This window comes from Escherichia sp. GZ89 (assembly GCF_019366485.1).
In the GTDB taxonomy this organism is placed as follows: Bacteria; Pseudomonadota; Gammaproteobacteria; order Enterobacterales; family Enterobacteriaceae; genus Escherichia; species Escherichia fergusonii.
Map to the genome: position 1 here is coordinate 1 of NZ_JAEOHX010000014.1, position 98045 is coordinate 98045.

Below are 98045 nucleotides of genomic sequence, written 5' to 3' on the forward strand. Positions count from 1 at the left end.
AGAAGTGAAACGCCGTAGCGCCGATGGTAGTGTGGGGTCTCCCCATGCGAGAGTAGGGAACTGCCAGGCATCAAATTTAGCAGTAAGCCGGTCATAAAACCGGTGGTTGTAAAAGAATTCGGTGGAGCGGTAGTTCAGTCGGTTAGAATACCTGCCTGTCACGCAGGGGGTCGCGGGTTCGAGTCCCGTCCGTTCCGCCACCCTAATTAGGGGCGTAGTTCAATTGGTAGAGCACCGGTCTCCAAAACCGGGTGTTGGGAGTTCGAGTCTCTCCGCCCCTGCCAGAAATCATCCTTAGCGAAAGCTAAGGATTTTTTTTGTCTGTAATAACCCTCTCCGAAGTAAATCTTTCCACCAGCATCCTTGCCAGTCATTCTGATTAATACACTTCATCCAGCACGTTAATTTTCAATAGATCGCGAATCAGCGCATGTTTATCGCTATTTTGCAGCCATATGGCATAGAGCGGGCGTGAAAGTGTTGTGCTATCGACAACGGTATGCAGGCCGCCTTTTTTACGCGCCCAGCTGACTGGTAGCCAGGTGCAACCATTAAGCATCGCAATCTGTTGCTGTGCCAGTTCAGCTGAACTCGTTGTCAGAATGGGAACTTCGTCAGCACCGATCAAACCTGCCTCATGCTGTTGAAAATCTGGCCCCCACTCTAATCGCAGATAATTTAGATCTCCCTTTAGTTTAGAAGGTGCACTGGTATAAAGCGCTAAAGTGAAATACCCCAGCAACTGACTGCTAAATTCGTCCATTTTGGGTGCTTCAGTAGTAATAAGAAGATCAAGCTGGCGTTCATGCAGCTGTTTTACCAGAGACTGCCGTTGGGCAATTCGCGCTTCGAACTGTAAACCTGTATGGGTATCCTGGTTTTGATACAAGCGTCCCAACCACTGATTAAGCATACATTCCCACAACGAGGCGCTGGCACCGATAGAAAACTCATTATGTCGTGAGGTATGCGCCACCTCCTTACGAGCGGCCTGCCAGGTACTCATGAGCGTTTCTGCATAGGGCAGTAGCTTTTCACCGGCAGCGGTTAAACGGATATTGTTTCTGTGGCGGGTGAAAAGGTTCACACCCAGTTGATTTTCCAGTTGTCTGATTCGAAAGCTCACTGCTGACTGGGTCAGATAGAGCGATTCAGCCGCTCGACCAAAGTGACGCGTTCGGCTAACTTCCAGGAAAGTTTTTAACAATTCCGTATCCACAGTGCTCTCCGCAAAATTATTTGTCGTTATGATTTAAATGTTTTGTTTTACACTCTGTCAAGCGTAACTAATACTCCGCGCCATAACTAGCTCGGTCAAAGAATTAGGAGCGTGCAGGATGGCGGAAAGCTTTACGACGACTAATCGATATTTCGACAATAAACATTATCCACGTGGATTCTCTCGTCATGGTGATTTCACCATCAAAGAGGCACAACTGCTTGAACGTCATGGTTATGCCTTCAATGAGCTGGATCTCGGCAAACGCGAGCCGGTTACCGAGGAAGAGAAACTCTTCGTAGCAGTATGCCGTGGCGAACGTGAGCCAGTGACAGAAGCAGAACGCGTGTGGTCCAAGTATATGACGCGTATCAAGTGTCCAAAACGTTTTCACACTCTTTCCGGTGGTAAACCGCAGGTTGAAGGTGCTGAAGACTACACCGATTCCGACGATTAATAAAAAGGGCGAAATGCCCTTTTTTTATGTCAGTAGTTTTTGTAAATGAATAAGCAAGCGATCGATAGCTCGATAGCTAACTGCCTCCTGTAAATGCTGGCGTGTGATGACGTCAGACTGATCAATATCAGCAATAGTTCTCGATACCTTCAGTAATCGTTGCCAGGCACGAATCGATAACCCCAGATGAAGCAGCGTTTCTTCCAGCCACTGGGCGTCTTCGCTCTCAAGCTTGCAGAATTGGCGTATTTCCGGGCTATCCAGCCAGGCATTCAGTTTATTCTGCCGCTTAAATTGGCGCTCTCTGGCGGCCATTACGCGTTGTTTAACGGTGGCGCTGTTTTCCCCCTGAACAACCGCTTTACTCAAAATACCGGGTGGCGGTAGTGGGATCTCCAGCGAGAGATCGAAACGGTCGAGAAAGGGGCCAGAGAGTCGATTGAGATAACGTAATGTTTGTTCTGGTGTGCAGCGGTTATGGTTTCCCTGATAATGTCCAGTAGGGCTGGGGTTCATCGCCGCAACAAGCTGGAAACGGGCCGGGTAGGTTATTTTGGCCCGCGTGCGTGAAAGATGGATCTGCCCGGATTCAATCGGCTCCCGCAAGGCATCCAGTGTACGTCGTTCAAATTCAGGTAGTTCATCAAGAAAAAGCACGCCGTTATGCGCCAGCGAAATTTCACCTGGCCCAGGAATTGCGCCTCCGCCCACCATCGCGGTTAACGACGCACTGTGATGTGGTGAGCGGAACGGGCGTTGCCGCCATTGTTTTTGTACTGATTCAGCATTTACCAGACTTAATATCGCAGCACTTTCCAGAGCCTCTTCATTGCTTAAATCTGGCAACAGGCCATTAATACGGCTGGCGAGCATTGTTTTACCTGTTCCCGGCGGTCCAATCAGTAAAAGGTTGTGCCCCCCTGCGGCGGTAATTTCCAGTCCTCGCTTTCCTTGCTCCTGACCGACAACATCACTGAGATCATGTTGTAATATCCGGGATACACCATCAGTTGGTTTCGGGCATTCGAGAGCATGTTTACCTTCCAGAAATGCACAGACAGCCTGCAGATGATCGGCTATCAGGCATCCTTCACCATTAATTAGCCCCACTTCATCTTCGTTGTCTTTCGCGACGATAATTTTTCTGCCCGACTTAATGGCTTCAGTTGCACTGGAGATTGCACCGGGAACGCCACGCAGAGCGCCTGTAAGCGCCAGTTCTCCAACTAATTCATATTCATCTAACTTATTGGCTGTAAGCTGTTCTGAGGCCGCCAGCAACGCAATGGCGATAGGTAAATCATATCGTCCCCCTTCTTTCGGCAGATCGGCTGGAGCAAGGTTGATGGTGATTTTTTTCGCCGGATATTCATATCCGCTATTGATAATGGCGCTGCGCACGCGATCGCGAGCTTCTTTTACCGTTGTTTCTGGTAAGCCCACCATCGTTAAGCCGGGTAGACCTTTACTGATATGTACCTCAACAGTGATTGGGGGCGCATTTACTCCCAGGGCTGCGCGGGTATGAACAATTGACAGTGACATAAGCCCTCCTTGAGTCACCATTATGTGCATAAGATATCACTGCTGTAGCCCGCTAATTCGTGAATTTTAGTGGCTGATTCCTGTTTATTTGTGCAAGTGAGGTTGAGTTATTCTGGCGGTGGAATGAGGCTCGCAAAAATACAGCGAACAAAGTCTGAACTACGAGTAAGGGAACAACATTCATACTGAAATTGAATTTTTTTCACTCACTTTTTTCTTATTAAAAAACAACAATTTCTATTGAAATTATTAAAGGCATCATAAAAATCGGCCAAAAAATATCTTGTGCAATTCCCAAATTCTATGGTAACTCTTTAGGTATTCCTTCGAACAAGATGCAAGAAAAGACAAAATGACAGCCCTTCTACGAGTGATTAGCCTGGTCGTGATTAGCGTGGTGGTGATTATTATCCCACCGTGCGGGGCTGCACTTGGACGAGGAAAGGCTTAGAGATCAAGCCTTAACGAACTAAGACCCCCGCACCGAAAGGTCCGGGGGTTTTTTTTGACCTTAAAAACATAACCGAGGAGCAGACAATGAATAACAGCACAAAATTCTGTTTCTCAAGATTCAGGACGGGGAACTAACTATGAATGGCGCACAGTGGGTGGTACATGCGTTGCGGGCACAAGGTGTGAATATCGTTTTCGGTTATCCGGGTGGCGCAATTATGCCGGTTTACGATGCATTGTATGACGGCGGCGTGGAGCACTTGCTGTGCCGGCATGAGCAGGGCGCGGCAATGGCGGCTATCGGTTATGCCCGTGCTACCGGCAAAACTGGCGTATGTATCGCCACGTCTGGTCCGGGCGCAACCAACCTGATAACCGGGCTTGCGGACGCGCTGTTAGATTCCATCCCTGTTGTTGCCATCACCGGTCAGGTGTCCGCTCCCTTCATCGGCACCGACGCATTTCAGGAAGTTGATGTCCTGGGATTGTCATTAGCCTGTACCAAACACAGCTTCCTCGTACAGTCTCTGGAAGAGTTGCCGCGCATCATGGCTGAAGCATTCGAAGTTGCCAGCTCAGGTCGTCCCGGTCCGGTTTTGGTCGATATCCCAAAAGATATCCAGTTAGCCAGCGGCGATCTGGAACCCTGGTTCACCACCGTTGAAAACGAAGTGACTTTCCCACATGCCGAAGTCGAGCAAGCGCGCCAGATGTTGGCAAAAGCGCAAAAACCGATGCTGTACGTTGGCGGTGGCGTGGGCATGGCGCAGGCAGTTTCGGCTTTGCGTGAATTTCTCGCTGCCACAAAAATGCCTGCCACCTGCACGCTGAAAGGACTTGGCGCAGTTGATGCGGATTATCCGTACTATCTGGGCATGCTGGGGATGCACGGCACCAAAGCGGCGAACTTTGCGGTGCAGGAATGTGACTTGTTGATCGCCGTGGGTGCACGTTTTGATGACCGGGTAACTGGCAAACTGAACACCTTCGCACCACACGCCAGTGTTATCCATATGGATATCGACCCGGCAGAAATGAACAAGCTGCGTCAGGCGCATGTGGCATTACAGGGCGATTTAAACACGCTGTTGCCTGCGTTACAGCAGCCGTTAAATATCAATGACTGGCAGCAACACTGCGCGCAGCTGCGTGATGAACATGCCTGGCGTTACAACCATCCTGGTGATGCTATCTACGCGCCGTTGTTGCTAAAACAACTGTCGGATCGTAAACCTGCAGATTGTGTAGTAACCACAGATGTAGGGCAGCACCAGATGTGGGCCGCGCAGCACATCGTCCACACTCGCCCGGAAAATTTCATCACTTCAAGCGGATTAGGCACCATGGGGTTTGGTTTACCGGCAGCGGTTGGTGCGCAAGTTGCGCGACCGAACGATACCGTCGTCTGTATCTCCGGTGACGGCTCTTTCATGATGAATGTGCAAGAGCTGGGCACCGTAAAACGCAAGCAGTTACCGTTGAAAATCGTCTTACTCGATAACCAACGGTTAGGGATGGTTCGACAATGGCAGCAACTGTTTTTCCAGGAACGATATAGCGAAACCACCCTTACCGATAATCCCGATTTCCTCATGTTAGCCAGCGCCTTCGGCATCCCTGGCCAACACATCACCCGTAAAGACCAGGTTGAAGCGGCACTCGACACCATGCTGAACAGTGATGGGCCATACCTGCTTCATGTCTCAATCGACGAACTTGAGAACGTCTGGCCGCTGGTGCCGCCTGGTGCCAGTAATTCAGAAATGTTGGAGAAATTATCATGATGCAACATCAGGTCAATGTATCGGCTCGCTTCAATCCGGAAACCTTAGAACGTGTTTTACGCGTGGTGCGTCATCGTGGTTTCCACGTCTGCTCAATGAATATGGCCGCCGCCAGCGATGCACAAAATATAAATATCGAATTGACCGTTGCCAGCCCACGGTCGGTCGACTTACTGTTTAGTCAGTTAAATAAACTGGTGGACGTCGCACACGTTGCCATCTGCCAGAGCACAACCACATCACAACAAATCCGCGCCTGAGCGCAAAAGGAATATAAAAATGACCACGAAGAAAGCTGATTACATTTGGTTCAATGGGGAAATGGTTCGCTGGGAAGACGCGAAGGTGCATGTGATGTCGCACGCGCTGCACTATGGTACCTCAGTTTTTGAAGGTATCCGTTGCTATGATTCGCACAAAGGACCAGTTGTATTCCGCCATCGTGAGCATATGCAGCGTCTGCATGACTCCGCCAAAATCTATCGCTTCCCGGTTTCGCAGAGCATTGATGAGCTGATGGAAGCGTGTCGTGACGTGATCCGCAAAAACAATCTCACCAGCGCCTATATCCGTCCGCTGATCTTCGTCGGTGATGTTGGCATGGGCGTAAACCCGCCAGCGGGATACTCAACCGACGTGATTATCGCCGCTTTCCCGTGGGGAGCGTATCTGGGTGCAGAAGCGCTGGAGCAGGGGATCGATGCAATGGTTTCCTCCTGGAACCGCGCAGCGCCAAACACCATCCCAACCGCGGCAAAAGCCGGTGGTAACTACCTCTCTTCTCTGCTGGTGGGTAGCGAAGCGCGCCGCCACGGTTATCAGGAAGGTATCGCGCTGGACGTGAATGGTTATATCTCTGAAGGTGCGGGCGAAAACCTGTTTGAAGTGAAAGACGGTGTGCTGTTTACCCCACCGTTCACCTCATCCGCGCTGCCGGGGATTACCCGTGACGCCATCATCAAACTGGCGAAAGAACTGGGAATTGAAGTGCGTGAGCAGGTGCTGTCGCGCGAATCACTGTACCTGGCGGATGAAGTGTTTATGTCTGGTACAGCGGCTGAAATCACGCCAGTGCGCAGTGTAGATGGTATCCAGGTAGGCGAAGGCCGTTGTGGCCCGGTTACCAAACGCATCCAGCAAGCCTTCTTCGGCCTCTTCACTGGTGAAACCGAAGATAAATGGGGCTGGTTAGATCAAGTTAATCAATAAATACAAAAAATGGGACGGCACGCACCGTCCCATTTACGAGACAGACACTGGGAGTAAATAAAGTATGCCTAAGTACCGTTCCGCCACCACCACTCATGGTCGTAATATGGCGGGTGCTCGTGCGCTGTGGCGCGCCACCGGAATGACCGACGCCGATTTCGGTAAGCCGATTATCGCGGTTGTGAACTCGTTCACCCAATTTGTACCGGGTCACGTTCATCTGCGCGATCTCGGTAAACTGGTCGCCGAACAAATTGAAGCGGCTGGCGGCGTTGCCAAAGAGTTCAATACCATTGCGGTGGATGATGGGATCGCTATGGGCCACGGGGGGATGCTTTATTCACTGCCATCTCGCGAACTGATCGCTGATTCCGTTGAGTATATGGTCAATGCCCACTGCGCCGACGCCATGGTCTGCATCTCTAACTGCGACAAAATCACCCCGGGGATGCTGATGGCTTCCCTGCGCCTGAATATTCCGGTGATCTTTGTTTCCGGCGGCCCGATGGAGGCCGGGAAAACCAAACTGTCCGATCAGATCATCAAGCTCGATCTGGTTGATGCGATGATCCAGGGCGCAGACCCGAAAGTCTCTGACTCCCAGAGCGATCAGGTTGAACGTTCCGCCTGTCCAACCTGCGGATCGTGTTCCGGGATGTTCACCGCTAACTCGATGAACTGCCTGACCGAAGCTCTGGGCCTGTCGCAGCCGGGCAACGGCTCGCTGCTGGCAACCCACGCTGACCGTAAGCAGTTGTTCCTCAATGCCGGTAAACGCATTGTTGAATTGACCAAACGTTACTACGAACAGGATGATGAAAGCGCACTGCCGCGTAACATCGCCAGTAAGGCGGCGTTTGAAAACGCCATGACGCTGGATATCGCGATGGGCGGATCGACTAACACCGTACTTCACCTGCTGGCGGCGGCACAGGAAGCGGAAATCGACTTCACCATGAGTGATATCGATAAGCTCTCCCGCAAAGTACCGCAGCTGTGTAAAGTCGCGCCGAGCACCCAGAAATACCATATGGAAGATGTTCACCGTGCTGGTGGTGTTATCGGTATTCTCGGCGAACTGGATCGCGCGGGGTTACTGAACCGTGATGTGAAAAACGTACTTGGCCTGACGTTGCCGCAAACACTGGAACAATACGACATCGTCGTGACCCAGGATGATGCGGTAAAAAATATGTTCCGCGCTGGCCCTGCGGGCATTCGTACTACACAGGCATTCTCGCAGGATTGCCGCTGGGATACGCTGGACGACGATCGCTCCAATGGCTGTATCCGCTCGCTGGAACACGCCTACAGCAAAGACGGCGGTCTGGCGGTGCTCTACGGTAATTTCGCAGAAAACGGCTGCATCGTTAAAACCGCAGGCGTCGATGACAGCATCCTCAAATTCACCGGCCCGGCGAAAGTATACGAAAGCCAGGACGACGCGGTAGAAGCGATTCTCGGCGGTAAAGTTGTCGCCGGAGATGTGGTGGTAATTCGCTATGAAGGCCCGAAAGGCGGTCCGGGGATGCAGGAAATGCTCTACCCAACCAGTTTCCTGAAATCAATGGGTCTCGGCAAAGCCTGTGCGCTGATCACCGACGGTCGTTTCTCTGGCGGCACCTCTGGTCTTTCCATCGGCCACGTCTCACCGGAAGCGGCAAGCGGCGGCAGCATTGGCCTGATTGAAGATGGTGACCTGATCGCTATCGACATTCCGAACCGAGGCATTCAGTTACAGGTAAGCGATGCCGAACTGGCGGCGCGTCGTGAAGCGCAGGAAGCTCGGGGTGACAAAGCCTGGACGCCGAAAAAACGTGAACGTCAGGTTTCCTTTGCCCTGCGTGCCTACGCCAGCCTGGCAACCAGCGCCGACAAAGGCGCGGTGCGCGATAAATCGAAACTGGGGGGGTAATGATGGCTGACTCACAACCCCTGTCCGGCGCCCCGGAAGGTGCCGAATATTTAAGAGCGGTGCTGCGCGCGCCGGTCTACGAAGCGGCGCAGGTCACGCCGCTACAGAAAATGGAAAAGCTGTCGTCGCGTCTTGATAACGTGATACTGGTGAAGCGCGAAGATCGCCAGCCGGTACACAGCTTTAAGCTGCGCGGTGCATACGCCATGATGGCGGGCCTGACGGAAGAACAAAAAGCGCACGGCGTGATCACCGCCTCTGCAGGTAACCACGCGCAGGGCGTCGCGTTTTCTTCTGCACGGTTAGGCGTGAAGGCGCTGATCGTCATGCCAACCGCCACCGCCGATATCAAAGTTGATGCGGTACGCGGCTTTGGCGGCGAAGTGTTGCTTCATGGCGCGAACTTTGACGAAGCAAAAGCGAAAGCGATCGAACTGTCACAGCAGCAGGGCTTCACGTGGGTGCCGCCATTCGATCATCCGATGGTGATCGCCGGGCAAGGGACGCTGGCACTGGAACTGCTCCAGCAGGACGCCCATCTCGACCGCGTATTTGTACCGGTCGGCGGTGGCGGCCTGGCGGCGGGCGTGGCGGTGTTGATCAAACAACTGATGCCGCAAATCAAAGTGATCGCCGTAGAAGCGGAAGACTCTGCCTGCCTGAAAGCGGCGCTGGATGCGGGTCATCCGGTTGATTTGCCGCGCGTGGGGCTGTTTGCTGAAGGCGTTGCGGTAAAACGCATTGGCGACGAAACCTTCCGTTTGTGCCAGGAGTATCTCGACGACATCATCACCGTCGATAGTGATGCTATCTGTGCGGCGATGAAGGATTTATTCGAAGATGTGCGCGCGGTGGCGGAACCCTCCGGCGCGCTGGCACTGGCAGGGATGAAAAAATATATCGCTCAGCACAACATTCGCGGTGAACGGCTGGCGCATATTCTTTCCGGTGCTAACGTGAACTTCCACGGCCTGCGCTACGTCTCGGAACGCTGCGAACTGGGTGAACAGCGTGAAGCGTTGCTGGCGGTGACTATCCCGGAAGAGAAGGGCAGCTTCCTGAAGTTCTGCCAACTGCTTGGCGGGCGCTCGGTCACCGAGTTCAACTACCGCTTTGCCGATGCCAAAAACGCCTGCATCTTTGTCGGCGTGCGCTTAAGCCGCGGCCTCGAAGAGCGCAAAGAAATTTTGCAGATGCTCAACGATGGCGGCTACAGCGTGGTTGATCTCTCCGACGACGAAATGGCGAAGCTACACGTGCGCTATATGGTTGGCGGGCGTCCATCGCATCCGTTGCAGGAACGCCTCTACAGCTTCGAATTCCCGGAATCACCGGGCGCGCTGCTGCGCTTCCTCAATACGCTGGGCACGCACTGGAACATCTCTCTGTTCCATTATCGCAGCCACGGCACCGACTACGGGCGCGTACTGGCGGCGTTCGAGCTTGGCGATCATGAACCGGATTTCGAAACCCGGCTGAATGAGCTGGGCTACGATTGCCACGACGAAACCAATAACCCGGCGTTCAGGTTCTTTTTGGCGGGTTAATGGTTCGGTAAAATCTTCCAGAAAGCCTCAATCAGCGGCTCATGCAGCCGCTTTTTTTGTGCACACACGCCCAGTTCAAACGGCGTTTTCTCATCGCTACGCTCCAGAATCATCACGCGGTTACGCACCGGTTCCGGGCTGTTTTCCAGCACCACTTCTGGCAACAATGCCACGCCGCAGCCGAGCGCCACCATCGAAACCATCGCTTCATGCCCGCCAACCGTGGCGTAAATCATCGGATTACTGATTTTATTGCGTCGGAACCACAGTTCAATGCGGCGGCGTACTGGTCCTTGATCGGCCATGATGAAGGGAATCGTCGACCAGTCCGGCTTCTCTACCGAAACCTGATTACGTACCGGGCAAGGCAGCGCAGGCGCGATCAGCACCACTGCCAGATTCTCCAGCATCGAAAATGCCACCGCACCGGGCAGCGTCTCCGGTTTCCCGGCAATCGCCAGATCCGCTTCGCCCGTTACAACTTTTTCCATTGCGTCCGCCGCATCACCAGTAGTGAGTTTAATCTCCACCGACGGGTGTTCCGCGCGGAAGCGATCCAGAATCGGCGGCAGATGGCTGTAGGCAGCGGTCACCGAGCAGAAGATATGTAATTCGCCAGAGAGGGACGGCCCTTGCTGGTCGATGGTGTGGCGCAGCTGCTGATACTGCAACAGTGTTTGCTGGGCGAAAACGCGCAGTTCTTCGCCCGCTTCCGTCAGCGTTACCGTGCGGTTATCGCGCACAAACAGCGGCTGACCGAGATCTTCTTCCAGGCGCTGAATCTGCCGTGAGAGCGTGGATGGACTAACGTGCATCGCCCGCGCGCTACGGCCAAAATGGCGGCTTTCCGCCAGATGCAGGAAGGTTTTCAGATCGCGTAAATCCAATGGCGCAGCCCTCAATGTTGACGTTGCAAAAATTGCAATGTGACGTTGTGAATATATCAATTTCCGCAATAAATTTCCTGTCATATAGTGAATTCAATCTCGCAAACGCGAACCGAACAATAAGAAGCACAACATCACGAGGAATCACCATGGCTAACTACTTCAATACACTGAACCTGCGCAAGCAATTGGCACAGCTGGGCAAATGTCGCTTTATGGGCCGCGACGAATTCGCCGATGGCGCGAGCTACCTTCAGGGTAAAAAAGTGGTCATCGTCGGCTGTGGTGCACAGGGTCTGAACCAGGGCCTGAACATGCGTGATTCTGGTCTGGATATCTCCTACGCTCTGCGTAAAGAAGCGATTACCGAGAAGCGCGCATCATGGCGTAAAGCGACCGAAAACGGTTTTAAAGTGGGTACTTACGAAGAACTGATCCCGCAGGCAGATCTGGTGGTTAACCTGACGCCGGACAAGCAGCACTCCGACGTGGTGCGCACCGTACAGCCACTGATGAAAGACGGTGCGGCGCTGGGTTACTCGCATGGTTTCAACATCGTCGAAGTGGGCGAGCAGATCCGTAAAGACATCACCGTAGTAATGGTTGCGCCGAAATGCCCTGGCACCGAAGTGCGTGAAGAGTACAAACGTGGATTCGGTGTACCGACACTGATTGCCGTTCACCCGGAAAACGATCCGAAAGGCGAAGGCATGGCGATCGCTAAAGCATGGGCGGCAGCAACTGGTGGTCACCGTGCTGGCGTGCTGGAATCGTCCTTTGTTGCGGAAGTGAAATCTGACCTGATGGGCGAGCAAACCATTCTGTGCGGTATGTTGCAGGCTGGCTCTCTGCTGTGCTTCGACAAGCTGGTGGAAGAAGGCACCGACCCGGCATATGCAGAAAAACTGATTCAGTTCGGTTGGGAAACCATCACCGAAGCCCTGAAGCAGGGCGGCATCACCCTGATGATGGACCGTCTCTCTAACCCGGCGAAACTGCGTGCTTATGCGCTGTCTGAACAACTGAAAGAGATCATGGCACCGCTGTTCCAGAAACATATGGACGACATCATTTCCGGCGAATTCTCCTCCGGCATGATGGCTGACTGGGCCAACGACGATAAGAAACTGCTGACCTGGCGTGAAGAAACCGGCAAAACCGCGTTCGAAACCGCGCCGCAGTATGAAGGCAAAATCGGCGAGCAGGAGTACTTTGATAAAGGCGTACTGATGATCGCGATGGTAAAAGCAGGCGTTGAGCTGGCGTTTGAAACCATGGTTGATTCCGGCATCATCGAAGAATCTGCTTACTATGAATCACTGCACGAACTGCCGCTGATTGCCAACACCATCGCCCGTAAGCGTCTGTACGAAATGAACGTGGTTATCTCTGATACCGCCGAGTATGGTAACTATCTGTTCTCTTACGCTTGTGTGCCGTTGCTGAAACCATTTATGGCAGAGCTGCAACCGGGCGACCTGGGTAAAGCTATTCCGGAAGGTGCAGTGGATAACGCGCAGTTGCGTGATGTGAACGAAGCGATTCGCAGCCATGCGATTGAGCAAGTAGGTAAGAAACTGCGCGGCTATATGACAGATATGAAACGCATTGCTGTTGCGGGTTAATAGAGATTCAGAGTTCAAGGCCTTCTCCTGGAGAAGGCCTTGCTGTTAGTTACGGTACAGCACCTTAATGATGTGGTAACCGAACTGGGTATGCAGCGGGCCAGTCGGCTCCAGTACCGGACAAGAGAAAACCACTTTATCGAACGCCGGAACCATCTGACCCTGGCGGAATTCACCTAAATCACCGCCGCGCTTCCCTGACGGGCAAATGGAGTGTTTCTTCGCCAGCTTGCCGAAATCGGCACCATTCTTAATCTGCTCGAGAAGATCCAGAGCCAGTTTCTCTTCTTTTACAAGGATATGCAGTGCTGCTGCTGTTTTTGCCATGATCGTGCCTTGAGTGGTAAGGATGAGGCTGGCTATACTACCACGCTGTTATTTTCCCCTCCCGACTTTCATTGAGCGATTTTCCTATGCGTCTAAACCCCGGCCAACAACAAGCTGTCGAATTCGTTACCGGCCCCTGCCTGGTGCTGGCGGGCGCGGGTTCCGGTAAAACTCGTGTTATCACCAATAAAATCGCCCATCTGATCCGCGGTTGCGGTTATCAGGCGCGACATATCGCGGCGGTGACCTTTACCAATAAGGCGGCGCGCGAGATGAAAGAGCGTGTCGGGCAGACGCTGGGTCGCAAAGAGGCGCGTGGGCTGATGATTTCCACCTTCCACACGCTGGGGCTGGATATCATCAAGCGTGAGTATGCGGCGCTTGGGATGAAAGCGAACTTCTCGTTGTTTGACGATACCGATCAGCTTGCTTTGCTTAAAGAGTTGACCGAGGGGCTGATAGAAGATGACAAAGTTCTCCTGCAACAACTGATTTCGACCATCTCTAACTGGAAGAACGATCTCAAAACTCCAGCGCAGGCGGCGGCAGAGGCAAAGGGCGAGCGTGATCGTATTTTTGCCCATTGTTATGGGCTGTATGATGCGCACCTGAAAGCGTGCAACGTTCTCGACTTCGACGATCTGATTTTATTGCCGACGCTGCTGTTGCAGCGCAATGAAGAAGTTCGCGAACGCTGGCAGAACAAAATTCGCTATCTGCTGGTGGATGAGTATCAGGACACCAACACCAGTCAGTATGAGCTGGTGAAACTGCTGGTGGGCAGCCGCGCGCGCTTTACCGTAGTTGGCGATGACGACCAGTCGATCTACTCCTGGCGTGGCGCACGTCCGCAAAACCTGGTGCTGTTGAGCCAGGATTTCCCGGCGTTGAAGGTGATTAAACTCGAGCAGAACTACCGCTCTTCCGGACGTATTCTGAAAGCGGCGAATATCCTGATCGCCAATAACCCGCACGTCTTTGAAAAGCGTCTTTTTTCTGAACTGGGTTACGGCACAGAGCTAAAAGTTTTAAGCGCGAATAACGAGGAACATGAGGCCGAGCGCGTTACCGGTGAACTGATCGCCCATCACTTCGTCAATAAAACGCAGTACAAAGATTACGCCATTCTTTATCGCGGTAACCATCAGTCGCGGGTGTTTGAAAAATTCCTGATGCAAAACCGCATCCCGTACAAAATATCTGGTGGTACGTCGTTTTTCTCCCGTCCTGAAATCAAGGATTTGCTGGCTTATCTGCGTGTGCTGACTAACCCGGACGATGATAGTGCGTTCCTGCGTATCGTTAACACGCCGAAGCGAGAGATTGGTCCGGCTACGCTGAAAAAGCTGGGCGAGTGGGCGATGACGCGCAATAAAAGTATGTTTACCGCCAGTTTTGATATGGGCCTGAGTCAGACGCTTAGTGGACGTGGTTATGAAGCATTGACCCGCTTCACTCACTGGCTAGCGGAAATCCAGCGCCTGGCGGAGCGGGAACCGATTGCCGCAGTACGCGATCTGATCCACGGCATGGATTATGAATCCTGGCTGTATGAAACATCGCCCAGCCCGAAAGCTGCCGAAATGCGCATGAAGAACGTCAACCAACTGTTTAGCTGGATGACGGAGATGCTGGAAGGCAGTGAACTGGATGAGCCGATGACGCTCACTCAGGTGGTGACGCGCTTTACTCTGCGAGACATGATGGAGCGCGGCGAGAGCGAGGAAGAGCTGGATCAGGTACAACTGATGACTCTGCACGCGTCAAAAGGATTGGAGTTTCCTTATGTCTACATGGTCGGTATGGAAGAAGGATTTTTACCCCACCAGAGCAGCATCGATGAAGACAATATCGATGAGGAGCGGCGGCTGGCCTATGTCGGCATTACCCGCGCCCAGAAGGAATTGACCTTTACGCTGTGTAAAGAACGCCGTCAGTACGGCGAACTGGTGCGCCCGGAGCCAAGCCGCTTCCTGCTGGAGCTGCCGCAGGATGATTTGATTTGGGAACAGGAGCGCAAAGTGGTCAGCGCCGAAGAACGAATGCAGAAAGGCCAAAACCATCTGGCAAATCTGAAGGCGATGATGGCAGCAAAACGAGGGAAATAATCAAGGCCGGGTAAGATACGCGAGCATCGCATCTGGCATATTACTCTTTAATGTACTTCCAACGGCCAGTGAACATAGCTTTGCCACTGGCTTTCCTGATCAATAATCTCTTTACCCAGCGGATGTTGGGTTAGCCAACCTTGCGGAAGCGTCAAGGTCAACAGTTCATGGTTGGCCTTTAATGTCATCTCTGGCACGAGATCGTCACGGCGACGGCTGGCAAAAATGATGGCCAGGCGTAGTAAACGGCAGAGTTGTTCCGCGACGCGCGGCGGTACGGCATTTTGCTGATGCAACGAGGAGAGATCTATTGGGTTCGTCTGGTTGAGTAGTAGCGTCGCCAGTAATTTTTTCTGTGCAGGCGTAAAACCGGGAAGATCCAGATTACGCACCAGATAAGCAGCATGTTGCGGCGCTTGTTTGAAATCAACGCTCAGACCTATTTCATGAAGCTGACAGGCGCTGATGAGCAAATCACGGCTAATCGCTTCAAGATGCCATTCGTTTTCCACCTGATCGAAGAAATTAGCCGCAACTTTGGCTACTCGCTGAGCCTGATCAATATCGATCATAAAGCGGCGTTGAATATTACGCAGCGTACGGCTGCGAATATCCTGCTCGACGGCCAGATGCAACATGCCGTAGACCAGGCCTTCACGCAGTGCACCGCCAGCCAGGGTCATACACTGAATATTCAGTTCGGTAAAAATGGCTATCAGGATCGCCAGACCACTCGGGAATACTAACGCGCGTTCCAGCGTCAGTCCGTCGATCTCCAGTTCCTCCAGTCGACCACAATGAATGGCGCGCTGTTTCAGTTGCTGCAACTTTTCCAGGGTAATGCGTTCATCCATCCCCTGTGCCATCATGATTTCTTGTAAGGCCTGCACAGTGCCGGAAGCACCAACGCATACTTTCCAGCCGTGATACCGCAATTCATCGGCAACCGGACGTAACACTTCGCGCGCGGCTTGTTCGGCAGCGACAAAGTTTTCCTGCCCCAGATTACGATCGGCAAAATAGCGTTCCAGCCAGGTGACGCAGCCCATCGACAGGCTGAACAACGAGGTGGTTTGTGCGCCCGTGCCGGTTACCAGTTCAGTACTGGCGCCGCCGATATCCACCACCAGGCGCTGATCGGCACCGCCAGTGGTGTGAGCAACGCCCTGATAAATCAGGCGAGCTTCTTCTTCACCGCTGATCACTTGTACCGGACAACCGAGGATTTCCTGTGCTTTGGCGATAAAATCACCGGCATTGACGGCAAGGCGCAATGTCGCCGTGGCGACAACGCGAATTTGCGAGGGAGGGATATCTTGCAGACGTTCAGCAAACAGGCGCAAACATTGCCAACCGCGCTCCATTGCTTCATTAGACAGGGCATTTTCGCTGTTCAGGCCCGCAGCCAGACGCACTTTGCGTTTAATTCGCGTCAGCGTCTGGATGCTACCAGCCACCTCGCGCACAACCAGCATATGAAAACTATTCGAACCGAGATCAATAGCGGCATAAAGCGACGAGGTGGAACTCATACTCTTCATCCTTCAATCTGTCTCTGCGTTGGCTGCATTCTTTCACCTGAATCACTTACTACAGTAAGCTCATCGGGATTCATTCTCTTGCCATCTTGATACAGTTTGAATGATTTTGAGTATGACATTTTTTATTTAACCTGAACGACGACGATTACGCGGAGCGCCAGTACGACGCGGACCATTGCCTGTGCGCGGGCGCGTGAGGCGCAGCGGTTTTGGCAGATCGGTCATCAATGCGTCCGGATTGTATTTGCTTACCGGAATTGAGTGACCAATATAGGTCTCAATAGCAGGCAAATTCAATGCATACTCTTCACAGGCTAGGCTGATAGAGTGACCGCTTGCGCCTGCGCGACCTGTACGACCAATACGGTGAACGTAATCTTCACAGTCATCGGGTAAATCGTAGTTAAAGACGTGCGTCACCGCAGGGATGTGCAAACCACGCGCAGCAACGTCGGTGGCAACCAGAATATCCAGATCGCCACGGGTAAATTCATCAAGGATACGCAGACGTTTTTTCTGCGCGACATCGCCTGTCAACAAACCGACACGATGACCATCTGCTGCCAGGTGGCCCCAGATCTCTTCACAACGATGTTTGGTGTTGGCGAAAATAATCGCTCGGTCTGGCCATTCTTCTTCAATCAGCGTTTGCAGCAAACGCATTTTTTCTTCGTTAGAAGGGTAGAAAAGCTCTTCTTTTATACGGTGGCCCGTTTTCTGTTCCGGTTCCACTTCAATATATTCGGCATTGTTCATCTGCTCGAATGCCAGTTCGCGTACCCGGTACGAAAGCGTGGCGGAGAACAGCATGTTGAGGCGCTGGTTTGCAGGCGGCATACGGCGGAACAGCCAGCGGATATCTTTAATAAAGCCCAGATCGTACATGCGATCGGCTTCGTCCAGTACCACCACTTGAATGGCACCGAGGTTAATGTGGTTCTGCTTGGCGTAGTCAATTAAACGACCCGTGGTGCCAATCAGAATGTCAACGCCGCTTTCCAGCACTTTCAGCTGTTTGTCGTAGCCATCACCACCGTAAGCCAGACCCAGCTTCAGGCCGGTAGCTTGCGCCAGTGGCTCCGCATCGGCGTGGATCTGCACGGCAAGTTCACGCGTCGGTGCCATAATTAAGGCACGCGGCTGATTCACCTTGCGATCGGCAATCGCGGGATGAGAGAGAAGATAATGAAACGTTGACGTAAGAAACGCCATCGTTTTCCCGGTACCGGTTTGCGCCTGCCCGGCTACGTCACGACCCGCCAGCGTCAGCGGAAGGGCCAGTGCCTGAATGGGCGTACAGTTATGAAACCCTTTTTTTTCAAGGGCTTCTACAACCTTCGGATGCAGGGCGAAGTCGGAAAACTTCTGTTCTGTTAAATGTGTTTTGCTCATAGTGTGGTAGAATATCAGCTTACTATTGCTTTACGAAAGCGTATCCGGTGAAATAAAGTCAACCTTTAGTTGGTTAATGTTACACCAACAACGAAACCAACACGCCAGGCTTATTCCTGTGGAGTTATATATGAGCGATAAAATTATTCACCTGACTGACGACAGTTTTGACACGGATGTACTCAAAGCGGACGGGGCGATCCTCGTTGATTTCTGGGCAGAGTGGTGCGGTCCGTGCAAAATGATCGCCCCGATTCTGGATGAAATCGCTGACGAATATCAGGGTAAACTGACCGTTGCAAAACTGAACATCGATCAAAATCCTGGCACTGCGCCGAAATATGGCATCCGTGGTATCCCGACTCTGCTGCTGTTCAAAAACGGTGAAGTGGCGGCAACCAAAGTGGGCGCACTGTCTAAAGGTCAGTTGAAAGAGTTCCTCGACGCTAACCTGGCGTAAGGGAATTTCATGTTCGGGTGCCCCGTCGCTAAAAACTGGACGCCCGGCGTGAGCCATGCTAAGTTAATGTTGACTTCGTATTAAACTTACCTTATTAAGTTTGAATCTTGTAATATCCAACGCTTCCCGTTTTATCTAATGCGAAGTGAACAGATTTCTGGTTTGTCACTCAATCCGTCTTGTCGTTTCAGTTCTGCGTACTCTCCTGTGACCAGGCAGCGAAAAGACATGAGATGATGACCGTAAACAGGCATGGATGATCCTGCCATACCATTCACAACATTAAGTTCGAGATTTACCCCAAGTTTAAGAACTCACACCATTATGAATCTTACCGAATTAAAGAATACGCCGGTTTCTGAGCTGATCACTCTCGGCGAAAATATGGGGCTGGAAAACCTGGCTCGTATGCGTAAGCAGGACATTATTTTTGCCATCCTGAAGCAGCACGCAAAGAGTGGCGAAGATATCTTTGGTGATGGCGTACTGGAGATATTGCAGGATGGATTTGGTTTCCTCCGTTCCGCAGACAGCTCCTACCTCGCCGGTCCTGATGACATCTACGTTTCCCCTAGCCAAATCCGCCGTTTCAACCTCCGCACTGGTGATACCATCTCTGGTAAGATTCGCCCGCCGAAAGAAGGTGAACGCTATTTTGCGCTGCTGAAAGTTAACGAAGTTAACTTCGACAAACCTGAAAACGCCCGCAACAAAATCCTCTTTGAGAACTTAACCCCGCTGCACGCAAACTCTCGTCTGCGCATGGAACGTGGCAACGGTTCTACTGAAGATTTAACCGCTCGCGTACTGGATCTGGCATCACCTATCGGTCGTGGTCAGCGTGGTCTGATTGTGGCACCGCCGAAAGCCGGTAAAACCATGCTGCTGCAGAACATTGCCCAGAGCATTGCTTACAACCACCCGGATTGTGTGCTGATGGTTCTGCTGATTGACGAACGTCCGGAAGAGGTAACCGAGATGCAGCGTCTGGTAAAAGGTGAAGTTGTTGCTTCTACCTTTGACGAACCCGCTTCTCGCCACGTTCAGGTTGCGGAAATGGTGATCGAGAAGGCGAAACGCCTGGTTGAGCACAAGAAAGACGTTATCATTCTGCTCGACTCCATCACTCGTCTTGCGCGCGCTTATAACACCGTTGTTCCGGCGTCAGGTAAAGTGCTGACCGGTGGTGTGGATGCCAACGCCCTGCATCGCCCGAAACGCTTCTTCGGGGCGGCGCGTAATGTGGAAGAGGGCGGCAGCCTGACCATCATCGCTACCGCGCTTATCGATACCGGTTCCAAGATGGACGAAGTTATCTACGAAGAGTTTAAAGGTACAGGCAACATGGAACTGCACCTCTCTCGTAAGATCGCTGAAAAACGCGTCTTCCCGGCTATCGACTACAACCGTTCCGGTACCCGTAAAGAAGAGCTGCTCACTACTCAGGAAGAACTGCAGAAAATGTGGATCCTGCGCAAAATCATTCACCCGATGGGCGAAATCGATGCAATGGAATTCCTCATTAATAAACTGGCAATGACCAAGACCAATGACGATTTCTTCGAGATGATGAAACGCTCATAAATTTGTTTTATGCCAAAAACGCCACGTATTTACGTGGCGTTTTACTTTTATATCTGTAATCTTAACGGCGTTATAACAAATACGAGTTATGTTTGTTTATTGCGCATAACACGAATCACGTGGTTGTTTTTTGGACAAGGTCGGTGGGTTCAGAGCAGAGTTTCCCTTCTGAATAAAGGCCTTCGTGGTTATACTTCTGCTAATATTTTTCTCTGAGAGCATGCATTGTGAATTTACTGACAGTGAGTACTGATCTCATCAGTATTTTTTTATTCACGACACTGTTTCTGTTTTTTGCCCGTAAGGTGGCAAAAAAAGTCGGTTTAGTGGATAAACCAAACTTCCGCAAACGTCACCAGGGATTGATACCTCTCGTTGGGGGGATTTCGGTTTACGCAGGGATTTGCTTCACGTTCGGAATCGTCGATTACTATATTCCGCATGCATCTCTCTATCTCGCTTGTGCCGGTGTGCTTGTGTTCATTGGCGCGCTGGATGACCGTTTTGATATCAGCGTAAAAATCCGTGCCACCATACAGGCCGCTGTTGGCATTGTTATGATGGTGTTCGGCAAACTTTATCTCAGTAGTCTGGGTTATATCTTTGGCTCCTGGGAGATGGTGCTCGGACCGTTTGGTTACTTCCTGACGCTATTTGCCGTCTGGGCGGCAATTAATGCGTTCAACATGGTCGATGGCATTGATGGCTTGCTGGGCGGGTTATCCTGCGTCTCGTTTGCAGCAATCGGGATGATTTTGTGGTTCGACGGGCAAACCAGCCTCGCAATCTGGTGCTTTGCGATGATCGCCGCCATTCTGCCATACATCATGCTTAACCTTGGTATCCTGGGTCGCCGCTACAAAGTCTTTATGGGTGATGCGGGCAGTACGCTGATTGGTTTTACCGTTATCTGGATCCTGCTGGAAACGACTCAGGGAAAAACGCACCCAATAAGCCCGGTTACTGCATTATGGATTATCGCCATTCCGCTAATGGATATGGTGGCGATTATGTACCGTCGCCTGCGTAAAGGCATGAGCCCATTCTCTCCTGACCGTCAGCATATTCACCATTTGATCATGCGTGCCGGGTTTACTTCCCGCCAGGCATTTGTGCTGATTACCCTTGCCGCAGCACTGCTCGCTTCTATTGGCGTGCTGGCAGAATACTCTCATTTTGTCCCGGAATGGGTCATGCTGGTGCTCTTTTTGCTAGCATTCTTCCTCTATGGATATTGCATTAAGCGTGCCTGGAAAGTTGCTCGCTTTATTAAGCGCGTAAAACGCAGACTGCGTAGAAATCGTGGTGGCAGCCCCAATTTAACCAAATAAATGAGGATGTAATGACGCAACCAATGCCTGGGAAACCAGCCGAAAATGCTGAAAATGAACTGGATATTCGTGGGTTGTTTCGTACCTTGTGGGCTGGGAAGCTGTGGATTATTGGCATGGGGCTGGCGTTTGCGTTAATCGCGCTGGCTTATACTTTTTTTGCTCGACAGGAGTGGAGCGCGACGGCGATTACTGATCGTCCAACAGTGAATATGCTGGGGGGATACTACTCGCAGCAGCAATTTTTGCGTAATCTCGACGTCCGTTCAAACATGGCTTCTGTCGACCAACCTTCGGTCATGGACGAAGCCTATAAAGAGTTTGTTATGCAACTGGCCTCGTGGGATACCCGCCGCGATTTCTGGTTGCAGACAGATTATTACAAACAGCGGATGGTCGGGAACAGCAAAGCCGATGCGGCGTTGCTGGATGAAATGATCAACAATATCGTGTTTATTCCCGGTGACTTCACTCGCGCGGTCAACGACAGCGTTAAGCTGATTGCCGAAACTGCGCCTGACGCTAATAACCTGTTACGTCAGTATGTTGCTTTTGCCAGCCAGCGTGCAGCCAGCCATCTGAATGATGAGCTGAAAGGCGCATGGGCGGCGCGCACCATCCAGATGAAAGCTCAGGTGAAGCGTCAGGAAGAGGTGGCGAAAGCCATCTACGACCGCCGGTTGAACAGTATTGAACAGGCGCTGAAAATTGCCGAGCAGCATAACATCTCTCGCAGTGCGACAGATGTGCCAGCGGAGGAACTGCCTGATTCTGAGTTATTTTTACTGGGTCGTCCGATGCTCCAGGCGCGACTGGAAAATTTACAGGCCGTCGGTCCGGCCTTTGATCTCGACTATGATCAGAATCGGGCCATGTTAAACACCCTGAATGTTGGTCCAACCCTGGATCCGCGTTTTCAGACCTATCGCTATTTGCGTACGCCGGAAGAACCGGTAAAACGCGATAGCCCACGTCGTGCCTTCCTGATGATTATGTGGGGCATTGTCGGGGGTCTGATCGGGGCTGGTGTCGCATTAACCCGCCGTTGCTCGAAATAGCAACACTGCTGCGGTGAGCGCAAAGGCGCTCGCCGCTTATTCGAAGAGAATCGATGTGAAAGTACTGACTGTATTTGGTACGCGCCCGGAAGCCATCAAGATGGCGCCGTTGGTGCATGCGTTGGCAAAAGATCCTTTTTTTGAGGCTAAAGTTTGCGTCACTGCGCAGCATCGGGAGATGCTCGATCAGGTGCTGAAACTCTTTTCCATTGTACCTGACTACGATCTCAACATAATGCAGCCAGGACAGGGCCTGACAGAGATAACCTGTCGGATTCTGGAAGGGCTAAAACCAATTCTTGCCGAATTCAAACCAGACGTCGTGCTGGTTCACGGTGATACGACGACGACGCTGGCAACCAGCCTGGCAGCGTTTTATCAGCGTATTCCTGTTGGTCACGTTGAGGCTGGTCTGCGCACGGGCGATCTCTATTCGCCGTGGCCGGAAGAGGCTAACCGTACATTGACCGGGCATCTGGCGATGTATCACTTCTCTCCAACCGAAACTTCCCGGCAAAACTTGCTGCGTGAAAACGTTGCTGACAGCCGAATCTTCATTACCGGTAATACCGTTATTGATGCACTGTTATGGGTGCGTGACCAGGTGATGAGCAGCGATACGCTGCGTTCAGAACTGGCGGCAAATTATCCGTTTATCGACCCCGATAAAAAGATGATTCTGGTGACCGGTCACAGGCGTGAGAGCTTTGGTCGTGGTTTTGAAGAAATCTGCCATGCACTGGCAGACATCGCCACCACGCACCAGGACATCCAGATTGTCTATCCGGTGCATCTCAACCCGAACGTCAGAGAGCCGGTCAATCGCATTCTGGGGCACGTGAAAAATGTCATTCTGATCGATCCTCAGGAGTATTTACCGTTTGTCTGGCTGATGAACCACGCCTGGCTGATTTTGACTGACTCAGGCGGCATTCAGGAGGAAGCGCCTTCGCTGGGGAAACCGGTGCTGGTGATGCGCGATACCACCGAGCGTCCGGAAGCGGTGACGGCAGGTACGGTGCGTCTGGTAGGCACGGATAAGCAGCGAATTGTCGAGGAAGTGACGCGTCTTTTAAAAGATGAAAACGAATATCAAACTATGAGCCGTGCCCATAACCCGTATGGTGATGGTCAGGCATGCTCTCGCATTCTGGAAGCGTTAAAAAATAATCGGATATCACTATGAGTTTTGCGACCATTTCTGTTATCGGACTGGGTTATATCGGGCTGCCAACGGCGGCAGCGTTTGCCTCACGGCAAAAACAGGTGATTGGTGTTGATATCAACCAACACGCGGTTGATACCATCAATCGTGGCGAAATCCATATCGTCGAGCCTGATTTGGCGAGCGTAGTAAAAACTGCCGTAGAAGGCGGTTTTTTACGAGCGAGCACGACGCCGGTTGAAGCGGATGCCTGGCTGATTGCTGTACCCACGCCGTTTAAAGGCGATCATGAGCCTGATATGGCTTACGTTGAATCGGCTGCTCGCTCCATTGCGCCAGTGCTGAAAAAAGGCGCGCTGGTGATCCTTGAGTCCACCTCGCCGGTGGGTTCAACCGAGAAGATGGCAGAATGGTTAGCAGAGATGCGTCCGGACCTGACTTTCCCACAGCAAGTGGGCGAGCAGGCGGACGTCAACATTGCTTACTGCCCGGAACGCGTGTTACCGGGCCAGGTTATGGTCGAGCTGATTAAAAACGATCGCGTGATTGGTGGTATGACGCCGGTTTGTTCGGCCCGTGCCAGCGAACTGTACAAAATTTTCCTCGAAGGTGAGTGTGTCGTCACTAACTCACGGACGGCGGAAATGTGTAAACTCACCGAGAACAGCTTCCGCGATGTGAATATCGCTTTTGCTAACGAACTGTCGCTGATTTGCGCCGATCAGGGGATTAACGTCTGGGAACTGATTCGCCTGGCGAATCGCCACCCACGCGTCAATATTCTTCAACCTGGCCCTGGCGTGGGTGGTCACTGCATCGCTGTTGATCCGTGGTTTATCGTGGCACAGAATCCGCAGCAGGCGCGGCTTATCCGTACCGCGCGTGAAGTGAACGATCACAAACCGTTCTGGGTGATTGATCAGATCAAAGCGGCGGTTGCCGACTGCCTGGCCGCTACCGATAAACGCGCCAGTGAGCTGAAAATTGCCTGTTTTGGTCTGGCGTTTAAACCGAATATTGATGACCTGCGCGAAAGTCCGGCAATGGAAATCGCTGAATTGATCGCTCAGTGGCACAGCGGCGAAACGCTGGTTGTTGAACCTAACATTCACCAGTTGCCGAACAAACTGAATGGGCTTTGTACTCTGGCGCAGCTTGACGAGGCGCTGGCAACGGCAGATGTACTGGTGATGTTGGTCGATCATAGTCAGTTCAAAGTTATCAATGGCGACAACGTCCATCAGCAGTATGTCGTCGATGCCAAAGGAGTCTGGCGCTAATGAGAAAGATTCTGATAACAGGCGGTGCCGGGTTTATTGGCTCGGCGCTGGTGCGTTATATCATCAACGAGACGAACGATGCGGTGGTGGTGGTCGATAAGCTGACCTACGCCGGAAACCTGATGTCGCTGGCACCGGTTGCGCAAAGCGATCGCTTTGCCTTTGAGAAAGTTGATATCTGCGATCGGGCAGAGTTGGCTCGTGTTTTCACAGAACATCAGCCAGACTGCGTCATGCATCTGGCAGCTGAAAGCCATGTTGACCGTTCTATTGACGGCCCGGCAGCGTTTATCGAAACCAACATTGTCGGGACTTATACACTGCTTGAAGCGGCGCGGGCTTACTGGAATGTGCAGGCAGAAGACAAAAAATCGGCGTTCCGTTTTCATCATATCTCCACCGACGAAGTATACGGTGACCTGCATTCCACAGATGATTTCTTCACCGAAACCACGCCGTATGCGCCGAGCAGCCCTTATTCTGCTTCAAAAGCCAGCAGCGACCATCTGGTGCGCGCCTGGCTGCGGACCTACGGTCTACCGACGTTGATTACCAACTGCTCTAATAACTACGGTCCTTACCACTTTCCGGAAAAACTGATCCCGCTGATGATCCTCAACGCGCTGGCGGGTAAACCGCTGCCGGTATATGGCAACGGGCAGCAAATCCGTGACTGGTTATATGTTGAAGATCATGCCCGTGCGCTGTATTGCGTGGTGACCACCGGGAAAGTCGGTGAAACCTATAATATTGGTGGTCACAACGAGCGTAAGAATCTCGAGGTTGTGGAAACCATCTGCGAGCTGCTGGAAGAACTGGCCCCGAATAAACCGCACGGTGTGGCGCACTATCGCGATCTGATTACCTTTGTCGCTGACCGTCCAGGGCATGACCTACGCTATGCCATTGATGCTTCGAAAATTGCCCGTGAACTTGGCTGGCTGCCGCAGGAAACCTTTGAAAGTGGAATGCGTAAAACAGTGCAGTGGTATCTGGCTAATGAAAGCTGGTGGAAGCAGGTGCAGGACGGCAGCTATCAGGGTGAGCGTTTAGGTCTGAACGGCTAATTCTCAGCGGAGGCAAACATGAAAGGTATTATCCTGGCGGGCGGTTCCGGCACCCGATTGCATCCGATTACGCGCGGCGTATCGAAGCAACTATTGCCGATTTACGATAAGCCAATGATTTACTATCCGCTGTCGGTGCTGATGCTGGCCGGTATCCGCGAAATTCTCATCATCACCACGCCGGAAGATAAAGGTTATTTCCAGCGCCTGCTGGGCGATGGTAGTGAGTTCGGTATCCAGCTGGAATATGCCGAACAGCCCAGCCCGGACGGTCTTGCGCAGGCATTTATCATCGGTGAAACCTTCCTTAATGGTGAGCCATCTTGTCTGGTGCTGGGCGATAACATCTTCTTCGGTCAGGGCTTCAGTCCGAAGCTGCGTCATGTTGCGGCGCGCACGCAAGGGGCGACGGTATTTGGCTATCAGGTAATGGATCCAGAACGCTTTGGCGTCGTGGAGTTTGACGACAATTTCCGCGCTATCTCTCTGGAAGAAAAACCAAAACAGCCAAAATCAAACTGGGCGGTGACCGGGCTTTATTTCTACGACAGTAAAGTTGTGGAGTACGCAAAGCAGGTGAAACCGTCGGAGCGTGGTGAACTGGAGATTACCTCCATCAACCAGATGTACCTTGAGGCAGGCAACCTGACCGTTGAACTGCTTGGGCGCGGATTTGCCTGGCTGGACACCGGCACACACGACAGCCTGATTGAAGCCAGTACCTTTGTACAGACGGTGGAAAAACGCCAGGGCTTTAAGATTGCCTGCCTGGAAGAGATTGCCTGGCGTAACGGCTGGCTCGATGACGAAGGTGTGAAGCGTGCTGCCAGTTCATTAGCGAAAACTGGCTACGGCCAATATCTGCTGGAGTTACTCCGTGCCCGTCCGCGCCAGTATTGAACCACTAGCCTGGGAAAATGCCTTCTTTGGCGTTAACAGCGCTATCGTGCGCATCACTCCTGATGCGCCACTCCTGGCGCCAGACGCTTTAGCGCCGTGGTCACGAGTACAGGCCAAAATTACTGCATCAAATACTGTTGAGCTGGATGCCTTGCAACAGCTGGGATTCTGCTTGGTTGAAGGTGAAGTTGATTTGGCGCTACCCGTGAACAATGTCAGTGATAGCGGCGCAGAAGTGGCACAAGAGACAGATATTCCCGCATTACGTCAGTTAGCCAGCGCCGCATTTGCGCAAAGCCGTTTTCGTGCGCCATGGTATGCGCCTGACGCCAGCGGTCGCTTTTATGCGCAGTGGATTGAAAATGCCGTGCGCGGCACCTTTGATCATCAATGTCTGATTTTACGTGCGGCGTCCGGCGATATTCGCGGCTATGTCTCTTTACGGGAACTCAATGCGACAGATGCACGAATTGGCCTGCTGGCTGGACGCGGTGCAGGTGCTGAGCTGATGCAAACGGCGCTAAACTGGGCGTATGCTCGCGGTAAAACAACTTTGCGGGTGGCGACCCAAATGGGCAACACCGCCGCGCTTAAACGATACATACAAAGTGGTGCGAATGTAGAAAGCACCGCGTACTGGTTATACAGGTGATCACATGATTCCATTTAACGCACCGCCGGTGGTGGGAACCGAACTCGACTATATGCAGTCGGCAATGGGTAGCGGCAAACTGTGTGGCGATGGCGGTTTTACCCGTCGCTGCCAGCAGTGGCTGGAACAACGTTTTGGTAGCGCCAAAGTGCTGTTGACGCCGTCCTGCACCGCTTCTCTGGAGATGGCGGCGCTGCTGCTCGATATCCAGCCTGGTGATGAAGTGATCATGCCGAGCTACACCTTTGTCTCCACCGCCAATGCCTTTGTGCTGCGTGGCGCAAAAATCGTTTTTGTGGATGTTCGCCCGGACACCATGAACATCGACGAAACGTTGATTGAAGCAGCGATCACCGACAAAACGCGCGTTATCGTGCCGGTTCATTACGCGGGTGTGGCCTGCGAAATGGACACCATTATGGCGTTGGCGAAAAAGCATAATCTGTTTGTGGTGGAAGATGCCGCTCAGGGCGTGATGTCCACTTATAAAGGGCGTGCGCTGGGAACCATTGGTCATATTGGCTGCTTTAGCTTCCATGAAACCAAAAATTACACGGCGGGCGGTGAAGGCGGCGCGACGCTGATCAACGATAAGGCATTGATCGAACGAGCCGAAATCATCCGGGAAAAAGGGACTAACCGAAGCCAGTTCTTCCGTGGTCAGGTTGATAAATATACCTGGCGCGATATTGGCTCCAGCTATTTGATGTCCGATCTGCAAGCCGCGTATCTGTGGGCGCAACTGGAAGCTGCGGATCGTATCAACCAGCAACGTCTGGCGCTGTGGCAAAACTACTACGATGCGTTAGCGCCTCTGGCGAAAGCCGGGCGTATCGAGCTACCATCGATTCCGGATGGCTGCGTGCAGAACGCGCATATGTTCTACATTAAACTGCGGGATATTGATGACCGGAGCGCATTGATTAACTTTCTGAAAGAAGCGGAAATCATGGCGGTGTTCCATTACATTCCGCTGCACGGTTGCCCTGCGGGGGAACGCTTTGGTGAGTTCCACGGTGAAGATCGCTACACCACCAAAGAGAGCGAGCGCCTGCTGCGCCTGCCGCTGTTCTACAACCTGTCGCCCGTCAATCAGCGTACGGTAATTGCGACCTTGTTGAATTACTTCTCCTGATATGTCGTTGGCAAAAGCGTCCTTATGGACGGCGGCCAGTACACTGGTCAAGATTGGTGCCGGGTTACTGGTCGGTAAGTTGCTGGCGGTGTCATTTGGTCCGGCGGGGCTTGGGCTGGCGGCAAATTTCCGCCAGTTGATTACCGTGCTCGGTGTGCTTGCTGGGGCAGGCATCTTTAACGGCGTAACCAAATACGTTGCCCAGTACCATGATAATCCGCAGCAGCTGCGCCGCGTGGTCGGCACTTCATCAGCGATGGTGCTTGGCTTCTCTACGCTGATGGCGCTGGTTTTTGTGCTGGCGGCAGCGCCAATTAGCCAGGGATTGTTTGGTAATACCGACTATGTGGGGTTGGTGCGTTTAGTGGCGCTGGTGCAAATGGGGATCGCCTGGGGCAACCTGTTGCTGGCGCTGATGAAAGGCTTTCGCGATGCTGCAGGTAATGCGTTATCGCTGATTGTCGGCAGCCTGATTGGCGTAATTGCTTATTATGTCAGTTACCGTTTGGGCGGTTATGAAGGGGCATTGCTGGGGCTGGCGCTGATTCCCGCGTTGGTGGTGATTCCTGCCGTCATCATGTTGATCAAACGTGGTGCCATCCCGTTAAGCTATCTGAAACCCAGCTGGGATAACGGCCTGGCTGGGCAGTTGAGCAAATTTACGCTCATGGCGTTGATTACGTCGGTGACCTTGCCCGTTGCGTACATCATGATGCGTAAACTGTTGGCGGCGCAGTATAGCTGGGATGAAGTGGGTATCTGGCAAGGGGTGAGCAGTATTTCCGATGCCTACCTGCAATTTATTACGGCATCGTTCAGCGTATATTTGCTGCCCACGTTGTCGCGGCTAACGGAAAAGCGCGATATCACCCGGGAAGTGGTTAAATCGCTGAAATTCGTCTTACCGGCGGTAGCTGTGGCGAGTTTTACCGTCTGGTTGCTGCGTGATTTTGCTATCTGGCTGCTGTTGTCGAATAAATTTACCGCTATGCGCGATCTCTTTGCCTGGCAGTTGGTGGGCGATGTATTAAAAGTGGGCGCTTATGTCTTTGGTTATCTGGTGATCGCCAAAGCGTCACTGCGGTTTTATATTCTGGCGGAAGTCAGCCAGTTTACTTTATTGATGGTATTTGCCCACTGGCTAATCCCCGCGCATGGCGCACTGGGCGCGGCGCAGGCCTACATGGCAACCTATATCGTCTATTTTTCTCTTTGTTGTGGCGTATTTTTACTCTGGCGTAGGCGGGCATGACTGTACTGATTCACGTACTGGGATCGGATATCCCTCACCATAACCGAACCGTTCTGCGGTTTTTCAACGACGCGCTGGCCGCGACGAGCGAGCACGCGCGCGAGTTTATGGTTGTTGGCAAGGACGACGGCTTAAGTGATAGCTGTCCGGCGCTTTCTGTGCAATTTTTCCCTGGGAAAAAATCGCTGGCGGAAGCGGTCATCGCGAAAGCAAAAGCTAACCGTCAGCAGCGATTTTTTTTCCACGGTCAGTTCAATCCCAAACTGTGGCTGGCCCTGCTGAGTGGGGGCATTAAGCCCAGCCAGTTTTATTGGCATATCTGGGGGGCAGACCTGTATGAGCTTTCCAGTGGCTTGAGATATAAGCTTTTTTATCCGCTGCGCCGTCTGGCGCAAAAGCGAGTCGGCTGTGTATTTGCCACTCGCGGTGATTTGAGTTTTTTTGCCAAAACGCATCCAAAGGTGCGGGGCGAACTGCTGTACTTCCCGACGCGGATGGACCCTTCTCTCAATACGATGGCGAACGATCGCCAACGTGAAGGGAAAATGACCATTCTGGTGGGGAACTCCGGCGACCGCAGCAATGAGCATGTCGCCGCCTTACGCGCCGTTCATCAGCAATTTGGCGATACGGTAAAAGTCGTGGTGCCGATGGGATATCCGCCTAATAACGAAGCGTACATCGAGGAAGTTCGTCAGGCGGGGCTGGCGTTATTCAGCGAAGAAAATCTGCAAGTTCTGAGCGAAAAACTGGAATTTGATGCCTATCTGGCGCTACTTCGTCAGTGCGATCTCGGTTACTTTATTTTTGCCCGCCAGCAGGGCATTGGTACGCTGTGCTTACTGATTCAGGCGGGTATTCCTTGTGTGCTTAACCGGGAAAATCCGTTCTGGCAGGATATGACGGAACAGCATTTGCCGGTGCTGTTTACTACCGACGATCTCAACGAGGATATTGTGCGTGAAGCACAGCGCCAGTTGGCGTCGGTGGATAAAAACACCATTGCCTTCTTTAGCCCGAACTATCTGCAAGGCTGGCAGCGGGCGTTGGCGATTGCCGCCGGGGAGGTCGCATGAGTCTGCTGCAATTCAGTGGCCTGTTTGTTGTCTGGCTGCTCTGCACGCTGTTTATTGCCACGCTGACCTGGTTTGAGTTTCGCCGTGTGCGCTTTAACTTCAATGTCTTCTTTTCATTGCTGTTTTTGCTCACCTTTTTCTTCGGCTTCCCGCTGACCAGCGTGCTGGTATTTCGCTTTGATGTTGGTGTTGCGCCGCCAGAAATCTTGTTGCAGGCGTTGCTTTCTGCGGGCTGCTTCTACGCGGTTTACTATGTCACCTACAAAACCCGCCTACGCAAACGCGTTGCTGATGTACCGCGCCGTCCGCTGTTTACCATGAACCGCGTGGAGACCAATCTCACGTGGGTGATTCTGATGGGCATTGCACTGGTGAGCGTCGGCATCTTCTTCATGCACAACGGATTTTTGCTGTTCCGGCTTAACTCCTACAGTCAGATCTTCTCCAGTGAAGTCTCCGGCGTGGCGTTAAAGCGCTTCTTTTACTTTTTCATTCCGGCAATGCTGGTGGTCTACTTTCTGCGCCAGGACAGCAAAGCGTGGCTGTTTTTCCTCGTCAGCACGGTCGCCTTTGGCTTGCTGACTTACATGATTGTCGGCGGCACTCGCGCCAATATTATCATCGCATTTGCTATCTTCCTGTTTATTGGCATTATTCGCGGCTGGATTTCGTTGTGGATGCTGGCGGCGGCGGGCGTGCTGGGGATTGTGGGCATGTTCTGGCTGGCGCTAAAACGCTATGGAATGAATGTGAGCGGCGATGAAGCGTTCTATACGTTTCTCTATCTCACCCGCGATACCTTTTCGCCGTGGGAGAATCTGGCATTACTGTTGCAGAACTACGACAACATCGACTTCCAGGGCCTGGCTCCCATTGTCCGCGATTTCTATGTCTTTATCCCTTCCTGGCTGTGGCCGGGTCGCCCGAGTATGGTACTGAACTCCGCCAACTACTTTACCTGGGAAGTGCTGAATAACCACTCCGGGCTGGCGATCTCGCCTACGCTTATAGGCTCACTGGTTGTTATGGGCGGCGCGTTGTTCATCCCGCTCGGGGCGATTGTGGTTGGACTGATCATCAAATGGTTCGACTGGCTGTATGAACTGGGCAATCGCGAAACTAATCGCTATAAGGCTGCGATATTGCACAGTTTCTGCTTCGGGGCGATCTTCAATATGATCGTGCTGGCGCGTGAAGGGCTGGATTCGTTTGTCTCACGCGTAGTCTTTTTTATCGTGGTCTTCGGCGCATGTCTGATGATCGCAAAACTGTTGTACTGGCTTTTTGAAAGCGCCGGACTCATTCATAAACGTACAAAATCATCGCTCCGGACGCAGGTTGAAGGATAACAATGAATAACAACACCACAGCACCGACCTATACGCTGCGTGGCTTACAGTTGATTGGTTGGCGTGATATGCAGCACGCCCTCGATTATCTGTTTGCTGACGGGCAGCTTAAGCAGGGAACGCTGGTTGCCATTAATGCCGAAAAAATGCTGACCATTGAAGATAACGCCGAGGTCAGGGCGTTAATTAATGCTGCTGAATTTAAATATGCTGATGGCATCAGCGTTGTACGTTCAGTACGTAAAAAGTACCCACAGGCGCAGGTTTCCCGCGTTGCCGGGGCCGATCTCTGGGAAGAGCTGATGGCGCGTGCAGGCAAAGAAGGGACGCCGGTATTTCTTGTGGGCGGTAAACCTGAAGTGCTGGCACAAACTGAAGCTAAACTGCGCAATCAGTGGAATGTGAATATCGTTGGCAGTCAGGATGGTTATTTTAAACCCGAGCAGCGTCAGGCGCTGTTTGAACGCATTCATGCCAGCGGAGCGCAAATCGTCACCGTTGCGATGGGATCGCCAAAGCAGGAGATCTTCATGCGCGACTGCCGTCTGGTGCATCCGGATGCGCTGTATATGGGCGTTGGCGGGACTTACGATGTTTTCACCGGTCACGTGAAACGCGCACCGAAAATCTGGCAAACGCTGGGGCTGGAGTGGCTCTACCGCCTGCTTTCGCAGCCGAGCCGCATTAAGCGTCAGCTTCGTTTGCTGCGTTATTTACGCTGGCATTACACCGGCAACCTCTGATTTTCCTCTCTCTGTAAAGCGACGGAGTGGTCACTTCGTCGCCTGCCTGTCTTTTTATTACACAAAGCATTCAAATTTTTAATGCTTTATTTGCCATTTCTCCTGAATTACGAAAACATTCGCAACACTCGATGTACCCATAACGATAACCGGTAACACCGGAAAGCATGCAAACACAACACGAGGATTTATGGCAGATAACAAACCAGAGCTACAGCGTGGGCTGGAAGCTCGACATATCGAACTCATCGCCCTGGGGGGCACCATTGGCGTCGGCCTGTTTATGGGGGCCGCCAGTACCCTGAAATGGGCCGGGCCATCCGTATTGTTGGCCTATATCATCGCCGGGCTGTTCGTCTTTTTCATCATGCGTTCAATGGGCGAAATGTTGTTCCTCGAACCGGTTACCGGTTCGTTCGCCGTTTACGCGCACCGTTATATGAGCCCGTTCTTTGGCTATCTCACCGCCTGGTCTTATTGGTTTATGTGGATGGCGGTGGGGATCTCAGAAATCACCGCCATTGGCGTTTATGTCCAGTTCTGGTTCCCGGAGATGGCGCAATGGATACCGGCATTGATCGCGGTGGCGCTGGTGGCGCTGGCGAATCTGGCGGCAGTGCGGTTGTACGGCGAAATCGAGTTCTGGTTCGCGATGATCAAAGTCACCACGATTATCGTGATGATTGTCATTGGCCTGGGCGTAATTTTCTTTGGTTTTGGCAATGGCGGGCAGTCGATTGGTTTTAGCAATCTCACAGAGCATGGCGGTTTCTTTGCGGGTGGCTGGAAAGGGTTCCTGACCGCATTGTGTATTGTGGTGGCGTCCTACCAGGGCGTGGAGCTGATTGGCATTACTGCCGGTGAAGCGAAGAATCCGCAGGTGACACTGCGCAGTGCCGTTGGCAAAGTGCTGTGGCGAATCCTGATTTTCTACGTAGGTGCGATTTTCGTTATTGTCACCATCTTCCCGTGGAATGAAATAGGCAGCAACGGCAGCCCGTTCGTACTGACTTTCGCCAAAATCGGTATTACCGCAGCGGCGGGTATTATCAACTTTGTGGTGCTGACGGCTGCGCTCTCTGGCTGTAACAGCGGCATGTACAGTTGCGGACGTATGCTCTACGCGCTGGCGAAAAACCGTCAGTTACCGGCGGCGATGGCGAAAGTTTCCCGTCAAGGTGTTCCGGTTGCAGGCGTGGCGGTATCAATTGCTATTCTGTTAATTGGCTCATGCCTGAACTATATCATTCCCAATCCACAGCGTGTGTTTGTCTATGTCTACAGTGCCAGCGTGCTTCCGGGGATGGTGCCATGGTTTGTGATTTTGATAAGCCAGTTGCGTTTTCGTCGAGCGCACAAAGCGGCGATTGCCAGCCATCCGTTCCGCTCAATCCTGTTCCCGTGGGCCAACTACGTAACAATGGCATTCCTGATTTGCGTTTTGATCGGCATGTACTTTAATGAAGATACGCGTATGTCACTGTTTGTCGGCATCATCTTTATGCTGGCGGTGACGGCAATTTATAAAGTTTTTGGACTTAATCGCCACGGTAAAGCGCATAAGCTGGATGAATAAGCAGCAAAACGCACAAACCGTAACCAAACGCGCAATTTATTTAAAAAGGGACTAGACAGAGGGGTGGGAAGTCCGTATTATCCACCCCCGCAACGGCGCTAAGCGCCCGTAGCTCAGCTGGATAGAGCGCTGCCCTCCGGAGGCAGAGGTCTCAGGTTCGAATCCTGTCGGGCGCGCCATTTAGTCCCGGCGCTTGAGCTGCGGTGGTAGTAATACCGCGTAACAAGATTTGTAGTGGTGGCTATAGCTCAGTTGGTAGAGCCCTGGATTGTGATTCCAGTTGTCGTGGGTTCGAATCCCATTAGCCACCCCATTATTAGAAGTTGTGACAATGCGAAGGTGGCGGAATTGGTAGACGCGCTAGCTTCAGGTGTTAGTGTCCTTACGGACGTGGGGGTTCAAGTCCCCCCCCTCGCACCACGACTTTAAAGAATTGAACTAAAAATTCAAAAAGCAGTATTTCGGCGAGTAGCGCAGCTTGGTAGCGCAACTGGTTTGGGACCAGTGGGTCGGAGGTTCGAATCCTCTCTCGCCGACCAATTTTGAACCCCGCTTCGGCGGGGTTTTTTGTTTTCTGTGCATTTCATCACTCTCCCTTCGCAATAAACGCCCGTAGTCACTCATTGCTACACGGTATGATTTCGCCCTTAACGTATTGAAGGATGACTTCAGGCAAGGAGCGACCATGCTGCAACAGGTTCCAACGCGTGCTTTTCATGTGATGGCGAAACCAAGCGGTTCCGATTGTAATCTGAACTGTGACTACTGTTTTTATCTCGAAAAACAATCCCTTTACCGCGAAAAGCCAGTCGTGCATATGGACGATGACACGCTGGAAGCGTATGTCCGTCACTATATCGCTGCCAGCGAACCCCAAAACGAAGTGGCTTTTACCTGGCAGGGCGGCGAACCAACGTTACTCGGGCTGGATTTTTACCGCCGTGCCGTGGCGCTACAGGCGAAATATGGTGCTGACAGGAAGATAAGTAACAGCTTTCAGACTAACGGTGTGCTGCTCGATGATGAGTGGTGTGTATTTCTGGCAGAAAATCATTTTCTTGTTGGGTTATCGCTGGACGGTCCGGCTGAGATCCACAATCAATATCGCGTGACCAAAGGTGGCAGACCCACGCATAAGCTGGTGATGCGTGCCCTGACGCTCCTGCAAAAACATCATGTCGACTATAACGTGCTGGTCTGTGTCAACCGCACCAGTGCGTTACAACCTTTGCAAGTCTATGATTTTCTGTGTGATGCAGGCGCTGAGTTCATCCAGTTTATTCCGGTGGTCGAGCGCCTGGCTGATGAAACGGCTGCTCATGCTGGACTTAAGCTACATGCTCCCGGCGATATTCAGGGCGAACTGACGGAATGGTCGGTACGCCCCGATGAGTTCGGTGAATTTTTGGTGGCGATATTCGACCACTGGATCAAACGTGACGTCGGCAAGATTTTCGTGATGAATATCGAATGGGCGTTTGCCAATTTTGTCGATGCGCCGGGTGCGGTTTGCCATCATCAGCCGACCTGTGGACGCTCGGTGATTGTCGAACACAACGGCGACGTTTACGCCTGCGATCACTATGTTTATCCGCAATATCGACTGGGGAATATGCTTCAGCAAACAATTGCAGAAATGGTCGATTCCCCGCAGCAGCAGGTGTTTGGTGAAGATAAATTTAAGCAGTTACCGGTGCAGTGCCGCAGTTGCAACGTGTTAAAAGCATGTTGGGGAGGCTGCCCGAAACACCGCTTTATGCTCGATGCCAGCGGCAAACCGGGACTGAATTATTTGTGTGCCGGGTATCAGCGTTATTTCCGCCATCTACCGCCATATCTTAAGGCAATGGCTGATATGCTGGCGCACGGTCGTCCGGCCAGCGACATTATGCAGGCGCATTTGATGGTGGTGAATAAGTAAAAAAGCGGCCGTTTGGAGGCCGCCTGTGGTTGATTGCCGGATGTGTCAGCATCGCATCCGGCAAAGGCCGAGCAGAGCGATAGTGCTGAATTAATCAGATTTAATCTGCGCGCGTGGTGGATATTTTTTCAGGATCTCCATATACGCGTGCATTTCCGTTTGCAGTGGTACACCCATCGGAATATGGCGCACGCCTATAGAATCGCTTTCCTGCGGATCGGTGTACAGGTTAAATACCGATGATCCCGCCGTTTGCATAACCGTGCCGGTGAATCCACCCTGATATCCGCTCTGGGTATAAGCGTATGGCTGTTGGATTAGTACGTGATATTTAAACTCATCCATACGCACAGCAGAAAGTTTGCCATTGAGGAAGTAGTGCTCGGCCTTACGGTTAGACTGACCATTTGTTCCCAGGAAGAAAGATGTCTGGTCCACACCATCAATAAAGGTGGTTTTCGGCACTAAATTCGCCACTTTCGCTCCAGGATGTCCTGCCAGATCCAGCGCCGTAGGGAAGAGATCCGCCAGATCGACAATACCGTCAGATTTACGCGGTTGGATCATCCCTTTCCAGTAAACGAAGGTTGGCACACGAACGCCGCCTTCCCATGTAGAACCTTTCGCACCGCGGAACGGTGTGCGACCGTGCGGCGGTACTTCCGCTTCCGGTCCGTTATCGGAGGTGAAGACAATAAGCGTGTTATCCAGCTGACCATTTTTCTCCAGTGCTTTATACAGATTGGCGAAGATATCGTTCATCTCCACCATGCAGTCGCCATACGAGGTGCGTGCCGGAGAACTTCCCGCATATTTGGCGTTCGGGTAGTTATCGAAGTGACAGCCGCGAGTGCCGTAGTAGAGGAAGAAAGGCTTATCGCTCTTTGCCATCTTGTCGAGGAACTTAACGCCATATTCCATCCAGCGTTGATCCAGGTCTTCCATATATTTCGGCGTAATGTCGGCAATGGCTTCCTGTTCGCCGCCTCGCACGGCATGAACGTCATCTTTGCTAAAAGGTAATTGTTTGATGTATTCAGAGCGGGCTGGACTCAGGGCCACTTCCGGGTTGACGTGAACATCGCGCCATTCGGTATACATATCGGACACCGAGTTAAAGCCACGGAAATCATCAAAGCCGACGTTCTGCGGCTGCGACTCTTTGTTTTCCCCCATATGCCATTTCCCGATAGCCTGGGTGACGTAACCTTGGTCGTGCAGCAATTGCGGCAGGGTGGTTAACCCTTGCAGACCGCCCGGTTGTCCGTACATCGGCGGCATCAGAATGCCGTGGTGGATGGAGTATTGTCCGGTGAGAATGGTGGCTCGGGTAGGGGAAGAACTTGGTTGAGAATACGCAGAGGTTAAAATCAATCCCTGGCTGGCAACGGCGTCAATATCTGGCGTTGGGTTACCTACCGCCACGCCACCGCCATTAAAGCCGACATCCATCCAGCCCACATCGTCCAGCAGGAAGATAACCACATTGGGCTTCTTACCGGTTTTTTTCTCAAGTTCTGCCAGCTTCTGCTGGGTTTCTTTGTCTTGTGCGGGATGCTGCATTACCGGCATCATGTTGTCGGCAATTTTGGTTGCCGGTTTAACCAGATACTGGTTTGGGTGATCGTAACCAGCAAAACCCTCACGCGCGGTGGCGGTTGACGGGGTATCTGCAGCGTTGGCCAGTAAAGGAATAGCCGCAGCGACTGCGACCACAGTAAGTTTGGGTGAAAAGGAAATTTCCATGCAAAATGCTCCGGTTTCATGTCATCCAGAATATGGCGTAAATAAACATTACTGAAATAATTCATCACGACATCAGCATTCCATTTCATACAAAAATATATAATCTATAAATATATATATAATGAATAATTACTAATGGCGTGAGAATATTTTTTATCCTACGCTGATGGCATGAATTTAGTAAGCATCGGATTAATTATCTTGTTGATTATTCATGCACTTTTGCTTTTCCGGAGTAGATGTATTTATTTAATTTATATTTATTGTTGATTAATCCATATTAATAATTATATTTATCTTGTCTGCTATAAAAATATTCATTTCGTTTATGAATAATCAGCAACTTTTTCCGAAAGATGTCAGGAATACGTACGGTTCAGAGTCATCTCATTTCTGGTTAAAGGGATGTTATTCTTCAGAATGATATGTCATAATATAAGAGTAGATGCTCATTCCATCTCTTATGTTCGCCTTAGTGCCTCATAAACTCAGGAATGACGCAGAGCCGTTTACGGTGCTTATCGTCCACTGACAGATGTCGCTTATGCCTCATCAAACACCATGGACATAACGTTGAGTGAAGCACCCAATTGTTGTCAAACAGACCTGTTTTAACGCCTGCTCCGTAATAAGAGCAGGCGTTTTTTTATGCATCAGAAAGGCCCCGGAGGTGCTTGCCTCCGGGTGAGAAAGAACTATTGCGGCGGGTTATTCTGTAAGGTCAGCATCAAGCCATCGCGGCGCATTTCTGCGGCTTCTTCCGGCTTGTGCAGTCTGTCCAGCGCGTCGGCAAGCCATGCGTAATCGTAGGCGTCCGGACGTTGTTTCAGCGCTGCGCGGAAGGCGAGCGATGCTTCCTGCCATTCTCCGTGCTTCATCAGCGACTGACCCAGTGTGCTCCACAGCAGCGGACGATCGCCCACGTTTTTGATCTGTTGGCGCAGCACTTTTTCAAGCTGTTCCGGGTTATTGGTTTTCAGGCGCGGGATCGGCAGCAGCAGGCGATCGTCATACTGGCGTTTCAGGCCGTCGATGATAATTTGCTGGGCAGTATCATGATCGTCACACTCAATAAGATGTTCCGCCATTGCCACCTGCAACGCCACCTGTTGACGCGTTTTCCTGCTTTGGTTTTTCCACCAGTTTCGCAAACCTTCGCTACCGTCATCGGCACGCGCCTGATCCATCAGGCCAATCCATGCCTGTTGTTCCAGCATTGCACGATGTTCTTCATCGCCAACGTGGGCTTTCGCCATCGATGGGATAATATCCAGCAGCGAACTCCATGCACCGGTGCGGATATACGCCTGTTCCGCCAGACGCAGTACTTCCGGATGGCGTGGCGTGACTTCCAGCAGCTTATCCACACCGTGGCGAGCGGCGTGATTTTCATTACGGGCCAGTTGCAGACGCACACGGGTGATTTCCACCGGGATGGTGTCGTTACCTGCCAGCTCTGCGGCGCGTTCCAGATGCTGATTGGCGCGCGCTTCATCACCACGTTGTTGCGCGGCTTCGGCAGCCAGCAGATAGTTCACCACCGGCTGTTCAGCGTGATCGGCATTTTTCGCCATCAGTTTTTCAACTTGCTGATAATCACCTTCAGCCAGTTTCAGTAGCGCCTGTTCGGTCTGCTTACGCGCACGGCGACGCTTACGTCCGACAAACCACCCGCGGGTGTGTGCGCCGGTGCGGAAGATCCGCCGCAGTAGCCACTCAATGGCAAACAGCACCACCATCGCCAGAATCAAAATAATCGCCAGGCCAGTGACGCTGGTTTCGATATTGTAGGTATCGGTCTGGATCAGTACATAACCCTGATGCCCGGCAATCATCGGGCCGACCACGATCCCCGCAATCAGCAACACAAAGAGCAATAACACTTTTAACATGGTTATTCTCCTTGCGGCGCAGCTGCCGGAGTATCGACTTGTGGAGCAGGAGTCGGTTCCGTTGCTGGAGCAGCAGGTTGTGCCAGCAGGTTACGTACGCGCGTTTGCATCAGTTTTTCCAGAATTGCCTGGCTTTGCAGGGTTTCCGGCACATCCATTGAGATATTCTGCTGACTTAACTGATCCACCTCATCAAGGAATGCTTTGGTGGTAGCGTCATCAGTATCGTAATACGCCCGCACCCAGGTGGAGACATTCTCCAGCGCCTGGCGGTAGGTTTCTTCCTGATGACGTGGTACGGCCTGTGCGGCAACCAGCAGGCGAGAACGAATATTTTCACGCAAATAGATATCTTGATTTGGCGCGAGCAGAGGTACAGCTGTGTCATCACGGCGACGAATGGTAATAAAGCTGTCCATAAAGTTTTGCCAGCTTTTTTGCAGGTTAATGCGCCATTCGCTAATGGAACTGGAAAGCTCACTATCGTCCGAGTCCATTGGCGAACCATCAGGGTCTTTATCTGCGAGACGTAAGTTATCTACCTGATTAGACAGCTGATTCAGTTTGAGGATGATGCCATCATAGTCCACCTGTTCAACGGCAGAGAGGCTGGCGATATCATCAGTAATCGCACGGCGAGCAGCGATCAAACTTGGATCATTCATATCGGCCAGGCTGGCGTCTGCGCTTTTAAGCAGTGCTGCGGCAGTTGTGGCATCCTGATCACTCCACAATTTCCGCCCGGCGAGTTTGACGAGGAAATCTGCTTGCGCCAGCAGCCAGGTTTTCGCATCGCTACCAGAAATAGTGGCCACTTTTTGCTGAACTTCAGCCAACTGTTTTTCCAGCGCTTGTTGCTGTTGAGTCGCCTGCGCCAGCTGAACTGCTTGTTGTTTGATGATACCTTCCAGTTCTGCCTTTTGGCTTTCCTGCGCTTTTTGTAACGCTGTAACCTGCAAAGCCAGTGCTTCGCTGGTGGCAGTTTGATTAACAGACTGCTGTTTACCCCAGCCATAAAGCCCAACGCCTGCCGCCAGTGCAATGGCAATAGCCACAGCACTCAGGACCAGCGCGGTACTGTTTTTACTTTTTTTCTCAGCAACTACTGGCTGTGGTGGGGTATCCACGTTCTCCCTGGTTTCTTCAACCACGGCGGAGGATTTTTCTTGTTCCGTCATTATGGCTTCCCATTATGAGAGTTATTGTAATGCGCGTAGTAGCGCATCGTTGTCGGCGTTATCAGCGATCTGAATGTCTTGCCAACCCAGTTCCTGGGCAAGGATCGCCAGACGCTCACTGACGACCAGTAGCCGACAGCGTAGTAACCAGTGCTCACGATACCACTGTGGAATCAGCGACCAGAGTTGTTGCAGCATTTCACCGCTGGTTACAACGACGGTTGTTACGCCGCGAGACTGCCAGCGCATTGCTTCTTCCGCACCATCGTAATGCTTCGCACTGCGTTGATAACATTCACAAAAAGTAACGTCGGCACCACGTGATGTCAGCGTCTGACCGATCAATTCACGGCCGCCGTTACCGCGCAAAATCAGTGCGCGTTTTCCCGCAATACTTTGTAATTCCGGTAATTGTAGCAAGACTTCGCTGATTTCCCGATCTTGTGGATAGCGAATCTTATGTCCGCTTACGGTGTGCAGGGCGAGAGCGGTAGTACGGCCAATAGCGAAATAATGCGGAAGTGATGGCCAGTTTAGCCCCTGCTGTTGCAACTGCGCATGGGCGAATGACACTGCATGTTGAGAAAGTGCAAAGAGCAGATCGTTATCGCCAAGTGTTTCCAGATGGCGGGAGAGCGTAGGCAGCTCCCGGCCAGGGGTAAATTCAATCAGTGGAAAGCTCCAGGCCACCTTGCCCAGTGTGCGCAGACGGCTCACTAATTCTTCCCCGGCGGGAGACGGGCGGGTGACCAGAATACTCATGCGGGGGCATCTCCGTTATATACATCAGCGAGAATCGCCCGTGCGCCGTTATTGAGCAGTTCTTCTGCCAGCGAAATACCCATTTTTTCGGCGTCCTGCGGCGAACCACGGCGTTCACCACGAATCATCTGCGAACCATCCGGTGCGCCAACCAATGCTCTTAACCAAATCTCACCGCCAATTAGCTCCGCATAGCTACCAATCGGCACCTGACAACCACCTTCAAGACGGGTGTTCATAGCGCGTTCGGCGGTGACACGCAGCGCGGTTTCAGGATGATTAAGCGCGGCGAGTAGCTCGCGGGTGCGCGTATCATCAAGGCGACACTCAATACCTACCGCACCTTGTCCTACCGCGGGTAGTGATACTTCAGGCGGCAGCGCATCACGAATGCGTGATTCCAGCCCTAAACGTTTTAATCCGGCTACGGCAAGAATAATGGCATCGTATTCGCCGTTATCCAGCTTACTAAGGCGTGTACCGACATTGCCACGCAGTGAACGGATAATCAGATCCGGGCGGCGTTCCGCCAACTGGCACTGACGGCGTAAACTCGACGTTCCAACGATACTGCCTGCTGGCAGCTCATCCAGACTGGCATATTTGTTCGAAACAAACGCATCGCGGGGATCTTCGCGTTCACAAATTGTGACCAGGCCCAGACCTTGTGGGAATTCGACCGGCACATCTTTCATCGAATGCACAGCAATATCCGCACGGTTTTCCAGCAATGCGACTTCAAGCTCTTTTACGAATAAACCTTTACCGCCAACTTTTGCCAGCGGTGTATCCAGAATGACATCGCCACGAGTGACCATTGGCACCAGTTCCACTGTCAATCCAGGGTGTTTGGCCATCAGCGCATCTTTAACGTAATGTGCCTGCCAGAGTGCAAGAGGGCTTTGCCGCGTGGCAATTCTTAAAACATTGTCTAACATGCTTGTTACCGTCGTTATCTTCCGTGAACCATCCTAACATTCTTACAACTGGGATGTCAGTGTTACGGTCGAAGGTGATGGAGAGGGCAAGATAATACCCAGCTCTGAGTGACTTAATGATAAGAAAATTCGACGCGACAATCAGTGCTACACTGGTATGTAGTGCATCTTTCTTTACGGTCAATCAGCAAGGTGTTAAATTGATCACGTTTTAGACCATTTTTTCGGCGGATATCTGTAAAAATATCTGATCGAAAATGGGGAATGGCTATTTTTTATATATAAAATATCCCGAATGCTACGTGTTTCCAGTGATATTGCCGGAAACATCATCATGACGGGTAGCAACATCAGGCGATATGTCTTGTACCTCTATATTGAGACTCTGAAACAGCGACTGGATGCCATTAACCAACTGCGCGTGGATCGCGCGCTTGCTGCAATGGGACCTGCTTTCCAGCAGGTATACAGTCTGCTGCCGACATTACTGCACTATCACCATCCGCTGATGCCGGGTTACCTTGAAGGTAACGTTCCACGAGGCATCTGCCTCTACACGCCTGATGAAACTCAACGCCACTACCTGAACGAACTCGAACTCTACCGGGGAATGTCGCCACAGGAGCCGCCGAAAGGTGAGCTTCCCATTACTGGCGTTTATTCCATGGGTAGTACCTCTTCGGTTGGGCAAAGCTGTTCTTCTGATCTCGATATCTGGGTCTGCCATCAATCCTGGCTTGATAGTGAAGAGCGCCAGTTACTACAACGTAAATGCAGCCTGCTGGAAAGCTGGGCCGCCTCGCTGGGCGTGGAAGTTAGCTTCTTCCTGATTGATGAAAACCGTTTCCGCCATAATGAAAGTGGCAGTCTGGGGGGCGAAGATTGTGGCTCCACCCAGCATATGCTGCTGCTTGACGAATTTTATCGTACCGCCGTGCGTCTCGCCGGTAAGCGTATTCTGTGGAATATGGTGCCGTGCGACGAAGAAGAGCATTACGACGACTACGTGATGACGCTCTATGCGCAGGGTGTGCTCACTCCTAATGAATGGCTGGATCTCGGTGGCTTAAGCTCGCTTTCTGCTGAAGAGTATTTTGGTGCCAGCCTTTGGCAGCTCTATAAGAGTATCGATTCTCCCTACAAAGCGGTGCTGAAAACACTGCTGCTGGAAGCCTATTCCTGGGAATACCCAAACCCACGCCTGCTGGCGAAAGATATCAAACAGCGTTTGCACGACGGCGAGATTGTGTCGTTTGGCCTCGATCCGTACTGCATGATGCTGGAGCGTGTTACTGAGTACCTGACGGCGATTGAAGATTTCACCCGTCTGGATTTAGTACGCCGCTGCTTCTATTTAAAAGTGTGCGAAAAACTCAGTCGCGAACGCGCTTGCGTAGGCTGGCGTCGTGAAGTGCTAACCCAGTTAGTGAAAGAGTGGGAATGGGACGATGCTCGTCTGGCAATGCTCGATAACCGCGCTAACTGGAAGATTGATCAGGTGCGCGAGGCGCACAACGAACTGCTCGATGCAATGATGCAGAGCTACCGCAATCTGATCCGCTTTGCGCGTCGCAATAACCTTAGCGTCTCTGCCAGTCCGCAGGATATCGGCGTGCTGACGCGTAAACTGTATGCCGCGTTTGAAGCATTGCCAGGTAAAGTGACGCTGGTAAATCCGCAGATTTCACCCGATCTCTCGGAACCGAATCTGACCTTTATTTATGTGCCGCCGGGTCGTGCTAACCGTTCCGGTTGGTATCTGTACAACCGTGCGCCAACGATTGAATCGATCATCAGCCATCAGCCGCTGGAATATAACCGCTACCTGAATAAACTGGTGGCATGGGCCTGGTTTAACGGCCTGCTGACCTCGCGCACTCGCTTGTATATTAAGGGTAATGGCATTGTTGACTTGCCGAAGTTGCAGGAGATGGTCGCCGATGTGTCACACCATTTCCCGCTGCGCCTGCCTGCACCGACACCAAAAGCGCTCTACAGCCCATGTGAGATTCGCCATCTGGCGATTATCGTTAACCTGGAATATGACCCTACAGCTGCGTTCCGCAATCAGGTGGTGCATTTTGATTTCCGTAAGCTGGATGTCTTCAGCTTTGGCGAGAATCAAAATTGCCTGGTAGGTAGCGTGGACCTGCTGTACCGCAACTCGTGGAACGAAGTGCGTACGCTGCACTTCAACGGCGAGCAATCGATGATCGAAGCCCTGAAAACTATTCTCGGCAAAATGCATCAGGACGCCGCACCGCCAGATAGCGTGGAAGTCTTCTGCTACAGCCAGCATCTGCGCGGATTAATCCGTACTCGCGTGCAGCAACTGGTTTCTGAGTGTATTGAACTGCGTCTGTCCAGCACCCGTCAGGAAACAGGGCGCTTCAAGGCGCTGCGCGTTTCTGGTCAAACCTGGGGCTTATTCTTCGAACGCCTGAATGTATCGGTACAGAAACTGGAAAATGCCATCGAGTTTTATGGCGCTATTTCGCATAACAAACTGCACGGCCTGTCAGTGCAGGTTGAAACCAATCACGTCAAATTACCGGCGGTGGTGGACGGCTTTGCCAGCGAAGGGATCATCCAGTTCTTCTTCGAAGAAACGCAAGACGAGAATGGCTTTAATATCTACATTCTCGACGAAAGCAACCGGGTTGAGGTGTATCACCACTGCGAAGGCAGCAAAGAGGAGCTGGTGCGTGACGTCAGTCGCTTCTACTCGTCATCGCACGACCGTTTTACCTACGGCTCAAGCTTCATCAACTTCAACCTGCCGCAGTTCTATCAGATTGTGAAGGTTGATGGTCGTGAACAGGTGATTCCGTTCCGCACCAAAGCTATCGGCAACATGCCGCCTGCCAATCAGGATCACGACACGCCGCTATTACAGCAGTATTTTTCGTGATGAGCGTGCCGGAAAGCGAGGCTTATCCGGCATGCAATCTTAGCGGAAACTGACTGTTTCACCCGCTTGCTGCGTTGCCGCCTGTTCCAGCAAATCCCAGAAGGTTTCGCCGCTACGGTCGCAAATCCATTCATCGCCTTTCAGATCAAAATGGTAGCCGCCCTGTTTGGTTGCCAGCCACACCTGGTGCAGCGGTTCCTGGCGGTTAATAATGATTTTGCTGCCATTTTCAAAGGTAATGGTCAGCACACCGCCGTTGATTTCGCAGTCGATATCGCTGTCGCCATCCCAGTCATCCAGACGCTCTTCAATGGTCAGCCACAGGGTATCGGCCAGGCGATGAAATTCACTGTCGTTCATTGTTGTTTCCTGTTTTTAGGTGATGGCGGCAGTATAGCGGCATGGTGTCAGGGCTTCAAAGTTTGCTCAATGTCTTGTGCTTTGCGGCACTCTTCATCCGTCTTCAGGATGATGATGTCATCATTGGATGAAAACATGTTCTGATCCAGATTACGTGTCTTTGCCGGACAGGGCGACGCGGTTCGATAAAGTTGGCTACCGATCCAGGTATAAACATAGCGATTGTCATAAGCGAAGCGTTCGGTGGTCTTCAATGGTCCATCAATGGCAAAAATTTGAATATCGTCGCGTAATCGGGAAGAGCGCATAAAGTAGCCATGGTCTTTCCCTGCGTTAATGCGTTGGTTCAGGAAAGGTGCAGAAGAGTCGAGCGTTAGGGTTTCCAGGATGTCTTCACCAAAAGGAGACAATTTCGCAATGTACAGAGTATTTTTGTACTGCGCGATACGATCGGTGATGGGGTGAAATGCTTTTGGATCAATATCGCGGAGTTTCTCCCATTGACTCCATTGCTGGTCTGTAGAGCGAAGCTTACGCCAGCTAACATCGGTTTCGCCGACGAGAAAAGCGCTCTCGCCAGCAGAATATTGAGCAATGTTAACGGATGAGTTATAGGGGATTCCCGTTGGAATAAACGCACCATCCTCAAGAAGTCTGCCGTCTAACTCTCCACTACGGTAGTCTGCCCAATAGCCATATCCTGAATGTCCGGTTTTCCAGTTCACCCGCACGGCCCTGGTATTGGGTGTTGGGTAGCGCCAAAGCTGTGAGCCATCGAATGCGTAAACATAACGATCGTCGTGTGCATACCATTTCTTGTAATGGGGGCTATCGCTAAGGTGAGCCTCACGCTCGCCAGGAACACGATAATCCATCAGGATAAGCGGCCCGGAAGACTCGAATACCTGGAGACCATCTTCTTCTTCACCACGAACTTGTAATTTAGTCAGTAAATAGCCGTGAGTTCTTCCCGCGTTAAAGCGTTTATTAATCACCAAAGCAGGATTATCCAGCGTGACGATATCCAGCCTGTTTTCGCCAAATTCCGTTTTTTTGATGGTGTACAGTTTGTCCTGATACTGCGCGACGGTATTACTAAGAGGGTGAAATTGTTCTGGATCGAGGCCGGGTAGGACTTCTTGCTGGCATTCAGGCCCTTTGCGCCATGAAACAGAGTGTTCCTGCAAATTGAACGCCGCGCAGCTATTTGCCCTATCTTTGTCCAGATTTCCCTGATTCAGCACCTTCCGGTGCAGGCCGCTTTTATCTCGCCAGGTTAATAACGAACCGGGCATCCAGCGTACGACAGTAAATGTCTCCGGGTCGGCATCAAGCTGTTCGCCGTTGATCATCATTTCCGTGTGTGTACGGGCTAATGTATCCCAGGGGCCAAATGGTACGGCAACGCAGGGGTTAAACGTGGTGGAAAACTTTCCTCGCTGATCCCAGGACTTCTGCGCCAGCACACGGAAACTCTCGGGGTCAGCGAGGCGATGCCCATTGATATATAAGAAATTAGCGTCACGTAATATCAGCCCCAGAACGTCAGGTTTCCAGGGGAAACGGAATTTCACCTGATGCAGTGTTTTGATATCTAAGCTATTTCCCCCGCCATTGTCATCGGTGCGCTTGCCTTCGAAATAGAGACTGTGTTTATCTGCGGCAAAATCACCCCATGCCTTGAACGAGGCGACATCGACGGGAGGTTTGTCTGGCGGGTTTTGCACAACTTCACCCGCGTAGAGGATATAGCGACCATCGCTATGCCAGGAGTAATGAGGATACCAGGCCTGTGCGCCTTCATAGAGGTAGTCGGTTGTCAGATCGGTCAGAGGAGGTTCTTTATCCCATTCGTCTAGTGTTGTCGGGTCTATTAATAAATTGGGTAACCGACGCAATCTCTTGTAATTCACGCCAGGAAGAGAAAGATTTGTTTCTTCATAAGGGCGCAGATACACCACGCCTTTTCCCTGTTTCTGGTAAATATTATGTTCAGGCGCGGAAAGCCGACATCCCCATGCCGGGGATAAGAATAACGAACAAGACAACAAACAAACCACATTGCGATAGTGCATAAAGCCATCCTGGCGCGAGGTGCCGATCACGAAACTACCAGCAAAACATAAATCCTCACGTGTAAGCGTTATACTCGCAGCAATTCCTCATTTTTCAGACTTCATAAAGAGTCGCTAAACGCTTGCTTTTACGCCTTCTCCTGCGATGATAGAAAGCAGAAAGCGATGAACTTTACAGGCAATCCATAATGAAAAACGTGTTTAAGGCACTCACTGTATTACTTACTCTCTTCAGCCTGACGGGCTGCGGTCTGAAAGGTCCGCTCTATTTCCCGCCTGCAGATAAAAACGCACCGCCACCGACCAAACCGGTAGAGACGCAAACGCAATCCACGGTGCCGGATAAAAACGACCGCGCCACTGGCGATGGTCCATCCCAGGTGAATTACTAAAAGTCAGTTTCTGTACCCGCGTGATTGGAGTAAATGATGCAGTTCTCGAAAATGCATGGCCTTGGCAACGACTTTATGGTCGTCGACGCGGTAACGCAGAATGTCTTTTTTTCACCGGAACTGATTCGTCGCCTGGCGGATCGGCACCTGGGGGTAGGGTTTGACCAACTGCTGGTGGTAGAGCCACCTTACGATCCCGAACTGGACTTCCACTATCGCATTTTCAATGCTGATGGCAGTGAAGTGGCGCAGTGTGGCAACGGCGCACGCTGCTTTGCCCGTTTTGTGCGTCTGAAAGGGCTGACCAATAAGCGCGATATCCGCGTCAGCACTGCCAACGGGCGGATGGTTCTGACCGTCACCGATGATGATCTGGTGCGCGTCAATATGGGCGAGCCCAACTTCGAACCTTCTGCCGTGCCATTTCGCGCTAACAAAGCGGAAAAGACCTATATTATGCGCGCCGCCGAGCAGACAATCTTATGCGGCGTGGTGTCGATGGGAAATCCGCACTGCGTGATTCAGGTTGATGATGTCGATACTGCAGCGGTAGAAACGCTTGGTCCTGTTCTGGAAAGCCACGAACGTTTTCCGGAGCGCGCTAATATCGGTTTTATGCAAGTGGTTAAGCGCGAGCATATTCGTTTACGCGTTTATGAGCGTGGGGCAGGAGAAACCCAGGCTTGCGGCAGCGGCGCGTGTGCGGCGGTGGCGGTAGGGATTCAGCAAGGTTTGCTGGCCGAAGAAGTACGCGTGGAACTCCCCGGCGGTCGTCTTGATATCGCCTGGAAAGGTCCGGGTCACCCGTTATATATGACGGGGCCGGCGGTACATGTCTACGACGGATTTATTCATCTATGAAGCAACCAGGGGAAGAACTACAGGAAACACTCACGGAGCTAGATGACCGGGCGGTTGTCGATTATCTGATTAAAAATCCTGAGTTTTTTATCCGCAATGCGCGCGCAGTAGAAGCGATACGTGTGCCGCATCCGGTACGCGGCACCGTTTCGTTGGTCGAGTGGCACATGGCCCGCGCACGTCATCATATTCATGTTCTGGAAGAGAACATGGCGCTGTTGATGGAACAGGCTATCGCCAACGAAGGTTTGTTCTATCGCTTACTTTACCTGCAGCGTAGTCTCACCGCCGCCAGCAGTCTCGACGATATGCTGATGCGTTTTCACCGCTGGGCGCGCGATCTCGGTCTGGCAGGTGCGAGTCTGCGTCTGTTTCCGGATCGCTGGCGCTTAGGTGCGCCGTCGAACCACACTCATCTGGCATTAAGCCGTCAGTCTTTCGAACCGCTGCGTATTCAGCGTCTGGGGCGGGAACAGCACTATCTGGGGCCGCTTAACGGGCCGGAGTTGCTGGTGGTGCTACCGGAAGCGAAAGCGGTGGGATCGGTGGCGATGTCGATGCTGGGAAGCGATGCTGATTTAGGCGTGGTGCTGTTCACCAGCCGTGATGCCAATCACTATCAACAAGGGCAGGGAACGCAGTTACTGCATGAAATTGCGCTGATGTTGCCGGAGCTTCTGGAGCGTTGGATTGAACGCGTATGACCGATTTACATACCGATGTAGAACGCTACCTACGTTATCTGAGCGTGGAGCGTCAGCTTAGCCCGATAACCCTGCTTAACTACCAGCGTCAGCTTGAGGCGATCATCCATTTTGCCAGCGAAAACGGCCTGCAAAGCTGGCAGCAATGTGATGTGACGATGGTGCGTAATTTTGCTGTACGCAGTCGCCGTAAAGGGCTGGGTGCGGCAAGCCTCGCATTACGCCTCTCTGCGCTACGTAGCTTTTTTGACTGGCTGGTCAGCCAGAACGAACTCAAAGCTAACCCGGCGAAAGGTGTTTCGGCACCGAAAGCGCCGCGTCATCTGCCGAAAAACATCGACGTCGATGATATGAATCGGCTGCTGGATATTGATATCAACGATCCCCTTGCTGTGCGCGACCGTGCAATGCTGGAAGTGATGTACGGCGCGGGTCTGCGTCTTTCCGAGCTGGTGGGGCTGGATATCAAATACCTCGACCTGGAGTCTGGCGAAGTGTGGGTGATGGGAAAAGGCAGCAAAGAGCGCCGCCTGCCGATTGGTCGCAACGCCGTGGCGTGGATTGAGCACTGGCTTGATTTGCGCGACCTGTTTGGTAGTGAAGACGACGCGCTTTTTCTGTCGAAACTGGGCAAACGCATCTCCGCGCGTAATGTGCAGAAACGCTTTGCCGAATGGGGCATAAAACAAGGGCTGAATAATCACGTTCACCCGCATAAATTACGTCACTCGTTCGCTACCCATATGCTGGAGTCGAGCGGCGATCTTCGTGGTGTGCAGGAGCTGCTGGGTCATGCCAACCTCTCCACCACGCAAATCTATACTCATCTTGATTTTCAACACCTTGCCTCGGTGTACGATGCGGCGCATCCACGCGCCAAACGGGGGAAATAATGCGTTTTTACCGGCCTTTGGGGCGCATCTCGGCGCTCACCTTTGACCTGGATGATACCCTTTACGATAACCGTCCGGTGATTTTGCGCACTGAGCAGGAGGCGCTTACCTTTGTGCAAAATTACCATCCGGCGCTGCGCAGCTTCCAGAATGAAGATCTGCAACGTCTGCGTCAGGCGGTACGGGAAGCGGAACCCGAGATTTATCATGATGTGACGCGTTGGCGTTTTCGCTCAATAGAACAAGCGATGCTCGACGCCGGGCTGAGCGCAGAAGAAGCCAGTGCAGGCGCACACGCGGCAATGATCAACTTTGCCAAATGGCGTAGCCGGATCGACGTTCCGCAGCAAACGCACGACACCTTAAAACAGCTGGCGAAGAAATGGCCGCTGGTGGCGATCACCAACGGCAACGCCCAGCCGGAACTGTTTGGTTTGGGGGATTATTTTGAGTTTGTGCTGCGCGCTGGTCCGCACGGGCGCTCGAAACCGTTCAGCGATATGTACTTTCTGGCGGCGGAAAAACTCAACGTGCCGATCGGCGAGATCTTACATGTTGGGGACGATCTCACCACTGACGTGGGTGGGGCAATTCGCAGCGGAATGCAGGCCTGTTGGATCAGACCGGAAAATGGCGATCTGATGCAAACCTGGGACAGCCGTTTACTGCCGCATCTGGAAATTTCCCGGTTGGCATCTCTGACCTCGCTGATATAATCAGCAAATCTGTATATATACCCAGCTTTTTGGCGGAGGGCGTCGCGCTTTTCCGCCCAACCTATTTTTACGCGGCGGTGCCAATGGACGTTTCTTACCTGCTCGACAGCCTTAATGACAAACAGCGCGAAGCGGTGGCCGCGCCACGCAGCAACCTTCTGGTGCTGGCGGGCGCGGGCAGTGGTAAGACGCGCGTACTGGTGCATCGTATCGCCTGGTTGATGAGCGTGGAAAACTGCTCGCCGTATTCGATTATGGCGGTGACGTTTACCAACAAAGCGGCGGCGGAGATGCGTCATCGTATCGGGCAACTGATGGGCACCAGCCAGGGCGGCATGTGGGTCGGCACCTTTCACGGGCTGGCACACCGTCTGCTGCGTGCGCACCATATGGACGCCAACCTGCCGCAGGATTTCCAGATCCTCGACAGCGAAGACCAGCTGCGCCTGCTTAAGCGTCTGATCAAAGCCATGAACCTCGACGAGAAGCAGTGGCCGCCGCGCCAGGCAATGTGGTACATCAACAGCCAGAAAGATGAAGGGCTGCGTCCGCATCATATTCAAAGCTACGGTAATCCGGTGGAGCAGACCTGGCAGAAGGTGTACCAGGCGTATCAGGAAGCGTGCGACCGCGCGGGCCTGGTAGACTTCGCTGAACTACTGCTACGCGCCCACGAACTGTGGCTTAACAAGCCGCATATCCTGCAACACTACCGCGAACGTTTTACCAATATCCTGGTGGACGAATTCCAGGATACCAACAACATTCAGTACGCGTGGATCCGCCTGCTGGCGGGTGACACCGGCAAAGTGATGATAGTCGGTGATGACGACCAGTCAATCTACGGCTGGCGCGGGGCGCAGGTCGAGAATATTCAGCGTTTCCTCAATGATTTCCCCGGTGCTGAAACTATCCGTCTGGAGCAGAACTACCGCTCTACCAGCAATATTCTGAGCGCCGCTAACGCCCTGATTGAAAACAATAACGGGCGTCTGGGTAAAAAGTTGTGGACCGATGGCGCGGACGGTGAGCCGATTTCCCTCTATTGCGCTTTTAACGAACTCGACGAAGCGCGTTTTGTTGTTAACCGCATCAAGACCTGGCAGGACAACGGCGGGGCGCTCGCCGAGTGCGCCATTCTCTATCGCAGCAACGCCCAGTCGCGCGTGCTGGAAGAAGCACTGTTGCAGGCGAGTATGCCGTACCGTATTTACGGCGGGATGCGCTTCTTCGAACGCCAGGAAATCAAAGATGCGCTCTCGTATCTGCGCCTGATTGCCAACCGCAACGACGACGCGGCCTTTGAGCGCGTGGTCAATACGCCAACGCGGGGTATTGGTGACCGGACGCTGGACGTGGTGCGTCAGACATCGCGCGATCGCCAGTTAACACTGTGGCAGGCATGTCGTGAACTGTTGCAGGAAAAAGCCCTCGCCGGACGTGCTGCCAGCGCTTTGCAACGGTTTATGGAACTGATCGACGCCTTAGCGCAAGAAACTGCCGATATGCCGCTGCATGTACAGACTGACCGGGTAATTAAAGACTCCGGCCTGCGCACCATGTACGAGCAGGAGAAGGGGGAAAAAGGCCAGACACGTATCGAAAACTTAGAGGAACTGGTGACGGCAACGCGCCAGTTCAGCTACAACGAAGAAGACGAAGACTTAATGCCTTTGCAGGCGTTTCTCTCCCATGCGGCACTGGAAGCGGGTGAAGGGCAGGCGGATACCTGGCAGGATGCGGTACAGCTGATGACGCTACACTCGGCGAAAGGTCTGGAATTCCCGCAGGTGTTTATTGTCGGTATGGAAGAGGGCATGTTCCCAAGCCAGATGTCGCTGGATGAAGGCGGGCGTCTGGAAGAAGAACGCCGTCTGGCCTACGTTGGCGTAACCCGCGCGATGCAGAAACTGACGCTGACCTACGCGGAAACCCGGCGTCTGTATGGCAAAGAGGTTTACCATCGCCCGTCGCGTTTTATTGGCGAGTTGCCGGAAGAGTGTGTGGAAGAGGTGCGTTTACGCGCTACGGTAAGCCGCCCGGTCAGCCATCAGCGTATGGGTACGCCGATGGTTGAGAACGACAGCGGTTACAAACTCGGCCAGCGCGTACGACACGCCAAGTTTGGTGAAGGGACTATCGTCAATATGGAAGGCAGCGGCGAACATAGTCGTTTGCAGGTGGCATTTCAGGGCCAGGGTATTAAATGGCTGGTGGCGGCTTACGCCCGGCTGGAGACGGTGTAATTTACGATTCCGTTGCGGGATACGGTGCGCCACACCGCATCCCGCATCAGCACCTTACTTAGCGCACTTCTTCACATCAATATTCCAGTCAGCACCAGACGCAACCTGATGTTTCTGCGCAAAATTATCCATATTCAGCGCCACGGAAACATTCAACAAGCTGTTCAGATACACCATCGGCTGGCCTTCCGGCACATCGCCGAAGCTTGCGACATACGGCATTTTCCCTTCGTATTTTTTCTGGGAACCTTCGGAAATGGTCACACACAACGTGTCGTTGAGTTTGATTCCTGCCTGATTCAGCAACTCGTCGCTGATATTGCTCCAGACGTTGCCATACTGAATATCGAGAATCGGGATATTGCCCTTCACTTCACCTTTTGTTGCTTTGGCTTTCTGATAAGAAAGTTCGACAACTTTTGCAGGAAGCTCTGGCCCCACCTGCTCGAACGTAATCGCCCCGGAAGCCAGACGCGCACCGGTGTAGGCATACACGTCACGACCGTGGAAGGTATATGACTTTTCAGAACCTTTCAGGCGGTTAGCTTTTTCGTCGATTTCCCGGACGCTATCAATACCCAGAGTTTGTGCCACCAAAGTGAGCGTACCGTTATCGGGTGAAACGAAGTACTGACCGTTTTTGGTTTTTAGCACCACCGATTTACGGTCAGTGCCTACGCCCGGATCGACCACGCTAACAAACACCGAACCTTGCGGCCAGTAACTGGCGGTCTGATACAGGCGGTAAGCGCCTTCCCAGATGTTATACGGTGGAATTTCGTGTGTTAAATCAAATATTTTAAGATTATGGTCCACGCCGAAAGCGACCCCTTTCATCGCCGAGACGGCGCCATCTTTCAGGCTAAAATCCGTTTGTAAAATCAAAGCGTTATCCGCATAGGCGGATGATGATCCCAGACACGTTAATAAAAATAACGTTGCGAGCGTTTTTTTCATTTTTGTTTCCCTTCATTTATCTGATGATTTTCCAGCTGTGTAGCCAGTCCCAGTTTGTCTGGCCTCCTCGAGTGTACAATACTTAACCTTTCCGCTCGACGGAAATCATGGTGACAAAAGGATAGCGTTGCCACGGGATTGCCCCGCCTTTCATATACATATGTGAAATTGTGCCATCAAGATAAAGCAACTGCTCAACGTTCAGTTTCGCTTTGGCATAACAGGCAAAATCATAAAAATTTGTCGCCTGCTGGCTCAACAAAAACACGGCGTTCCCTTGTTTATTAATCCCAACACCGTTACGAATTTTACGTGAGGCGACGTTGGGATGAATACGCGGATTAATTACGCCGTTTTCCATCAACATTGGCCCTGACTGCACCGCAAACTGAATCTCTTTACTGGTTTTAAAGGCATCCAGACGAACGATGCCGACTTTATCTCCCGCGACATAAAACACGCCGCCAGGACGAATAAAGAAATTCCCTTCACCTGAAGCGAGATTTAACGCCACCTTCTGCTGACCGTTTTCGATGTATAAACCGAGCGGCGCATAGCTTTCATCATAGATGCCGCCGTTCATCGCCATCTGCACCTGACTCTGACTATTAATATCCGCCAGCAGAGCATGTAACGTTCCCCACGCTTCGCCATTGGCTTTTTGCCAGTACATTTTCACCCGCTCTGTTTGAGGATTAACGGTATACGCCTGTACGGTCAGCGCCGGATCTGAGAGTGCGCAATCATCAGCGGCAACAGCAAACAAGGGAAGTAAGGTGAGGGTGAGAAAAATCCGTTTTAGATTCAAGGTGATCATTCCTTTACCAATGAGTAGCCGATGCGCCATTATAGGTCCTGGATGTGGGATTTTTTTATCCTGTTAGCGACCTTGACGAGTACCAAAAAGCGCGAAGTTCAACTATTGTTCTGTGGTGTTCTGTTGCGTGTTGACGGCAAAATTTTGCTGGCGTAACATGCGCGCACGATCACTCTAAGAGGACATTCGCCTTGGACACACCCAGTAGATACTGGCTCACTATCCTGTCATCCAGGATCAACTCCTAAGGCTATCCCTTTTTGCTGATAGCCTTAGCGGTTGTCAGCGACCTCAATTTTTCCCGTCGCGCTGAGTCAGGCTGTTTAATGGTCTGAAACCCAATTTGTTTCTGTGTGCCCACCGAACTGTCCGATATTTTAAGCATTGGGAGTCCCGGTCATGCTGAGCGCATTTCAACTGGAAAATAACCGACTGACCCGGCTGGAAGTCGAAGAGTCACAACCCCTTGTAAATGCAGTATGGATTGATCTTGTCGAACCGGATGACGACGAGCGACTGCGCGTACAATCTGAACTTGGCCAGAGCCTGGCAACCCGCCCGGAACTGGAAGACATCGAAGCATCGGCACGTTTCTTTGAAGACGATGACGGCCTGCATATTCACTCCTTCTTCTTCTTTGAAGATGCGGAAGATCACGCCGGTAACTCCACTGTGGCATTTACCATCCGTGATGGTCGTCTGTTTACTCTGCGTGAGCGTGAACTGCCTGCATTCCGTCTGTATCGTATGCGCGCCCGTAGCCAGTCAATGGTGGACGGTAACGCCTACGAGCTGCTGTTGGATCTGTTCGAAACCAAAATCGAACAGCTGGCAGATGAAATTGAAAATATCTATAGCGACCTGGAGCAGTTGAGCCGGGTAATTATGGAAGGGCATCAGGGCGATGAGTACGACGAGGCGCTCTCCACACTGGCGGAGCTGGAAGATATCGGCTGGAAAGTTCGCCTGTGTCTGATGGATACCCAGCGTGCACTCAACTTCCTGGTGCGTAAAGCACGCTTACCGGGTGGGCAACTGGAGCAGGCGCGTGAAATCCTGCGAGATATCGAATCCCTGCTGCCGCATAACGAATCCCTGTTCCAGAAGGTGAACTTCCTGATGCAGGCGGCTATGGGCTTTATCAACATCGAGCAGAACCGCATCATCAAAATCTTCTCGGTGGTATCCGTCGTGTTCCTGCCGCCGACGCTGGTTGCTTCCAGCTATGGCATGAACTTTGAGTTTATGCCAGAGTTGAAGTGGAGTTTCGGCTACCCGGCAGCGATTATCTTTATGATCCTCGCAGGCCTGGCACCGTATCTGTACTTTAAACGGAAGAACTGGTTGTAAAAAACGAGAGTGGTGGTTTAGCCCGGCTAAGCCACCAGTTATTCAAAGGCTCCAGGTATTTAACCCTTTTACCTCTTTCTCATAAAACCATTTGTTCGTGTTAACAGCAACATAGGCTGCTACGGCAATTCCCAAAATGTTAACGCCAATTAGTGCACCAACAAATAGAGATAGAATGCCAAGTAATAGAACTATAATTGCTTTTTTCCATAAACCCAGAACAAATAGATAGATCCAGGAACAGAAGAAAGCAATGAAATTAATTTGAATAGTTAATCGTTGTCTTACTTTTAATGCTTTAAATGCTGCTTTATATTCTGGTGTTGCCCCCCAGAATCCAGGAAAGCCATGTTGATCATAAAAACTAAAGCGATATTTCCATTTTTCACTTAATGAACCATCGTTCATATATTCCTTACTCATAAATACTCCATAACTATTGTTTTGATGAATCAGTAGGTGCAAGCATTAGCATACTGAAAGTAGAAAAATAACAAATCAAAAAAATCATCGAACCATTGCCTGAACAATCAAAATGTTCGGCTATCATTGTGATGATAGAGATGATATATACTGCTAATGTACCAAAAACATAAGTTTTTATATATATGAAACCACTATCACGGAGTCGTTGGCAATTCATGTTGATGACGAGATAATGGAGTACGATAGTAGAGACTATAACAAGAAAGTCTGCTTCACCATCGTTAAAAAAGATAATAAGAAAGGCAAAAATGAAATTTGTTAAAATAAATGAAAATATATAACGGCGTCTGGAAATCTTACCGCTAGATGTTGGGATAAACATACGCAACATAAATTTTACATCCTTGTGTGAGTCTCCTGTCAGCATGACAATATGCCCACTCTCATGCAAGAGCAGGCATATTTTTTCAGAATATATTTATTTTTTATTTGGACGTTCTACGCTGCGTATAAATCGCATCCATCACAAAAATTGCCAGCGCTACCCAAATAAAGGCGAAAGTCACCATCTTATCGGCTCCCGGTTTTTCACCATAAAACGTCACTGCCAACAGGAACATTAGCGTCGGCCCAATGTACTGGAAAAAGCCTAATGTTGAGAGTCGTAAGCGTGTAGCTGCTGCGGTAAAACATAACAGTGGCACGGTGGTGACAATACCGGCGGCGATCAGCAGTAAATTCAGCGACATCGGGTTTTGCCCCATATGGCTGGTTGAGCTGTCGGCAATAGCAAACAGGTAAATCGCCGCCACGGGCAGCAGCCACATGGTTTCGATTAACATGCCGGTTTGCGCTTCAACGGCAATTTTCTTGCGTACCAGGCCGTAGAAGGCAAAACTAAACGCCAGCCCCAGCGCGATGATTGGCAGCGAACCAAAAGTCCAGAGCTGGACCAATACACCACATATCGCCAGAATCACCGCCAGCCATTGCATCCGGCGGAATCGCTCGCCGAGGAAAATCATCCCCAGCACAATGTTCACCAGCGGGTTAATAAAGTAACCAAGGCTCGCTTCCAGCATATGGTGATTGTTCACCGCCCAGATAAACAGTAGCCAGTTGCCACCAATCAGCACGGCAGAGACTGCCAGCATGAAGATTTTCTTTGGTGTCTGAATCAGCGTTTTTAAATAGGACCACTGGCGGCAAATGCTCATCAGCACCACCATAAAGAAAAACGACCAGATCACGCGATGTGTCAGGATCTCATCAGCGGGTACGTAATAAATCAGCTTGAAGTACGCGGGTGCAATACCCCAAATAAAATAAGCGGCAAGAGCGAGTAATACGCCCTGCCGCGTTTGTTTGATATCCATTGGAAAAGCTCATTTTTTATGGGTAAAAGCAGTTTACCTGCTTTTACGTTATCAACCTACCATATAGGTGGCGGTGGCACTGGCAATATAAAGCTGATCTTCATTGTGTAATTCAACGCGGGCGACGGCGACTTTATTGCCTGCACGCAACAGACTACTGGTAGCAGTAAAACGCTCGCCCCTGCCTGGGCGCAGATAATCGACGCGAAGATCAATGGTCCCCATCCGCGATAGCCGCTGGCGTAGTTCATCTTCACTGATGGTTTCGTGGCGGGTTAAGGTACTTCCCACGCACACCAGACCTGCGGCGACATCCAGCGCCGACGCAATGACCCCGCCGTGCAAAATGCTTTGCGCCCAGTTACCCACCATCATTGGCTGATTTTTAAAGGCCAGCTGTGCGAACTCTTTTTCGTAACGCTCCAGTTCCATCCCTAACGCACGGTTAAATGGCATGTGATAAACAAACATCTCACCCACTAATTTCAGGGCTTGTTCAGCGGTCAGTACGGCAGACATATCATCCTTACACTTCATTGGTTAATGAAATGTTGATTTTATGCTTCTTAATTGTGGCTTTCTACTTTAAGACGGGATAACTAACGTCCTTCAAGGTAAGTATGTAGAATAGCCCGCATAAAATATTCATATCTTCAATCATTCGTTACGGAGAACACGACCGATGCGGACTCTACTGGGCTGCTTGTTGCCTGTGTGTATGCTGCCGATGGTGGCAAATGCGCAAGAGGCAACAGTGAAAGAAGTGCATGATGCACCAGCGGTACGAGGCAGTGTTATCGCCAATATGTTGCAGGAGCATGACAATCCTTTCACGCTCTATCCTTATGACACTAACTACATCATCTACACCGATACCAGCGACCTGAATAAAGAAGCGATTAGCAGTTATAACTGGTCGGAAAATGCGCGTAAGGATGAAGTTAAGTTCCAGTTGAGCCTGGCGTTCCCTCTATGGCGTGGAATTTTAGGGCCAAACTCTGTATTAGGTGCGTCTTACACGCAGAAATCGTGGTGGCAGCTTTCTAACAGTAAAGAGTCTTCACCGTTTCGTGAAACCAACTACGAACCGCAATTGTTCCTCGGTTTTGCCACCGATTACCGCTTTGCTGGTTGGACGTTGCGCGATGTGGAGATGGGGTATAACCACGACTCTAACGGGCGTTCTGATCCCACTTCCCGTAGCTGGAACCGTATCTACACCCGCCTGATGGCAGAAAACGGCAACTGGCTGGTGGAAGTGAAGCCGTGGTATGTGGTGGGTAATACGGACGATAATCCGGACATCACCAAATATATGGGTTACTACCAGCTTAAAATCGGCTATCACCTGGGTGATGCGGTGCTGAGTGCGAAAGGACAGTACAACTGGAACACCGGTTACGGTGGTGCGGAGTTAGGCTTAAGTTACCCGATCACCAGGCATGTGCGCCTTTATACCCAGGTTTACAGCGGTTACGGCGAATCGCTCATCGACTATAACTTTAACCAGACCCGTGTGGGTGTGGGGGTTATGCTGAACGACCTGTTTTAATGCATGGTAGAGTGCCAGCACCTAATTTTTGTTTAAAAATCAAATGCTATGATTACGTTAAGCAATAGTGAGCTGGCCGTTACTTTGACACTGGATGTCGTCGGATATGAGTCTCCTGAGGCAAGCGATAACTGGCTTTTATTGAAGGTGAATCTGACTCAGGCTGATAAACGCTTCGACAGAATCGATCCGGCACTTGAGTGCATTGATATTAAGAGGATCCACGAATGGTTCTCTGCATTGTCTGAGCGCCGTTTACCCTCCAGTGTGCGGTTGTGGTTCACCGAACCATGTCTGGGACTTGAATGTTATGGGCACTGGGACGGGCGAGTCAGAATTGCCGTGAATCTTGCTTGTGAACTTCGCCCTCCATTTTTACTCCGGGCAAGAGATGCAGGACGCGACGAGTGGCTGGATGAAGAACTGGATGGTGAAGAATGGAGTGTCTGGTTCGATCTGACAGAGGATGATTTCTTCAACATTCTGGCAAAACTGGAATCTTACATCCAACATTATCCAGCCAGACGCTAAAAGCATTGCAGTTTCTCGCGCAGGCGCTGAAAATAGCGCCTGTTTTTATTTCAGGTAATCGGGGTTAATGTGGCGCAGGCGGAAGTGTTGAATCTGGAGTCCGGAGCTAAACAGGTTTTACAAGAAACCTTTGGCTACCAACAGTTTCGCCCCGGCCAGGAAGAGATTATCAACACCGTGCTTTCCGGTCGCGATTGCCTGGTCGTCATGCCCACTGGTGGCGGAAAATCCCTTTGCTATCAAATTCCTGCCTTACTGCTAAACGGTCTTACCGTGGTTGTTTCACCACTGATTTCACTGATGAAAGATCAGGTGGACCAGCTACAGGCCAACGGCGTGGCGGCGGCGTGCCTTAACTCGACGCAAACCCGCGAGCAGCAGCTTGAAGTAATGACAGGCTGCCGCACCGGGCAAATCCGCCTGCTGTATATCGCGCCGGAACGCCTGATGCTGGATAACTTCCTTGAGCATCTGGCGCACTGGAATCCGGTGTTATTAGCTGTTGATGAAGCGCACTGTATCTCCCAATGGGGCCACGATTTCCGCCCGGAATACGCTGCCCTCGGTCAGCTGCGCCAGCGGTTCCCGACGCTGCCATTTATGGCGCTGACCGCCACAGCCGACGACACCACGCGGCAGGATATCGTGCGCCTGCTAGGGCTGAACGATCCGCTGATTCAAATCAGCAGTTTTGATCGCCCGAACATTCGCTACATGCTGATGGAGAAATTCAAACCGCTCGATCAGTTGATGCGCTACGTGCAGGAACAGCGCGGTAAGTCGGGGATTATTTACTGTAATAGTCGTGCGAAAGTAGAAGACACCGCCGCGCGTCTGCAAAGCAAGGGTATCAGCGCAGCGGCTTATCACGCCGGGCTTGAAAACGATGTCCGTGCGGACGTGCAGGAAAAATTCCAGCGCGATGACCTGCAAATTGTGGTGGCGACGGTAGCGTTCGGCATGGGCATCAACAAGCCTAACGTCCGCTTCGTGGTTCACTTTGATATTCCACGCAATATCGAATCCTATTATCAGGAAACCGGTCGCGCCGGGCGTGATGGCCTGCCCGCGGAAGCGATGCTGTTTTACGATCCGGCCGATATGGCGTGGCTGCGCCGTTGCCTGGAAGAAAAACCGCAGGGGCAGTTGCAGGATATCGAACGCCATAAACTCAATGCGATGGGCGCGTTTGCTGAGGCGCAAACCTGTCGTCGTCTGGTGCTGCTGAACTACTTTGGCGAAGGGCGGCAGGAGCCGTGCGGGAACTGCGATATCTGTCTCGATCCGCCGAAACAGTACGACGGTTCAACCGATGCGCAGATTGCGCTTTCCACCATTGGTCGTGTGAATCAGCGTTTTGGTATGGGCTATGTAGTGGAAGTGATTCGCGGCGCCAATAACCAGCGAATCCGCGACTATGGTCATGACAAACTGAAAGTCTATGGCATGGGCCGTGATAAAAGCCATGAACATTGGGTCAGCGTGATCCGCCAGCTGATTCATCTCGGCCTTGTGACGCAAAATATCGCCCAGCATTCGGCATTACAACTGACAGAAGCCGCACGGCCTGTGTTGCGCGGCGAATCCTCTTTACAACTTGCCGTGCCGCGTATTGTGGCGCTCAAACCGAAAGCGATGCAGAAATCGTTCGGTGGCAATTACGATCGCAAACTGTTCGCCAAATTACGCAAACTGCGTAAATCGATTGCCGATGAAAGCAATGTCCCGCCGTACGTGGTGTTTAACGACGCGACCTTGATTGAGATGGCGGAACAGATGCCAATCACCGCCAGCGAAATGCTCAGCGTTAACGGCGTTGGGATGCGCAAACTGGAACGCTTTGGCAAACCGTTTATGGCGCTGATTCGTGCGCATGTCGATGGCGATGACGAAGAGTAGTCAGCAGCATAAAAAAGTGCCAGGATGAAGACTCCGTAAACGATTTCCCCGCGAGTCAATTGTATGTTGATGTTATTCCTCACCGTCGCCATGGTTCATATCGTGGCGCTTATGAGCCCCGGTCCCGATTTCTTTTTTGTCTCCCAGACTGCCGTTAGCCGTTCGCGCAAAGAAGCGATGATGGGCGTGCTGGGCATTACCTGCGGCGTAATGGTCTGGGCAGGTATCGCGCTGCTTGGCCTGCATTTGATTATCGAAAAAATGGCCTGGCTGCATACGCTGATTATGGTTGGCGGTGGCCTGTATCTCTGCTGGATGGGTTACCAGATGCTACGCGGTGCGCTGAAAAAAGAGGCTGTATCTGCACCTGCGCCACAGGTTGAGCTGGCGAAAAGCGGACGCAGTTTCCTGAAAGGCTTACTGACCAATCTCGCCAATCCGAAAGCGATTATCTACTTTGGTTCGGTATTCTCATTGTTTGTTGGTGATAACGTCGGCACCACTGAGCGCTGGGGCATTTTCGCGTTGATTATTGTCGAAACGCTGGCGTGGTTTACGGTGGTTGCCAGCCTGTTTGCTCTACCGCAAATGCGCCGTGGTTATCAACGTCTGGCGAAGTGGATTGATGGTTTTGCCGGGGCGTTATTTGCCGGATTTGGCATTCATTTGATTATTTCTCGTTGATGCCAAACGCTTCATCAGAGTAAGTCGGATAAGGCGTTTACGCCGCATCCGACATTATTTTTCACGCATGCCTCGCCGATGCCAACAGCGCTCCTACCAGCATAAACAGCGAGCCAAAAATCTTATTCAATGCCTTCATCTGTTTCGGCCCTTTTATCCATAACGCAATCCGTTGAGCAAGTGTGGCGTAACCGATCATCACAATAATATCGACCACAATAGTGGTGACGCCGAGCACGATATACTGCATCAGTTGTGGCTGCTGCGGCATGATGAATTGCGGAAAAAGTGCTGCCAGAAACACAATACTTTTGGGATTGGTGAGATTCACAAAAACTGCGCGCTGGAACAAATGTCGGCGTGATTGGGTTGAGGCCAGCGATTTAAGATCAATTGCGCCAGCAGCGCGCCACTGCTGGATACCCAGCCAAATCAAATAAGCTGCGCCTGCCCACTTCAACACTTCAAACGCAATCACTGAGCGGGAAAATAGCGTTCCTAAACCCACGCCAACCAGCACAATATGAATTGCCAGCCCCGTCTGCAAACCGGCAATAGACGCCATCGCACCACGATAACCGTGATTGAGTGAAGTCGTCATGGTGTTAATCGCACCAGAGCCTGGCGAAAGGCTAAGAATTATTGACGTCAATAGATAGGCAAACCACCATTCAAAGGTCATGACAAACTCCCGGTGTGTCTGTTTTTATGCCACAATACGCTACTGTCACTGTGTTGTGTCAGACACGCCTGAAAAAACGATTTTACGTGGTTAATGAGGCAGGATACCCGATGTTTCAGCAGCAAAAAGAGTGGGAAACAAGAGAAAACGCGTTTGCTGCTTTTACCATGGGACCGCTGACAGACTTCTGGCGTCAGCGCGATGAAGCTGAATTTATCGGCGTTGATGACATTCCAGTACACTTTGTCCGTTTTTGTGCTGCTCAGCATGATAGCGTTATTGTTATCTGCCCAGGACGTATTGAGAGCTATGTAAAGTATGCGGAACTGGCCTACGATCTGTTTCATCTGGGGTTTGATGTATTAATCATCGACCATCGAGGACAAGGGCGTTCCGGGCGTCTGTTAGCCGATCCTCACCTTGGCCACGTAAATCGCTTTAATGATTATGTCGATGACCTGGCGGCATTCTGGCAACAGGAGGTCCAGCCCGGTCCGTGGCGTAAGCGCTATATACTGGCACATTCGATGGGCGGTGCGATCTCCACGTTATTTCTGCAACGCCATCCAGGTGTATGTGACGCCATTGCGCTAACTGCACCAATGTTTGGGATTGTGATTCGTATGCCGTCATTTATGGCGCGGCAGATCCTTAACTGGGCCGAAGCACATCCACGTTTCCGTGATGGCTATGCAATAGGCACCGGGCGCTGGCGCGCGTTGCCGTTTGCTATCAACGTACTGACCCACAGCAGACAGCGATATCGACGTAACTTACGCTTCTATGCTGATGACCCAACGATTCGCGTCGGTGGGCCGACCTACCATTGGGTACGCGAAAGTATTCTGGCTGGCGAACAGGTGTTAGCCGGAGCGGGTGATGACGCCACGCCAACGCTTCTCTTACAGGCTGAAGAGGAACGCGTGGTGGATAACCGCATGCACGACCGTTTTTGTGAACTCCGCACCGCTGCGGGCCATCCTGTCGAAGGGGGACGACCGCTGGTAATTAAAGGTGCGTACCATGAGATCCTTTTTGAAAAGGACGCAATGCGCTCAGTCGCGCTCCACGCCATTGTTGATTTTTTCAACAGGCATAACTCACCCAGCGGAAACCGCTCTACAGAGGTTTAAATTTCTTATGTACCAGGTTGTTGCGTCTGATTTAGATGGCACGTTACTTTCTCCCGACCATACGTTATCCCCTTACGCCAAAGAAACTCTGAAGCTGCTCACCGCGCGCGGCATTAACTTTGTGTTTGCGACCGGTCGCCATCACGTTGATGTGGGGCAAATTCGCGATAATCTGGAGATTAAGTCTTACATGATTACCTCCAATGGCGCGCGCGTTCACGATCTGGATGGCAATCTGATTTTTGCTCATAACCTGGATCGCGACATTGCCAGCGACCTGTTTGGCGTGGTCAACGACAACCCGGACATCATTACTAACGTTTATCGCGACGACGAATGGTTTATGAATCGCCACCGCCCGGAAGAGATGCGCTTTTTTAAAGAGGCGGTGTTCAAATATGCGCTGTATGAGCCAGGATTACTGGAGCCGGAAGGTGTCAGCAAAGTGTTCTTCACCTGTGATTCTCATGAACAACTGCTGCCGCTGGAGCAGGCAATCAACGCTCGTTGGGGCGATCGCGTCAACGTCAGCTTCTCTACCCTAACTTGTCTGGAAGTGATGGCGGGTGGCGTTTCAAAAGGCCATGCCCTGGAAGCGGTGGCGAAGAAACTGGGCTACAGTCTGAAAGATTGTATTGCCTTTGGTGACGGGATGAACGACGCCGAAATGCTGTCGATGGCAGGTAAAGGCTGCATTATGGGCAGTGCGCACCAGCGTCTGAAAGATCTGCATCCGGAGCTGGAAGTGATTGGTACTAACGCCGAAGATGCGGTGCCGCATTATCTGCGTAAGCTCTATTTATCGTAATCGTTCTTTATTTAGTCAGTTGTCAACCTGATACTTCGCTACAATGGATACCCGATAAACAAAGAGACATCCATTGTGGCGCTACTTATCATTACCACGATTCTGTGGGCCTTCTCCTTTAGCTTTTATGGCGAGTACCTTGCGGGGCACGTCGATAGCTATTTTGCAGTGCTGGTGCGCGTTGGCCTGGCGGCACTGGTTTTTCTGCCGTTTCTGCGTACCCGTGGCAATAGCCTGAAAACGGTCGGCCTGTATATGCTGGTGGGCGCGATGCAGCTTGGCGTGATGTATATGCTGAGTTTTCGCGCCTATCTCTACCTGACGGTCTCCGAACTGTTGCTGTTCACCGTACTGACTCCGCTCTACATCACGCTGATTTATGACATCATGAGTAAGCGCCGTCTGCGCTGGGGCTATGCTTTTAGCGCCTTGTTGGCGGTGATTGGTGCCGGGATTATTCGCTATGATCAGGTCACCGACCACTTCTGGACCGGCCTGTTGCTGGTGCAACTCTCCAATATCACTTTTGCCATCGGCATGGTGGGCTACAAACGCCTGATGGAAACTCGCCCGATGCCGCAGCATAACGCCTTTGCGTGGTTCTATCTTGGCGCGTTCCTGGTGGCGGTGATTGCATGGTTCTTGCTGGGAAATGCGCAGAAAATGCCGCAAACCACGCTGCAATGGGGCATTCTGGTGTTTCTTGGCGTGGTGGCTTCCGGTATTGGCTACTTTATGTGGAACTACGGCGCGACTCAGGTGGACGCCGGAACGCTGGGCATTATGAATAATATGCACGTTCCGGCAGGGCTGTTGGTTAACCTGGCTATCTGGCACCAACAGCCGCACTGGCCAACGTTTATTACAGGCGCGCTGGTGATCCTGGCCTCACTGTGGGTGCATCGTAAGTGGGTCGCTCCGCGCTCTTCACAAACGGCAGATGATCGCAGGCGTGATTGCGCGCTGAACGAATAAACGCTTCTGTAATCGGCTGACGCTGCTCGCCATCGCGCACGGCGGCGTACAGTCGGCTCCACAATCCTTCGCCCAGGGTTTTGGTTACGACCAGACCCTGGCGCTCAAAACTCTCCACCACCCAATGCGGTAGTGCGGCAATACCCATCCGTGCGGCAACCATCTGAATCAACAATAAGGTGTTATCGACGCTTTTCAGTGACGGGCTGACGCCTGCTGGCTGAAGAAAATGCCGCCAGACATCCAGTCGGCTACGCTGCACCGGATAAATCAACAGCGTTTCGCTGGCGAGGTCTTCCGGCGTGATTCGCGTTTTCGCCGCCAGTGGATGGTCAGGTGCTAACACCAGACGCACTTCATAATCGAACATCGGCGAATAATGCAGGCCACTGCGCGGCAGAATATCGGAGGTCATCACCAGATCCAGCTCGCCCTGCTGCAATGCAGGCTGCGGGTCAAACGTTACGCCTGATTTAAAATCCATCTCCACCTGCGGCCAGTTCTTATGGAAATTTTCTAACGCGGGCGTCAGCCACTGAATACAGCTATGGCACTCAATGGCAATGCGCAGGCGCGTCTGCTGCGGTTCATTGCAGGCTTGCAGTGCCTGGCTGATTTGCGGCAGCACCTGATTCGCCAGTTGCAACAGGATTTCTCCCTGCGGTGTAAACCGAAGCGGCTGGCTTTTACGCACAAATAGCCGGAAGCCAAGGCGTTGTTCCAGATCGCTAAACTGGTGAGACAGGGCGGATTGCGTTTGATGCAACGTCGCCGCAGCGGCTGCGAGTGAGCCGCAGTTCCGCAACGCTTGTAGCGTTTTCAGGTGTTTTACTTCGATCATGAAAGTCCTTCACTTCGGCATGAATAATTTGCGCTTGAGGAATATACAGTAACCGCCAATTATGGATGTGTAAACATCTGGACGGCTAAATACTAAAAATTCCATAAGGGGCATATAATGACAATTCTTAATCACACCCTCGGTTTCCCTCGCGTTGGCCTGCGTCGCGAGCTGAAAAAAGCGCAAGAGAGTTATTGGGCGGGGAACTCCACGCGTGAAGAACTGCTGGCGGTAGGGCGTGAACTGCGTGCTCGTCACTGGGATCAACAAAAGCAAGCAGGTACCGACCTGCTGCCGGTGGGTGATTTTGCCTGGTACGATCATGTCCTGACCACCAGCCTGCTGCTGGGTAACGTTCCGGCTCGTCACCAGAACAAAGATGGTTCGGTAGATATCGACACCCTGTTCCGTATTGGTCGTGGACGTGCACCGACTGGCGAACCTGCGGCGGCAGCGGAAATGACCAAATGGTTTAACACCAACTATCACTACATGGTGCCGGAGTTCGTTAAAGGCCAACAGTTCAAACTGACCTGGACGCAGCTGCTGGAGGAAGTGGACGAGGCGCTGGCGCTGGGCCACAAGGTCAAGCCCGTGCTGCTGGGGCCGGTTACCTACCTGTGGCTGGGTAAAGTGAAAGGTGAACAGTTTGATCGCCTGAGCCTGCTGAACGACATTCTGCCGGTTTATCAGCAAGTGTTGGCAGAACTGGCAAAACGCGGCATTGAGTGGGTACAGATCGACGAACCGGCTCTGGTACTGGAACTGCCGCAGGCGTGGCTGGACGCCTATAAACCCGCTTACGACGCGCTCCAGGGCCAGGTGAAACTGCTGCTGACTACCTATTTTGAAGGCGTAACGCCAAATCTCGACACCATTACTGCGCTGCCTGTTCAGGGTCTGCATGTCGATCTCGTACATGGTAAAGATGACGTTGCTGAACTGCACAAGCGTCTGCCTTCTGACTGGCTGCTATCTGCTGGTCTTATCAATGGTCGTAACGTCTGGCGCGCCGATCTTACCGAGAAATATGCGCAAATTAAGGACATTGTCGGCAAACGTGATTTGTGGGTGGCATCTTCCTGCTCATTGCTGCACAGCCCTATCGACCTGAGCTTGGAAACGCGTCTTGATGCAGAAGTGAAAAGCTGGTTTGCCTTCGCCCTGCAAAAATGTCATGAACTGGCATTGCTGCGCGATGCGCTGAACAGTGGTGATACGGCAGCTCTGGCAGAGTGGAGTGCTCCGATTCAGGCGCGTCGTCACTCTACTCGTGTACATAATCCGGCGGTAGAAAAGCGTCTGGCGGCGATCACTGCCCAGGACAGTCAGCGTGCAAACGTTTATGAAGTGCGTGCTGAAGCCCAGCGTGCGCGTTTTAAACTGCCAGCCTGGCCGACTACCACGATTGGCTCTTTCCCGCAAACCACAGAAATCCGTACCCTGCGTCTGGATTTCAAAAAGGGTAATCTCGACGCCAACAACTATCGTACGGGCATTGCAGAACATATCAAGCAGGCCATTGTTGAGCAGGAACGTCTGGGTCTGGATGTGCTGGTGCATGGTGAGGCCGAGCGTAATGACATGGTGGAATACTTTGGCGAGCACCTCGACGGGTTTGTCTTTACGCAAAACGGTTGGGTACAGAGTTACGGTTCCCGTTGCGTGAAGCCACCGATTGTTATTGGTGACGTTAGCCGCCCGGCACCGATTACCGTGGAGTGGGCAAAGTATGCGAAATCGCTGACCGACAAACCGGTGAAAGGGATGCTGACTGGTCCGGTGACCATTCTCTGCTGGTCGTTCCCGCGTGAAGATGTCAGCCGTGAAACCATCGCCAAACAAATTGCGCTGGCGCTTCGTGATGAAGTGGCCGATCTGGAAGCGGCTGGAATTGGCATCATCCAGATTGATGAACCGGCGCTACGCGAAGGTTTACCGCTGCGTCGCAGCGACTGGGATGCCTATCTTCAGTGGGGCGTGGAGGCTTTCCGTATCAACGCTGCCGTAGCGAAAGATGACACGCAAATCCACACTCACATGTGTTACTGCGAGTTCAACGACATCATGGATTCGATTGCGGCGCTGGATGCTGACGTCATCACAATCGAAACCTCGCGTTCCGACATGGAGTTGCTGGAGTCGTTTGAAGAGTTTGATTATCCGAATGAAATCGGTCCTGGCGTCTATGACATTCACTCGCCAAACGTACCGAGTGTGGAATGGATTGAGTCCCTGCTGAAGAAAGCGGCAAAACGCATTCCGGCAGAGCGTCTGTGGGTCAACCCGGACTGTGGTCTGAAAACGCGCGGCTGGCCAGAAACCCGCGCGGCACTGGCGAACATGGTGCAGGCGGCGCAGAATTTGCGTCGGGGGTAAAATCCAAACCGGGTGGTAATACCACCCGGTCTTTTCTCATTACAGCGACTTCTTCCCACCATACAGCCTGAACCACCCCAGCATTCGCTGCCAGCCATCTTTCGCAGATTCGGCATGATAGCTCGGGCGATAATCAGCATTAAATGCATGCCCGGCATCCGGGTAGACGATAATCTCTGCTTTCGCGTTTGCTGCCCGCAGCGCCTGACGCATGGTTTCCACGCTCTCTTGCGGAATGCTGTTATCCTGGCCGCCATATAAGCCGAGAACTGGCGCGTTAAGATCGGTTGCGATATCAACAGGCTGTTTCGGTGAATTTAGCGTCTTATCGCCCGTCAGCTTGCCGTACCATGCCACCGCCGCTTTCAGTTGCGGGTTATGCGCAGCATATAGCCAGGTGATACGTCCACCCCAGCAAAATCCGGTGATCATTAACCGATGAACATCGCCGCCATTGCGTGACGCCCAACTAGCGACATGATCGAGATCGGCCAGCACCTGCGAGTCAGGCACTTTTGCTACCAGACCGCTAAGCAGCGTAGGGATATCGGCAAAATCATTCGGATCGCCTTCGCGGAAGTAAAGTTCAGGTGCGATAGCCAGATACCCCTCCAGCGCCAGACGGCGACAAATATCGCGGATATGTTCATGCACGCCAAAAATTTCCTGCACTACAATGACCACTGGTAGTAGGCCATCGCTCTGCTTTGGTCTGGCATGGTAAGCAGGCATGTTATCCCCTTGGGAAGGGATAGAGGTGATGCCTGCTACAATCGCGTCATCCGGGGTCTGAACGATGGTCGAAGCGAGAGGTGATGCAGCAGGTGCAAATCCAGATTGTTGTGTTGTTGCCATGGTATTCTCCGTACCCTTATAAAAATGTTGCGCAATGTTAACTATAGTCAGCATGCAACAAATCACATTGCCTGAATCGGCTCATCTTTTATGCAGTCATGCAGAATGAAGAGTGATTTATGTGATTCACATCACTTTTGGTGGGTAAATTTATGCAACGCATTTACATCAAGGTGATGAGTGTCACGAAAAAATGTTAAACCCTTCGGTAAAGTGTCTTTTTGCTTCTTCTGACTAAACCGATTCACAGAGGAGTTGTTTATGTCCAAGTCTGATGTTTTTCATCTCGGCCTCACTAAAAACGATTTACAAGGGGCTACGCTTGCCATCGTTCCTGGCGACCCGGATCGCGTGGAAAAAATTGCAACGCTGATGGAAAAGCCAGTTAAGCTGGCATCTCACCGCGAATTCACCACCTGGCGTGCTGAGCTGGATGGTAAACCTGTCATTGTTTGTTCTACTGGTATCGGTGGTCCTTCCACCTCTATTGCTGTTGAAGAGCTGGCACAGCTGGGTATCCGTACTTTCCTGCGTATTGGTACTACGGGCGCAATTCAGCCGCATATCAATGTCGGCGATGTGCTGGTGACCACTGCGTCTGTTCGTCTGGATGGCGCGAGCCTGCACTTCGCTCCGCTGGAGTTCCCGGCTGTGGCTGATTTCGAATGTACGACCGCGCTGGTTGAAGCGGCGAAGTCAATTGGTGCAACCACTCACGTTGGCGTGACGGCTTCTTCCGACACCTTCTACCCAGGCCAGGAACGCTACGACACTTACTCTGGTCGTGTTGTGCGCCACTTTAAAGGTTCGATGGAAGAGTGGCAGGCGATGGGCGTAATGAACTATGAAATGGAATCTGCAACCCTGCTGACCATGTGTGCAAGCCAGGGCCTGCGTGCGGGTATGGTGGCGGGCGTTATCGTCAATCGTACCCAGCAAGAGATCCCGAATGCTGAGACGATGAAACAAACCGAAAGCCATGCGGTGAAAATCGTGGTGGAAGCGGCGCGTCGTCTGCTGAAATAAAAAAACGCTCCCCAACGTCGGGGAGCGATATCAGTTACTGACGCCGTAAGCGCATAATTTTGCGGATTATTGGCGTCAGTAGCGTAAAGGCTGCCAGAGTCAGCAATGCCAGGGTTATCGGTCGGGTATACAGGAAGTCGAGTGACCCCCCTGAAAGCGACAGCGCACGGCGGAAATTACTTTCCGCCATTGGCCCCATAATCAATGCCAGCACTACGGGTGACGCCGGATACCCCCCTTTTTGCATGAAATAGCCCACCACGCCTGCAATCAGCATAATGCCAACATCAAACAGGCTGTTGTTCAGCGCATAAGTCCCAACAACACAAAGCGCGAGGATCATCGGCGTGAGAATATTGCCGGGGATCTTCACCACGTTACCGATGACTTTCAAAGAGAGCAGTCCAAGAACTAGCAGCATGAAGTAACAAAAGATCATGCCGACAAACAGCGTATAAACCATATCGCCGTGGTCGGTAAACATCAGTGGGCCTGGCTGCATCCCTTGTAACGTTAACGCGCCCAGCATGATGGCAGTTACCGCATCGCCTGGGATCCCCAGCGTCAGCATAGGTAACAATGCGCCACCGGTGCAGCCATTCGCGCCTGCCTCACAGGAGGCCACCGCCTTAATCTCACCCTTACCAAAGTTTTCAGGCGTCTTACTGAAACGACGAGTTTCGTTATAGGCAACAAAAGCTGCAATATCCGCCCCCGCACCGGGGATCATGCCGATAAAAACCCCTAATCCTGATGAGCGCAAAATGGTTAATGCGATGCGGCGTAGTGTTTGCCAGGGCAGTAACAGACTGCCGATAGCCACCTTCGCCCCCTGACGAATTTGCTGGTTTTGCTCCATAGAGCGGAATGCTTCTGAAGCAGCAAATAAACCAATCATCACCGGGATAAATGGCACATTCATCAGCTCCACAAATCCACCTGTAAAGCGTGGAAAACCGCCCATTGGATCAAGGCCTATCGTTGCGATCAGTAATCCGCCAACCCCGGCAATCAGCCCTTTAATCAGCGACTCACCGGAAATACTGGCAATAATGCTCAGTCCGAAGGTTGCCAGGGCGAAGGACTCCGAGGCACTAAATTTCAACGCCCAACTGGCAAGGACCGGAGAGAGAAACATCAATACGATAATGCTGAGCGTTCCACCGCTAAAAGAAGAGAACGTGGCGGCACTTAACGCCAGCCCGGCTTTTCCCTGCTTCGTTAACTCATAACCGTCAATGGCGGTGGCAGCGGCGGCAGGTGTACCGGGAATTTTGAGCAAAATTGCGGTGATAGAACCACCATACACACCACCAAAAAAGACACCGCAAATCATCAACAAGCCAGAAACAGGCTCCATGCCGTAGGTGAAAGGCAGCAAAATCGCCACACCCATGGTCGCTGTCAGGCCAGGCAGAGCGCCAATCATAATACCCAGCATCACTCCAAACGTGGCAAACAGTAGCGCCTGAGGATTACTGAGTAATGTCGAAAACCCCTGAGTTAAAAGTTCACTTTCAAACATTGCAGGCCCCTGTTATTCGAAAAATGTGCCGACAGGCAATGGCACCTGTAACGCTTCGACAAACAGCAACCAGAGGATTGCCGTTAACAGCAGCGCAATACCCGGTGTGAGTACCCATCGCCTGTAGCCCATCAATGCCATAATGACGATGAGGAAAACAGGAGTAGTAATGAGATAACCGCAGTAGCTCATTGCCACGATATAAAACGCGGTTGCCGCAATTCCTGTTGCCGTTTTCCTGAATGTCGGTTTTTCCTGTGTGTTGGCGCAAGGGGCTGGTTTTGCCAGTAAAAGATCGCGTATCACCAGTAAGACAGCGAGCACAATCAGGGCACAGGCATAGAAGGTAGGGAAGGCACTTGCACCGGGATCCGTTTCAATGGCAGTTGCTGGAAAATCAGCGGCATTAATTATCACCGCGCCAGCAACCACACAAAGTAACAGCGCCACCACCACAGTGGATGAAAGGCGCTTGCGGTGCGGTACGGCGAGTTGAGCAACAGATTGTTTTGTGTTCATCGACCGTACCTCGGGATTATTTTTTCAGGCCCAGGCGAGTCAGCAGCTCGTCAAAGTACTTTTCCTGCTCGTTGATTTGGGTCTGGAAGCTGGCACCATCAAGCCATGCATAGTTGAGATTCAACTTTTGCAGTGCATCCTGGAATGCAGGCTCTTCAGCCGTCTCTTTTGCTGCCTTTGCCAGAACATCCACCACATCCTGCGGCGTTTTTTGCGACACAATCAGGCCGCGCCAGGTGCCGATGGAGAGATCAACACCTTTCTCTTTTAACGTCGGGACGTCAGGCATGGTTTTCATACGTTCATCCGCCATCACTACCAGTGTCTTCAGCTTGCCGCCTTTCACATGGTTGATAACTTCACCTGGGCTTACGGAAACCGCTTCAATATGCCCGCCTAACAGGCCTGTAATGGCAGGGGCTGCGCCGTCATACGGGACATGAGAAAACTTCGCGCCCGTTTTGTCTTCCAGTGCAGCTGCCGCCAGATGCCAGATTGCTCCGGTGCCTGAGTTACCAATGCGTACTTTTCCGGGATTCGCTTTGGCGTAAGTCATAAATTCTTCATAGCTATTCCACGGCGCATCAGAACGGACGGTGATAGCAGCCGGATCCGCGTTCAGACGGGCAATGGGTTTAAAGTCGCTGGTTTTAAAACGCACCATTCCGAGGCTGGGAAGGGTGGTCAGTTCAACCGTGCCTAAACCAATTTTGTAACCGTTAGGGCGGGCAGCGGCGATTTCACTCAGGCCGATAGCGCCGCCACCGCCAGGTTTATTGATAACCCCGATGCTGACGGGTAAATGGTTTTTGGCGGCATCTGCAAAGGCTCGGGCAACCAGGTCCGTACCGCCTCCGGCCGCGTAGGGGACGACTAACTCGATCTGTTTGGTTGGCCAGGAGGCCGCCTGCACAGGCGCAGTGCTGAGGGCAGCGCCGGCAAGAAGTACCATTGCAGCCATTTTTTTCGGTAAGGTAAGATGTTTTATCATTGCTTTTATATCCTTATTTATCAGTTAGTTGCTATTTAAATTGTTCCATGCGTTCATAAACAGTACTGCATTTTCATAGACTTGCTCTGGCGTCATGCCGGGGCGATATAGCGCAGAACCGAGGCCAAAGCCGTTTGCGCCGTGGCTCAGATAACGCGCCATTGTGTCTGGAGTGATACCGCCAACCGGTAACATCGGAACGGATTGTGGAATAACCGCACGCCAGGCTTTGGTGACTTCAGGCGTAATTTGTTCAGCCGGGAACAGCTTGATGGCATTGGCGCCATGTTCAATGGCAGCAAAAGCTTCGGTGGGCGTAGCGACGCCAGGCGCACAATACATACCCAGCGCACGGGCACGACGGATCACCGCAGTATCGCAATGCGGCATCACGATAATCTGGCCTCCAGCCTCTTTAACCGCGACGACTTGCTCCACCGAAAGCACAGTTCCGGCTCCGACCAGGCAGTCCTTAGGCAGGGCGTCGCGCAGTAAACTGATACTTTGCAACGGCTCCGGCGAGTTCATGGGAATCTCAATCAGGCGAAATCCAGCGGCATACAGCTTTTCACCGATGGCGACAATCTCATCCGGTTTCACGCCGCGTAAAATGGCGACTAACCCGGTTTTTTGCAAAAGCGTATTAAATGGCATGAGTACATTCCCTGGCGTTGGTGGAGAGTAGCCCGGCAGCGTGGGCGATTCGCCATAACCCCTGTTCAGTGGCATTAGGAATGGCGTGTAGCTGTCTGTCGGGAAAAACGTGGCTGAACGCCCGTGAATAGCGGCTGTTCAGGGTGGCGCTACCAATTAAGGCGATCGGTGTTGTGGCGGGTAAATCACGTAGCAAACTGGATGCCAGACCGCATAATTCATGGCCTATCAGTAATCCTGAAAGATAATCCCCCTGTGAGGACGGCGTAAGATTACTGGTCAGCAGGCGCGAACGGGTCGAAAATAGCGTCGATAATAATCCGGTCTGATGATGCTCTTGTGCTGCTGTCAGCCCGTGGGCGAAGGCATCCCAGTGCGGTTCATCTCCCGGATACATGGTGGCACCGAGAATCGAATGGCGGGATAAAACATCAAATAACTCGCCAGTCATAAAGGTTCGGAAATCGGTAATGGTGTTGTTTTCAACTACAGCCCATTTCGCATGTGTGCCAGGTAAGCCAATCAGCACAGGCATACCCTGATGGATTGCGTTTTGCAGGGCCGGTTCCATCGAGATAGCACCGAAGATTTGTGTCTCTTCACCACGCATCACTTCGGGCATTTCACCTTCTTTAATCACGCCAGGAATGATGTGCAGCATTGTCTGCTGCTGGTGGATAACAGGCGTCAACTGCTTTGCCAGACCCTCAAGAGTGACCGGGCAAGGTAAATAAGCTGCTGGTTGCCACCCTTGCGCACTGCCGATCATGCCGCAAGCCAGAACCGGGCATGGGGATTGTGCCAGCCAGTCGCCGCAGACACGTAAAAACGTATCGTGGAAAGCGTCCTCACGTGTTGCTGCCTGGGAGGGTAATTTCATGATCCCCCACGGGAATTCACGTTTTTCTTGTGGATTTGGTGAGTCGCCAAAACGCCATGCCCGAAGCGATGACGTTCCCCAGTCCAGGGCAATAAATGAGGTGTTTCCCGACATTAGCCGTTTCCTTTAGTCATGGTTTATTTATTTTTGTGGACGTGCTTACCCCAGCCCAGTTCAGCGGATATCTCTTCTGCACAGGATTTGACGTAAGGTGCCAGTTCTTCCAGACGCGCCAGTGACATATACGTAGTGGTACTGGCGACAGAAATAGCCGCCACAATTTCATCCCGGGCGTTGTAAACCGGCGCTGCAACGCAACGGATAGTCGGCTCGTTCTCTTCCAGATCAAAAGCAAAACCACTGGCGGCATAACGACGCATGTTCTGAATAAATGTGCCCAGTTTTGTTTCATCACCACAGGTCTTAAACAGCGTGCGCCACTCTTCTTCTGTTCGGTTGAGGATCAATGCCTTGCCGATGCCGGTGATTGCCAGTGGCATGCGATGGCCTGGGCGTGAGCGCATTTCCAGCCCGCGCTGGCTGTTGATCTTCTCCAGATACAGCACTTCGTCGCCTTCAACGATCCCCAGATGCACGGTGTCCAGGGTGTAACGGGCAAGGCGTTGCAAAACGGGCTGGGCAACTTCGTACAGCGAGGTGCTTTCCAGTGCTCTGGCACCGAATTCGATCAGTTTGGCACCCAGTTGGTAGCCCTGCGTTGGGACATGGCGCAGGTAGCGTTGTTCCACCAGAACGGTGACTAAACGATGGGTTGTGCTCCGGGTCGTGCCGGTGAACTCGCCGATACTTTTCAGGTCATGGCAGCCGTTATAAACAGCATTAAGAACCGCCAGTCCGCGTAATAACGTTTGTGCGCCTGCGGTGGTTGAAGAGGTTTCTGCCATACGTTTCTCCTGATGATATTGCTGAAGTGTTCCACATAATGACGTGGGGAAAAGGTGATATATCCCACAATATAAACTTCATCTCATATTGTGGGATAAAATAATGAAAATTAACGATCGTTTTGCGTAGCGCCTCGCAGGAAACTTCTTTCAAACTGGACGTTTGTACAGCACAATTCTATGTTGTGCGGGTAAGTAATGAGGCTGGAGGCGTTGTGGATATCTCAATCATGGTTTACGCAGTTATTGCGTTGGTGAGCGTGGCGATTGGCTGGCTGATTGCCAGTTATCAGCATGCGCAGCAAAAAGCCGAGCAATTCGCTGAACGTGAAGAGATGGTCGCGGAGTTAAGTGCGGCAAAACAACAAATTACCCAAAGCGAACATTGGCGTGCTGAGTGCGAGTTACTCAATAATGAAGTGCGCAGTCTGCAAAGCATTAACACCTCGCTGGAGGCGGATCTGCGTGAAGTCACCACGCGGATGGAAGCTGCGCAGCAACATGCTGACGATAAAATTCGCCAAATGATCAACAGCGAACAGCGCCTCAGTGAGCAGTTTGAAAACCTCGCCAACCGTATTTTCGAGCACAGCAATCGCCGGGTTGATGAGCAAAACCGTCAGAGTCTGAACAGCCTGTTGTCGCCGCTACGTGAACAACTGGACGGTTTTCGCCGTCAGGTTCAGGAGAGCTTTGGTAAAGAAGCACAAGAACGCCATACGCTGGCGCATGAAATCCGCAATCTCCAGCAGCTTAATGCGCAAATGGCCCAGGAAGCCATTAACCTCACTCGCGCCCTGAAAGGCGACAATAAAACCCAGGGCAACTGGGGCGAAGTGGTGCTAACCCGCGTACTGGAGGCGTCTGGTCTGCGTGAAGGGTATGAATATCAGACTCAGGTGAGCATCGAAACCGACACGCGTTCGCGAATGCAACCAGATGTCATTGTGCGGTTGCCGCAGGGCAAAGATGTGGTGATCGACGCCAAAATGACGCTGGTTGCCTATGAACGTTATTTCAACGCTGAAGATGACTACACACGTGAAAGCGCGCTACAGGAGCATATCGCGTCGGTGCGTAACCATATCCGCTTACTGGGGCGCAAAGATTATCAACAACTGCCGGGGCTGCGAACCCTGGATTACGTGCTGATGTTTATCCCTGTTGAACCCGCTTTTTTACTGGCGCTTGACCGCCAGCCGGAGCTGATCACCGAAGCGTTGAAAAACAATATCATGCTGGTTAGCCCGACCACGCTGCTGGTGGCGCTGCGCACTATCGCCAACCTCTGGCGCTATGAGCATCAAAGCCGCAACGCTCAGAAAATAGCCGATCGCGCCAGCAAGTTGTACGACAAAATGCGCTTGTTTGTCGATGATATGTCCGCGATTGGTCAAAGTCTCGACAAAGCGCAGGATAACTATCGCCAGGCAATGAAAAAACTCTCTTCAGGTCGCGGAAATGTGCTGGCGCAGGCAGAAGCGTTTCGCGGTTTAGGGGTAGAAATTAAACGCGAGATTAATCCTGAATTGACTGATCAGGCGGTAAACCAGGATGAGGAGTACCGTTTACGATCAGTTCCGGAGCAGCCGAATGATGAAGCTTATCAACGCGATGAAGAATATAATCAACAGTCGCACTAGCTCTTTGGGGGTAGTGAGGCCGGGCGGAAATGTAGGGCAATGACGCCCAATCTGTTACACTTCTGGAACAATTTTTTGATGAGCAGGCACTGAGATGGTGGATAAGTCACAAGAAACGACGCACTTTGGTTTTCAGACCGTCGCGAAGGAACAAAAAGCGGATATGGTCGCCCATGTTTTCCATTCCGTGGCATCGAAATACGATGTCATGAATGATTTGATGTCTTTTGGCATACATCGTTTGTGGAAACGCTTCACGATTGATTGCAGTGGCGTACGCCGTGGACAAACTGTCCTCGACCTGGCAGGCGGTACGGGCGATCTGACAGCTAAATTCTCCCGCATGGTGGGCGAAACCGGTAAAGTCGTCCTTGCCGATATCAACGAATCGATGCTCAAAATGGGCCGCGAAAAGCTGCGCAATATCGGTGTAATTGGGAATGTGGAATATGTGCAGGCAAACGCCGAAGCGCTGCCATTCCCGGATAACACCTTTGATTGCATTACTATTTCTTTTGGGCTGCGTAACGTTACCGAAAAAGAGAAAGCGCTGCGTTCCATGTATCGAGTGCTGAAACCAGGCGGTCGCCTGTTGGTGCTTGAATTCTCCAAACCGATTATTGAACCGTTAAGCAAAGCCTACGACGCATATTCATTCCATATCCTGCCGCGTATCGGTTCGCTGGTCGCCAATGACGCCGATAGCTACCGTTATCTGGCGGAATCCATCCGTATGCATCCTGATCAGGATACTCTGAAAGCAATGATGGAAGACGCAGGCTTTGAAAGCGTTGACTATTACAACCTGACGGCAGGTGTTGTGGCGCTGCATCGTGGTTATAAGTTCTGACAGGAGACCGGAAATGCCTTTTAAACCTTTAGTGACGGCAGGAATTGAAAGTCTGCTCAACACCTTCCTGTATCGCTCACCCGCGCTGAAAACGGCCCGCTCGCGTCTGCTGGGCAAAGTGCTGCGCGTGGAGGTAAAAGGCTTTTCGACATCATTGATTCTGGTGTTCAGCGAACGCCAGGTTGATGTGCTGGGCGAATGGGCGGGCGATGCTGACTGTACCGTTATCGCCTACGCCAGCGTGTTGCCGAAACTTCGCGATCGCCAGCAGCTTGCCGCGTTAATTCGCAGCGGTGAGCTGGAAGTACAGGGCGATATTCAGGTGGTGCAGAACTTCGTTGCACTGGCAGATCTGGCCGAGTTTGACCCAGCAGAATTGCTGGCGCCTTATACTGGTGATATCGCCGCTGAAGGTATCAGCAAAGCCTTGCGCGGAGGCGCGAAGTTCTTGCATCACGGCATTAAACGCCAGCAACGTTACGTGGCGGAAGCCATTACCGAAGAGTGGCGTATGGCGCCAGGTCCACTTGAAGTAGCCTGGTTTGCGGAAGAAACGGCAGCCGTTGAACGTGCCGTGGATTCCCTGACCAAACGGCTGGAAAAACTGGAGGCTAAATGACGCCAGGTGAAGTACGGCGCCTATATTTCATCATTCGCACTTTTTTAAGCTACGGACTTGATGAACTGATCCCCAAAATGCGTATCACCCTGCCGTTACGGCTATGGCGATACTCATTATTCTGGATGCCGAATCGGCATAAAGACAAACCATTAGGTGAGCGACTACGACTGGCTCTACAAGAACTGGGGCCGGTGTGGATTAAGTTCGGGCAGATGTTATCTACCCGCCGCGACCTGTTCCCGCCACATATTGCCGATCAACTGGCGTTATTGCAGGACAAAGTTGCGCCATTTGATGGCAGACTGGCGAAGCAACAGATTGAAGCAGCAATGGGCGGCCTGCCGGTGGAAGCCTGGTTTGATGATTTTGATATTAAGCCGCTGGCTTCGGCTTCTATTGCCCAGGTTCATACTGCACGGCTGAAATCGAATGGCAAAGAGGTGGTAATTAAAGTCATCCGCCCGGATATTTTGCCGGTCATTAAAGCAGACCTGAAACTTATCTACCGTCTGGCTCGTTGGGTACCGCGTTTGCTGCCGGATGGTCGTCGTCTACGCCCAACCGAAGTGGTGCGCGAGTACGAAAAAACGTTGATCGACGAACTGAATTTGCTGCGGGAATCTGCCAACGCCATTCAGCTTCGGCGCAATTTTGAAGACAGCCCGATGCTCTACATCCCGGAAGTTTACCCTGACTATTGCAGTGAAGGGATGATGGTGATGGAGCGTATTTACGGCATTCCGGTTTCTGATGTCGCGGCGCTGGAGAAAAACGGCACCAACATGAAATTGCTGGCGGAACGCGGCGTGCAGGTGTTCTTCACTCAGGTCTTTCGCGACAGCTTTTTCCATGCCGATATGCATCCTGGCAACATCTTCGTAAGCTATGAACACCCGGAAAACCCAAAATATATCGGCATTGATTGCGGGATTGTCGGCTCGCTAAACAAAGAAGATAAACGCTATCTGGCAGAAAACTTTATCGCCTTCTTTAATCGCGACTATCGCAAAGTGGCTGAGCTACACGTCGATTCTGGCTGGGTGCCGCCAGATACCAATGTTGAAGAGTTCGAATTTGCCATTCGTACGGTCTGTGAACCTATCTTTGAGAAACCGCTGGCCGAAATTTCGTTTGGACATGTGCTGTTAAATCTGTTTAATACGGCGCGTCGCTTCAATATGGAAGTGCAGCCGCAATTGGTGTTACTCCAGAAAACCTTGCTCTATATCGAAGGGGTAGGCCGCCAGCTTTATCCGCAGCTCGATTTATGGAAAACGGCGAAGCCCTTCCTGGAGTCGTGGATTAAAGATCAGGTCGGTATTCCTGCGCTGGTGAGAGCATTAAAGGAAAAAGCACCGTTCTGGGTCGAAAAAATGCCAGAACTGCCTGAACTGGTTTACGACAGTTTGCGCCAGGGCAAGTATTTGCAGCACAGTGTTGATAAGATTGCGCGCGAGTTACAGTCCAATCATGTGCGTCAGGGGCAATCTCGCTATTTATTAGGGATTGGCGCGACTTTAGTATTAAGTGGCACATTTTTGCTGGTTAGCCGACCTGAATGGGGCATGATGCCCGGCTGGTTAATGGCAGCTGGTCTGGTCGCATGGTTTGTCGGTTGGCGCAAAACACGCTGATTTTTTCATCGCTCAAGGCGGGCCGTGTAACGTATAATGCGGCTTTATTAATTCATCATCTACCACAGAGGAACATGTATGGGTGGTATCAGTATTTGGCAGTTGTTGATTATTGCCGTCATCGTTGTACTGCTTTTTGGCACCAAAAAGCTCGGCTCCATCGGTTCCGATCTTGGTGCATCGATCAAAGGCTTTAAAAAAGCTATGAGCGATGATGAGCCAAAGCAGGACAAAACCAGTCAGGACGCTGATTTTACTGCAAAATCTATTACTGATAAGCAGGCTGATGTCAAACAGGAACAGGCTAAAACAGAAGACGCGAAGCGCCACGATAAAGAGCAGGTGTAATCCGTGTTTGATATCGGTTTTAGCGAACTGCTATTGGTATTCATCATCGGCCTCGTGGTACTGGGGCCGCAACGTTTGCCTGTGGCAGTAAAAACGGTAGCGGGCTGGGTTCGCGCGTTGCGTTCACTGGCAACGACGGTGCAGAACGAACTGACCCAGGAGTTAAAACTCCAGGAGTTTCAGGACAGCCTGAAAAAGGTTGAAAAAGCGAGTCTGACCAACCTGACGCCAGAACTGAAAGCGTCTATGGATGAACTGCGTCAGGCTGCGGAATCGATGAAACGTTCTTATAGCGTTAACGATCCTGAAAAGGCGAGCGATGAAGCGCATACCATCCATAATCCGGTGGTGAAAGGCAATGAAACTGCCCACGAGGGCGTCACGCCAGCTGCTGCAGAGCATCAGGCCAGTTCACCGGAACAAAAGCCTGAGACAAAGCCTGCACCAGAGGTAAAATCTGCTGCGGATGCGCCGGACGCTGAACTGAAAACCGCTGCGCCTTCCCCTTCGTCGAGTGATAAACCGTAAACATGTCTGTAGAAGATACTCAACCGCTTATCACGCATCTGATTGAGCTGCGTAAGCGTCTGCTGAACTGCATTATCGCGGTAATCGTGATATTCCTGTGTCTGGTCTATTTCGCCAATGACATCTATCACCTGGTGTCTGCGCCACTGATCAAGCAGTTACCGCAAGGTTCAACGATGATCGCCACCGACGTGGCATCACCGTTCTTTACGCCGATCAAGCTGACCTTTATGGTGTCGCTGATCTTGTCTGCGCCAGTGATTCTCTATCAGGTATGGGCGTTTATCGCTCCTGCGCTGTATAAGCATGAACGACGCCTGGTGGTGCCGCTGCTGATTTCAAGCTCTCTGCTGTTTTATATCGGTATGGCATTTGCCTATTTCGTTGTCTTTCCGCTGGCATTTGGCTTCCTCGCCAATACCGCGCCAGAAGGGGTTCAGGTATCTACCGATATCGCCAGCTATCTGAGTTTCGTCATGGCGTTGTTTATGGCGTTTGGTGTTTCCTTTGAAGTGCCTGTGGCGATTGTGCTGCTGTGCTGGATGGGAATCACCACACCAGAAGACTTGCGTAGAAAACGTCCGTATGTGCTGGTTGGCGCATTCGTCGTCGGGATGCTGCTGACACCGCCAGATGTTTTCTCGCAAACGCTGTTGGCGATCCCGATGTACTGCTTGTTTGAAATCGGTGTCTTCTTCTCACGCTTTTATGTTGGTAAGGGTCGAAACCGGGAAGAAGAAAACGACGCTGAAGCAGAAAGCGAAAAAACTGAATAAATTCAACCGCCCGTCAGGGCGGTTGTCATATGGAGAGCAGGATGTTTGATATTGGCGTTAATTTGACCAGCTCGCAATTTGCGAAAGATCGTGATGATATCGTAACGCGCGCTTTTGCTGCGGGCGTTAATGGGCTGCTCATCACCGGCACTAACCTGCGCGAAAGCCAGCAGGCGCAAAAGTTGGCGCGTCATTACCCGCACTGTTGGACAACGGCGGGTGTGCATCCTCACGACAGCAGCCAGTGGCAAGCTGAGACCGAAGAAGCAATTATTGAGCTGGCCGCGCAGCCAGAAGTGGTGGCGATTGGTGAGTGTGGCCTCGACTTTAACCGTAACTTTTCTACACCGGAAGAGCAGGAACGTGCCTTTGTCGCCCAGTTGCGCATTGCCGCTGAATTAAACATGCCGGTATTTATGCATTGTCGTGATGCCCACGAGCGATTTATCACCCTGCTGGAACCGTGGCTGGAGAAACTACCTGGTGCGGTGCTGCACTGTTTTACCGGAACGCGCGAAGAGATGCAGGCGTGCGTGGCGCGTGGGATTTATATTGGTATTACCGGTTGGGTCTGTGATGAGCGACGTGGGCTGGAATTGCGCGAGCTGTTACCGTTGATTCCGGCGGAGAAATTGCTGATCGAAACCGATGCGCCCTATTTGCTCCCACGTGATCTCACGCCGAAGCCAACATCCCGGCGCAATGAACCTGCGTATTTGCCCCATATTCTGCAACGAATTGCGCAATGGCGTGGAGAAGATGCCGCGTGTCTGGCCGCTACAACAGATACAAACGTCAAAACACTGTTTGGGATTTCGTTCTAGATTTTGCGGAATTCGGTATTCTTCACACTATGTTTAACCTCTTTATTGATAAGGTTAAGCAATAGCATTGAACGAGCTTCACCATCAGGCTCGGAGAAAATGGCCTGAAAACCTTCGAAAGCGCCTTCGGTGATGATCACCTGATCGCCTGGGTACGGCGTTCCCGGATCAACGATACCTTCGGGTTTGTAGATAGAAAGCTGATGGATTACCGCTGATGGGACTATCGCAGGTGAGGCACCAAAGCGCACAAAGTGGCTGACGCCACGTGTAGCATTGATAGTCGTGGTATGAATCACTTCTGGATCAAATTCCACAAACAGGTAGTTAGGGAATAACGGTTCACTGACTGCGGTACGTTTACCCCGTACGATTTTTTCCAGGGTGATCATCGGAGCCAGGCAATTAACCGCCTGTCTCTCAAGGTGTTCCTGGGCACGTTGAAGTTGCCCGCGCTTGCAGTACAGTAAATACCAGGATTGCATAATGACTCTTATCCGTTTAATCGGGGCGCAAGGATAGCAAAAGCTTTGCGCTAAGTTAATTATATTCCCCGGTTTGCGTTATACCGTCAGAGTTCACGCTAATTTAACAAATTTACAGCATCGCAAAGATGAACGCCGTATAATGGGCGCAGATTAAGAGGCTACAATGGACGCCATGAAATATAACGATTTACGCGACTTCCTGACGCTGCTTGAACAGCAGGGTGAGCTAAAACGTATCACGCTCCCGGTGGATCCGCATCTGGAAATCACTGAAATTGCTGACCGCACTTTGCGTGCCGGTGGGCCTGCGTTGTTGTTCGAAAACCCTAAAGGCTACTCAATGCCGGTGCTGTGCAACCTGTTCGGTACGCCAAAGCGCGTGGCGATGGGCATGGGGCAGGAAGATGTTTCGGCGCTGCGTGAAGTGGGTAAATTATTGGCGTTTCTGAAAGAGCCGGAGCCGCCAAAAGGTTTCCGCGACCTGTTTGATAAACTGCCGCAGTTTAAGCAAGTATTGAACATGCCGACAAAGCGACTGCGTGGTGCGCCCTGCCAACAAAAAATCGTCTCTGGCGATGACGTCGATCTCAATCGCATTCCCATTATGACCTGCTGGCCGGAAGATGCCGCGCCGCTGATTACCTGGGGGCTGACCGTAACGCGCGGCCCACATAAAGAGCGGCAGAATTTGGGCATTTATCGCCAGCAGCTGATTGGTAAAAACAAACTGATTATGCGTTGGCTGTCGCATCGCGGTGGCGCGCTGGATTATCAGGAGTGGTGCGCGGCGCATCCGGGCGAACGTTTCCCGGTTTCTGTGGCGCTGGGTGCTGATCCCGCCACGATTCTCGGTGCAGTCACCCCCGTTCCGGATACGCTTTCAGAGTATGCGTTTGCCGGATTGCTGCGCGGCACCAAGACCGAAGTGGTGAAGTGTATCTCCAATGACCTTGAAGTGCCTGCCAGTGCGGAGATTGTGCTGGAAGGGTATATCGAACAAGGCGAAACTGCGCCGGAAGGGCCGTATGGCGACCACACTGGTTACTATAACGAAGTCGATAGTTTCCCGGTATTTACCGTAACGCATATTACCCAGCGTGAAGATGCGATTTACCATTCCACCTATACCGGGCGTCCGCCAGATGAACCCGCGGTACTGGGCGTGGCGTTGAACGAAGTGTTCGTGCCGATTCTGCAAAAACAGTTCCCGGAAATTGTCGATTTTTACCTGCCGCCGGAAGGCTGTTCTTATCGTCTGGCGGTAGTGACAATCAAAAAACAGTACGCCGGACACGCGAAGCGCGTCATGATGGGCGTCTGGTCGTTCTTACGCCAGTTTATGTACACTAAATTTGTGATCGTTTGTGATGATGACGTCAACGCACGCGACTGGAACGATGTGATTTGGGCGATTACCACCCGTATGGACCCGGCGCGGGATACGGTGTTGGTCGAAAACACGCCCATTGATTATCTGGATTTTGCCTCGCCTGTTTCCGGGCTGGGTTCAAAAATGGGGCTGGATGCCACGAATAAATGGCCGGGGGAAACTCAGCGTGAGTGGGGGCGTCCCATCAAAAAAGATCCGGATGTTGTCGCGCATATTGACGCCATCTGGGATGAACTGGCCATCTTCAACAACGGTAAAAACGCCTGATGCGCGTTTGTTTTGCCCTATTTATCGATCCGACAGAGAAAGCGCATGACAACCTTAAGCTGTAAAGTGACCTCGGTAGAAGCTATCACTGATACCGTATACCGCGTTCGTTTAGTGCCAGATGCGGCCTTTTCTTTTCGTGCTGGCCAATATTTGATGGTTGTGATGGATGAGCGCGATAAGCGCCCATTCTCAATGGCCTCAACACCAAATGAACAAGGGTTTATTGAGTTGCATATTGGCGCTTCGGAACTCAATCTCTATGCCATGGCAGTGATGGATCGAATTCTAAAAGATCGTCAAATTGAGGTAGATATTCCCCACGGTGAGGCATGGTTGCGTGACGATGAAGAGCGTCCGTTGATTCTGATCGCCGGTGGTACTGGATTCTCCTACGCCCGTTCTATTTTACTGACTGCACTAGCGCGTAATCCCAATCGTGATGTCACTATCTACTGGGGCGGTCGGGAAGAAAAACACCTTTATGATCTCTCTGAACTGGAAGCGTTATCGCTTCAGTATCCAGGTCTGCGCGTCGAACCTGTTGTTGAGCAACCGGAGCCTGGCTGGCGTGGTCGTACCGGAACGGTGTTAACTGCAGTGTTGCAGGATCATGGTACGCTGGCGGAACATGATATCTATATCGCCGGGCGTTTCGAGATGGCGAAAATTGCTCGTGACCTGTTCTGTAATGAGCGCAATGCACGAGAAGATCGCCTGTTTGGTGATGCTTTTGCGTTTATTTAAATGATATATCAGGGGCATATTGCCCCTGATATATGTCCTGTGTCTGCAATCCTAATTATTTAAAATGTAGAGTGGCTTAATTTTCTATTAATTATTTCTTAATCGCAATGTCTACCATCCTGTGTTATACCAGACGGGATGAAATCTCTCCGGTTGTATTCATCCAATCAATAATATTAGTTTTAAAATATTCATTTTACGGATTCTTGTAATAAAGCGCTGATGCTATGACAGAAAAATAAAATGGAATAAGTATTTTAATTAAACTGATGGAGAGTGTTATGAAATTTAAATATGCGTTAACTTCTCTCGCTTTATCTGTAGCAGCAATTACCTCTATACCTGATACCGCTTTTGCAATTGGTGGTGCCAGTGGCGCCAAAATTGATTATCAACGCCAGGGGCAACTTGGCGAAGTCGTTATGAACCCCTACGATATTGCGCCACTGACAGCTGTGATTCGTAATGGTGGGTATCAGCTGCGTGATGTATCAGTGCGTATCGTGCCAAAAGAGAATGGTCAGGAAATTGCCTATAAGGTGAATAATAAATACCTTTTAACCTATGGCGGTATCCCGGTTTTCGGTCTTTACCCTGACTATCTAAATACTGTTGAAGTGGCATACACCCGAATATATGGCAGCAAGATCGAAAATATCAAAGAAAGTTATAAGATGTACGCCCCGCCTGCCTATAACGAATCAGCAGGAACCAAAGAAGAAACCTCCGCATTCTTTACTGTCGATGTTAAGAAAACCTCCCCAGAATTCCAGGACCGTCTGTATTTACTCAACAATCTGAAAGATAAATCAGGTAATGGAACGCGTACTGTCTGGAATAACCCGGTGGGTGGCGCACTGGAATGGAACTTCTATCCTGTCAACGCAATTATTGACTCGAAGGGCGATATTCGTTGGTTTATGAACGCAAGCCCTATTTATGATCTAAAGTCTATTTATAACGCTGGCGTAATGATGGGCTTTAAACAAAACCATGATGGCGCACTTACCTGGGGCTACGGTCAACGTTACGTGAAGTACGATATTATGGGACGCGAGATATTTAATCGTCGCTTACCTGATAACTACAATGATTTCTCCCACTCCATGGATAATGCCGCAAATGGGCACTATTTCCTGCGTGTTGCCAGTTCAAACCACAAGCGGCTTGATGGCAAAAATGTGCGTACCGTGCGCGATGTTATTGCCGAAGTAGATGAGAACGGCGTAGTGGTCGATGAATGGCGTTTGTTCGATATTCTTGATCCTTATCGCGATGTGGTTATGAAAACCCTGGATCAGGGAGCTGTTTGCCTGAACATTGATGCCAGCCAGGCGGGTCATACGCTTAATGAAGAAGATCTCGCGGCACTGGATTCCTCAGATAAATTCGGCGATATCGTAGGTAGCGGCCCTGGCCGCAACTGGGCGCATGTAAACAGCGTCGATTACGATAGTGAAGATGACTCCATTATTATTAGTTCCCGTCACCAAAGTGCGATCATAAAAATCGGTCGTGACAAGAAAGTGAAATGGATACTGGGCACACCAGCAGGCTGGAAAGCACCGTTTGATGCTACCGTGTTAACGCCGGTTGATGGTAAAGGGCAAAAAATCGCTTGTGAGAATAACACCTGCGAAGGCGACTTTGACTGGACATGGACGCAACACACAGCGTTCAAAATCGACAGTAAGAGTAAAGGCGACATTCTCTATCTCTCCGCTTTCGATAACGGCGACGGGCGTGGTCTGGAACAACCTGCGATGCAGAGCATGAAATACAGTCGCTCGGTGATCTATAAAATCGACCAAAAAAATAAAACGGTGCAGCAAATCTGGGAATACGGCAAAGAACGTGGCAATGAGTGGTTTAGTCCGGTTACGTCAATTACCGAATTCCAGAACGATAAAAACTCCGTTTTTGTCTACTCGGCAACAGCCGGTGGGGAATTTGATTTGACAGTTGGGGCATTCACCAGCTTGCCGAACCCATATTTGCAAGAGTTCAAATGGGGTGAAAAAGAACCCGCCGTTGAAATGCAACTGCATGGTACTCGTGGTTATCAGGCAATGCCTTTCAGTTTAACTAAAGCATTCACTGAATAAAGAAGATAAAAAACCCGCCCCTGACAGGCGGGAAGAACGGCAACTAAATTTTCTTTCATCGACATTGGCAACAATGGCTTTGAAATAAACTGTTCGAACTTCTTAGCCAGGGGCGCTTCGCTTGCCCGTCCTGCATATAGCCAGGTCGGGCAAGGCGTTCACGCCGTTTCAGGAGTCTGTTGCTTTTAAACCCGCTCAAATACCGTTGCAATACCCTGACCCAGACCGATACACATCGTCGCCAGACCAAACTGGACGTCTTTGCGTTCCATCAGATTCAGCAGCGTGGTACTGATACGCGCACCGGAACAACCCAGAGGATGGCCCAGCGCGATCGCACCACCGTTGAGGTTGATCTTCTCGTCAATCTGCTCCAGTAGCCCGAGATCTTTAATGCACGGCAGGATCTGCGCGGCGAAGGCTTCATTCATTTCAAACACGCCGATATCGCTGGTAGAAAGCCCCGCTTTTTTCAGCGCCAGCTTCGAGGCTGGAACCGGGCCGTAACCCATAATCGACGGGTCACAACCAACGACCGCCATCGAACGTACGCGGGCGCGTGGCTTAAGACCTAATTCACGGGCGCGGCTTTCACTCATCACCAGCATGGCTGCAGCGCCATCGGAGAGCGCGGAAGACGTACCCGCCGTTACCGTGCCGCTGACTGGATCGAACGCCGGACGCAGTGTGGCGAGGGCTTCCACGGTGGTTTCCGGCCGAATCACTTCGTCGTAATTAAACTGCTTCAGGACGCCGTCGGCATCGTGACCACCGGTCGGGATGATTTCATTTTTAAATGCGCCCGACTGCGTGGCGGCCCAGGCGCGGGCGTGTGATCGCGCGGCAAAGGCATCCTGCATTTCACGGCTGATACCGTGCATACGCGCCAGCATTTCTGCCGTTAAGCCCATCATGCCCGCCGCTTTGGCGACATTGCGGCTCAGGCCGGGGTGAAAATCGACGCCGTGACTCATCGGCACATGGCCCATATGCTCCACGCCACCGACCAGACATGCCTGTGCATCGCCAGTCATAATCATCCGTGCTGCGTCATGCAGTGCCTGCATGGATGAACCGCACAAGCGATTGACGGTGACCGCCGGGACAGAATGCGGCACTTCTGCCAACAGCGCCGCGTTACGGGCGATGTTAAAACCTTGCTCCAGCGTCTGCTGCACACAGCCCCAGTAAATATCGTCGAGGGCAGCCGCTTCCAGCGCTGGGTTACGCGCCAGCAGGCTACGCATTAAATGAGCGGAGAGATCTTCCGCACGCACGTTACGAAAAGCACCGCCCTTCGAACGGCCCATCGGGGTGCGAATTGCATCGACAATGACAACCTGTTCCATTGTGACTCCTTAAGCCGTTTTCAGGTCGCCAACCGGACGGGCTGGCTCAACCGGGGGATAGTACGGTTCGTTATGACGCGCTTTATTACGCAGACCTTCCGGCACTTCATACAGCGGGCCGAGGTGCTGATATTGCTGTGCCATATCAAGGTATTTTGCGCTACCGAGGGTGTCCAGCCAGCGGAACGCGCCGCCGTGGAACGGAGGGAAGCCCAGGCCGTAGACCAGCGCCATATCCGCTTCTGCCGGAGTGGCGATAATGCCTTCCTCCAGACAACGCACCACTTCGTTGACCATCGGGATCATCATGCGGGCGATAATCTCTTCTTCGCTGAAATCGCGCTTCGGCTGGCTGACTTCTGCCAGCAGGTCGTCGACGGCGGCATCTTCTTCTTTCTTCGGCTTACCTTTGCTGTCTTCTTTATAACGCCAGAAACCAAGGCCGTTCTTCTGACCAAAACGGTTGGCATCAAACAGTGCGTCGATGGCATCGCGATAATCTTTCTGCATCCGCTGCGGGAAACTTGCTGCCATCACTGCCTGGGCGTGATGCGCGGTATCAATGCCCACGACATCCAGCAAGTATGCCGGACCCATCGGCCAGCCGAACTGTTTTTCCATCACTTTGTCGATCTTGCGAAAATCCGCGCCGTCGCGCAGCAGCTGGCTGAAACCGGCGAAATAGGGGAACAGCACGCGGTTAACAAAGAAGCCGGGGCAGTCATTAACCACAATTGGCGTTTTACCCATCTTGCTCGCCCATGCGACGACTTTTGCGATGGTTTCGTCGGAGCTTTTCTCGCCGCGAATAATTTCTACCAACGGCATTCGGTGGACCGGGTTAAAGAAATGCATCCCGCAGAAGTTTTCCGGGCGTTCCAGTGCGTTGGCCAGTTCGCTGATAGGAATGGTTGAAGTATTGGAAGCCAGCACGGTATCCGGGCGTACTTTCTGCTCAGTTTCTGCCAGCACGGCTTTTTTCACTTTCGGGTTTTCGACAACCGCTTCTACCACAACGTCCACGCGATCAAACCCGGCGTAGTCGAGCGTTGGATGAATCGTGGAGATCACGCCAGCCAGTTTCAGACCATCGATCTTGCCGCGCTCAAGCTGCTTGTTCAGCAGTTTTGCGGCTTCAGTCATACCGAGGGTTAACGACTTGTCATTGATATCTTTCATGACAACCGGCACGCCTTTCCACGCAGACTGGTAAGCGATGCCACCCCCCATAATGCCTGCACCCAGCACAGCGGCCTGTTTTGGGGTTTCAACGTCTTTGGTGAGTTTCTTCGCTTTACCTTTTACATATTGATCGTTAAGGAAAATGCCGACCAGTGCGCGGGCTTCGTTGGTGTGCGCCAGCGGGACAAAACTTTTGTTTTCCAGGTTTAGGGCTTCTTCTCGACCAAAACGGGCAGCCGCTTCAATGGTTTTTACTGCGGTGATGGGGGCCGGATAATGTTTCCCCGCCGTTTGCGCGACCATCCCTTTAGCGATGGTGAAGCTCATGGTGGCTTCAATCTTGCTCAGTTTTAGCGGTTCCAGCTTCGGCTGACGTTTCGCTTTCCAGTCGAGGTCGCCGTTAATAGCCTGACGTAAAATCGCCTTCGCGCCTTCAACCAGTTTTTCTGCTTTGACTACGCCATCCACCAGACCGATTTTTAGCGCCTGATCCGCGCCGACATCTTTACCGGCAGCAATGATTTCCAGCGCACTGTCAGCGCCCAGCATACGTGGCATACGTACAGAACCGCCAAAGCCCGGCATGATGCCCAGTTTGGTTTCCGGCAGACCGATGCGCAGATCTGGCGTCGCCAGACGATAATCGGTCGCCAGCACACATTCGCAGCCACCGCCCAGCGCATAGCCGTTGACGGCAGCAATGGTCGGCACCGGCAGATCTTCCAGGCGATTAAACACGCTATTGGCAAAATGCAGCCACTGGCTTAACTGTTCTTCAGGAACGAGGAACAGGGACAAGAATTCGGTGATATCAGCACCGACGATAAAGGCTGCTTTGTTCGAACGCAGCAGCAGCCCTTTTAAATCTGATTGCTGTTCCAGCACGCCGATGGCCTCGCCGAGGCTGGCGACGGTCGCAGTGTCGAGTTTATTAACTGAACCTGGGGCATCAAATACCAGTTCGGCAATGCCATCTTCCAGCCAGTCAAGGTACAGGGTGTCGCCTTTGTAAAGCATGTCAGTCTCCTGAATCCGCAAGGTGATCTGGTCGTACCAGATGCATCGAAGTGTGTATTTTGTGTTAAAAATATGCAAATAAAAGATTAAAGAAATGCCGATCTGATCACGCTCGGCAGAAATCACGCTCTGGATGAACGATGTGCTAAGATGCGGAGACTTAAGGTCAAAAAAACAGAAGGGTAAAAAATGGAATCACTGGCCTCACTCTATAAAAATCATATAGCTACCTTGCAGGAACGGGCTCGCGATGCGCTGGCGCGCTTCAAGCTGGATGCGTTACTTATTCACTCCGGCGAACTGTTCAACGTTTTTCTCGACGATCATCCCTATCCGTTTAAAGTGAACCCGCAATTTAAAGCGTGGGTGCCGGTAACCCAGGTGCCAAACTGCTGGTTGCTGGTGGATGGCGTGAATAAGCCGAAACTGTGGTTTTATCTGCCGGTTGATTACTGGCACAACGTCGAACCTTTGCCGACCTCTTTCTGGACTGAGGATGTGGAAGTGATCGCGCTGCCGAAAGCCGATGGCATTGGTAGCCTGCTGCCTGCTGCGCGCGGCAATATCGGTTATATCGGTCCGGTGCCGGAACGTGCGCTGCAACTGGGTATTGAGGCCAGCAACATCAACCCGAAAGGGGTGATCGACTACCTGCATTACTATCGCTCCTTCAAAACCGAGTACGAACTGGCCTGTATGCGTGAAGCGCAGAAAATGGCGGTCAACGGTCATCGCGCGGCAGAAGAAGCGTTCCGTTCTGGCATGAGCGAGTTCGATATCAACATCGCCTATCTGACCGCGACCGGTCATCGTGATACCGACGTACCTTACAGCAACATTGTGGCGCTCAACGAACACGCTGCGGTGTTGCATTACACCAAACTGGATCATCAGGCACCGGAAGAGATGCGCAGCTTCCTGCTGGATGCCGGGGCCGAATATAACGGCTATGCGGCTGACCTGACTCGTACCTGGTCGGCAAAAAGCGACAACGACTATGCACAGCTGGTGAAAGACGTAAATGATGAACAACTGGCGCTGATCGCCACCATGAAAGCAGGCGTCAGCTATGTGGATTACCACATCCAGTTCCATCAGCGCATCGCCAAACTGCTGCGTAAGCATCAAATTATCACTGATATGAGTGAAGAGGCGATGGTCGAAAATGATCTTACCGGACCGTTTATGCCGCATGGTATCGGCCATCCGCTGGGCCTGCAGGTGCATGACGTCGCTGGTTTTATGCAGGATGATAGCGGTACGCACCTCGCGGCACCGGCAAAATATCCGTACCTGCGCTGCACTCGTATTCTCCAGCCGGGCATGGTGTTAACCATCGAACCGGGTATCTACTTCATCGAATCGCTGCTGGCGCCGTGGCGTGAAGGGCAGTTCAGCAAACACTTCAACTGGCAGAAAATTGAAGCACTGAAACCGTTTGGTGGCATTCGTATCGAAGACAACGTGGTGATCCACGAAAACAACGTGGAAAACATGACCCGGGATCTGAAACTGGCGTGATGGAAAGCTGGTTAATTCCTGCGGCACCGGTCACGGTTGTTGAAGAGATCAAAAAAAGCCGCTTCATTACGCTGTTGGCGCATACCGATGGCGTCGAGGCGGCGAAAGCGTTTGTTGAATCGGTGCGGGCAGAACACCCTGATGCCCGCCACCATTGCGTGGCGTGGGTAGCTGGCGCACCGGATGATTCTCAACAGCTGGGTTTCTCTGATGACGGGGAACCGGCGGGAACGGCAGGTAAACCGATGCTCGCCCAACTTATGGGCAGCGGCGTCGGGGAAATTACCGCCGTGGTGGTGCGCTACTACGGCGGCATATTGCTGGGCACCGGTGGGTTAGTGAAAGCGTATGGCGGCGGCGTGAATCAGGCACTGCGCCAGCTAACGACCCAACGCAAGACGCCATTAACCGAATATACTTTGCAATGTGAATATAGTCAGTTAACCGGCATTGAAGCGTTGCTGGGGCAGTGTGGCGGCAAAATTATCAACAGTGATTATCAGGCATTCGTTCTGCTGCGGGTGGCGCTTCCGGCAGCGAAAGTGGCTGAATTTTCCGCAAAACTGGCGGATTTTAGCCGTGGTTCATTGCAATTGTTAGCGATTGAAGAATAATCCCCACTTCGTTTTGCAGAACTAAGGAAGCGGCAGAGATGCATTTTCGCGCCATTACCCGAATCGTTGGACTACTGGTCATCTTATTTTCAGGGACCATGATTATCCCTGGACTGGTAGCACTCATCTACCGGGATGGTGCGGGCCGCGCCTTTACCCAGACCTTTTTTGTCGCCCTTGCCATTGGTTCTATGCTGTGGTGGCCGAACCGTAAAGAAAAGGGCGAACTGAAATCCCGTGAAGGGTTTCTGATAGTGGTGCTGTTCTGGACCGTGTTGGGTAGCGTCGGTGCGCTCCCTTTTATCTTTTCGGAAAGCCCAAACCTCACGATTACCGATGCGTTTTTTGAATCTTTCTCTGGCCTGACCACCACGGGAGCCACTACGCTGGTGGGGCTGGATTCGCTCCCTCACGCCATCCTCTTTTATCGCCAGATGCTGCAATGGTTTGGCGGGATGGGGATCATCGTGTTGGCGGTTGCGATACTGCCTATCCTCGGCGTGGGTGGGATGCAGCTCTATCGCGCAGAAATGCCCGGCCCGCTGAAAGATAACAAAATGCGCCCGCGAATTGCGGAAACGGCGAAAACCCTGTGGTTGATTTATGTCTTGCTGACCGTCGCCTGTGCGCTGGCGTTGTGGTTTGCCGGAATGGATGCCTTTGATGCCATCGGCCATAGCTTTGCGACTATCGCTATTGGCGGCTTCTCGACACATGATGCCAGTATCGGTTATTTCGACAGCCCGACTATTAACACCATCATTGCTATCTTCCTGCTGATCTCCGGCTGTAACTACGGTCTGCACTTTTCACTGTTAAGTGGGCGTAGTCTGAAGGTTTATTGGCGCGATCCGGAATTTCGCATGTTTATCGGCGTACAGTTTACGCTGGTGGTTATTTGTACCCTCGTGCTGTGGTTTCATAATGTCTACAGTTCGGCGCTGATGACAATTAACCAGGCGTTTTTCCAGGTGGTGTCGATGGCGACGACCGCCGGATTTACGACAGATAGCATTGCCCGCTGGCCGCTCTTTTTGCCGGTACTGCTTTTATGTTCAGCATTTATTGGCGGTTGCGCCGGGTCTACGGGCGGTGGCCTGAAAGTGATCCGCATTCTGCTGCTGTTTAAGCAGGGGAACCGTGAGCTGAAACGACTGGTGCATCCGAACGCCGTTTACAGCATTAAGCTAGGGAATCGCGCACTGCCGGAACGTATCCTCGAAGCTGTTTGGGGATTTTTCTCTGCCTATGCATTGGTGTTTATTGTCAGTATGCTGGCGATTATCGCCACGGGTGTGGATGACTTTTCTGCCTTTGCCTCGGTTGTTGCGACATTGAATAACCTGGGGCCAGGGCTTGGCGTGGTTGCTGATAACTTTACCAGTATGAACCCGGTGGCTAAATGGATCCTGATTGCCAATATGCTGTTTGGTCGTCTCGAGGTCTTTACATTGCTGGTGCTCTTTACCCCGACTTTCTGGCGTGAATGATGGAGTAATACGTGAAAACATTAATTCTTTTCTCAACAAGGGACGGACAAACGCGCGAGATTGCCGCCTACCTGGCTTCGGAACTGAAAGAACTGGGGATCCAGGCAGATGTCGCTAATGTGCATCGCATTGAAGAACCCCAGTGGGAAAACTACGATCGCGTGGTCATTGGCGCTTCTATTCGCTACGGTCACTACCATTCTGCGTTCCAGGAATTTGTCAAAAAGCATGCGACGCGGCTGAACTCGATGCCGAGCGCCTTTTACTCCGTAAACCTGGTGGCGCGTAAACCGGAGAAGCGTACTCCACAGACCAACAGCTACGCGCGGAAGTTTCTGATGAGTTCACAATGGCGTCCCGATCGCTGTGCCGTCATTGCCGGGGCGCTGCGTTATCCACGTTACCGCTGGTACGACCGCTTTATGATCAAGCTGATTATGAAGATGTCAGGCGGTGAAACGGATACGCGCAAAGAAGTTGTCTATACCGATTGGGAGCAGGTGGCGAATTTCGCCCGAGAAATCGCCCATTTAACCGACAAACCGACGCTGAAATAAGCATAAAGAATAAAAAATGCGCGGTCAGAAAATTATTTTAAATTTCCTCTTGTCAGGCCGGAATAACTCCCTATAATGCGCCACCACTGACACGGA

The 98045-nt window shown here is 51.8% G+C and carries 91 protein-coding genes and 6 tRNA genes; 66 read left to right on the forward strand and 31 right to left on the reverse strand.

Features of this window, described 5'->3' with window-relative positions; genetic code table 11:
* Window positions 1–123 precede the first annotated feature (123 nt).
* Together K0335_RS18465 and K0335_RS18470 are read left to right on the forward strand one after the other, a co-directional pair.
* Window positions 124–200: transfer RNA gene (locus tag K0335_RS18465), tRNA-Asp, on the forward strand.
* 8 nt (window positions 201–208) lie between these two features.
* A tRNA-Trp gene (locus K0335_RS18470) sits at window positions 209–284 on the forward strand.
* Between the two features lie 95 nt (window positions 285–379).
* Here K0335_RS18470 and hdfR read toward each other — a convergent pair.
* Window positions 380–1219, reverse strand: a complete 840-nt coding sequence (gene hdfR, locus K0335_RS18475; RefSeq protein WP_000379253.1) for an HTH-type transcriptional regulator HdfR — start codon at window positions 1217–1219, stop codon at window positions 380–382.
* 118 nt (window positions 1220–1337) lie between these two features.
* Between hdfR and maoP the strand changes: the two genes are divergently transcribed.
* Window positions 1338–1676: a DUF413 domain-containing protein gene (gene maoP / locus K0335_RS18480; RefSeq protein ID WP_213720670.1), complete on the forward strand. Its 339-nt coding sequence runs from the start codon at window positions 1338–1340 to the stop codon at window positions 1674–1676.
* A 24-nt stretch (window positions 1677–1700) separates the two neighbouring features.
* Here maoP and K0335_RS18485 read toward each other — a convergent pair whose 3' ends face one another.
* A complete protein-coding gene (locus K0335_RS18485) occupies window positions 1701–3221 on the reverse strand; it encodes a YifB family Mg chelatase-like AAA ATPase (RefSeq protein WP_104920384.1) in 1521 nt (506 codons plus the stop codon).
* Between the two features lie 352 nt (window positions 3222–3573).
* Between K0335_RS18485 and ilvL the strand changes: the two genes are divergently transcribed.
* The 7 genes from ilvL to ilvA all read left to right on the forward strand — a co-directional run bounded on the left by ilvL (window position 3574) and on the right by ilvA (window position 10129).
* A complete protein-coding gene (gene ilvL / locus K0335_RS18490) occupies window positions 3574–3672 on the forward strand; it encodes an ilv operon leader peptide (RefSeq protein ID WP_001311244.1) in 99 nt (32 codons plus the stop codon).
* An 86-nt stretch (window positions 3673–3758) separates the two neighbouring features.
* The gene (gene ilvX, locus K0335_RS18495; protein WP_001387183.1) at window positions 3759–3809 is read left to right on the forward strand and encodes a peptide IlvX; all 51 of its coding nucleotides are present in this window, start codon (window positions 3759–3761) and stop codon (window positions 3807–3809) included.
* Window positions 3810–3811: 2 nt separating this feature from the next.
* Window positions 3812–5458, forward strand: a complete 1647-nt coding sequence (gene ilvG / locus K0335_RS18500; protein WP_104920383.1) for an acetolactate synthase 2 catalytic subunit — start codon at window positions 3812–3814, stop codon at window positions 5456–5458.
* Window positions 5455–5718, forward strand: coding sequence for an acetolactate synthase 2 small subunit (gene ilvM, locus K0335_RS18505; RefSeq protein WP_000983255.1), 264 nt, complete (start codon window positions 5455–5457; stop codon window positions 5716–5718). Before ilvG ends, ilvM begins: the two co-directional genes overlap by 4 nt.
* Before the next feature lie 19 nt (window positions 5719–5737).
* A complete protein-coding gene (ilvE, locus tag K0335_RS18510) occupies window positions 5738–6667 on the forward strand; it encodes a branched-chain-amino-acid transaminase (protein WP_000208520.1) in 930 nt (309 codons plus the stop codon).
* Between the two features lie 64 nt (window positions 6668–6731).
* The gene (ilvD, locus tag K0335_RS18515) at window positions 6732–8582 is read left to right on the forward strand and encodes a dihydroxy-acid dehydratase (RefSeq protein WP_001127375.1); all 1851 of its coding nucleotides are present in this window, start codon (window positions 6732–6734) and stop codon (window positions 8580–8582) included.
* A 2-nt stretch (window positions 8583–8584) separates the two neighbouring features.
* Window positions 8585–10129, forward strand: coding sequence for a threonine ammonia-lyase, biosynthetic (gene ilvA / locus K0335_RS18520; protein ID WP_000785599.1), 1545 nt, complete (start codon window positions 8585–8587; stop codon window positions 10127–10129).
* Here the strand turns inward: ilvA and ilvY are convergent.
* Entirely contained in the window at window positions 10126–11016 is an 891-nt protein-coding gene (gene ilvY / locus K0335_RS18525; protein WP_000365780.1) for an HTH-type transcriptional activator IlvY, read from the reverse strand. The two genes, ilvA and ilvY, sit on opposite strands and share 4 nt — an antisense overlap.
* A 149-nt stretch (window positions 11017–11165) precedes the next feature.
* Here ilvY and ilvC point away from each other — a divergent pair, with 149 nt between their 5' ends.
* The gene (gene ilvC / locus K0335_RS18530; protein ID WP_104920382.1) at window positions 11166–12641 is read left to right on the forward strand and encodes a ketol-acid reductoisomerase; all 1476 of its coding nucleotides are present in this window, start codon (window positions 11166–11168) and stop codon (window positions 12639–12641) included.
* A gap of 45 nt (window positions 12642–12686) precedes the next feature.
* Here ilvC and ppiC read toward each other — a convergent pair whose 3' ends face one another.
* Window positions 12687–12968: a peptidylprolyl isomerase PpiC gene (gene ppiC, locus K0335_RS18535; protein WP_001140251.1), complete on the reverse strand. Its 282-nt coding sequence runs from the start codon at window positions 12966–12968 to the stop codon at window positions 12687–12689.
* An 86-nt stretch (window positions 12969–13054) separates the two neighbouring features.
* Between ppiC and rep the strand changes: the two genes are divergently transcribed.
* Window positions 13055–15076, forward strand: a complete 2022-nt coding sequence (gene rep, locus K0335_RS18540) for a DNA helicase Rep (protein ID WP_104920381.1) — start codon at window positions 13055–13057, stop codon at window positions 15074–15076.
* A 47-nt stretch (window positions 15077–15123) separates the two neighbouring features.
* On the opposite strand, the gene gppA is transcribed toward rep, so the two are convergent.
* Window positions 15124–16608: a guanosine-5'-triphosphate,3'-diphosphate diphosphatase gene (gene gppA / locus K0335_RS18545; protein WP_104918334.1), complete on the reverse strand. Its 1485-nt coding sequence runs from the start codon at window positions 16606–16608 to the stop codon at window positions 15124–15126.
* A 135-nt stretch (window positions 16609–16743) separates the two neighbouring features.
* Window positions 16744–18009 carry an ATP-dependent RNA helicase RhlB gene (gene rhlB, locus K0335_RS18550; RefSeq protein ID WP_000047508.1) on the reverse strand — a complete coding sequence of 422 codons (1266 nt, stop codon included), beginning with the start codon at window positions 18007–18009 and terminating at the stop codon, window positions 16744–16746.
* 130 nt (window positions 18010–18139) lie between these two features.
* Between rhlB and trxA the strand changes: the two genes are divergently transcribed.
* The 21 genes from trxA (at window position 18140) to K0335_RS18655 (ending at window position 36558) form a co-directional block, all read left to right on the forward strand.
* Window positions 18140–18469 (forward strand): thioredoxin TrxA, encoded by a 330-nt coding sequence (gene trxA, locus K0335_RS18555; protein WP_001280776.1) that lies wholly within the window; start codon window positions 18140–18142, stop codon window positions 18467–18469.
* A gap of 138 nt (window positions 18470–18607) precedes the next feature.
* On the forward strand, window positions 18608–18706 hold the full coding sequence (gene rhoL, locus K0335_RS18560; protein WP_032243086.1) for a rho operon leader peptide RhoL: 99 nt from the start codon (window positions 18608–18610) through the stop codon (window positions 18704–18706).
* 87 nt (window positions 18707–18793) lie between these two features.
* Window positions 18794–20053, forward strand: coding sequence for a transcription termination factor Rho (gene rho / locus K0335_RS18565; protein WP_001054527.1), 1260 nt, complete (start codon window positions 18794–18796; stop codon window positions 20051–20053).
* 227 nt (window positions 20054–20280) lie between these two features.
* Window positions 20281–21384, forward strand: coding sequence for a UDP-N-acetylglucosamine--undecaprenyl-phosphate N-acetylglucosaminephosphotransferase (gene wecA, locus K0335_RS18570; RefSeq protein WP_001050960.1), 1104 nt, complete (start codon window positions 20281–20283; stop codon window positions 21382–21384).
* An 11-nt stretch (window positions 21385–21395) separates the two neighbouring features.
* A complete protein-coding gene (wzzE, locus tag K0335_RS18575) occupies window positions 21396–22442 on the forward strand; it encodes an ECA polysaccharide chain length modulation protein (RefSeq protein ID WP_000193463.1) in 1047 nt (348 codons plus the stop codon).
* Window positions 22443–22497: 55 nt separating this feature from the next.
* A complete protein-coding gene (wecB, locus tag K0335_RS18580; RefSeq protein WP_000866672.1) occupies window positions 22498–23628 on the forward strand; it encodes a non-hydrolyzing UDP-N-acetylglucosamine 2-epimerase in 1131 nt (376 codons plus the stop codon).
* On the forward strand, window positions 23625–24887 hold the full coding sequence (gene wecC / locus K0335_RS18585) for a UDP-N-acetyl-D-mannosamine dehydrogenase (RefSeq protein WP_219394001.1): 1263 nt from the start codon (window positions 23625–23627) through the stop codon (window positions 24885–24887). Before wecB ends, wecC begins: the two co-directional genes overlap by 4 nt.
* Window positions 24887–25954: a dTDP-glucose 4,6-dehydratase gene (gene rffG / locus K0335_RS18590; RefSeq protein ID WP_104920379.1), complete on the forward strand. Its 1068-nt coding sequence runs from the start codon at window positions 24887–24889 to the stop codon at window positions 25952–25954. The genes wecC and rffG overlap by 1 nt, the downstream gene beginning before the upstream one ends.
* 18 nt (window positions 25955–25972) lie before the next feature.
* The gene (gene rfbA, locus K0335_RS18595) at window positions 25973–26854 is read left to right on the forward strand and encodes a glucose-1-phosphate thymidylyltransferase RfbA (protein ID WP_000676063.1); all 882 of its coding nucleotides are present in this window, start codon (window positions 25973–25975) and stop codon (window positions 26852–26854) included.
* Window positions 26832–27506 carry a dTDP-4-amino-4,6-dideoxy-D-galactose acyltransferase gene (gene rffC / locus K0335_RS18600; protein WP_104920378.1) on the forward strand — a complete coding sequence of 225 codons (675 nt, stop codon included), beginning with the start codon at window positions 26832–26834 and terminating at the stop codon, window positions 27504–27506. The genes rfbA and rffC overlap by 23 nt, the downstream gene beginning before the upstream one ends.
* A 4-nt stretch (window positions 27507–27510) precedes the next feature.
* The gene (gene rffA / locus K0335_RS18605) at window positions 27511–28641 is read left to right on the forward strand and encodes a dTDP-4-amino-4,6-dideoxygalactose transaminase (RefSeq protein WP_000612044.1); all 1131 of its coding nucleotides are present in this window, start codon (window positions 27511–27513) and stop codon (window positions 28639–28641) included.
* Between the two features lies 1 nt (window position 28642).
* Entirely contained in the window at window positions 28643–29893 is a 1251-nt protein-coding gene (gene wzxE / locus K0335_RS18610; RefSeq protein ID WP_000050278.1) for a lipid III flippase WzxE, read from the forward strand.
* Window positions 29890–30969, forward strand: coding sequence for a TDP-N-acetylfucosamine:lipid II N-acetylfucosaminyltransferase (rffT, locus tag K0335_RS18615; RefSeq protein ID WP_104920377.1), 1080 nt, complete (start codon window positions 29890–29892; stop codon window positions 30967–30969). The genes wzxE and rffT overlap by 4 nt, the downstream gene beginning before the upstream one ends.
* On the forward strand, window positions 30966–32318 hold the full coding sequence (wzyE, locus tag K0335_RS18620; protein ID WP_000055132.1) for an ECA oligosaccharide polymerase: 1353 nt from the start codon (window positions 30966–30968) through the stop codon (window positions 32316–32318). The genes rffT and wzyE overlap by 4 nt, the downstream gene beginning before the upstream one ends.
* Before the next feature lie 2 nt (window positions 32319–32320).
* Window positions 32321–33061, forward strand: coding sequence for a lipopolysaccharide N-acetylmannosaminouronosyltransferase (wecG, locus tag K0335_RS18625; RefSeq protein WP_001064029.1), 741 nt, complete (start codon window positions 32321–32323; stop codon window positions 33059–33061).
* 190 nt (window positions 33062–33251) lie between these two features.
* Window positions 33252–34637 carry an amino acid permease gene (locus K0335_RS18630; RefSeq protein ID WP_000774736.1) on the forward strand — a complete coding sequence of 462 codons (1386 nt, stop codon included), beginning with the start codon at window positions 33252–33254 and terminating at the stop codon, window positions 34635–34637.
* 102 nt (window positions 34638–34739) lie between these two features.
* Window positions 34740–34816 (forward strand) — tRNA-Arg (locus tag K0335_RS18635).
* 58 nt (window positions 34817–34874) lie between these two features.
* A tRNA-His gene (locus K0335_RS18640) sits at window positions 34875–34950 on the forward strand.
* Between the two features lie 20 nt (window positions 34951–34970).
* A tRNA-Leu gene (locus K0335_RS18645) sits at window positions 34971–35057 on the forward strand.
* A 42-nt stretch (window positions 35058–35099) separates the two neighbouring features.
* Window positions 35100–35176: transfer RNA gene (locus K0335_RS18650), tRNA-Pro, on the forward strand.
* A gap of 146 nt (window positions 35177–35322) precedes the next feature.
* Window positions 35323–36558, forward strand: coding sequence for an anaerobic sulfatase maturase (locus K0335_RS18655; protein ID WP_000941563.1), 1236 nt, complete (start codon window positions 35323–35325; stop codon window positions 36556–36558).
* Between the two features lie 90 nt (window positions 36559–36648).
* Here the strand turns inward: K0335_RS18655 and aslA are convergent, their stop codons facing one another.
* From aslA to hemC, 5 genes are all read right to left on the reverse strand, one after another.
* Window positions 36649–38304 (reverse strand): arylsulfatase AslA, encoded by a 1656-nt coding sequence (gene aslA, locus K0335_RS18660; protein ID WP_000406039.1) that lies wholly within the window; start codon window positions 38302–38304, stop codon window positions 36649–36651.
* A gap of 695 nt (window positions 38305–38999) precedes the next feature.
* Complete coding sequence (gene hemY / locus K0335_RS18665; RefSeq protein WP_000921813.1) at window positions 39000–40196, reverse strand: protoheme IX biogenesis protein HemY; 1197 nt, start codon at window positions 40194–40196, stop codon at window positions 39000–39002.
* Window positions 40197–40198: 2 nt separating this feature from the next.
* Window positions 40199–41374: a uroporphyrinogen-III C-methyltransferase gene (hemX, locus tag K0335_RS18670; RefSeq protein ID WP_000138978.1), complete on the reverse strand. Its 1176-nt coding sequence runs from the start codon at window positions 41372–41374 to the stop codon at window positions 40199–40201.
* 21 nt (window positions 41375–41395) lie between these two features.
* Window positions 41396–42136 carry a uroporphyrinogen-III synthase gene (gene hemD / locus K0335_RS18675; protein WP_000026044.1) on the reverse strand — a complete coding sequence of 247 codons (741 nt, stop codon included), beginning with the start codon at window positions 42134–42136 and terminating at the stop codon, window positions 41396–41398.
* On the reverse strand, window positions 42133–43074 hold the full coding sequence (gene hemC / locus K0335_RS18680; protein WP_000886611.1) for a hydroxymethylbilane synthase: 942 nt from the start codon (window positions 43072–43074) through the stop codon (window positions 42133–42135). The genes hemD and hemC overlap by 4 nt, the downstream gene beginning before the upstream one ends.
* A 364-nt stretch (window positions 43075–43438) precedes the next feature.
* Here hemC and cyaA point away from each other — a divergent pair, with 364 nt between their 5' ends.
* Window positions 43439–45985, forward strand: coding sequence for a class I adenylate cyclase (gene cyaA / locus K0335_RS18685; RefSeq protein WP_000281724.1), 2547 nt, complete (start codon window positions 43439–43441; stop codon window positions 45983–45985).
* A gap of 39 nt (window positions 45986–46024) precedes the next feature.
* On the opposite strand, the gene cyaY is transcribed toward cyaA, so the two are convergent.
* Together cyaY and K0335_RS18695 are read right to left on the reverse strand one after the other, a co-directional pair.
* Complete coding sequence (gene cyaY, locus K0335_RS18690) at window positions 46025–46345, reverse strand: iron donor protein CyaY (RefSeq protein WP_000999963.1); 321 nt, start codon at window positions 46343–46345, stop codon at window positions 46025–46027.
* A 47-nt stretch (window positions 46346–46392) separates the two neighbouring features.
* Window positions 46393–48420, reverse strand: coding sequence for a hypothetical protein (locus tag K0335_RS18695; protein ID WP_104920374.1), 2028 nt, complete (start codon window positions 48418–48420; stop codon window positions 46393–46395).
* Between the two features lie 188 nt (window positions 48421–48608).
* Here K0335_RS18695 and K0335_RS18700 point away from each other — a divergent pair, with 188 nt between their 5' ends.
* From K0335_RS18700 to uvrD, 6 genes are all read left to right on the forward strand, one after another.
* A complete protein-coding gene (locus tag K0335_RS18700) occupies window positions 48609–48812 on the forward strand; it encodes a lipoprotein (protein WP_000799889.1) in 204 nt (67 codons plus the stop codon).
* A 36-nt stretch (window positions 48813–48848) separates the two neighbouring features.
* On the forward strand, window positions 48849–49673 hold the full coding sequence (gene dapF / locus K0335_RS18705; protein ID WP_001160654.1) for a diaminopimelate epimerase: 825 nt from the start codon (window positions 48849–48851) through the stop codon (window positions 49671–49673).
* Window positions 49670–50377, forward strand: coding sequence for a DUF484 domain-containing protein (locus tag K0335_RS18710; protein ID WP_160193769.1), 708 nt, complete (start codon window positions 49670–49672; stop codon window positions 50375–50377). Before dapF ends, K0335_RS18710 begins: the two co-directional genes overlap by 4 nt.
* Window positions 50374–51270 (forward strand): tyrosine recombinase XerC, encoded by an 897-nt coding sequence (gene xerC, locus K0335_RS18715; protein WP_219394003.1) that lies wholly within the window; start codon window positions 50374–50376, stop codon window positions 51268–51270. Before K0335_RS18710 ends, xerC begins: the two co-directional genes overlap by 4 nt.
* Window positions 51270–51986, forward strand: a complete 717-nt coding sequence (gene yigB, locus K0335_RS18720) for a 5-amino-6-(5-phospho-D-ribitylamino)uracil phosphatase YigB (protein ID WP_001213567.1) — start codon at window positions 51270–51272, stop codon at window positions 51984–51986. The genes xerC and yigB overlap by 1 nt, the downstream gene beginning before the upstream one ends.
* Window positions 51987–52069: 83 nt before the next feature.
* The gene (gene uvrD / locus K0335_RS18725) at window positions 52070–54232 is read left to right on the forward strand and encodes a DNA helicase II (RefSeq protein WP_000383407.1); all 2163 of its coding nucleotides are present in this window, start codon (window positions 52070–52072) and stop codon (window positions 54230–54232) included.
* A gap of 54 nt (window positions 54233–54286) precedes the next feature.
* Here uvrD and K0335_RS18730 read toward each other — a convergent pair whose 3' ends face one another.
* Together K0335_RS18730 and K0335_RS18735 are read right to left on the reverse strand one after the other, a co-directional pair.
* The gene (locus K0335_RS18730) at window positions 54287–55189 is read right to left on the reverse strand and encodes an S-adenosyl-l-methionine hydroxide adenosyltransferase family protein (RefSeq protein ID WP_000751625.1); all 903 of its coding nucleotides are present in this window, start codon (window positions 55187–55189) and stop codon (window positions 54287–54289) included.
* Between the two features lie 82 nt (window positions 55190–55271).
* Window positions 55272–56036: a phosphodiester glycosidase family protein gene (locus K0335_RS18735; RefSeq protein ID WP_104920372.1), complete on the reverse strand. Its 765-nt coding sequence runs from the start codon at window positions 56034–56036 to the stop codon at window positions 55272–55274.
* 161 nt (window positions 56037–56197) lie between these two features.
* On the opposite strand from K0335_RS18735, the gene ysgD reads away from it, so the two are divergent.
* Window positions 56198–56254, forward strand: a complete 57-nt coding sequence (ysgD, locus tag K0335_RS18740; protein WP_211180520.1) for a protein YsgD — start codon at window positions 56198–56200, stop codon at window positions 56252–56254.
* Window positions 56255–56405: 151 nt separating this feature from the next.
* On the forward strand, window positions 56406–57356 hold the full coding sequence (gene corA, locus K0335_RS18745; protein ID WP_000947155.1) for a magnesium/cobalt transporter CorA: 951 nt from the start codon (window positions 56406–56408) through the stop codon (window positions 57354–57356).
* 42 nt (window positions 57357–57398) lie between these two features.
* On the opposite strand, the gene K0335_RS18750 is transcribed toward corA, so the two are convergent.
* The 4 genes from K0335_RS18750 to yigI form a co-directional block, all read right to left on the reverse strand.
* Entirely contained in the window at window positions 57399–57779 is a 381-nt protein-coding gene (locus K0335_RS18750; RefSeq protein WP_000032591.1) for a DUF2628 domain-containing protein, read from the reverse strand.
* A 13-nt stretch (window positions 57780–57792) separates the two neighbouring features.
* Window positions 57793–58173, reverse strand: coding sequence for a protein YigG (yigG, locus tag K0335_RS18755; protein WP_024256555.1), 381 nt, complete (start codon window positions 58171–58173; stop codon window positions 57793–57795).
* A gap of 94 nt (window positions 58174–58267) precedes the next feature.
* Window positions 58268–59158 carry an EamA family transporter RarD gene (gene rarD, locus K0335_RS18760; protein WP_000351953.1) on the reverse strand — a complete coding sequence of 297 codons (891 nt, stop codon included), beginning with the start codon at window positions 59156–59158 and terminating at the stop codon, window positions 58268–58270.
* Window positions 59159–59209: 51 nt separating this feature from the next.
* A complete protein-coding gene (gene yigI / locus K0335_RS18765; protein ID WP_001353700.1) occupies window positions 59210–59677 on the reverse strand; it encodes an acyl-CoA thioesterase YigI in 468 nt (155 codons plus the stop codon).
* Between the two features lie 163 nt (window positions 59678–59840).
* On the opposite strand from yigI, the gene pldA reads away from it, so the two are divergent.
* The 4 genes from pldA to rhtC all read left to right on the forward strand — a co-directional run bounded on the left by pldA (window position 59841) and on the right by rhtC (window position 63824).
* A complete protein-coding gene (gene pldA, locus K0335_RS18770) occupies window positions 59841–60710 on the forward strand; it encodes a phospholipase A (RefSeq protein WP_001259599.1) in 870 nt (289 codons plus the stop codon).
* 48 nt (window positions 60711–60758) lie between these two features.
* On the forward strand, window positions 60759–61241 hold the full coding sequence (locus K0335_RS18775; RefSeq protein ID WP_000631826.1) for a hypothetical protein: 483 nt from the start codon (window positions 60759–60761) through the stop codon (window positions 61239–61241).
* A 69-nt stretch (window positions 61242–61310) separates the two neighbouring features.
* Entirely contained in the window at window positions 61311–63140 is a 1830-nt protein-coding gene (recQ, locus tag K0335_RS18780) for an ATP-dependent DNA helicase RecQ (protein WP_000035585.1), read from the forward strand.
* A gap of 63 nt (window positions 63141–63203) precedes the next feature.
* Complete coding sequence (rhtC, locus tag K0335_RS18785) at window positions 63204–63824, forward strand: threonine export protein RhtC (protein ID WP_000928829.1); 621 nt, start codon at window positions 63204–63206, stop codon at window positions 63822–63824.
* 61 nt (window positions 63825–63885) lie between these two features.
* Here rhtC and rhtB read toward each other — a convergent pair whose 3' ends face one another.
* Window positions 63886–64506: a homoserine/homoserine lactone efflux protein gene (rhtB, locus tag K0335_RS18790; protein WP_104920370.1), complete on the reverse strand. Its 621-nt coding sequence runs from the start codon at window positions 64504–64506 to the stop codon at window positions 63886–63888.
* 110 nt (window positions 64507–64616) lie between these two features.
* Between rhtB and pldB the strand changes: the two genes are divergently transcribed.
* From pldB to bioP, 3 genes are all read left to right on the forward strand, one after another.
* On the forward strand, window positions 64617–65639 hold the full coding sequence (gene pldB / locus K0335_RS18795; RefSeq protein WP_046076502.1) for a lysophospholipase L2: 1023 nt from the start codon (window positions 64617–64619) through the stop codon (window positions 65637–65639).
* 7 nt (window positions 65640–65646) lie between these two features.
* On the forward strand, window positions 65647–66447 hold the full coding sequence (yigL, locus tag K0335_RS18800; RefSeq protein WP_000285353.1) for a sugar/pyridoxal phosphate phosphatase YigL: 801 nt from the start codon (window positions 65647–65649) through the stop codon (window positions 66445–66447).
* Window positions 66448–66522: 75 nt separating this feature from the next.
* Window positions 66523–67422, forward strand: coding sequence for a biotin transporter (gene bioP, locus K0335_RS18805; protein WP_001196237.1), 900 nt, complete (start codon window positions 66523–66525; stop codon window positions 67420–67422).
* Here the strand turns inward: bioP and metR are convergent.
* Window positions 67310–68263, reverse strand: coding sequence for an HTH-type transcriptional regulator MetR (gene metR / locus K0335_RS18810; protein WP_000573618.1), 954 nt, complete (start codon window positions 68261–68263; stop codon window positions 67310–67312). The genes bioP and metR overlap by 113 nt on opposite strands.
* Window positions 68264–68380: 117 nt before the next feature.
* On the opposite strand from metR, the gene metE reads away from it, so the two are divergent.
* Window positions 68381–70642, forward strand: a complete 2262-nt coding sequence (metE, locus tag K0335_RS18815; protein ID WP_104920368.1) for a 5-methyltetrahydropteroyltriglutamate--homocysteine S-methyltransferase — start codon at window positions 68381–68383, stop codon at window positions 70640–70642.
* Between the two features lie 39 nt (window positions 70643–70681).
* On the opposite strand, the gene K0335_RS18820 is transcribed toward metE, so the two are convergent.
* On the reverse strand, window positions 70682–71497 hold the full coding sequence (locus tag K0335_RS18820; protein WP_104920367.1) for a dienelactone hydrolase family protein: 816 nt from the start codon (window positions 71495–71497) through the stop codon (window positions 70682–70684).
* A 261-nt stretch (window positions 71498–71758) separates the two neighbouring features.
* Here K0335_RS18820 and udp point away from each other — a divergent pair, with 261 nt between their 5' ends.
* Complete coding sequence (gene udp / locus K0335_RS18825) at window positions 71759–72523, forward strand: uridine phosphorylase (RefSeq protein ID WP_000045186.1); 765 nt, start codon at window positions 71759–71761, stop codon at window positions 72521–72523.
* Window positions 72524–72557: 34 nt separating this feature from the next.
* Here the strand turns inward: udp and K0335_RS18830 are convergent, their stop codons facing one another.
* From K0335_RS18830 to K0335_RS18855, 6 genes are read right to left on the reverse strand one after another with little or no spacing between them, the layout of a single operon-like run.
* The gene (locus K0335_RS18830) at window positions 72558–74048 is read right to left on the reverse strand and encodes a tripartite tricarboxylate transporter permease (protein ID WP_000463035.1); all 1491 of its coding nucleotides are present in this window, start codon (window positions 74046–74048) and stop codon (window positions 72558–72560) included.
* A gap of 12 nt (window positions 74049–74060) precedes the next feature.
* Window positions 74061–74567, reverse strand: coding sequence for a tripartite tricarboxylate transporter TctB family protein (locus tag K0335_RS18835; RefSeq protein WP_104920366.1), 507 nt, complete (start codon window positions 74565–74567; stop codon window positions 74061–74063).
* Window positions 74568–74583: 16 nt separating this feature from the next.
* Complete coding sequence (locus tag K0335_RS18840; RefSeq protein ID WP_000589810.1) at window positions 74584–75558, reverse strand: tripartite tricarboxylate transporter substrate binding protein; 975 nt, start codon at window positions 75556–75558, stop codon at window positions 74584–74586.
* Window positions 75559–75582: 24 nt separating this feature from the next.
* A complete protein-coding gene (locus tag K0335_RS18845) occupies window positions 75583–76212 on the reverse strand; it encodes a 2-dehydro-3-deoxy-6-phosphogalactonate aldolase (protein ID WP_001116475.1) in 630 nt (209 codons plus the stop codon).
* The gene (locus tag K0335_RS18850) at window positions 76202–77206 is read right to left on the reverse strand and encodes a 2-dehydro-3-deoxygalactonokinase (protein ID WP_160193766.1); all 1005 of its coding nucleotides are present in this window, start codon (window positions 77204–77206) and stop codon (window positions 76202–76204) included. The genes K0335_RS18845 and K0335_RS18850 overlap by 11 nt, the downstream gene beginning before the upstream one ends.
* 23 nt (window positions 77207–77229) lie before the next feature.
* Complete coding sequence (locus tag K0335_RS18855) at window positions 77230–77997, reverse strand: IclR family transcriptional regulator (protein WP_000852400.1); 768 nt, start codon at window positions 77995–77997, stop codon at window positions 77230–77232.
* 215 nt (window positions 77998–78212) lie between these two features.
* Here K0335_RS18855 and rmuC point away from each other — a divergent pair, with 215 nt between their 5' ends.
* The 8 genes from rmuC to tatD all read left to right on the forward strand — a co-directional run bounded on the left by rmuC (window position 78213) and on the right by tatD (window position 85222).
* Window positions 78213–79640: a DNA recombination protein RmuC gene (gene rmuC / locus K0335_RS18860; protein WP_046076521.1), complete on the forward strand. Its 1428-nt coding sequence runs from the start codon at window positions 78213–78215 to the stop codon at window positions 79638–79640.
* Between the two features lie 94 nt (window positions 79641–79734).
* Window positions 79735–80490, forward strand: coding sequence for a bifunctional demethylmenaquinone methyltransferase/2-methoxy-6-polyprenyl-1,4-benzoquinol methylase UbiE (ubiE, locus tag K0335_RS18865; protein WP_000227963.1), 756 nt, complete (start codon window positions 79735–79737; stop codon window positions 80488–80490).
* A gap of 13 nt (window positions 80491–80503) precedes the next feature.
* The gene (ubiJ, locus tag K0335_RS18870; protein ID WP_002431887.1) at window positions 80504–81109 is read left to right on the forward strand and encodes a ubiquinone biosynthesis protein UbiJ; all 606 of its coding nucleotides are present in this window, start codon (window positions 80504–80506) and stop codon (window positions 81107–81109) included.
* Window positions 81106–82746: a ubiquinone biosynthesis regulatory protein kinase UbiB gene (gene ubiB / locus K0335_RS18875; protein WP_104920364.1), complete on the forward strand. Its 1641-nt coding sequence runs from the start codon at window positions 81106–81108 to the stop codon at window positions 82744–82746. The genes ubiJ and ubiB overlap by 4 nt, the downstream gene beginning before the upstream one ends.
* A gap of 78 nt (window positions 82747–82824) precedes the next feature.
* A complete protein-coding gene (gene tatA, locus K0335_RS18880) occupies window positions 82825–83094 on the forward strand; it encodes a Sec-independent protein translocase subunit TatA (RefSeq protein ID WP_000508966.1) in 270 nt (89 codons plus the stop codon).
* 3 nt (window positions 83095–83097) lie between these two features.
* Entirely contained in the window at window positions 83098–83622 is a 525-nt protein-coding gene (tatB, locus tag K0335_RS18885; RefSeq protein ID WP_000459608.1) for a Sec-independent protein translocase protein TatB, read from the forward strand.
* A 2-nt stretch (window positions 83623–83624) separates the two neighbouring features.
* Window positions 83625–84398 (forward strand): Sec-independent protein translocase subunit TatC, encoded by a 774-nt coding sequence (tatC, locus tag K0335_RS18890; protein WP_000109935.1) that lies wholly within the window; start codon window positions 83625–83627, stop codon window positions 84396–84398.
* A gap of 41 nt (window positions 84399–84439) precedes the next feature.
* Window positions 84440–85222, forward strand: a complete 783-nt coding sequence (gene tatD, locus K0335_RS18895; protein ID WP_104920363.1) for a 3'-5' ssDNA/RNA exonuclease TatD — start codon at window positions 84440–84442, stop codon at window positions 85220–85222.
* On the opposite strand, the gene rfaH is transcribed toward tatD, so the two are convergent.
* Window positions 85219–85707 (reverse strand): transcription/translation regulatory transformer protein RfaH, encoded by a 489-nt coding sequence (rfaH, locus tag K0335_RS18900; RefSeq protein WP_104920362.1) that lies wholly within the window; start codon window positions 85705–85707, stop codon window positions 85219–85221. The genes tatD and rfaH overlap by 4 nt on opposite strands.
* A 166-nt stretch (window positions 85708–85873) precedes the next feature.
* Between rfaH and ubiD the strand changes: the two genes are divergently transcribed.
* From ubiD to K0335_RS18915, 3 genes are all read left to right on the forward strand, one after another.
* Window positions 85874–87367, forward strand: coding sequence for a 4-hydroxy-3-polyprenylbenzoate decarboxylase (ubiD, locus tag K0335_RS18905; RefSeq protein ID WP_000339803.1), 1494 nt, complete (start codon window positions 85874–85876; stop codon window positions 87365–87367).
* Between the two features lie 45 nt (window positions 87368–87412).
* Window positions 87413–88114 carry an NAD(P)H-flavin reductase gene (gene fre / locus K0335_RS18910; protein WP_002431889.1) on the forward strand — a complete coding sequence of 234 codons (702 nt, stop codon included), beginning with the start codon at window positions 87413–87415 and terminating at the stop codon, window positions 88112–88114.
* Window positions 88115–88395: 281 nt separating this feature from the next.
* Window positions 88396–90219 (forward strand): aryl-sulfate sulfotransferase, encoded by a 1824-nt coding sequence (locus K0335_RS18915; protein ID WP_104920361.1) that lies wholly within the window; start codon window positions 88396–88398, stop codon window positions 90217–90219.
* A gap of 185 nt (window positions 90220–90404) precedes the next feature.
* Here K0335_RS18915 and fadA read toward each other — a convergent pair whose 3' ends face one another.
* Both fadA and fadB read right to left on the reverse strand, forming a co-directional pair.
* Window positions 90405–91568 (reverse strand): acetyl-CoA C-acyltransferase FadA, encoded by a 1164-nt coding sequence (fadA, locus tag K0335_RS18920; RefSeq protein ID WP_104920360.1) that lies wholly within the window; start codon window positions 91566–91568, stop codon window positions 90405–90407.
* Between the two features lie 9 nt (window positions 91569–91577).
* Window positions 91578–93767, reverse strand: a complete 2190-nt coding sequence (gene fadB, locus K0335_RS18925; RefSeq protein WP_104920359.1) for a fatty acid oxidation complex subunit alpha FadB — start codon at window positions 93765–93767, stop codon at window positions 91578–91580.
* Between the two features lie 189 nt (window positions 93768–93956).
* Here fadB and pepQ point away from each other — a divergent pair, with 189 nt between their 5' ends.
* Genes pepQ through hemG form a run of 4 tightly spaced genes read left to right on the forward strand, consistent with a single transcriptional unit; the run spans window position 93957 to window position 97949 of the window.
* Window positions 93957–95288, forward strand: a complete 1332-nt coding sequence (pepQ, locus tag K0335_RS18930; RefSeq protein WP_000444538.1) for a Xaa-Pro dipeptidase — start codon at window positions 93957–93959, stop codon at window positions 95286–95288.
* Entirely contained in the window at window positions 95288–95902 is a 615-nt protein-coding gene (locus tag K0335_RS18935) for an IMPACT family protein (protein ID WP_001353706.1), read from the forward strand. Before pepQ ends, K0335_RS18935 begins: the two co-directional genes overlap by 1 nt.
* Before the next feature lie 38 nt (window positions 95903–95940).
* Window positions 95941–97392 carry a Trk system potassium transporter TrkH gene (gene trkH / locus K0335_RS18940; RefSeq protein WP_000545677.1) on the forward strand — a complete coding sequence of 484 codons (1452 nt, stop codon included), beginning with the start codon at window positions 95941–95943 and terminating at the stop codon, window positions 97390–97392.
* Between the two features lie 11 nt (window positions 97393–97403).
* On the forward strand, window positions 97404–97949 hold the full coding sequence (hemG, locus tag K0335_RS18945) for a menaquinone-dependent protoporphyrinogen IX dehydrogenase (protein ID WP_046082718.1): 546 nt from the start codon (window positions 97404–97406) through the stop codon (window positions 97947–97949).
* Window positions 97950–98045: the final 96 nt, after the last annotated feature.

What these genes read in the sequence shown, in the direction of transcription:
- K0335_RS18845 (WP_001116475.1), bottom strand. Translation starts at nt 76,212, where the DNA reads ATGCCATTTAATACGCTTTTGCAAAAAACCGGGTTAGTCGCCATTTTA.
- udp (WP_000045186.1), top strand. Translation starts at nt 71,759, where the DNA reads ATGTCCAAGTCTGATGTTTTTCATCTCGGCCTCACTAAAAACGATTTA.
- rffG (WP_104920379.1), top strand. Translation starts at nt 24,887, where the DNA reads ATGAGAAAGATTCTGATAACAGGCGGTGCCGGGTTTATTGGCTCGGCG.
- ubiE (WP_000227963.1), top strand. Translation starts at nt 79,735, where the DNA reads ATGGTGGATAAGTCACAAGAAACGACGCACTTTGGTTTTCAGACCGTC.
- metR (WP_000573618.1), bottom strand. Translation starts at nt 68,263, where the DNA reads ATGATCGAAGTAAAACACCTGAAAACGCTACAAGCGTTGCGGAACTGC.
- pldB (WP_046076502.1), top strand. Translation starts at nt 64,617, where the DNA reads ATGTTTCAGCAGCAAAAAGAGTGGGAAACAAGAGAAAACGCGTTTGCT.
- wzyE (WP_000055132.1), top strand. Translation starts at nt 30,966, where the DNA reads ATGAGTCTGCTGCAATTCAGTGGCCTGTTTGTTGTCTGGCTGCTCTGC.
- hemD (WP_000026044.1), bottom strand. Translation starts at nt 42,136, where the DNA reads ATGAGTATTCTGGTCACCCGCCCGTCTCCCGCCGGGGAAGAATTAGTG.
- K0335_RS18830 (WP_000463035.1), bottom strand. Translation starts at nt 74,048, where the DNA reads ATGTTTGAAAGTGAACTTTTAACTCAGGGGTTTTCGACATTACTCAGT.
- K0335_RS18700 (WP_000799889.1), top strand. Translation starts at nt 48,609, where the DNA reads ATGAAAAACGTGTTTAAGGCACTCACTGTATTACTTACTCTCTTCAGC.
- tatA (WP_000508966.1), top strand. Translation starts at nt 82,825, where the DNA reads ATGGGTGGTATCAGTATTTGGCAGTTGTTGATTATTGCCGTCATCGTT.
- rhlB (WP_000047508.1), bottom strand. Translation starts at nt 18,009, where the DNA reads ATGAGCAAAACACATTTAACAGAACAGAAGTTTTCCGACTTCGCCCTG.
- corA (WP_000947155.1), top strand. Translation starts at nt 56,406, where the DNA reads ATGCTGAGCGCATTTCAACTGGAAAATAACCGACTGACCCGGCTGGAA.
- ilvA (WP_000785599.1), top strand. Translation starts at nt 8,585, where the DNA reads ATGGCTGACTCACAACCCCTGTCCGGCGCCCCGGAAGGTGCCGAATAT.
- K0335_RS18840 (WP_000589810.1), bottom strand. Translation starts at nt 75,558, where the DNA reads ATGATAAAACATCTTACCTTACCGAAAAAAATGGCTGCAATGGTACTT.
- K0335_RS18710 (WP_160193769.1), top strand. Translation starts at nt 49,670, where the DNA reads ATGAAGCAACCAGGGGAAGAACTACAGGAAACACTCACGGAGCTAGAT.
- maoP (WP_213720670.1), top strand. Translation starts at nt 1,338, where the DNA reads ATGGCGGAAAGCTTTACGACGACTAATCGATATTTCGACAATAAACAT.
- cyaY (WP_000999963.1), bottom strand. Translation starts at nt 46,345, where the DNA reads ATGAACGACAGTGAATTTCATCGCCTGGCCGATACCCTGTGGCTGACC.
- wzxE (WP_000050278.1), top strand. Translation starts at nt 28,643, where the DNA reads ATGTCGTTGGCAAAAGCGTCCTTATGGACGGCGGCCAGTACACTGGTC.
- metE (WP_104920368.1), top strand. Translation starts at nt 68,381, where the DNA reads ATGACAATTCTTAATCACACCCTCGGTTTCCCTCGCGTTGGCCTGCGT.
- wecC (WP_219394001.1), top strand. Translation starts at nt 23,625, where the DNA reads ATGAGTTTTGCGACCATTTCTGTTATCGGACTGGGTTATATCGGGCTG.
- rhtC (WP_000928829.1), top strand. Translation starts at nt 63,204, where the DNA reads ATGTTGATGTTATTCCTCACCGTCGCCATGGTTCATATCGTGGCGCTT.
- K0335_RS18750 (WP_000032591.1), bottom strand. Translation starts at nt 57,779, where the DNA reads ATGAGTAAGGAATATATGAACGATGGTTCATTAAGTGAAAAATGGAAA.
- ubiD (WP_000339803.1), top strand. Translation starts at nt 85,874, where the DNA reads ATGGACGCCATGAAATATAACGATTTACGCGACTTCCTGACGCTGCTT.
- pepQ (WP_000444538.1), top strand. Translation starts at nt 93,957, where the DNA reads ATGGAATCACTGGCCTCACTCTATAAAAATCATATAGCTACCTTGCAG.
- yigB (WP_001213567.1), top strand. Translation starts at nt 51,270, where the DNA reads ATGCGTTTTTACCGGCCTTTGGGGCGCATCTCGGCGCTCACCTTTGAC.
- rfaH (WP_104920362.1), bottom strand. Translation starts at nt 85,707, where the DNA reads ATGCAATCCTGGTATTTACTGTACTGCAAGCGCGGGCAACTTCAACGT.
- rhtB (WP_104920370.1), bottom strand. Translation starts at nt 64,506, where the DNA reads ATGACCTTTGAATGGTGGTTTGCCTATCTATTGACGTCAATAATTCTT.
- fre (WP_002431889.1), top strand. Translation starts at nt 87,413, where the DNA reads ATGACAACCTTAAGCTGTAAAGTGACCTCGGTAGAAGCTATCACTGAT.
- K0335_RS18630 (WP_000774736.1), top strand. Translation starts at nt 33,252, where the DNA reads ATGGCAGATAACAAACCAGAGCTACAGCGTGGGCTGGAAGCTCGACAT.
- wecG (WP_001064029.1), top strand. Translation starts at nt 32,321, where the DNA reads ATGAATAACAACACCACAGCACCGACCTATACGCTGCGTGGCTTACAG.
- wzzE (WP_000193463.1), top strand. Translation starts at nt 21,396, where the DNA reads ATGACGCAACCAATGCCTGGGAAACCAGCCGAAAATGCTGAAAATGAA.
- ilvD (WP_001127375.1), top strand. Translation starts at nt 6,732, where the DNA reads ATGCCTAAGTACCGTTCCGCCACCACCACTCATGGTCGTAATATGGCG.
- rffT (WP_104920377.1), top strand. Translation starts at nt 29,890, where the DNA reads ATGACTGTACTGATTCACGTACTGGGATCGGATATCCCTCACCATAAC.
- fadA (WP_104920360.1), bottom strand. Translation starts at nt 91,568, where the DNA reads ATGGAACAGGTTGTCATTGTCGATGCAATTCGCACCCCGATGGGCCGT.
- yigI (WP_001353700.1), bottom strand. Translation starts at nt 59,677, where the DNA reads ATGTCTGCCGTACTGACCGCTGAACAAGCCCTGAAATTAGTGGGTGAG.
- hemX (WP_000138978.1), bottom strand. Translation starts at nt 41,374, where the DNA reads ATGACGGAACAAGAAAAATCCTCCGCCGTGGTTGAAGAAACCAGGGAG.
- tatC (WP_000109935.1), top strand. Translation starts at nt 83,625, where the DNA reads ATGTCTGTAGAAGATACTCAACCGCTTATCACGCATCTGATTGAGCTG.
- K0335_RS18735 (WP_104920372.1), bottom strand. Translation starts at nt 56,036, where the DNA reads ATGGCGCATCGGCTACTCATTGGTAAAGGAATGATCACCTTGAATCTA.
- ubiJ (WP_002431887.1), top strand. Translation starts at nt 80,504, where the DNA reads ATGCCTTTTAAACCTTTAGTGACGGCAGGAATTGAAAGTCTGCTCAAC.
- rho (WP_001054527.1), top strand. Translation starts at nt 18,794, where the DNA reads ATGAATCTTACCGAATTAAAGAATACGCCGGTTTCTGAGCTGATCACT.
- K0335_RS18775 (WP_000631826.1), top strand. Translation starts at nt 60,759, where the DNA reads ATGATTACGTTAAGCAATAGTGAGCTGGCCGTTACTTTGACACTGGAT.
- aslA (WP_000406039.1), bottom strand. Translation starts at nt 38,304, where the DNA reads ATGGAAATTTCCTTTTCACCCAAACTTACTGTGGTCGCAGTCGCTGCG.
- trkH (WP_000545677.1), top strand. Translation starts at nt 95,941, where the DNA reads ATGCATTTTCGCGCCATTACCCGAATCGTTGGACTACTGGTCATCTTA.
- K0335_RS18485 (WP_104920384.1), bottom strand. Translation starts at nt 3,221, where the DNA reads ATGTCACTGTCAATTGTTCATACCCGCGCAGCCCTGGGAGTAAATGCG.
- K0335_RS18695 (WP_104920374.1), bottom strand. Translation starts at nt 48,420, where the DNA reads ATGCACTATCGCAATGTGGTTTGTTTGTTGTCTTGTTCGTTATTCTTA.
- ilvC (WP_104920382.1), top strand. Translation starts at nt 11,166, where the DNA reads ATGGCTAACTACTTCAATACACTGAACCTGCGCAAGCAATTGGCACAG.
- ilvG (WP_104920383.1), top strand. Translation starts at nt 3,812, where the DNA reads ATGAATGGCGCACAGTGGGTGGTACATGCGTTGCGGGCACAAGGTGTG.
- K0335_RS18730 (WP_000751625.1), bottom strand. Translation starts at nt 55,189, where the DNA reads ATGAAAAAAACGCTCGCAACGTTATTTTTATTAACGTGTCTGGGATCA.
- ilvE (WP_000208520.1), top strand. Translation starts at nt 5,738, where the DNA reads ATGACCACGAAGAAAGCTGATTACATTTGGTTCAATGGGGAAATGGTT.
- rffA (WP_000612044.1), top strand. Translation starts at nt 27,511, where the DNA reads ATGATTCCATTTAACGCACCGCCGGTGGTGGGAACCGAACTCGACTAT.
- ilvM (WP_000983255.1), top strand. Translation starts at nt 5,455, where the DNA reads ATGATGCAACATCAGGTCAATGTATCGGCTCGCTTCAATCCGGAAACC.
- ubiB (WP_104920364.1), top strand. Translation starts at nt 81,106, where the DNA reads ATGACGCCAGGTGAAGTACGGCGCCTATATTTCATCATTCGCACTTTT.
- K0335_RS18655 (WP_000941563.1), top strand. Translation starts at nt 35,323, where the DNA reads ATGCTGCAACAGGTTCCAACGCGTGCTTTTCATGTGATGGCGAAACCA.
- hemY (WP_000921813.1), bottom strand. Translation starts at nt 40,196, where the DNA reads ATGTTAAAAGTGTTATTGCTCTTTGTGTTGCTGATTGCGGGGATCGTG.
- tatD (WP_104920363.1), top strand. Translation starts at nt 84,440, where the DNA reads ATGTTTGATATTGGCGTTAATTTGACCAGCTCGCAATTTGCGAAAGAT.
- K0335_RS18935 (WP_001353706.1), top strand. Translation starts at nt 95,288, where the DNA reads ATGGAAAGCTGGTTAATTCCTGCGGCACCGGTCACGGTTGTTGAAGAG.
- K0335_RS18835 (WP_104920366.1), bottom strand. Translation starts at nt 74,567, where the DNA reads ATGAACACAAAACAATCTGTTGCTCAACTCGCCGTACCGCACCGCAAG.
- hemC (WP_000886611.1), bottom strand. Translation starts at nt 43,074, where the DNA reads ATGTTAGACAATGTTTTAAGAATTGCCACGCGGCAAAGCCCTCTTGCA.
- gppA (WP_104918334.1), bottom strand. Translation starts at nt 16,608, where the DNA reads ATGAGTTCCACCTCGTCGCTTTATGCCGCTATTGATCTCGGTTCGAAT.
- rep (WP_104920381.1), top strand. Translation starts at nt 13,055, where the DNA reads ATGCGTCTAAACCCCGGCCAACAACAAGCTGTCGAATTCGTTACCGGC.
- rarD (WP_000351953.1), bottom strand. Translation starts at nt 59,158, where the DNA reads ATGGATATCAAACAAACGCGGCAGGGCGTATTACTCGCTCTTGCCGCT.
- dapF (WP_001160654.1), top strand. Translation starts at nt 48,849, where the DNA reads ATGCAGTTCTCGAAAATGCATGGCCTTGGCAACGACTTTATGGTCGTC.
- ilvL (WP_001311244.1), top strand. Translation starts at nt 3,574, where the DNA reads ATGACAGCCCTTCTACGAGTGATTAGCCTGGTCGTGATTAGCGTGGTG.
- K0335_RS18820 (WP_104920367.1), bottom strand. Translation starts at nt 71,497, where the DNA reads ATGGCAACAACACAACAATCTGGATTTGCACCTGCTGCATCACCTCTC.
- rfbA (WP_000676063.1), top strand. Translation starts at nt 25,973, where the DNA reads ATGAAAGGTATTATCCTGGCGGGCGGTTCCGGCACCCGATTGCATCCG.
- uvrD (WP_000383407.1), top strand. Translation starts at nt 52,070, where the DNA reads ATGGACGTTTCTTACCTGCTCGACAGCCTTAATGACAAACAGCGCGAA.
- pldA (WP_001259599.1), top strand. Translation starts at nt 59,841, where the DNA reads ATGCGGACTCTACTGGGCTGCTTGTTGCCTGTGTGTATGCTGCCGATG.
- trxA (WP_001280776.1), top strand. Translation starts at nt 18,140, where the DNA reads ATGAGCGATAAAATTATTCACCTGACTGACGACAGTTTTGACACGGAT.
- ppiC (WP_001140251.1), bottom strand. Translation starts at nt 12,968, where the DNA reads ATGGCAAAAACAGCAGCAGCACTGCATATCCTTGTAAAAGAAGAGAAA.
- rhoL (WP_032243086.1), top strand. Translation starts at nt 18,608, where the DNA reads ATGCGAAGTGAACAGATTTCTGGTTTGTCACTCAATCCGTCTTGTCGT.
- K0335_RS18855 (WP_000852400.1), bottom strand. Translation starts at nt 77,997, where the DNA reads ATGGCAGAAACCTCTTCAACCACCGCAGGCGCACAAACGTTATTACGC.
- yigL (WP_000285353.1), top strand. Translation starts at nt 65,647, where the DNA reads ATGTACCAGGTTGTTGCGTCTGATTTAGATGGCACGTTACTTTCTCCC.
- fadB (WP_104920359.1), bottom strand. Translation starts at nt 93,767, where the DNA reads ATGCTTTACAAAGGCGACACCCTGTACCTTGACTGGCTGGAAGATGGC.
- xerC (WP_219394003.1), top strand. Translation starts at nt 50,374, where the DNA reads ATGACCGATTTACATACCGATGTAGAACGCTACCTACGTTATCTGAGC.
- K0335_RS18850 (WP_160193766.1), bottom strand. Translation starts at nt 77,206, where the DNA reads ATGTCGGGAAACACCTCATTTATTGCCCTGGACTGGGGAACGTCATCG.
- K0335_RS18915 (WP_104920361.1), top strand. Translation starts at nt 88,396, where the DNA reads ATGAAATTTAAATATGCGTTAACTTCTCTCGCTTTATCTGTAGCAGCA.
- yigG (WP_024256555.1), bottom strand. Translation starts at nt 58,173, where the DNA reads ATGTTGCGTATGTTTATCCCAACATCTAGCGGTAAGATTTCCAGACGC.